The following is a 98601-nucleotide window of genomic DNA, read 5'->3' as shown; positions in this document are numbered from 1 at the left end:
CCACCCGCGACTACGTCGAACGCCGCACCGCTCAAGGCCTGTCCAAGACCGAGATCATCCGCTGCCTCAAGCGCTACCTCGTCCGCGAAATCTACTCTGCCCTCGTCTCCACCGCAGCCGGCAAAGATCTTGAAAAAGCGGCTTGACCATCTATAGGAGCATCACCTGGCCGCGCGCGCCAGCGCGCTCAGCGAGCCGGTCGTGGGGGCCGGGGGCTTCCCGACCGGAACGCTGGCAACGGCTCAGCGGCGGCCGGGAACGGCACCTGGCCGCGGTGCGATCCGCAGGATCGCCATGTCACAGCCGATCGAAGTCGGCGGTGTCGTAGCGGGCCGTGGTGGTGACCTCCACCGGCTCGCCGGAGAAGTCGCTGCTGGCCTGGCTGTGCGCACCGCAGCCGTAGTCGGCGGTCACGACGCGCCCGTCGGCCGGGGCGAAGGCGTTGCTGCAGGCGCCGAGCGACATCCGCAGCGAGCCGGCCAGCGGCAGGAAGAACCCGCAGGTCGCGCAGGGGCCGGGCGCGTGCCGGGCCATCGCCGACGTCGGACCGAAGTCGCTCCGCCGCCACCGCGCGACCGCCTCGGCGCGCCCCTCGGGCGACAGCACCCGCTCCCGGCCGATGCCGAGCTCCGCGGCGACGACCCGGCCGGCCGGGTCGTCGGCGGAGTCGTCGTCGACGAGGTAGGCCGGCGCCAGCCGGGGGTCGTCCTCGGTGGTGGGCAAGACGTCGCCCACCGAGAGGTCGCCGGGCCGCAGCCGCTCGTGCCAGGGCACCCAGGCCGGAGCCAGCAGTGCCTCGTCGCCGGGCAGCAGCACGACCTCGTCGACGGTGACCTGGTCGTCGCCGGGCGCCCGGGCGACGGTGACCGCCCAGTGCCAGCCCACGTACCCGGGCAGCGCCGCGGCGAAGGTGTGGGTGGCCATGGCGCCGAGGACGCCGGGGTCGGCCGCAGCGGCCACCTCCGGGTCGACGGGCTCCGTCAGCACGCCCAGGTGATCGCCGACCTCGGCCGGGGCGCCGGCCACCTCGACGGCAGCGGCGCGGGCCTGCTCGACGGCCGCGGCCAGGACGTCGTCCGGGGTGGAGCCGTGCGCAGCGTGGTGCAGGGAGTCGGACACGACCCCATTGTCGCGGATCGTCCAGCCGGCGCGACCGCCCCGTCCGGGGGGTGCGGCACGATGGGCCGGTGAGCTCGCCCACCGGTCCGCGCCGCCGCCGGCTGCGCCCGCCGCGTGGCCCCTCGGGCACAGCGGTCGACCGGGCCGACACCGCTCCGCTGGAGGTCCGCCGTCCGCAGACCCGGCCGCTGCCGGTGGCCGCCGCGCAGCCGCCGGGCGACGACGACCCCACCGTCGCCGGCGTTCCGTTCCCGCCCGCCGCGCCTCCGGGCCCCGCGCCGGTGCCGCCGGCCCCGGAACCACTCCCCGGCGCGGCAGGTCCGGCTTCGGCCGGCGGCCGCAAGGTGACCGTCACCCGGGTGGCCGCGGCCCGCAGCCGGGAGCTCACCGGCGCCGCCGTGCGCCGGGTGCGCGCGGCGAGCCGGGCCGACGGCGCCGGCGACACCGGGCTGGCCGGGCTGGTGGGGGTCAACGCCCTGCACATGGCCGGCGACGCGATGATCGCCGTCTCGCTGGCCGGCACCCTGTTCTTCGCCGCCCCGGCCGACGCCCAGCGCGGCAACGTGGCGCTCTACCTGCTGGTGACCATGGCGCCGTTCGTCCTGCTCGCCCCGGTGATCGGGCCGCTGCTCGACCGGCTGCAGCACGGCCGCCGGTGGGCGATGGCCGCCAGCCTGGGCGGACGGGCGGTGCTCGCCGTGCTGATGGCCAGCTCCTTCGACGACGTGGCGCTCTATCCCGCCGCTCTCGGGGTGCTGGTGCTGTCCAAGGGCTTCAACGTGCTGCGCGCGGCCGTCGTCCCGCGCGTGCTCCCGCCGGCCATGTCGCTGACCTCCGCGAACGCCCGGATGTCGGTGTTCGGGTTGGCCGCCGGTGGGGTGCTCGGCGGGCTCGGCGCAGGCCTGGCCTGGTTGCTCGGCTTCAGCTGGGAACTGGGCGCCACCGCGGCGGTGTTCACCGTCGCCGCGGTCCTGGCCGTCCGGCTGCCCCCGCGCGTCGACGTCTCGGTCGGCGAGGAGCCGGCGAACGTGCTCACCACCGCCGAGATCCCGATGATCGGGCGGCGACGGCCGGCCGGGCCGCACGTGGCCACCGCACTGCGGGCCACCGCGGCGCTGCGCGGACTCGGCGGTTTCCTGACGATCTTCTCGGCGTTCCTCGTGCAGGCGACGGTCTCCGGCGGGTGGCCGGCGACCCTGGCGCTGGGCGCGATCGCCGCCGCCGCCGGGCTCGGCAGCTTCGGCGGCACCGCGGTCGCCTCCCGGCTGCACACCACGAGCCCCGACCGGCTGGTGCTGGTCTCGGCCGGTGGCGCGGCCGCGGTCACCGTGCTGGCTGCGGTCTTCTACAGCTTCCCGATGGCCGCTGTCGTCGCCGGTGTCTCGGCCGTGGCCAACGCGCTGGGCAAGGCCGCTCTGGACGCGATCGTCCAGCGCGAGGTGTCCGAGGCGCAGCGCGCGTCGGCCTTCGCCCGGTCGGAGACGGTGCTGCAGCTCGCCTGGGTGGCCGGCGGGGTGCTGGCCATCTCGCTGCCGGCCACCGGCTGGCTGGGCTTCACCGTCGCCGCCGCGCTGCTCGTCCTCGCCGTGGCGCTGACCCTGCTCGGCCGGCGCCGGGCCGGCGCGACCACCAGCCGGGCCGGCCGGCGTCGGACTGGGGACATCCCGGCTGCACCAGGAGGGGGATGGGCGTGAGGAGATCCCGATGCGCGGCGGCACTGCTGGTGGCGCTGGCCGCACTGGCCGGCTGCGGCGGAGACGATGCCGGGGAGACCTCGGCCCCCTCGGTCACGGCGCAGGTCGGCCGGCAGGAGGTTCCGGTCCGACCGACCCAGTACTGCCTGGCCGGCGAGGGGCAGCGCTACCCGAGCTCGCCGCCGGTCCTGGAGGTGCCGATGGACACCCCGATCACCCTGCGGGTACCCGAGGCGGTGGCCTCGGACGGGTGGAGCGTGCAGGTGTTCGACGACGAACTCCAGGAGCTCATCGGCGAGGTCGACGTCGACCCGGACACCCCGGTCTTCGACGGGATCAACTCCTCCGACATCGCGCCGGACGCCTTCTACCTGGTGGTGGTCCAGCGTGCTGACCCCGAGGCGTGCGACGGGCTGTCCGGCGCCTGGCCGGTCGGGTTCATCCGCTCCGGGGCGGGCGGCGCGGCCCCGCCCACGGCGACGTCCACCCCGCCCGGCTGAAGGCCGCGCAGGGGCCCGCGCCGGGCCGGCGAGGCGTGCGGGGCAGGGGACCCCTGCTCAGCCCTCGAGGTCGTCGGCGACGGCGCGCAGCACCGACCCGACCTTGCGGGACACCTGCTTGTCGGGGTGCCGGCCGTGCCGCAGCCCCTCCGACACGTTGTCCAGCAGCTTGATCAGATCCTCGATGATCGGCACGAGGTCGTCGGGCTTCTTGCGGGTGGCGGCGACCGCGGAGGGCAGCGGGTCGAGCACCTGCACCTGCAGCGCCTGATCGCCACGCCGTCCCTGCACGATCCCGAACTCCACGCGCTGACCTGGCTTCAGCTCCGTGGTCCCGGCCGGCAACGCGTCCTTGTGGACGAACACGTCCGGGCCGCCCTCGCGGGCGAGGAAGCCGAAGCCCTTCTCCGCGTTGAACCACTTCACCTTGCCGCTGGGCACGTTGTTCCCTCAGTCGTCGCTCGTCGATGGTCCCCGGCCCGACGGCCGGGGGAACGGCCGCGGGATGCCCGCGGTGCCGCGCTAGCCAGGTTAGTCGGCCTCCGCCGGGGAGGGGGCGGCGTTCCGGTGGCCGGGCGGGCGGCGGCCCTACCCTGACGCGGTGTCCTCCCCGGCGGGCCGGCCCGCAGCACCGCCGCACCCCGACTACCGGTTCAGCCTGGCCAACGAGCGCACGCTGCTCGCCTGGCTGCGCACCGCGCTGGCCCTGGTCGCCGGCGGGGTCGCGATGACCCAGTTCGCCCCCGACCTCGGCGTGCCCGCCGGTGGCCCCGTCGTCTCGGTCGGGCTGCTGCTGGCCGGGCTGCTCACCGCGCTGGCCGGCCACCGCCGGTACGTGCGCAACGAGCGGGCGATCGCCGCCGACCAGCCGCTGCCGGTCAGTGCCGCGGCGGCCTGGGTCACGGCGCTGGTCGCCGTCCTGGTGGTGGCGCTGCTGGTGCTCGTCGTCGTCGAGACCGTGCGCGGGTGAGCACGCCGCGCGGCGCCGGGGAGACCCAGCCGGCCCGCACCGCACTGGCCTGGCAGCGCACCGGGCTGGGTCTGCTGCTGGTCGCCGGGCTGCTGACCCGCGCCGCCGCTGTGGACGGCGACCCGTTGCTGGTGCTGCCGGCAGGGGTGGTCGCCGTCGCGGGGATCGCCGTGCTGGGCGTGCTGACCCCCCGCCGCCGGCACGCCAGCCAGCAGGCCGCCGCCGCCGGCTCGGCCGGGCAGTCGCCACGGGCGGCCGCCGTCGCCACCGGGCTGGTGGTGCTGGCCGCGCTCTGCGGCCTGGCCACCCAGCTGCTGCGCTGAGCGGCGTTCCTCCTCAGGCGTTCCGGACGGCGGCCGCCGACTCCAACCCCAGCTCCCCGACCGAGACCTCGCGCATCTCGACCTTGCGGACCTTGCCGGTGACCGTCATCGGGAAGGAGTCGACCAGCTTGACGTACCGCGGCACCTTGTAGTGGGCCAGCTTGCCGGTGCAGTAGGCGCGCAGCGCCTCGGCGGTCAACGGCTCGGCGCCGGGCCGCAGCCGGACCCAGGCCATCAGCTCCTCGCCGTACCGCTCGTCCGGGACGCCGATCACCTGGGCCTCGGCGATGTCGGGGTGGCTGAAGAGGAACTCCTCGACCTCGCGCGGGTACACGTTCTCCCCGCCCCTGATGACCATGTCCTTGATCCGGCCGACGATGTTCAGGTAGCCCTCGTCGTCCATCACCGCGAGATCACCGGTGTGCATCCAGCGGGCGGGGTCGAGCACCTCGGCGGTCTTCTCCGGCTCGTCCCAGTAGCCCAGCATCACCGAGTAGCCGCGGGTGCAGAACTCACCCGCCGTCCCGCGCGGGACGGTCAGGCCGGTCTCGGAGTCCACGATCTTGACCTCCAGGTGCGGGTGCACCCGGCCGACGGTGGCGGTCCGGCGGTCGAGGTCGTCGTCCGCACCGGTCTGGGTGGACACCGGCGAGGTCTCGGTCATGCCGTAGCAGATGGTCACCTCGGTCATGCCCATCTCGTCGACCACCCGCTTCATCACCTCCACCGGGCACGGCGAGCCGGCCATGATCCCGGTGCGCAGGCTGGAGAGGTCGTAGTCGGCGAAGTCGGGCAGCCCGAGCTCGGCGATGAACATGGTCGGGACGCCGTAGAGGGAGGTGCACCGCTCGTCGGCCACCGCGCGCAGGGTGAGCGCCGGGTCGAACCCGGGCGCCGGGATGACCATCGTCGCGCCGTGCGACGTGCAGCCGAGGTTGCCCATCCCCATGCCGAAGCAGTGGTAAAAGGGCACCGGGATGCACACCCGGTCGGCCTCGGTGTAGCCGCAGCCCTCCCCCACGAAGAACCCGTTGTTGAGCAGGTTGTGGTGGGTGAGCGTGGCGCCCTTGGGAAAGCCCGTCGTCCCCGACGTGTACTGGATGTTGACCGGGTCGTCGGCCGACAGCAGCCGCTCGCGCTCGGCCAGCCGGCTGCGGTCGGCGGCCCGGCCGGTGTCCATCAGCCGTTCCCACTCCGGGTCGCCGAGGAAGACCACCTCGCGCAGCGCGGGGCAGTCCGCGCGCACCTCGTCGACCATGGCCCGGTAGTCGCTGGCCTTGAACGACGGCGCGGCCACCAGCACCGAGATGCCGGACTGGCGGAGCACGTAGCTGAGCTCGTGGGTGCGGTAGGCCGGGTTGACGTTCACCATGATCGCGCCGAGCTTCGCCGTCCCGTACTGCACGAAGACCCACTCGGCGCAGTTCGGTGCCCAGATGCCGACCCGGTCGCCCTTCGCCACGCCGAGGGCGTCGAGGCCGAGGGCGCAGGCATCGACCTCGTCGACCAGTTGCGGATAGGTCCAGCGGCGGCCCGTGGCGCACTCGACCAGCGCCTCGTGGTCGCCCACCCGCGCTGCCGTCCGGTCGAGGTCCGCCCCGATCGTGTCGCCCAGCAGCGGCACCGTCGAGGCCCCGTTGCCGTAGGACGGCAGCGCGGGTCGGGTCATGGTCTTCTCCTCGTGTCGGCCCGGTTCGGGGGCAGGGGTCCTGCTACTCGCCCGCCATCAGGCCGGCCCGGTTCGGGCGGTCGGTGGGGTGGGCGTAGCGCAGCCGCTCCGGCGGCAGCGGGAAGGCGTGGTCCTCACCGAACGGCGAGAGCCCCCCGGCCATCTCGCTGATCAGCTCGGTCACCGGCGGACCGTCGCCCTCGGACTGCCCCCAGGTCGGCTCGACCAGGTGGGCGTGCTTCTCCTTGCGCTTGGCCATGTCGCCTCCAGTAGCGGTGCTGCCCGGCGGTCCTCCGCCGGGACGTTCCCGGACATCTTCCCGTGCCGGGTGCCGGGAACACACCCGGCGCGCCCCCGTCGTGTCGGCCGGGCCGCTCAGCCCCGCCAGGCGCGGGGCCGGGCACCGAACAGCGTGCCCGCGCCGTCGGCGGTGAGCACCCACTCGCGCCCGGCGACCGGGGCGTAGGAGATCTCCGCGTCGGCCAGTTGCTGCACGGCCCGGGCGCGCCAGACGGCGGTGGACGACAGCCGCAGCCGCAGCGGCTCGTCGCCGTGCTCGTCGAAGCCGGCCGGTTCGACGTGCAGCACCGACGGGCCGGCCACGCGCAGCCGGCCCAGCCGCCACGGCTCGCGGGCCAGCGCGGTGGTCCAGCGGCGGGTGCGCACCAGGCCGCCGGCCCCGGCCGCGGCCGCGGCCGATCCCCCGCAGAGCAGCGCGACGACCACCACCCCGGCGAGGGGGAGCCGCTCCCCGCCGTCCCGGGCGATCCGGACGGCGGCCGCGGCCAGCAGCACCCCGAGGACGACGGCGATGGCCCCGCTGCCCAGCCAGCGCAGCGCGCCGGCCCGGTGGGCCGCCAGCGCCGCGCGGGTCTGCGGGTCGTCGAGGGCGGGCACCCCGGGATGGTCGCAGAGCCGGTGGACGGCGGACCGGACCGTCCTGGGCGGCAACCCCGAACGGGGTGGCGGTCCTCGCCGTCACGGACACCCGGCCGGCCGACGCCGTAACGTGGAGCGGATGCCTGCCGACCTGCCCGCCACGCTGGCCGCCTGGCTGCGGACCCGCTCCGACGAGCAGCTGGGCGCGCTGCTGGCCACCCGCCCCGACGTCGCCCGCCCCGCGCCCTCCGACGTGGTCGCGCTGGCGACCCGGCTGGCGGTGCCGGTCTCGGTGGACCGGGCCCTCGACGAGCTGGATGCCGCGACCCTGCAGGCCCTGGACACCGTGCTGCTCTCCCCCACCGACGGCGTGGCCCGCGCCGACCTGCCGGAACTGCTGCCCGACGTGCCGGCCGACGTCGTCGCCGACGCCGTGCAGACCCTCACCACCCGGGCGCTGCTGTGGGGTGACGACGAGCTGCACGCCCCCGACCAGGTGCGCCGCTCGGTCCGCTACCCGGCCGGGCTGGGCCGCCGGGCGGTCGACCTGCGGGTGCCGCTCCCCCGCGACCTGCCCGCCGTGCTGGCCGCTCTCGAGGACGAGGAGCGGGCCGTGCTGGAGCGGCTGGCCGCCGACCGGCCGGTCGGTCACCTGCCCGACAGCAACGGCGGCTCGCTGACCCCGGCCCGCCGGCTGCTCCAGCAGGGCCTGCTGGCCCGCATCGACGCGATCAACGTGGAGTTGCCCCGGGAGATCGGCCTGGCGCTGCGCGGCGACCGCCCGTACGGCCCGGCCCGGGTGCGCCCCGAGCCGGAGATCACCCGCCGCGACCCCGCCTCGGTCGACCAGCAGGCGGCCGGCGCGGCGCTGGAGGTCATCGGCCGGGTGTCCGACGTCCTCACCGCCCTGGAGGAGGAGCCCGCCGGGCTGCTCCGCAGCGGCGGGCTCGGCGTCCGCGACCAGAAGCGGCTGGCCCGCGACCTGAGGATCAGCGAGACCGACGTCGCGTTCCTGGTGGAGCTGGCCCACGCCGCCGGGCTGGTCGACGTGGGCGGCGCGCACCGCGACGAGTGGCTGCCCACCCGCGGCTACGACGTGTGGCGGGAGCAGGACCTCCCCGACCGCTGGGCCGCCCTCGCCGAGGGATGGCTCACCAGCGTCCGGCTGATCTCGCTGGTCGGGCAGCGCGACGTCGCCGGCAAGGCGGTCAACGTGCTGGCACCCGACGTGGTGCGGCAGACCGCGCCGGCGCTGCGCCGCTCCGCCCTGGCGGTGCTGGCCGAGTACCCGCCGGGCACCGGTCTGCGCGCCGACGAACTGGTCGAGCTGCTGCGCTGGCGCACCCCGCGCCGGGCCGACCGGCTGGCACCGGTCCCCGCGCTGCTGGCCGAGGCGGAGCGGCTGGGCGTCGCCGTGGCCGGGGTGCTCGGCACCGGCGGGCGGGGCCTGCTGCGCGACGGGGCGGACGGCGCCGCCGACGGCATGCGCCGCCTGCTCCCCGCACCTGTCGACCACGTGCTCGCCCAGCCCGACCTGTCGCTGATCGCGCCCGGGCCGCTGGTCGCCGAGCTGGCCGGCGTGCTCGCCGTCGTCGCCGATGTCGAGTCCTCCGGCGGCGCCACCGTCTACCGGGTGACCGACGGCAGCGTGCGGCGCGCGCTGGACAACGGCTGGTCGGCCACCGACCTGCACGACTTCTTCACCCGCGCCTCCCGCACCCCGGTGCCACAGGCGCTGGACTACCTCGTGGACGACGTCGCCCGGCAGCACGGCCGGCTGCGGGTCGGGGCGATCGAGAGCTACGTGCGCTCCGACGACCACGGCCTGCTCTCCCAGGTGGTCAACGACCGGCGCACCGCCAACGCCGAGCTGCGCCGGCTCGCCCCCGGCGTGCTGGTCAGCGGGCTGGCCGCCGACGAGGTGCTCAGCGTGCTGCGGGCCGCCGGGTACGCACCGGCCGGCGAGTCGGCCGGCGGCGCCGTCCTCACCCGCCCCCCGGCCAGGCCGCGGGCCGTGGGCCGCCGGCCGGGCGGCGCACCGGTGGCCGGGCCCCGGCCACTGGCCCCCGATGACCTCGCCGCGACCGTCCGGGAGATCCGCGCCGGTGACGCGGCACTAGCCGCCCGGCGCACCGACCCGGTGCGGCAGATCCCGGGTGTGACCACCGCGAACACCCTCGAGGTGCTGTCCCGGGCAGTGCGCGAGGGCCTGCCGGTCTGGCTCGGCTACGTCGACGCACAGGGCAGCGGCAGCCAGCGGGTCGTGCAGCCGGTGTCCCTGGTCGGCGGCTTCCTGCAGGGGTTCGACGAGGGCCGCGGGGAGAGCCGCACGTTCGCCGTCCACCGGATCACCTCGGTGGCCGTGGTCGAGGACGCCGAGGAGGGACGCGCCGCAACCCCCTGAACAGGCCGCCGACCGGGGATGATCGGTTCCCCGTCGCACCTGGGCGGGAGTAGGTTGGGAAGCACAACCAGATGACGACCCGCCCATCGTCGCCCGAAGGGTCGTTCCTGGCCTGAGCGGACGAGGTGGCGCAGCAGATGGCACGGCAGACGGTCGCGGACCGGTTGGCAGCGGCGCTGGGCGCCGTCCTGGGCACGGACGAGCTCCCGGTCCGGCTGCGCGGATGGGACGGGTCGGCCACCGGCCCGGCCGGCGCACCCGTGCTGGCGGTGCGGTCGCGGCGGGCGCTGCGCCGGCTGCTCTGGTCCCCCGGGCAGCTGGGCCTGGCGCGCGGGTACGTCGCGGGCGAGATCGACATCGAGGGCGACGTCTTCGCCACGTTCGGCGCGCTGAGCTCGGTGGGCCGGCTCGCCAGGACCGGGCCAATGGCCGCGGCGACCCCGACCGAGCGGCTGGGCCTGCTCCGCACCGCCGTCCGGCTGGGTGCGCTCGGCCCCGAGCCGACCCCGCCGCCGGAGGAGGCCGATCTCGGCCGGGTGGGCAGCCGGCACTCCCGACCCCGCGACGCCGCGGCGATCTCCCACCACTACGACGTCGGCAACGATTTCTACGAGTTGGTGCTCGGCCCGTCGATGGTCTACTCCTGCGCCGTCTTCGAGACCCCGCAGACCGGCCTGGACGCCGCCCAGGAGGCCAAGCTCGACCTGGTCTGCCGCAAGCTGGGCCTGCAGCCGGAGATGCGGCTGCTCGACGTGGGCTGCGGCTGGGGCAGCCTGGCCATCCACGCGGCGCAGCGCTACGGCGGAACCGTCGTCGGCATCACGCTGTCCGAGGAACAGGCCCGGCTGGCCCGCAAGCGGGTCGCCGAGGAGGGCCTGACCGACCGGATCGACATCCGGGTGCAGGACTACCGGACCGTCGAGGACGGGCCCTTCGACGCGATCAGCTCCATCGGGATGGCCGAGCACGTGGGGCGGGCGCAGATGCCCGGCTACGTCGCACGGCTGACCGACCTGCTGCGGCCCGGCGGGCGGCTGCTCAACCACGCGATCAGCTGGAACGCCGGCACCACCACCTGGGACCCGGACACGTTCATCGCCCGCTACGTCTTCCCCGACGGCGAGCTGCTCGGCCTGGGCGAGATCACCGGCCTGCTCGAGGCCGGCGACCTCGAGGTGCTCGACGTCGAGGCGCTGCGCCAGCACTACGCGCTGACGCTCCGTGCCTGGGTGGAGCGGCTAGAGGCCGACTGGGACGCCGCCGTCGCGGCATCCAGCGAGGGCCGGGCGCGGGTGTGGCGGCTCTACATGGCCGCCTGCGCGCTGGCCTTCGAGGCCGGGCACATGGGGGTAAACCAGGTGCTGCTGCAGCGCACCGGCGGCGCGCAGCCGCCGCTGCGGCGCACCGGCTGGGTCTGACCCGGGGCGACCTCACCCGCCGCCTGGCGGCCGCGGAAACTGTCAGACCCCGTACGTATGTTCGACCCATGACGACGACCGCGGTGCCGCCGGGCCCCCTCGGTGCGAGGGTCGACGTCCTCTTCACCGGCACCTGGCACGGGGAGCCGGATGGGTCGACGTGGTCCGACGAGCGGGTGGCCGCGCAGCTGCAGGGAGTGCAGCGACGGCGGGCGATGGACGCCGCGGAGGAGGCAGAGCTGATCCTCCAGTTGGCCGGTCACCGCCCCGCCGCACTCGACCCACCAGCCAACTCCCCCGGTGCCCGCCGGCCCGGCTGGACCAGCGGAATCGAAGACGCAGAGATCAGTGAGTTCTTCCTCGCCGAGCTGTCGGCGGTGCTCAACCTCGGGCGGGGCACCGCCTCGCTGAGGCTGCGGCGGGCGCTGACCTGGTCGGAGAAGTTGCCGGCCACCTTCGCGGCGCTCACAGCCGGTGAACTGGACGAACGCCGCGCCACTGCGCTGGCCGACGTGCTCGCGCACACCAACGGCGAGATCGCCGGGCAGGTGGAGGACGCACTGCTCGGGGAGGCGAGCGACCTGTCGGTGTCCCGGCTGGAGAAGCGGGCCACCGAACTGATGCTGTCCCTGGACGCCGCGGCGGCCGACGAGCGCCGGGAGCAGGCCGCCAAGGACGCCGACGTCCGCGTGTACCCCTCACCCGCCGATGGCCGGTCGACGCTGGCCGCGGACCTGCCCACCGATGAGGCCGTCGAGTGTCACGACCTCGTCGACCAGCTCGCGGGGATGCTCAAGGCCGACGGTGACCCGCGCCCGATCGGGGCGTTGCGGGCACACGTGCTGTCCACGTTGATCCGCCGGCCGGCTGACTCCGGCCTGCCGCAGGTGGCGGCGAACGTCACGGTCACCGCCACCCTCGACGCGCTGGCCGGCACCGGCAGCACGCCGGGCGAGGTGAACGGGCTGCCGATCACCGCCGCCCACCTGCGCGAACTGCTCACCCGGGTCGGCACCCTCGGTTTCACCGCTCCTGACGGCGGCACGCTGGCCTACGCGCTCACCGGCCCCGACGGGCGGCTGCTGGCCACCCTCACCCCTGCCGAGCTGACCCGCCTGGCCCGCCGCGGCTGCCCACACCACCCCGGGCACAGCGACCCCGGTAGCAGCCACGGCGGTGCCAGCGGCCGGTGCAGCTGTCCGGTGCTCGGCCCGCCGCCGGCCACCGACGCCTACACCCCCACCGCCCGGCAACGGGCGTTCGTCACCACCCGCGACCGGCGTTGCCGGTTTCCCAACTGCGGCCAACGCGTCGGCTGGGCCGATCTCGACCACGTCCTGGCCCACGCCTGCGGCGGGGCCACCGACTGCACCAATCTCTGCTGCCTGTGCCGCTCCCATCACCGCCTCAAGACCTTCGCCCCCGGCTGGCGCTTCGCGATGTCCCCCGACGGCGTGCTCACCGTGACCACGCCCTCCGGCGTCACCCGCACCACCCGACCACCCGGGCTACGACGCCCAGCACCTTCCGAGCCACCCGCCGAGCCCGAACCACCACCCGGCGAAAGCCCACCGCCACCGGCCGACGACCCGCCACCCTTCTGAACCGCTGCCTGCAGCGGTCGACCTCGTCCGCCTGCGGCCCTTCCCCAGTGGTCGCGCCGAGATGCGCCACGGGGTGCGCACGTCGGCGGCCGGGGCTCGAGCGGAAGGACCCGTCGCCGTCCGGCGTTACCGTGGTCAGTCCGGCGTGCAGGTCTGCGCCGCAGTCTCCGAGCCAAAGGAATCCCCGCGTGAGCGACGGCCCCCTGATCGTCCAGTCGGACAAGACCCTGCTACTGGAGGTCGACCACCCACTGGCGAAGGAGTGCCGGGCTGCGATCGCCCCGTTCGCCGAGCTGGAGCGCTCCCCCGAGCACGTGCACACCTACCGGGTGACGCCGCTCGCGCTGTGGAACGCCCGCGCCGCCGGGCACGACGCCGAGCAGGTGGTCGACGCGCTGGTCCGCTTCTCGCGGTACCCGGTGCCGCACGCGCTGCTGGTCGACGTCGCCGACACCATGGACCGCTACGGCCGGCTCACGCTGGCCAACAACCCGGTGCACGGGCTGGTGCTGAGCAGCAGCGACCGCGCCGTGCTGGAGGAGGTCGTCCGCAGCAAGCGAGTGGCCCCGATGCTGGGCGCCCGCATCGACGGCGAGTCCGTCGTCGTGCACCCCTCCGAGCGCGGCCGGCTCAAGCAGGCGCTGCTGAAGATTGGCTGGCCGGCCGAGGATCTCGCCGGCTACGTCGACGGGCAGGCGCACCCGATCGAGCTCGACCAGGCCGACTGGCACCTGCGCGACTACCAGCAGCAGGCCGTCGACGGCTTCTGGGCCGGCGGCTCGGGCGTCGTCGTGCTGCCCTGCGGCGCCGGCAAGACGCTGGTCGGCGCGGCGGCGATGGCCGAGGCGAAGGCGACCACGCTGATCCTGGTCACCAACACGGTCGCCGGCCGGCAGTGGAAGCGCGAGCTGATCGCCCGCACCTCGCTGACCGAGGAGGAGATCGGCGAGTACTCCGGGGAGCGCAAGGAGATCCGGCCGGTCACCATCGCCACCTACCAGGTGATCACCACCCGCCGGAAGGGCGAGTACCGGCACCTGGACCTCTTCGACGCCCAGGACTGGGGCCTGGTCATCTACGACGAGGTGCACCTGCTGCCGGCACCGATCTTCCGGCTCACCGCCGACCTGCAGTCCCGCCGGCGGCTCGGCCTCACCGCCACGCTGGTGCGCGAGGACGGCCGGGAGGACGACGTCTTCTCCCTGATCGGGCCCAAGCGGTACGACGCCCCGTGGCGGGACATCGAGGCGCAGGGGTACATCGCGCCGGCCGAGTGCATCGAGGTGCGGGTCAGCCTGGACGACGAGGAGCGGATGACCTACGCCGTCGCCGAGCCCGAGGAGCGCTACCGGATCGCGGCCACCGCGCAGTCCAAGCTGCCGGTGATCCGCCGGGTGCTCGAGCGGCACCCCGACGAGCCGTCGCTGGTGATCGGCGCCTACCTCGACCAGCTCGAGGAGCTCGGTGCCGCGCTCGACGCCCCGGTGATCCAGGGGTCGACCACCAACAAGGAGCGGGAGCGGCTGTTCCAGGCGTTCCGCACCGGGGAGATCCGCACCCTGGTCGTCTCCAAGGTGGCCAACTTCTCCATCGACCTGCCCGAGGCCGCCGTCGCCGTCCAGGTGTCGGGGACGTTCGGCTCACGGCAGGAGGAGGCCCAGCGGCTCGGCCGGGTGCTGCGCCCGAAGGCCGACGGCCGGCAGGCGCACTTCTACACCGTGGTCAGCCGCGACACCCTGGACAGCGAGTACGCCGCCCACCGGCAGCGGTTCCTGGCCGAGCAGGGGTACGCGTACACGATCGTGGACGCCGCGGACCTGGCCGGCCCGGGCGAGGTCAACGGCCCCGACCGGGTGGACGAGCCGGCCGACTGACCTCATGTAGCACGCGCGATGCTACCGTGCGGAATGACCCGGATCGGCGTGCGTGAACTACGCCAGAACGCGAGCGTCTACCTCGACATGGTCAAGGCGGGCGAGACCGTCGAGGTGACCGAGCGTGGGCGACTCGTCGCCGTTCTGGCGCCCCCGTCGCCGGCCAGCACGGCACGGGAGCGGCTCATCGCGGAAGGTCGCTTGATTCCGGCCCGGGGTCCCCGGGCGCTGCCCGCCCGGGTGTCGCCGGCCCCTGGTCGACCCACCGCCAGTGAGGCGCTCGCCGAGGACCGCGCCGAGGCCCGGTGATCGCCTTCGACACCTCCGCCCTGGTCAAGCTGGTGCTCGCCGAAGCCGAGAGCGACGTTCTGGACGACTGGGTCACGGCTCGGCCAGGGCAGCCCTGGGTTGCCAGCGACCTGTGCCGGGTGGAGGTCATCCGCGCGGTGGCCCGCTCGTCGCCCGGCGCCGTGACCGGCGCACGCCAGTTGCTGGCCGGCCTCGACCTGGTCCCGCTGAGCCAGACGCTTCTCGACCGAGCCGCAGATCTCGCCCCGCCGTCCGTACGCAGCCTGGACGCGATCCACCTTGCGACAGCGTCCACGCTGGGCGCTGCGCTCGAGGCCTTCGTCGTCTACGACCACCGCTTGGCCGACGCCGCCCGCGCCGCCGGACTGCCCACTGCCGCACCGGCCTGACCACCGAGCACGGCCACGCGCTGCCCGGCCGCGGGTTTGTCGCCCGGTGCCCGGTGGGCACCGGCCCGGCATGGACGCGGAGATCTCCCTGCGGGTGGACGGCGAGGCCCACCGGCTGACCGTCGACACCCGCACCACCCTGCTGGACGCGCTGCGCGAACGCCTCGGCAACACCAGCCCGAAGAAGGGCTGCGACCACGGCCAGTGCGGCGCCTGCACCGTGCTGCTCGACGGCGAGCGGGCCCTGACCTGCCTGGCGCTGGCCGTCGCGTACGACGGCGCGGAGGTCGTCACGGCCGACGGGCTGGCCGCCGACGGCGAGCTACACCCGGTCCAGCAGGCCTTCCTCGACCGCGACGCCTTCCAGTGCGGCTACTGCACCCCGGGGCAGGTCTGCTCCGCCGTGGGCGTGCTCGACGAGGTGCGACGCGGCTGGCCCAGCCACGCCAGCCCCGATCTGACCGGTGACCCCGAGCTGTCCCACGACGAGGTCGCCGAGCGGATGAGCGGCAACATCTGCCGCTGCGCCGCCTACGTCAACATCGTCCCCGCGGTGCAGCAGGCGGGCGGGCAGGCCTCGTGAAGCCCTTCGCCTTCGCCCGGCCGGCCGACGTCGCCGAGGCGGTGCGCACCGTCGCCGCCGACCCCGCCGCGGTGTTCCTCGCCGGCGGCACCAACCTCGTCGACCACCTCAAGCTCGGCGTCGCCACCCCCGACGTCGTCGTCGACGTCCGCCGGCTCACCTCCCGGGAGATCGCCGACACCGCCGACGGCGGCCTGCGGATGGGCGCCGCGGTGACCAACAGCGAGCTGGCCGCCGACCGTCGGGTCCGCGAGCGGTACCCGGTGCTCGCGCAGGCGCTGCTCGCCGGGGCCAGCGGCCAGCTCCGCAACGCGGCGACCACCGGCGGCAACCCGCTGCAGCGGACCCGGTGCGTCTACTTCTCCGACGTCACGACCCCGTGCAACAAGCGGGAGCCCGGCAGCGGGTGCTCGGCGATCGGCGGGTACACCCGGTACCACGCCGTCCTCGGCGTTCCACCCACCCCGCCGGGGCCTACGGCACCCGACACGTGCATCGCCACCCACCCCTCCGACATGGCGGTGGCCCTGGCCGCGCTGGACGCCCAGGTGCAGGTACTCGGCCCCCACGGTGAGCGCACCATCCCGTTCGTCGAGCTGCACCGGCTGCCCGACGGCGACCCGTCGCGGGACACGGTGCTGGAGCACGGCGACCTGATCACCGCCATCGACCTCCCCGCGTTGCCGCTGGCGGTCAACTCGCAGTACCGCAAGGTGCGGGACCGGGCCTCCTACGCCTTCGCCCTGGTCTCGGTCGCCGCTGCGCTCGAGGTCGCGGACGGCGTCGTCCGCGACGTGCGGATCGCCCTGGGCGGCGTCGCGCACAAGCCCTGGCGGGCCACCGCCGCGGAGGAGGCGCTGCGCGGCGCGCCGGCCACCGAGGAGAGCTACCGGGCGGCGGCCGCGGCCGAGCTGGCCGGCGCCGTTCCCCAGCCGGGCATCGACGACGGGAATGCCTTCAAGATCCCGTTGGTCGGCCGCACCCTGATCGCCGTCCTGCGCGACCTGACCCCCTCGGAGGCCTGACATGACGGAGCTGGTCGAGCCGCGTGCGATGGGCCGGGCACTGGTCCGCCGCGACGGGGTGCAGAAGGTCCGCGGAACCGCGACCTACGCCGTCGACACCCCCGTCGACCTCCCGGCGTACTGCCATCCCGTCCAGGCCACCATCGCCCGCGGGCGGGTGACGGCGATGGACACGACCGACGCCGAGGCGGTCGACGGAGTGCTGGCGGTGCTCACGCCGTTCGACGCCGAGCGGCTGGCCTCCACCGAGGACGCGGAGTACGCCGTCCTCCAGTCCGACGAGGTGGCGTTCCGGGGCCAGCTGATCGGCGTGGTCATCGCCGAGACCTCCGAGGTCGCCCGGGAGGCGGCCGACCGGGTCCGGGTCAGCTACGCCGGGCAGCCGCACGACACCGAGCTGTCGGCCGACCGCGACGACCTCTACGCCCCCGGGCAGGTCAACGCCGGGCACGAGACCGACACCGCCGAGGGTGACGTGGCCGCCGCGATGGCCGCGGCCGCGGTCACCGTCGAGCAGACCTACGAGACGGCGATGTACCACAACAACCCGCTCGAGCCGCACGCGACGACGGCGCTGTGGGACGCGGCCGGTGATGGCTTCCTGACCCTGTGGGACTCCACCCAGGGGGTGCACCCCGACCGCGCCGCGGTGTGCCAGGTGTTCGGTCTGGCGGAGGGGCAGGTCCAGGTGATCTGCCCGTACGTCGGCGGGGGCTTCGGCTCGAAGGGCACGCCGCACGCGAACGTGATGCTCACCGCGATGGCCGCCCGGGCACTGCCCGGGCGGGCGGTCAGGCTGGCACTCACCCGGCAGCAGATGTTCTTCCTCGCCGGCTACCGGACGCCGACCATCCAGCAGGTGCAGCTGGCCGCCGACCGGGACGGCCGGCTGTCGGCGATCGCGATCGACGTCGTCGAGCAGACGTCGAAGATCAAGGAGTTCGCCGAGCAGACCGGCGTCCCGGCCCGGATGATGTACGCCTCCCCCAGCCGCCGGACGACGCACCGGCTGGCCGCCCTCGACGTCCCGGTCCCCTCCTGGATGCGGGCGCCGGGCGAGTGCCCCGGCATGTTCGGGCCCGAGGTGGCGATGGACGAGCTCGCCGAGGCGCTGGCCATCGACCCGATCGAGCTGCGCATCCGCAACGAACCCGAGGTCGACCCGGAGACGGGGAAGCCCTGGTCCAGCCGGCACCTCGTCGAGTGCCTGCGCGAGGGCGCCGAGCGGTTCGGCTGGGCCGGCCGGGGCCCGCGGGGGCACCGCGACGGCGACTGGCTGGTCGGCACCGGCGTGGCCGCCTCGGTCTACCCGACCCTGCGGCAGGCGACGTCGACGGCGACCATCCGGTTCGCGGGCGGGCGGTACGTCGTCGAGATCGGCGCCGCCGACCTGGGCACCGGGAGCTGGACGATCCTGCCGCAGATCGCCGCCGACGCCCTGGGGGTGGACGTGGCCGACGTCGACGCGCGGATCGGGGACACGAGGCACCCGGTCGCCTCGGTGGCCGGTGGATCGTCGGGCACCAACACCTGGGGTTCGGCGATCGTGCAGGCCGCCCGCGAGTTCCGCGGCACGTTCGGTACCGATCCCCACGACGGTGCCGAGGCCTCCGGCGACGTCGACCAGGCCGCCCAGGACGAGGACCACGCCGCCTATGCGTTCGGCGCCCAGTTCGTCGAGGCCCGGGTGCACGCCGACACCGGCGAGGTCCGCGTCCCGCGGTTGCTGGGGGTGTTCGCCGTCGGCCGGGTGATCAACCCGCGCACAGCGCGCTCGCAGTTCATCGGCGGCATGACCATGGGCCTGTCCATGGCGCTGCACGAGAACAGCGTCTTCGACACCCGGATCGGCCAGGTCGCCAACCACGACCTCGCCGAGTACCACGTCGTCTCCAACGCCGACGTGGACGCGGTGGAGGCGTACTGGCTCGACGAGCACGATCCGTACGTCAACGCGATGGGCAGCAAGGGCATCGGAGAGATCGGGATCGTCGGGACGGCGGCGGCGGTGTCCAACGCCGTCCACCACGCCACCGGGGTCCGGGTCCGGTCACTGCCGATCACGCTGGACAAGCTGCTGCCCGCCCTGCCCTGACCTCCCCCGACGGCCCGCGGAGGCCCGGCCGTGGGATCTGTCACCCCGGCCTCGACGGCCCGCCGCGGCCGCCGGCTGAGAGACTGTGGCGATCCCCCTGCCACACCGATCCCGGCACACCCGGGCGCCCCGGACGGCTGGGCGTGTCGGACCGATCCGACACACGATGGCGAGCGATGGGAGACACCGCACTGGCGCGCGCGACACCGGCAGCCACCCCGCAGTCCGCCTCCGCACGGCCCCTCCGGGCCTGGCAGGCGGCTGCCCTGGCGCAGTACGAGGAGCAGTCCCCCAAGGACTTCCTGGTCACCGCCACGCCGGGCGCCGGGAAGACGACGTTCGCGCTGACCCTGGCCCAGCGGCTGCTGGCCCGGCGAGAGGTCGCGCGGGTCGTCGTGGTCTGCCCGACCGACCACCTGCGGCTGCAGTGGGCCGATGCGGCCGACCGGATGGGCATCGTGCTGGACCCGGGGCTGACCAACGCCGTCGGCCCGGTGCGGCCGGGCACCCAGGGCTACGTGACCACGTACGCGCAGGTCGCCGGCAAGCCGATGCTGCACGCCGCCCGGAGCACCGCGGTGAAGTCGCTGGTCATCCTGGACGAGGTACACCACGCCGGTGACGGGCTGTCCTGGGGTGAGGCGATCGAGGAGGCGTTCGGCTTCGTCGCGCGCCGGCTGTGCCTGACCGGCACCCCGTTCCGCACCAAGGCCGACGAGCGGATCCCCTTCGTGCGCTACGAGGAGGACACCTTCCTCGGTGACGACGGCCAGGGTGGCGTGGGGCTGGCCAGCCGGGCCGACTACACCTACGGCTACAAGGAGGCCCTCGCCGACGCCGTCGTCCGGCCGGTGGTCTTCGCCGCGTACACCGGCACCTCGCGCTGGCGGAACTCCGCCGGCGAGGTGGTCGCCGCCTCGCTGACCGAGGCCGGCACCCGGTCGGTGGAGATGCAGGCGTGGCGGACGGCGCTGGACCCCAAGGGCCAGTGGGTACCGCACGTGATCGCCGCGATGGACGACCGGATCACCCACCTGCGCGAGACCGGCGTCCCCGACGCGGCCGGGCTGGTGCTGGCCAGCGACCAGGACGACGCCCGCGCCTACGCCAAGATCGTCCGCCGGGTGACCGGCAAGGCGCCCGAGCTGATCCTCTCCGACGACCCCAAGGCATCGAAGAAGATCGAGCGGTTCGCCACCGGCTCGGCCCGGATCGCGGTCTGTGTGCGGATGGTCTCCGAGGGCGTCGACATCCCCCGGGCCGCGGTCCTGGCCTGGATGACCTCCTACCGGACGCCGCTGTTCTTCGCCCAGGCCGTCGGCCGCGTGGTGCGCGCGCGCAACCCGCAGGAGTCGGCCACGGTGTTCCTGCCCGCGGTGCGGCCGCTGCTGACGCTGGCCGCCTCGCTGGAGCAGGAGCGCAACCACGTCATGCCCCCGCCCAAGGCCGCGACGGACGAGGAGCTGGAGGCCCTCGACCTGCCGCCGCGCGAGCCGCGCGAGGGCGAGCTGGCGAAGTGGGAGGCGCTGGAGGCCGACGCGCGCTTCGCGCACGTGCTGCACGGCGGGACGGCGCACACCGGCGAGGGCACGCCCGCGGTGGCACTGGCCCCGCTCGGTGCCGACGAGGAGGAGTTCCTCGGCATCCCGGGGCTGCTCACCCCCGCCCAGACCGCCGAGCTGCTGGCCAAGCGGGACGACGAGCTCCGGGTGCGCATCTCCCAGCACCGGCACCACGACGAGGACGACGACGGCCACCTGATCGAGGAGCTGCCCGAGGTCGAGACCGGCGGCTCGTGGCGGGACGTCGCCGAGCTCCGCCGGGAGATCAACCGGCTGGTCAGCAAGGTGTCGGCCCGCACGTCCACCCCGCACGCGGTGGTGCACACCCAGCTGCGGCAGTCGGTGCCCGGCCCGCCGTCGGCCTCCGCGTCGGTGGACGTGCTGCGGGCCCGGCGGGAGCGCCTGCGCACGATGCTGTGACACTGCGACCCTGACGGGCCGCACCGCGGTCAGGTGCCGTCCCCGGCGACCCGGAGCCGTTTCGCCGCTCGGTCGCGGGACCCTCCGGGCCCCACTCCTCACGGTCCCCGTGGCCCGTGGCGAGGTCGGGTCCATTGCCCGGCTCATCCACCGCTGACGCGTGGCTCGGCTCCGCCCGGGGAACGGCCGGGGGTGGTGTCCGGCCCGGGACGCCTGCCCAGCGAGAGGAAGCCCGTGCCCGAGACCGGCACCCCCACCGACCTCACCCCCACCGTCTTCGTGCTCTACGGCGCCACCGGTGACCTCGCCCACCGGATGGTGCTGCCGGCCTTCTTCCAGCTGGCCCAGCGGGGCCTGCTGCCCGCCGACTGGCAGCTGGTCGGCAGCGGCCGTGGCGACCTGTCGCACGAGGACTTCACCGCCCGCGTGCACGACGCGCTCGCCGAGTTCGGCCCGCACCCGGACGAGGGCCCGTGGGAGGACTTCTCGTCCCGGTTGCGGTTCGCCGGCGGCGGCTTCACCCCCGAGGACGCCGGGAGCCTGCCCGAGGTGCTGGCGCAGGCACGGGCCGACCTCGGTGAGGACGTGCAGGTGGTCCACTACCTCGCCGTCCCCCCGACCGCGTTCGCCGGGATCACCCGCGGGCTGGCGGAGCACGACCTGACCACGGGCGCCCGGGTGGTGTTCGAGAAGCCCTACGGCACCTCGCCGGAGTCCTTCCGGGAGCTCGACGAGCTGGTGCTGTCGGTGCTGGCGGAGGACCAGGTCTTCCGGATCGACCACTTCCTGGGCAAGGAGGGCAGCCAGGACCTGCACGTGCTGCGGTTCGCCAACGGGCTGTTCGAGCAGGTGTGGAACGCCGAGCACGTCCGTCAGGTGCAGATCGACGTCCCGGAGACCCTCGACGTGGCGCAGCGCGCCGACTTCTACGACCAAACCGGCGCGATGCTGGACATGCTGGTCACGCACCTGTTCCAGCTGGCCGCCGAGGTCGCGATGGAGCCGCCGCTCAGCCTGTCGCCGGCCGATCTGCAGGCGGCCCGCGAAGCGGTGCTGGCCGCGTTCCGGCCGCTGTCGCCCGAGGACGTCGTGCTGGGGCAGTTCGACGGGTACACCGACATCGACGGGATCGCCGCGGACTCGCAGACCGACACGTTCGTCGCCGCCCGGCTGTGGGTGGACACCGACCGGTGGCACGGCGTCCCGTTCGTCCTGCGCACCGGCAAGAAGCTCGGCGGCGACGCCCAGCGGGTCAGCCTGCTGCTGCGCAGGCCGGACGGCCCGGTGGCCTCGGTGCCCGGCGCCGGCAACGTGGTGTCGCTGTCGTTGTCCGGGGAGGGCGCGATCGACCTCCGGCTGGTCACCAAGAAGCCCGGCCCCGACCTCGCCCTGGCCGAGGCGAGGACGTCGCTGCAGCTCGGCGACGTGCCCGGCGGCGACCCGCTGCCCCCCTACGTCTCGCTGATCCACGACGTGATCACCGGCGACCGGTCGCTGTTCACCACCAGCGCCGGGCTGGGCTCGGCGTGGGCGGCGGTGCAGCCGCTGCTGGACGCGCGGCCCCCGGTCCAGCCCTACGCGCCGGGTTCGTGGGGGCCGGCGGCGGCCGACGAGCTGGCCGCCCCGTGCGGCTGGCTGCTGGGACAGCACGAGGACTGACGAAGAATCCCGTGCCCCCGCCCTGCACGGGGGCCCGGGGGTTGTCGTCGCGTCTGGGTCCGAGCCGGACGCTGGTCGCCTCGCGGCGGTTTGCACATCCGCAGCTCCAGCCCCCGACCGGGGTCGGGGCGGTGTTCCGCGGCGGCAGTTATCTAGTGGAGCCCGGGGACACAGGTCGCCCGGCCCGGACGTCGTCCACCGTACCCGCCGGAGGCCTCCTCGCGCCGCCACCCCGGGGGGTCAGTTGAAGCCGCGCTCGTCCTGTTTCAGGGCGGTGTCGACGGTGAGCGCCGAGGCCAGCACCAGGCTGGCCAGCGGGTCCTCCAGCCGCTGGTGCACCTGGACGACGTAGTTGTCGGCGGTGGTGAACATCGTCCGGGCGAAGCCCTCCCACTTCTTCGTGATCCGGGCGACCTCCTGGCCCGAGCCGTCGGTGATCGAGAAGTCCCAGGCCCGCCAGTTCTCCGCCTGGATCGCCCCGACCAGCTGCTCGCCGACCATCAGGTCGAACCGGATCCTGCCGAACACGTTGGCCTGGACGATCTCGCCGACCGGCTGCCCGTCGGGCCGGGCCACCAGCACCCGGGACTTCACGATCTTGGCCGGGCGGGTGAGCACCAGCACCGGCCCGGTGGCGTCGCGCACCTCGAGGTGGTGGGTGAGGTACTGGTCGAGCTGGGAGACGAAGCGCAGCGCCTTGCGCAGCCCGCTCTGCCCGACCTGGACGACGGCGCCCAGCTGCTGCCCGTTGCCGTCGGCGACGGCGTACTCGTTGGTCAGCTCGATCAGCTTGGTCTTCTGGGCCACCACGAGCACCGGCTGCTCGAGCAGCACCGATCTCGGCCAGGCCCCGGGCTGCGGCTGGGCCCCGTACTGCTGCCCGCCGTGGGGCTGCCCGGGGTACTGCGCCCCGCCGTGCGGCGGCCCCGCGGCCGGCGGGGGTTGCGCCGGCTGCTGCACGTGCTCGGTCCAGCCCTGGCCGTCCCACCAGCGGACGCCGGGGCTCCCGGCAGGATCGGGGTACCAGCCCGGCGGAGGCGGTGGAGAGGACATGCCGGGCACGGTAACCGCCCGCCGGAGCGCATCCGGGCGGCGTGCCAGACTCGCGGGCGTGGGCGACCTGACCTCTGCCGAAGCTGCTGCCCTGGACGCGGTGGATGACGGATGGGCCGTCGAGCGGCTGTCCGCGCTGGCCGCCGTCCCGTCGGTCGGCGGGACGGCCGCCGAGTCCGAGGCGCAGCACCTGGTGGCCGCCTGGCTCGACGAGCTGGGGGCCGACGTCGACTGCTGGCCGATCGACCTGCCCACCGCCCTGGTCGCCGAGGACGCGCCGGGGCAGGAGGTCGTGCGCGAGGAGGCGTGGGGCGTCGTCGGCACGCTGCCCGGCGCCGAGGACGGCCGCCCGGCCCTCGTGCTCGCCGGCCACACCGACGTGGTGCCGGCCGGAGACGCGGCGCTGTGGCCCGCCGACCCGTTCGTCCCGTGGATCGCCGACGGCACGATGCACGGCCGGGGCACCTGCGACATGAAGGGCGGCCTGGTCGCCGCGCTCGCCGCGGTGCGCGCGCTGCGCACCGCGGGCGTGCGGCTGGCCCGGCCGCTGGCGGTGCACAGCGTGGTCGGTGAGGAGGACGGCGGCCTCGGCGCGTGGGCCACGCTGGCCCGCGGCCACACCGGCGACCACTGCGTCATTCCCGAGCCCACCGCGGGCGCCGTCATCACGGCCAACGCGGGGGCGCTCACCTTCCGGCTGCAGGTGACCGGCCGGGCGGCGCATGGGGCCACCCGCGGCCAGGGGGTGAGCGCGGTCGAGCTGTTCGCCGAGGTGCACACGGCGCTGCGGGTGCTGGAAGCCGAGCGCGAGGCGGACGCCGACCCGCGCTTCGGCGGCATCGAGCACCCGTTCGCCATCTCCATCGGAACCGTGTCGGCCGGCAACTGGGCCAGCTCGGTGCCCGACACGCTGGTCGCGGAGGGGCGCTACGGCGTCCGGCTGGCCGAGCCGGTGGCCTCGGCACAGGCCGCGCTGGAGACCGCGCTCGCCCGGTTCAGTGCGGGGCACCCGTGGCTGGCCGAGCACCCGGTGCGGGTGGTGTGGACCGGCGGCTCCTTCGCCAGCGGCCAGCTCCCGGCCGCCCATCCGCTGGGCGCGGCGGTGCAGCGCGCGGTCGCCGACGCCGGGGGCGGCTGCCCGCCGGAGCGGGCCGCCCCGTACGGCAGCGACCTGCGGCTGTACGCCGCCGCCGGGATCCCGACCCTGCAGTACGGCCCCGGGGACATCCAGCTCGCCCACGGCCCCGCCGAGCAGGTGCCGCTCGCCGAGCTCGCGACCGCGGCCCGCAGTTACGTGTTGCTGGCCATGCGCACCTGCGGGGTCAGGTGACCGTCACCTTCGAGGACTGGGCCGCATTGGCCGGCGACTCCCCCACCTCGCGCACCGAGTGGGCCGCCGTCGTCGGCGCCTGGAGCGAACCGCACCGCCACTACCACGACCTGGCGCACCTGGCGGCGGTGCTCGGCATCGTCGACCAGCTCGCCGGCGCCGCCGAGCACCCGACCGCCGTCCGGCTGGCGGCCTGGTACCACGACGTCGCCTACGACCCGCAGCGCAGCGACAACGAGGAGGTCAGCGCGGCACGGGCGCGGATCGGGCTGGTCGGCCTGGTCGATGACGCGACCGTGGCCGAGGTGGAGCGGCTGGTGCTGCTGACCGCCGGCCACGACCCGGCCCCGGACGACGTCGACGGTGCGGTGCTCTGCGACGCCGATCTCGCGGTCCTGGCCGGCCCGCCGGAGGCCTACGCCGCCTACGCGTCGGCGGTCCGCGCCGAGTACGGGCACCTCTCCGACGAGGCCTTCACCGCCGGTCGCACCGCCGTGCTCGATCACCTGCTCGCCCTGCCGGCGCTGTACCGGCTGCCCGAGGTGGCCGCGCAGCTCACCGAGCGCGCCCGGGAGAACCTGACCGCCGAGCTCAGCCTGCTGCGGGCCCGCGCGGCGCAGCCGGGACCCGCGGCTTCCTGACGCGCAGCCCCGCGGCGAGCAGTCGCCGCAGCAGCTCCCGGCAAGCGACCGGCTCGGCCCCGGCGGCGACCGCCCGGCCGTAGAGCTCCTCGGGGACGTCGTAGTGGTCGCCCTGGAACGCCCGCCGGGGGATGTCCAGCTCGGCGGCGACGAAGGCGTGCAGCTCCGCGTAGCTGACGTCGCTCACCAGGTGCGACCACAGCCGGCCGCGCCAGGGCCAGACCGGGGTGTCGATGAGCACGGTCACGACCAGCAGTCTGCCCATCCGCCGACGAGCCGCCACCGCACGCCCCGGTTAGCGTTCCCCTGGTGACGAGAGAGATCCGCTGGGGCATCGTCGGGCCGGGCCGCATCGCCGAGAACGTGGTGCGCGACTTCGCCGTCGTGGACGACGCCCGGGTGGTGGCCGTCGCGTCCCGCTCGGCCGACCGGGCCCGGGACTTCGCCGACCGGCACGGCATCGAGCGGGCCCACGGCTCCTACCGGGACGTCCTGGCCGACCCCGACGTCGACGTGCTGTACATCGCCACGCCCCACCCGCAGCACCACGCGATCGCGCTGGGGGCGTTGCGCGCGGGCAAGGCGCTGCTGGTGGAGAAGTCGTTCACCGCCACCACCGCCGGCGCCACCGAGGTCGTGGACCTCGCGCGCAGCAGCGGGCTGTTCGTCATGGAGGCGATGTGGACGCGCTTCCAGCCGGCCGTCGTCCGGCTGCGGGAGCTGATCGCCGACGGCGCGATCGGCGAGGTGCGCTCGGTCCAGGCCGACCTCGGCGTGCAGCGCGCGTTCGACCCCGCCGACCGGCTGTTCGCCAGGGAGCTGGGCGGTGGGGCGCTGCTCGACCTGGGCGTCTACGTCGTCTCCTTCGCCCAGATGCTGCTGGGCAACCCCGGCTCGGTGGCTGCCGTCGGGTCGCGGTTCCCCACCGGTGTCGACGCCGAGGCCGCGCTGCTGCTCGGCTACGCCGACGGCCGGGCGGCGACGCTGACCACGTCGCTGCGCAACGCGCTGCCCGGCCAGGCGCGGGTGTTCGGGACCGCCGGGTGGATCGACGTCCTTCCCCGCTTCCACCACCCGCAGACGATCGTGCTGCACCGGCCCGGCGCGTCGCCGGAGGCGATCAACGCTGCCCAGCTGGGCAGCGGCTACGCGCACGAGCTGATCGAGGTCACCGGGTGCCTGCAGGCCGGCCGCACCGAGAGCGCCGTGATGCCGCTGGCCGACACCCTCGCCGTCCAGGACGTGCTGGAGCAGGCCGCCGGTCAGCTGGGAGTCAGCTTCGCCGAGGACCCGGCCGCCCTCTGACGGCCCGGCTTCGGCTCGGGCACCGGCCACGCGGCGCCGGTCGCCTGACCCATGGTGGGCACCCGGGTGTGCACGCGGCCGGTGCCGCCGACCGCGTCGGCGAACACCGTGGCGTCGATGATCGCCGCGCCGCCCGGATCGTTGTTGAAGTACACCAGGACGTCGTCGCCGGCCCCGTAGGCCGTCGCCAGCCGGTCGGCCCACAGCTGCAGGGTCTCCGGGCGGTAGCGCGGCCAGGGCTCGGCCGCGCCGATGTGGAAGCGCAGGTAGCCCCAGTCGGTGGTGCGCCACAGCGGTGCGATCGGCTGCTCGTCGCGGTCGGCCCAGCACAGCGCCGCCCCGTACCGCTCGAGCAGGGCGCGCACCTCGTCGGTCCACCAGCTCTCGTGCCGCGGCTCGACGGCCACCCGGGTACCGGCCGGGAACTGGGCCAGGCACTCGCGCAGCAGGTCGACGTCGGCCCGCAGGGTGGGCGGCAGCTGCAGCAGGACGGCGCCCAGCCGGTCACCGAGCCCGGCCACCCGGTCCATCAGCCGGGCCACCGGCTCCGCCGGGTCTCGCAACCGCCTGACGTGGGTGAGGAACCGGCTGGCCTTCACCGCCCAGCGGACGTCGGGCGGGGTACGCGCCCGCCACGCCTCGAACGTGGTGCGTTCCGGCAGCCGGTAGAACGCGTTGTTGCTCTCCACGGTGGCGAAGTGCGCGGCGTGGTGTTCCAGCCACAGCCGCTGGGGCAGCTGCTGAGGGTAGAAGCGGCCGCGCCAGTCGCGGTACTGCCACCCCGAGGTCCCGATCACCACAGCCACACCCCGGCGCTTACCCGTCCGCCCGGGCCTCACGCGGGGCGGCCCGGTGCCGCCCCGGATCGGCGACCCGTGGGCCCCGGCGCCCCGCTACCGTGCACCGGCCGCAGCCCCGCTGACCGACGGGCCCTCGGGTGCGTCCGCGCACCGCCCGGTGTGCTGAGGTCGCGGCATGACCGATGCACCCGCCCGCACCGAGTGCTGCTGCTTCGCCCCGGAGGACGGGGCGTGAGCGGGCCGCTGCGCGAGCTGGCGGCGACGCGGCTGGCCGCGCTGTGCCTGAACCGGCGCGGACGTCCCCGTGGCCTCACCTTCGACGACCACCTGGTCCGGGGCGCGCTGATCCTGGACCTGGCGCTCTGCGGCGCGCTGACGCACACCGAGGACGCCGTCGAACTGGACCACGACCTGGCCGCCACGCACGGTCTCGCGGACGTCGCCGCCCAGGCCGACGAGGGCGACTCCTCGCTGCTGGACTGGCTGGACTGGGGTGCGCTCGGCTTCGACGAGTGGGCAGGCACCCTGGTCGAGGCGGGCCTGTGGCGGCTGCGGCCCTGGTCGCTGCGGTACCCGCTGCGCAGCTTCGAGGACGGCCAGGCGGAACGGACCGAGGCCGACCGGGCCGCTGGCCGTGCCCCTGCCCGTGCCCGTGCCCCTGCCCGTGCCCCTGCCCGTGCCCCTGCCCCTGCCCCTGCCCCTGCGGAGGGGACGTCGGGGCAGACCCTCGCCGTCCTCACGATCGGCTCGGTCAGCGGCGTGTTCGGCCGGATCACCGAACCGCCCCGCTGGGTGCTCGACGACCTGGGCGACGCCCGGTGGGCCGGGGAGCTGGTGGTGGACCGGTTGGCCGAGCTGCGCGTGCGGATGCGGTCGATCGGCCGCGCCGTCGACCGAGCTCGGCCACCACCGCCGAGATCGGGGATGCGGGGGTCTCGCGGGCCCGCCGAGTGCCCCGGATCCCCGATCTCGACGCCGACAGGGGCGGCCCCGCGATGCGGGACCGCCCCTGCCGGGCAGTGCTGGTGGTGCTGTGTCAGCTGACGCCGACGGCGGGACTCAGAAGTCCATGCCGCCCATGCCGCCGTCGCCGCCACCGGCCATGGCCGGGGCGTTCTTCTCCGGCTTGTCGGCGATGACGGCCTCGGTGGTGAGGAAGAGGGCCGCGATGGAGGCGGCGTTCTGCAGCGCCGAGCGGGTGACCTTGGCCGGGTCGATGATGCCGGCCGCGACCAGGTCCACGTACTCGCCGGTGGCGGCGTTGAGGCCCCAGCCGGTCTCGGAGTTGCGGACCTTCTCCGCCACGACGCCGCCCTCGAGGCCGGCGTTGATGGCGATCTGCTTCAGCGGGGCCTCCAGCGCGACGCGCACGATGTTGGCACCGGTCGCCTCGTCACCCTCGAGCTCGAGCTTGTCGAACGCGACGGCCGTGGCCTGCGCCAGTGCGACGCCACCACCGGCGACGATGCCCTCCTCGACGGCGGCCTTGGCGTTGCGCACCGCGTCCTCGATGCGGTGCTTGCGCTCCTTGAGCTCGACCTCGGTCGCGGCGCCGGCCTTGATGACGGCGACGCCACCGGCCAGCTTGGCCAGCCGCTCCTGGAGCTTCTCGCGGTCGTAGTCGGAGTCCGACTTCTCGATCTCGGCGCGGATCTGGTTGACGCGACCCTGGATCTGGTCGGCGTCGCCCGAGCCCTCGATGATGGTCGTCTCGTCCTTGGTGGTGACGAACTTGCGCGCCCGGCCCAGCAGGGACAGGTCGGCGGTGTCGAGCTTGAGGCCGACCTCCTCGCTGATGACCTGGCCACCGGTGAGGATGGCGATGTCGCCCAGCATGGCCTTGCGGCGGTCGCCGAAGCCGGGGGCCTTCACCGCGACGGACTTGAAGGTCCCGCGGATCTTGTTGACCACCAGGGTCGCGAGGGCCTCGCCCTCGACGTCCTCGGCGATGATCGCCAGCGGCTTGCCGGACTGCATGACCTTCTCCAGCAGCGGGAGCAGGTCCTTGACCGTGGAGATCTTCGAGTTGACGACCAGGATGTACGGGTCGTCGAGGACGGTCTCCATCCGGTCGGTGTCGGTCACGAAGTAGGCCGACAGGTGACCCTTGTCGAAGCGCATGCCCTCGGTGAGCTCGAGCTCGAGACCGAAGGTGTTGCTCTCCTCGACGGTGATGACACCTTCCTTGCCGACCTTGTCCATCGCCTCGGCGATGAGCTCGCCGATGGCCGGGTCCGCGGCGGAGATCGAGGCGGTGGCCGCGATCTGCTCCTTGGTCTCGACGTCCTTGGCGGTGGAGAGGAGGTACTCGGAAACCGAGGCGACGGCCTTCTCGATGCCCTTCTTCAGGGCCATCGGGTTGGCGCCGGCGGCGACGTTCCGCAGCCCCTCGCGGACGAGGGCCTGGGCGAGCACGGTGGCGGTGGTGGTGCCGTCACCGGCGACGTCGTCGGTCTTCTTGGCGACCTCCTTGACCAGCTCGGCCCCGATCTTCTCCCACGGGTCCTCGAGCTCGATCTCCTTGGCGATGCTCACACCATCGTTGGTGATGGTGGGCGCACCCCACTTCTTCTCGAGCACGACGTTGCGGCCCTTGGGGCCCAGGGTCACCTTGACGGCATCGGCGAGGATGTTCATCCCCCGCTCGAGACCGCGGCGAGCCTCTTCGTCGAACGCGATCATCTTGGCCATGTGGTGATGTCCTCCATGCGTGGATCGCTGGCTGGTCAGTTCCGGCGCCCGCGACGGACGACACCGGCGGGCGTGAGCGCTCCTGCGGCCCACGACCGGTGTCTCACCGTTCTGACCTGGCTGGCACTCGGTGTGGCCGAGTGCCAGTCACGAGTCTGGCACTCGACCCCGACGAGTGCAAGAACAGGCAGCCGCCGAACCTCTCCGGACACGCCAGAGGCCCGGCCCCCACGACGGGGACCGGGCCTCTGACGTGCGCTTCTACAGGCTCTGGACGGCGTCGGCCTGCGGACCCTTCTCGCCCTGGACGACCTCGAAGGAGACCCGCTGGCCCTCGTCGAGGCTCTTGTACCCGTCCATCTGGATGGCCGAGTAGTGGACGAAGACGTCCTGACCGCCGTCGACGGCTATGAAGCCGAAGCCCTTCTCGGAGTTGAACCACTTCACGGTGCCCTGTGCCACGTGTGCTCCCACGTTCTGTGCGGACGGCCCCCGGGGACGGGGAGCCGGGTGTCAGCTCTTCCGCCCGCCGAACACGAACGTGGACCCGAACCGCGCGGAACGCTACATCAGCCAGTGGCGCAGATCACCGTCCCGACGCGCCGCCTCACCCGGTGTGGTGGCCTGCTGCAGGGTCCCGCGCCGAGCCGGCGAGGCGTGGGGGGCAGCGGGGTTCTCACCCGATGAGGCCCGCCTCGCGCAGCGACTTCAGCGAGGGCTGCACGTGGTGCGTCGGAGCGACGACCGGCAGCAGCGGATCGAGGGTCTTGAGCCCCTCGCCGGTGTTGAGGACGACGGTCTCCGCGGCCGGGTCGAGCAGCCCGCGCTCCACCAGCTGGCACAGCACCGCGATCGTCACACCGCCCGCCGTCTCACCGAAGATACCGGTGGTCCGGGCCAGCCGGCGGATGCCCGCCACGATCTCGTCGTCGCCGACCCGGCCGATCGATCCCCCGGTGCGCCGGACGGCGTCCAGCGCGTACGGGCCGTCGGCGGGGTTGCCGATGTTCAGCGACTTGGCGATGCCGGTGGCGCGGACCGGTTTGATGACGTCCCAGCCGTTGTCGAAGGCGGTGGCGATCGGGTCGCAGCCGGCCGACTGCGCGCCGAAGATCCTCCAGTCGCTGTCCTCGACGATCCCGGCCGCGACCAGCTCGCGCCAGGCCTTGTCCACCTTGGTCAGCAGCGAGCCCGACGCCATCGGGATGACGACCTGGGCCGGGATGCGCCAGCCCAGCTGCTCGGCGATCTCGTAGCCCATCGTCTTGGAACCCTCGGCGTAGTACGGCCGGACGTTCTGGTTGACGAAGGCGGTGTCCTCGAACTCGTCGGTCTCGGCGAGCTCGCTGGTCAGCCGGTTGACGTCGTCGTAGGACCCGTCGACGGCGATCAGCGCCTGCCCGTACACCGCGGACTGGACGATCTTCCCCGGCTCGAGGTCGCTGGGGACGAAGACGAACGAGGGCAGGCCCATCCGCGCGGCGTGCGCGGCGACGGAGTTCGCCAGGTTGCCGGTGGAGGCGCAGGCGATCTTCGTGTAGCCGAAGCTCTTGGCCGCGGTGGCGGCGAGGCTGACCACGCGGTCCTTGAACGAGTGGGTGGGGTTGGCCGAGTCGTCCTTCACCCACAGACCGCCGGTGATGCCCAGCTCGGCAGCCAGCCGGTCGGCCCGGACCAGCGGCGTGAGGCCGGGGTCAAGGCTCACCCGGTCGGCCGGATCCTGCCCGACCGGCAGCAGGGCGGCGTAGCGCCAGATGTTCTGCGGGCCGGCCTCGATCTGCTCGCGGGTGACCGCGCGCATCAGCTCGGGGTCGTAGTCGACCTCGAGGGGGCCGAAGCACTCGGCGCAGGCGTGCTCGGCGATCAGGCCGAAGGTGGCGCCGCAATTGCGACAGACCAGGCCGCGGGCCGGACTCGGAGCGATCTGCCCGCCGGCGGTCGCGTCTGCCTGGACAGAACCGGGAGCGGTCAGGGTCGGGGTGGGCGAGCTCATGCGACGACTACCTCCTCATCTTCCCCGCGCCGGGCCGTCGAGCCGCGCGGGACGGAATTGGCACCTTCCCTCCGCGGGTGTGCGGATGGCGGTTGCCGGGGCTTCATCGGGCCGTGTCCCTCTGCCCCTCTGGATGAGTGGAACGCCGGGGACTCTACCCGCGCCCGGCCCGCCCGGGCGCGACGGTCAGGATGGGCGGGTGGCCACCCGCATCGTCTACACCGACCTCGACGGCACCATGGTCGGGCCGCGCGGCTCGTTCTGGCACACCGCGGGCCGCGACCTGACCGCCTCGCCGGCCACCGCGTTGCTGGAGCTGCACCGGGCCGGTATCCCGTTGGTGCTGGTCAGCGGCCGCACCCACGACCAGCTGGTGGAGGCGGCCCGGATCTTCGCCGCCGACGGGTCGATCGCCGAGCTGGGGTCGCTGATCAGCTGGGCGGCCGGCCGGGAGCAGCACCTGCTCACCGGTGAGCTGCCGGCCGAGCACACCGGCCGCACGCCGATGGCGGTCATGTCCGCCCTGGGTGTGGTCGACGAGCTGCTCGCCGCCCACCCCGGCCGGATCGAGTGGCACGAGCCCTGGCACGCCACCCACACCGCCGACGCCCTGCTGCGTGGCCTGGTGCACCCCGTCGCCGTCGACCGCTGGCTGGCCGACCGGGGTTGGGGCTGGCTGACCCTCAAGGACAACGGCCAGGTGCCGGCCGGCCCGCGGATGACGCTGCTGCCCGAGGCGCTGCCGCCGCGGGTCTACCACCTGATGCCGCGCGGGATCACCAAGGGCGCGGCCATCCGCTGGGACCTCGCCCGGCGCGGCCTGGCCGCGGCGGACGCCGTCGCGATCGGGGACAGCGTCAGCGACCTGGAGATGGCCCCGGCGGTCGGCCGGTTGTGGGTGACCGCGAACGGCGCCGGGGTTCCGGGGATGGCCGAGCTGCTCACCGCCGTCCCGAACGCCACGGTGACCGACGCCCCGATGGGCGAGGGCTGGGCCCAGGCCGTGTCGGCCTCGCTGTAGGGGCCCGGGGGGCAGCGAGGTCCTTCTTCAAGCCGTGACGTCCCGGCGGGAGAAGTGGCGGAGGGCCAGGGCGGTGAAGACGGCGGCGTAGACCAGCGACTGCACCACCCCGCGGAACAGGTCACCGGAGTCGATCGGCGTCTGCAGCAGGTCGGTCCAGGCGAACTCCTCCGCGGTGGGGAACCAGTCGCGGAGGCTGCCCAGCTGCTCGACCTGGTCGAGGATCGCGAAGACGAACATCGTGAAGATCGCCCCACCGACCGCGGCGAGGGGGGCGTCGGTGACCGTGGACAGCCAGAACGCCAGCGTGCCGACGACGAGCAGGTGGACGGCGAGGTAGCCGACGATCCCGGCCAGCCGGGCCATGCCGCTGCCCTGGCCGATGGTCAGCCCGATCGGCGTCTGCAGGTCCCCGAACCCGAAGGCGATGCCGCCGGCCACCACGGCCACCACGGCCAGCGTGACCAGCGCGGCGACCGACAGGACGAAGGCTGCGATCCACTTCTGCCGGAGCAGCCGCATCCGCGGGATCGGCGTGGCCAGCGCGTAGCGCAGCGACCCCCACTGCGCCTCGCTGGCCACGGTGTCGCCGAAGAAGAGCGCGAACACCACGACCAGGAAGAAGCTGGTGGCGGCGAACAGCACGAACAGGGTGAAGTTCAGCCCGCTGGCGGTGGCGACGTCGACCAGGTTGACCCGGTCGTTCTCCGCCGCCTCCTCGCTGGCGCCCAGCTGCAGGGCGGCGATCAGTACCAGCGGCAGCCCGACCATCAGCGCGAAGACGCCGAGGGTGCGGCGCCGCTTGAACTGCCGCCGGAGCTCCACGCCCAGCCGCAGCGTGCGCTCCGGCCGGTACCCGGCGACCGCTCCGGTAGCGGCCAAAATCGCGACTTTGGCCCTCTCGTCGGTCATGACTCCCCCACCAGTGACAGGAACGCGTCCTCGAGCTTGCGCCGCGGTGTGAGCTGCTCGACGCCGATGCCGGCCTCGACCAGCGCGGTCAGCGCCGCCGCCCGGCCGGTGGGGCCGAGGTCGACGACCAGGCCCTCGTCGGTCCGCTCGACCGGGCCGGCCCCGGGCAGCGCGCTCAGGACGGCGGCCGCCCGGTCGGTGTCGGCGTCGTCGGCCAGGCCGATGAGCACGGCCCCGCCGGTGCCGACGATCTCCTCGACCGTCCCCTGGGCGATCTTCTGTCCCTTGGCCATGACCACCACGTGGCTGCAGGTCTGCTCGATCTCGGCCAGCAGGTGACTGGAGACGATCACGGTCCGGCCGGTCCGGGCGTAGGAGCGCAGCACGTCGCGCATCGCGTGGATCTGCGGCGGGTCCAGCCCGTTGGTCGGCTCGTCGAGCACCAGCAGGTCGGGCAGGCCGAGCATCGCCTGCGCGATCGCCACCCGCTGCCGCATGCCCTGGCTGTACCGGCGCACCGGCCGGTCGAGGGCGGCGCCGAGGCCGGCGACCTCGATCGCCTCCTCCATGTGCGCGTCCGCCAGTGGCCGGCCGGCGGCCGCCCAGTAGAGCGTGAGGTTGTCCCGGCCGGACAGGTGCGGCTGCAGCCCGGTGCCCTCGACGAACGAGCCGAGCCGGGAGAGCACCGGCGCACCCGGCCGCGCGGCGTGCCCGAACACCGAGATCGTGCCCTCGGTGGGCCGGATGAGGCCCATGAGCATCCGCAGCGAGGTGGTCTTGCCGGCCCCGTTGGGGCCCAGCAACCCCAGCACCTGCCCGCGCCGGACCTCGAAGGACAGGTCGCGGACGGCGACGAAGCCATCCTTGTAGGCCTTCGTGACGCCCTCGAACCGGAGCGGTACGTCCTCCCCGTCCGGGGTGACCGCGGACAGCTGGCGGCGGCGCCGGCGGCCCCACAGCACCGCGGCCAGCCAGCCGAGCAGCCCCAGCGCCGCGAGGACGGCGAGCAGCACCCACCAGCGGGTGGCCCCGGTCGTGCCGGTGACGGTCCCGTCGGCCTGCGGGACGGCGAGCGCCGCGCCGTCGGACGCCAAGGCCACGGAGTAGACCGCCGCCTCGGCCGGGAGGGCGTACCCCTGGTCGGTGGAGGAGACCAGCAGCCGCATGGTGTGCCCGGCCTCGAACCGGTGCACGATGCCCGGCAGCGTCACCTCGACCTCGGTCGGCGCGTCGGGGTCGGTGGAGAGCTCCGTCAGCCGCAGCGGCGCCACCAGCCCGGCGGGCAGCGTCATCCGGCCGTCGGGCGCCACGTCGTAGAGCTTGGCGAACAGCGTCGCCGTCCCGCTGGGCGAGGAGACCGCCAGCGTTCCGGTCGAGGCGCCGACGACGTCCACGGCCTCGACCAGCGGGTCGCTGTCGAAGGCGGCGAACTGACCGGGGATCTCGATCGTCGCACCGCCGAGCGCGGCGGTGACCGCGCCGAGCCCCGGCACGGTGGTGAGCGCCGCCGGGCTGCCGCCGGCCGGCGTGACCACCGGCTGGGCCGGGCCGTCGACCGGTACGGCGCGGCGCTGCGCCGGGTCGGCGCCGGCCAGGCCCGGGTAGGCGTCGGCGTCGACGGTCTGCGAGCCGCCCTGCACGCTGAGCCCGCCGGCGAGCCCGGTCGGCGCCGGGTAGCTGAAGCCGGCGTCCTGGCCCGGCGCGGGATCCTGGCCGCGCAGGTGCACGTCGAACCAGCCGGCCACCCGGTCCCGCAGGTCTGCGGTGACCCGCTCGGAGGCCGACGCGTCGTGGCCACCGGCGTACCAGACCACGCTGACCGGGGTGCCGTTCGCGGCGATGCCCCGGGCGTTGGCGTCGGCATGGCCCAGCCCGAACAGCGAGTCCTGGGTGCCCTGCACCAGCAGCGTCGGGGCGGTGATCCGGTCCAGCACCGGCGCCGGGCTGCTGCGCTCGAGCACCGCGGCGACCTCCGGCGTGAGCGTGCCGGTGGCAGCCGCGGCCTGGTAGGCGGCGCAGACGTCGGCCTGGAACCGGCCGCAGGTGAGCGCCTGGGCCACGGCCGAGGAGTTGGTGGCGGACGGAGCCGGCCCGTTCCCGCGGGCGGCGTCGTCGGGGGCCGGGGCACCGGTCCCCCCACCGAAGCCACCCGGACCGCCGGGCAGGCCGCCATCACCGGTGGGTGCCGATCCCACGCCGAAGAACAGCCCGGCCCAGGACCGCTTGAACACCCCGGTGTCGATGGTGACCGGGCGGGCGGCGAGCGTGTCGGCGCCCGGCACCCGGCCGGCCGACTCGGGGAACAGCGCCGACGTGAGCGAGTGCCAGGTGATCTGCGGGGCGATCGCGTCGATCCGCGGGTCGTAGGCCGCGGCCAGCAGTGCCACCGCCCCGCCGTACGACGCTCCGGCCACGCCCGCGCGCGGGTCGCCGGGCGCATCCAGCAGCACGTCGTCCCGCTCGGCCAGCCGGTCCAGCAGCGTGGTGACGTCGGCGACCTCGAACCGCGGGTCGTTGAGCCCGATCCGACCGGTGCTCGTCCCGAAGCCGCGCGCCGACCAGGTCAGGACGACGTAGCCACGCTCGGACAGGTCCCGGGCATCGGCAGCCACGGAGGCCTTGCTGCCGCCGAACCCGTGGGCGACGAGCACGGCCGGAGCGGGGTCGGCAGCCGTCGCCGAGGCCGGCACGTAGAGCGTGGTGTCCAGTTCGACGGCGTCCACCCCCGTGCCGGAGGGCACCCGGGCCTCCTCGGTGGTGACGCCCTCCGCGGCGCGCGCCGGAGCCGTCGCGCCGAGGGCGAGGAACGAGACGGCCAGCAGGACGGTGAGCAGGACGGCCGACGCCGACCGGACGCCGCGGTGGGAACCGGGGCCGGCGGACGCAGGCCCGGGAACGGGGCGCACGTGGGCGGCAACGGACGGCGGCCCGAAGGGGTTCCGGAGTGGCCGCGACCGGCGTGTCCGGGCAGCAGGTCGCCGGGGAGCCGTCAGGGCTGCCAGTTCCCGGTGGCGACCACGACGAGACCGGGATCGGGGACGCCGGGGACCTCGAAGAACCGGGGCGCCGGGCCGATGACGTCGGGGAACTGGGCGATCAACTGCTCGGCAGCGGCCTGCTGCACGGCGTCGCCCTCGGTGTAGAAGACCGTGGTGACGGCCACGTCGGCCGCCTCGTAGGTGGCCGGCTCCAGCGTCTGCCAGCCACCGGCCCCGATCTGCTCGGCGATCGACGCGGCCAGGCCGGTGATCCGCGTGCTGTTCAGCACGGTCACCGGGGCGCGGACCGGGCCGGGGGGCACGGCTGCCGCACTCGGGACGACGTCCGCGGGAGGTGCGGCCTCGGCCGGGGCGTCGGCCGACGGCTCGGCCGCCACCTGCTCCGTGGCCTCGGCCGGGGTGCCCGACGACACCTCGTCGGTACGCGGGGAGGTGAACGACCACACGCCGAGCACCACGAGGGACACGATCACCATGGCCAGCATCAGCTGGACCGCCCGGCGGGGTGCGCCGGTCCGCTCGCCCTCCCGCTCGGCGACGGCCGACCGCCGGGGCGCGGCCGGCGAGGGGCCGGCCGCAGCGCCGCCGTGGCGACCGGCCTTGCGCGCGGCGGCCTCGGCAGCCTGCCGCTCCAGCCGGGCAGCCGCGCGGCCCCCGACCGGGCCGCTGGCCGGTCCGGGCACCGGCGTCGGCGCGTCGTGCCTGGCTGCGTCGCGGTGGGGGGCGTCGCGGTGGGGGGCGTCGCGGTGGGGGGCGTCGCGGTGGGGGGCGTCGTGCCGGGGGTGGTCGTACCGGGGAGCGTCGTACTCGTCGTGCCGGGGGGCGGCCGGCACGACGGTCGCGGGAACCCACGCGGCCGGCTGCGCCGGAAAGGAACCGGACCGGATGCCGTCGCCCGTCCGGCGCCCGGGACCGGGCGTCGGCCGCTCACCGGTGCGCGGGGACACCGGCGGAGGGCTGATCGGGTCGAAGGAGGTGGCCGGACCCAGCGACGTCAGCGGCGCCGAGGGCGGCCCCGCGACCGGAGCCAGCGACGTCAGCGGCGCCGAGGGCGGCCCCGCGACCGGAGCCAGCGACGTCAGCGGCGCCGAGGGCGGCCCCGCGACCGGGGCGAAGGACGTGGCCGGGCCACGGCCGTCCGGCGGCGTGGGCGGTGCGGGGGGCGGCGTCCAGCTGGGGGCACTGGAGGTGGCCGGGGCCGAGCGGTCCAGCGGGTTCTCGGTGGGCCAGGACGCGCGCCCGGCGCGGACCACGGGCTGGGGGCCGGAGTCGTGCAGACGGGGTGCGGGAGCCGCACTCCCTGGCGTCGCCGTCCCCGCGCCCCAGCCGGGCACCGGCCGCCGTCCGACGGCCGGGCGGACGCTGGTGGGCACGCCGGAACCGGGCGCCGGGACGTCCGTGCCGCCGGACTGGTCGCTGCGGCGCCGGCCGCCGCCCGGGGGCGTGCTGGGCGCGGGCCGCGGCGGTGTGCCCGGGAGGCGGCGGAGCAGCGGGTCCTCACCGGCCGGGAGCAGCCCTTCGCGGCGTCGTTCGGCACGGCTGCGGCGGGGCAGGGTCTCCGCGTTGGCGTCGGTGTCGGGCCCCGAGGTGGCCGGGCGCGCGCTGGGCTGGGCGCCCGTCGAGCCGCTGCTCCCCTGCCGGGGTGGGAGACCGGACGGCGGGCGGGCCGCCGTCGTCGGCGCTGCCGCACCGGCGCCCGGAGGCGTGCGCCGGTTGGCCGGGACCGGCATCGCCGGACGTGCGGAGGTGGCCGGCGCAGCGGTCCGCCGCCCCTCGGCCGCAGCGCCTTGGGAACGACTACCGTCACCCGCCGACGCCGCATGCCTCCCCACGGTGATGAGGCTAGTCCGCCGAGGGGTCCGTGCCCAGCGCACGACCGGTGTGCCGCCGTTGGCGCGCCGCGCGCATCCGGCGCAGCCGGCGGACCAGCAGCGGGTCGACGGCCAGGGCCTCCGGCCGGTCGATGATGGTGTTGAGCAGCTGGTAGTACCGGGTGGCGGAGAGGCCGAACTGCTCGCGGATCGCCGCCTCCTTCGCCCCGGGGAAGCGCCACCACTGCCGCTCGAAGGCCAGGACCTGCAGGTCCCGTGCGGGCAGGGTCACACCGGCGGCTGCAGGCCGGGGTTCGGCCCCGGTGGTCGTGGCGGTGTCGCCGCTCATCAGGTGCCGGCCGGGACGGCGGTCTCGGCGGTCCGCCGGTTGCCGTGCGCGGTGCGCAGGCTGTCGACGGTGAAGACGACCAGTGCGAGCCAGACGATGGCGAAGCCGGCCAGCCGCGCCGGGGGCAACGGCTCGGAGAACACGAAGACCCCGATGGCCAGTTGCATGAGCGGGTTGACGTACTGCAGCAGCCCGATGGTCGACAGCGGCACCCGGCGGGCCGCCGCGGCGAAGAGCAGCAGCGGGATGGCGGTGGCGATCCCTGATCCGATCAGCAGCAGCGCGTTGCCGGCGCCGGTGTGCCCGAAGGCAGCCGCCCCACGGAACTCCAGGATGCCCATGACCACGACGGCCGGGACGACGACGAGGACGGTCTCGACGAACAGGCCGGGGGCGGCCTCGACCCGGACCAGCTTCTTCATCAGCCCGTACAAGCCGAAGGTTCCGGCCAGGGCGAGGGCGATCCAGGGTGGGCGACCGTAGTCGACGGTGAGCACCACGACGGCGACGGCGGCCGTGCCGACGGCCACCCACTGCAACCGGCGGAGCCGCTCACCGAAGACGACCACTCCGAGCAGCACGCTGACCAGGGGGTTGATGAAGTACCCGAGGGAGGTCTCGACGACCTGGCCGGAGTTCACCCCGTAGACGAACACCAGCCAGTTGCCGACGATCAGCACCGCGGCGAGGGTCAGCACCCCGAGGGTGCGCCGGTCGGCGAAGGCCGCGCGGACCTGGCCCCACCCCCGCAGCGCGCTGAGCAGCAGGCCGACGAACAGCAGCGACCAGACGACCCGGTGGGCGACGATCTCCACGCCGCCGGCGGGTTCGAGCAGCGGGAAGTAGAGGGGGAAGAGTCCCCACAGGAGGTAGGCCGCCAGCCCGGTGAGCACCCCGACCCGGCGTTCGTCCACCGGAGGACCTTACGTCGGTGCCGGGCAGGATCTCGGCAGGGCACCGGGGCAGCGCAACCGGCGGTCTAGACCGTCTGGATGTAGCCGACCAGCTGCTCCCGCTCGGTCTCGAGCTCGTCCAGCCGCGCCTTGACGACGTCGCCGATCGAGACGATCCCGGCCAGCTCGTCGCCGACCACCACGGGCACGTGCCGCACCCGGTGCTCGGTCATCAGCCGGGCGAGGTCGAGCACCCGGGTGTCCGGCGTGCAGGTGTGCACCTGCGCCGTCATCACGCTGCGCACCGGGTCGTCGAGCAGCGCAGCACCGCGCTCGCGTAGGCCGCGGGCGACGTCCCGCTCGGAGAAGACGCCCTCGACGTGCACCCCGTCGGCGCTCACTACCAGCGCGCCGACGCGGTGCTCGGCCAGCAGGACCAGGGCCTCGGCGATGCTCGCCCCACCGGGAACGGTGGCCACGGCCGGTCCGCCCGCCTTGCGCTGGAGCACGTTGCTGATCTGCACGGCTACCTCCTCCGACGGATCCTTCGGGCCGCAGTGTGATCCCGGCCACACCGCTGGGGCAAGGCCTACCGTTGCCCAGGTGGACCGTGCACGCCCGAACCCGGCCCAGTGGGTCTGGTACGCGCTCGGTGGCGGGCTCCCCCGCCACCTCGCCCCCTGGGTGCTGGACGACGTCACCCGGCGCAGCTGGGTGGTCCGGCACCTCGCGCGGGCGCTCGTGCAGCTGGCCCCCGTGGTCGCGCTGTGCCTGCTCGTGGCCCCGGTGCCGTGGGCGTTCCGGCTGAGCGCGGCCGCCGGCGGAGTGCTCATGGGGCTGCTGTTCGCACTGGCGTACATGACCGAGACGACGGAGCACCGGGCGGTCAAGGCCGGCTTCCCCGCGGGCACGACGGCGCGGGTGCGGGCCGAGCGGGTGGAGCGGGAGCAGTTGGAGCGGCGGGCCCACTACCGGCAGGGCGGGTCGGGCAGCTTCGACTGAACCGCGCGCCCGGCCGTGGGGCCGCTTCGGGCAGGATGCATCCCGTGCGTCCGGACCACCCCTGCCTGTCCCGCCGCACCCTGCTGCTCGCCGGGGGCGCCGGCCTCGGCGCCCTGGGCCTGGCCGGGTGCGCCGCCGGCGTGGACGTGCCGGTGCGGGCCGGCGACGTGCTCGTGCCGCTGGCCGACGTGCCGCGGGAGGGTGCGTACGAGGTGTCGCTGGACGGCCGGCGGGTGCTGCTCGCCCGACCGGCCGAGGGCGCCGTGGTGGCCTTCGACGCCGAGTGCCCGCACCAGGGCTGCTCGGTGCGGGCGGCCGACGCCGGCCTGGTCTGCCCGTGTCACGGCTCGGCGTTCGACCCGGCGACCGGAGCGGTGCTGCAGGGCCCGGCGACGTCCCCGCTGACCGCCGTCGCGGTGGAGGTCCGCGGGGACGACGTCGTCCTGGCCTGACTCACTCGTCGACGCGGAAGCCGATCTTCATGGTGACCTGGAAGTAGCCGACGTCGCCGTCGACGACCTGGCCGCGGATCTCCTGGGTCTGGAACCACTCGATGTTCCGCACGGTTTCCGACGCCTTGCGGACCGCGGTGCGGATCGCGTCGTCGACGCTGGTGGTGGAGCTTCCGACGATCTCGCTCAGCCGGTAGACGTGGTCGCTCAAGACTGCTCCTGACGGTGGGCTGCCCGGGTGGCAGCGGGACCTCGACCCTGGCACGACTCCCGCGAGTCCGCGCGCCGGTCCCCGTTCAGCCGGCCACCTGCTGCGCGCTCGGCACCGCGATCCCCGCCCCGGTCTGCTCCGGCAGCTCCGGGAAGTGGCACGCGCTGGGGTGGCCGATTCCCAGTCGGTCGATGAGCAACGGCACCTCCGTGGGCTTCGTCTCCGCCACCGGCACGGCAGAACGCAAGCGCCTCTGGCAGGCACGGCACGACGCCCTCTACGCAGCGCTCGCGCTGCGCCCCGGCGGCAAGGCCTGGACGACGGACGTCTGCGTCCCCATCTCCGAGCTCGCCGGATGCATCCTCCGCAGCAAGGAGGAGCTGGAGGCCTCGTCCCTCGTCCACACCATCGTCGGCCACGTCGGCGACGGGAACTTCCACGCGATCATCGTGTTCGATCCCGACGACCCGGCCGAGGTCGCCGAGGCCGAGCGGCTCGATGGCGCGATCGTGCAGCGCGCCCTCGCGGTCGGCGGTACGTGCACCGGCGAGCACGGCATCGGGTACGGGAAGATCGGCCATCTCCAGGACGAGCACGGCGCAGCGGTCGACGTCATGCAGTGGGTGAAGCACGCGCTGGACCCCGACGGCATCCTCAACCCCGGGAAGGTGCTGCCGCCCGTCTCCCAGGGCGGCTGACCGTCGAGGGCTCCCCCACCGCCGGGCCGGTCCGCACCGCCGGTGCCGCCGGGACCGGCACTCCGGTCCCGGGGACCACCGGCCGGCTCCGGTGCGATGCCCGGAGCCGGCCCCGCGGCTACTCGCCGCCGGCGAACGTGTGCGCCAGGACCCAGGACGGGAACGATGTGATCTTGGCGTCGATCACCAGGGGGACGTCCCGGGGGCCGTCGACCCAGTCCGCGACCGCCGCCAGGTCCTCGGGCCCGCGCACGGTGACCCCGGTGCACCCGAACCCCCGGGCGACGGCGGCGATGTCGGTCTCCGGGAAGACGACCGTGTCCAGGGGCGCCCCCTCCGGCGCGAAGTGGTGCACCTCGGCTCCGTAGGCGTCGTCGTTGTAGACGACGACCACGAGCGGCAGCCGCAGCCGCACGGCGGTGTCCAGCTCGGTGAGGCTCATCATCAGTCCGCCGTCCCCGACGCCCGCGATCGCCACCCGGCCGGGGCGGGCGACGGCCGAGCCGATCGCCGCCGGCAGCGCCAGGCCGATCGACTGGAAGGCCAACGGCAGGCAGTAGCCCCACTGGTCCGGCACGTCGAAGAACATCGCCGGGTAGCCGTTGAAGTTTCCGCCGTCGGGCACCACCACCCGCTCCATCGGGAGCATCCGGTCCAACGCGATGGTCAGCGCCCGCGGATCGATCCGGTCTGCCGTGCCGGTGTCCGCGAACGGCACGTCCTGCCAGCGCGCGCCGCTGCGGATGAGCTCGGCGACGGCGTCGCTGCGGTAGCCGGCGGCGGCCTCCGGCCGCCGCTCGAGCTCGGCGGCGACGGCCGCGGCCACGGCCGCGGAGTCCCCGACGACGCCCAGCTGCGCCGGACGGTGATGACCGATGGCCTCCAGATCGAGGTCGACCTGGACCACGGTCGTCCCCGGCCGCACCAGCGTGCCGTTCCGGGTGGTCCACCGGTTCAGGGCGGCACCGAAGGACACCAGCACGTCGGCCTCCTGGATCAGCTCCGCCACGGCGTCGGTGGCGAAGCCACCCATGACGTCGAGGCTCCAGGGGTGACCGGCGAACAGGCCCCGGGCCACCGCCGACGTGCCCAGCAGGGCGCCGCACGAGTCCGCCAGGCGCTCCAGCTCCGCCCGGGCGTACAGCGCCCCCCGGCCACCGACCAGCACCGGCCGTTGTGCGCCGGCGAGCAGGTCGGCGAGGCGGTGGACCGCCTCGGGTGCCGGTCCGGCCGGCAGCCGCTCCGGAACACCGGTCACCAGGGAGTCGTCCCAGTCGACGTCGGCCTCCTGGACGTCGAGCGGCAGGTTCAGCAGCACCGTGCGCCGTTCGAGCAGCGCCCGCCGGAAGGCCCGGGTGGCGTCGGCGACGGCCGTCTCCGGGGTGTGGATCCGTTCCACCTCCGCCCCCAGCGCGGCGACCGCGGTGGCCTGGTCGATCCAGAAGTTCGACGTCCGCTGGGTGCCCGGCGTGTCCCCGGACACGACCAGCACCGGGGTACGGCTCTTGGCCGCCTCGGTGATGCCCGTCATCGCATTGGTGAGCCCGCAACCCTGGTGCAGGCTGACCACCGAGACCCGTCCCGTGCTCCGGGAGAAGGCGTCGGCCATCATCGCCGCGCCGTTCTCGTGCCGGGCCGCGACGAAGCTCGCCCCGCCCGCCACCAGGGCGTTGGTGACGTGGAAGTTGCCACTGCCGACCACGCCGAAGACCTGCTCCACGCCGAGCTGGGCGAGGGTCCGTCCGACGGCCTCGGCCACCCTCACGCCGGCCTCACCGGGACGGCGGGGCCTCGCTGGCGACTCATCCGGTCCGGTACCGGTTCCAGGTGGCCTCCGTGAACCGGATGCCGTGTCCCGGACGCTCGGGCACGAGGATGTGGCCGTCCGCGTGCTCGAGGGGCTCCTCGATGAACTCGTCCAGGAACGGGAAGTACTCGAGGTAGGTGGTGTTCTTCAGCGCCGCGGCCAGGTGGATGTGCAGCTCGCTCATGAAGTGCGGAGCGAAGCCGAGGCCGTGGGCGGCCGCGAGCTCACCGATGCGCAGGCCCTCGGTGAACCCACCCACCATGCAGATGTTGGGCTGCAGGACGTCGAGGGCCTGGGCGTTCACGAACTGCACGAACTCCCGGCTGCTGCACAGGTGCTCGCCGCCCACGATCGGCATCGGCAGGGCCTGGGCCAGCCGCTGGTGCGCCGCCACGTCGTCGCTGACGACCGGCTCCTCGAACCAGTAGATGTCGAACTCGGCCAGCCGGTTCCCCAACCACAGAGCGGTCGGCAGGTCCAGCCGCTCGTTGGCGTCGCACATGATGCGGACGCTGTCGCCCAGGGCGCGCCGCACCGCACGGACGCGCTCGATGTCGGCCGCCGGGTCGACCCCGATCCGGACCTTGACCGCCTGGAAGCCCTGCTCGACGTAGCCGGCCGAGAGCTCGACCAGCTCGTCGACCGGCAGCAGCGGGGAGCCCTTGCCGGAACCGTAGGCGGGAACCCGGTCGGTGACCTGTCCCAGCTCCCGGGCCAGGGAGTGGCCGTTGCCGCGGGCCCGCAGGTCCCACAGCGCGATGTCGATGGCCGCGATCGCGAAGGAGTTGATCCCGCGGCCGAGGCGGTGGGTGATGTACCACAGCTCGTGCCAGATGGCCTTGGCCTCGTGCACCGGACGGCCCTGCACCCGGGGCAGGAGGACGTCGTCGAGCAGGGCCTTCACCGCCACCCCGCCGCCGAAGTCGGTGACGAAGGCGAAGCCGGTGCCGGTCTCGCCGGTGTCGGTGTGCAGGGTGACGCCGATGAGCTCGTGGTGCGCGTCGTTGAAGTCACGACTCGTCCGGACGAAGGGCAGCCGCAGGATCCAGGACTCGGTCTTGATGATCTGCACGGGGTCGGAGTTTCCTCTCTCGGGCCACGAGGGATGTGGCCGGACCAGGTTGTGGAACTCAGTGGGCGACGCGCACACCGAGCAGGCGGCGGGCGACGAGCACCACGCCGAGATTGATGACGAGCATGACGACGGAGAGTGCGCCCATCAACTGGAACTGCGACTCGGAAGCGAGGTTGTAGAGGATCACCGGCGCGACGTTGTTCGTCCCCGTGAAGAGGAAGATCGAGACGTCGAGCTCGCGGAACAGCAGAACGAAGTTGAGCACTCCGATCGAGAGGATCGGCCCACGCAGCAGCGGGATCGTCACCCGTCGCATGGACTCGCTCCAGGACGCGCCCAGCACCCGGGCCGCCTCCTCGGTCTCCGCGTTGACCTGCTTGAAGCCGGCGTGCACATAGGTGAACGACTGCGGCACGACCCGGATCAGGTAGGCCAGCAGCATGATCGTGAGCGTGCCGCCCAGCCAGTACGGGGAACCGCTGTAGGCGATGACCATGGCGATGCCGAGGATGGCCCCGGGGAACGCCAGCGGAGCGAGCATGAACGGCTGGATCGCCGGACGGAGCCTGGTGCGGCTGCGCTCGAGGAGCCAGACCGCCAGGACCGCCACCACGATGCTCGCCACCGTGGCCACCAGCGCGATCCACAAGCTGTTCCAGAACGACTCCAGGATGGCCGGCCGTTCCACCAGCGCCCGGTAGTTGTCGAAGAGCACCAGGTTGTCCCAGGTGAGCGGGAGGCCCACCGCCTTGCGGAACGAGGTCAGCAGCAGCACCCCGAACGGGAGCACGATGCTGAACAGCAGGACCACGAACCCGAAGAACCAGGCAACCCAGCGCCACACGCCGAGCTCGACCGTGCGCTTCTGCCCCGGCTTGCCGCCGACGGTCGTGTAGGCGCGTTTGCCGTACAGCTTCCGCTGGAGGTACAGGAGGACGCCCAGTGCGAACAGCACGGGCAGACCCAGCACCGCCGCGTACTCAATGCGCGGCGGGAACGTCATCAACTCGAGCATCGCGGTGGGGATCGTCTGGAACCCGACCGGGCCGCCGAGGAGGGCCACCGGCCCGAAGATGACGAAGGCGCTGATGAAGACGAGGAGGCTGCCGGAGAAGATCGGCGGCAGCATCAACGGCAGCGTCACCGCGCGCAACGTGTGCCACCGGGTGGCACCGGCGGACTCCGCGGCCTCCTCCAGCCGGCTGTCCATGTTGTCCAGCGCGTCGGTAACCGGCAGGAACACGAGGGGATAGAGGAAGAGCGTGAGGACGAGGATGATCCCCTTCGCGCCGAAGATGTCGAACGCCGGCAGCCCGAGCGGCACGAGCACGTACTCGTTCAGCAGGCCGCCGCGCGGGCCCAGCAGCAGGATCCATCCCATCGCGGCGATGAAGCTCGGCGCGGCGAAGGTGAGCACGGCGACCGAGCGGAAGAACCGCCGACCGGGCATGTCCGTGCGGCTGACCAGGAAGGCGAACGGAACCGCGATCAGCAGCGCTCCGATGGTCGTCGCGGTGCCGATCCAGAACGAGTTGAAGATCGCCTCCAGCACGCTCCCCTGGGTGAGCACCTCCGCGTAGTTGTCGAGCCCGCGGGAGCCGGACTCCGGGAGCTCCAGGCTCTTCCAGAGAAGCGAGCCGACGGGCACCACGACCAGGAAAAAGGTCGCTGCCACCCACAACCACGGTGCGAGGGACTCCATGCCTCGCCAGCGGGCGAACCTGCCCCGGGAGCGGGGCGGGGATGGATTCCCCGTCCCGGAAGGGCGGGAATCCGTCAGGACTCCCTGCACTGTCAGACCCCCATCGCTTCGGAGAACTTGGCCAGCAGCTCGTCCTTCTGCGCGGACAGCTCGTCGGCCTGGATGACCACCAACCGGTCCTCGCCGAGCTCCTCGGCGCCTTCGGGCACGTCGGCGCCGGTCAGGACCGCGCGGGACCCGATGCCCGCCTGGATGTTCTGGAACTCCTCGCTCAGCTGGTACTGCGTGAGCAGGCGAGCAGCCGCCGGGTGCGGCGAGTCGGCCAGCGGGGCGATGAACGAGGTCAGTACGCCGATGTCCCCCTCCGGGTAGCCCATGGCCAGCGGCTCGCCGGCGTTGGCGGCGGTGGCGACGTCGGCCTCGATGCCGGGGATGCCGAAGTCGGCCTCACCGGTGGCCACCAGCTGGGTGAGCGCCAGGGCCGAGTCCGAGATCAGCGTCTCCGCCTCTCCGAGCGCCGACAGGAAGCCCGGCTCGATCTGGTCCATCGCGGCCACGAACGTGAGGGCCGCGCCGGAGGAGTTGGGGTTGGCGACGGCGAAGACGCCCGGCTGGTCGGCCAACTCCGACCACGTCGTCGGCAGCGAGGCGGGGTCCGTCGACGCCTCGTTGTACGAGTACCCCATGGCGGCCCAGGTGAAGGGCACGTGGGCAGCGTCATCGGGGGTGGCGAGAGGATCGAGGATCTCGTCCCGGTTCTCGAGCTCAGGGTCGGCGAGCACGCCCTCCTCGCTCCAGGTGCTCAGCGTGGCCTCGTCGTTGAGGCTGACGACGTCGAACTGCAGCGCTTCGGCCGAGAGCTGTGCCGACACCTGCTGGGCGATGTCCCCTCCGCTCGCCCGCACGAACGTGACGTCGATGCCGTACTCCTCCTCGAACGACGCAGCGAGGAGCTCGACCTGCTCGCGGGTGTGCCCACCCGCGCCGATGGAGACCTCTCCCTCCTCCTGAGCGGCGGCGATCAGTTCCTCTTGATCGGTGGGCAGGTCTTCCGCGGCCTGGGTGGACGACTCGGGCGCACTGCACCCGGCGATCGCGGTGGCGAGCACGGCGACGGCGGCGATACCGGCTGCGCGCGGACGGACGCTACGACTGGACATGGTGGATCTCCTCGGTGCATCGACGTTGATCAGGACGTGGAGAAGTCAGGACACGGACAGGCTCGAGAGCTGGGCGCCCTCGGCCGGGGGCTGGGCGGCGAGGGCGTCGGCGGGCTCGTCGATCAGGTTGCCGACGCCGGAATCGATCAGGACCGTCACCTGCGTTCCCCGGTCCATCGGGCGCAGGGTGCGCTGGACGATGCGGACGGGGTCCGGCAGGCCGTCGACGTCGACGATGTAGTGCGTCTCGTCACCCAGGAAGACCGCCTCGCGGACGGTGCCACCGGCTGTCTCCGCGTCGTCCTTGCGGCGCTCGATACCGATGTCGGGCGGGCGGACGCAGACGAGCACCTTTTCGCTGGGCCGCCGGGTCATGCCGGGTGGCGTGTTGATCCCGACGACCTGACCGGTGTCCAGGCGGACCACGACGTCCGGTGCCCACGACTGCACGGTGGCCGGGATGAAGTTCGCCGGCCCCAGCGACAGGGCGACGAACCGATTCCGGGGGTTCTGGTAGAGCTGCTCGGGAGGCCCGATCTGCTGGGTCTCGCCGGCCTTGAGTGCGACGATCCGGTCGGCCAGCGCGAGGGCCTCGATCCGGTCGTGGGTGATGTAGATCATCGTCACGCCCGACTCGCGCTGGATGTTGCGGATGGCCAGCCGCATGTCCTCGCGCAGTCGCGTGTCGAGGTTCGACAGCGGCTCGTCGAGCAGCAGCACACGCGGCTCGGTGACCAGCGCCCGCGCCAGGGCGACGCGCTGCTGCTGGCCACCCGACAACTCGTGCGGATAGCGACTGCCGAGCCCGTCGAGCTGCACCTGCTCGAGGGCGGACTGCACTCGCCCGGCGATGCTTGCGCGGCCTCCCTCGAGGGTCTTCCGTCGCCGCCGGACGGTCAGGCCGAAGCCGACGTTGTCAGCGACGGTCATGTGCGGCCACAGGGCGTAGCTCTGGAAGACGACCCCGACCTCGCGCTGGTCCGGAGGGACGAAGACCCCGGGACCGGCGACGACGGTGCCGCCGATGGTGATCCGTCCACCCGTCGGCCGCTCGAAGCCAGCGACCATGCGCAGCGTCGTCGTCTTCCCGCAGCCGCTCGGGCCGAGCAGCACGATCGACTCGCCGGACTCGATGTGCAGGTCCAGGTCCCGGACCGCGGTGGCCTCGCCGAACACCTTCTGCAGTCCTTCGATCTTCAGGTCGGACAAACGACGCACCTTTCAGTTTGTGCCGTGACATGGCACATTGGTTCGTGACGTGGCACACTGAGCTTCCCGTTCGACCGTGACGAAGTCAACAGCCGCGACGAATCCGGGCGAGTTTCTGTAGAGGATGAGGTTTATGCGCGTCGTTGCGACGGTGTTCCAGGTGCTGGAGGAGGTGGCCGCCCGGCAGCCCGTCGGGGTCAGCGACCTGGCGCGCTCCCTCGACCTGCCGAAGAGCACCATCCAGCGGGCCCTCGTCTCCCTGCACGAGCTGGGCTGGGTCGAGCAGGAACCAGGAGGGACGCGGCGCTGGGTCGTGGCCATCAAGCTGCTCGTGCTGGCCGGTCGCGCCGGCGGGCTGGACCTGCGCGAGCAGGCCATGCCGGTGATGCGCGAGCTCTCGGTGCTGACCGACGAGAACGTCCACCTCTCCGTGCGCAGCGGCCGCGGCGTGGTGATCATCGAGAAGCTGGACAGCAGCAAGACCGTGCGGCTGTTCGACCCGCTCGGGGTGGTCGCGCCGATTCACGCCAGCTCCACCGGCAAGGCGATCCTCGCCTGGAGCGACGACGACGACATCGATCAGCTCCTGGCGGAGTCCTTCGAGCGGTACACCGGGCGGACCCTCGTCGACGGGAACGCGCTTCGCGAGGAGCTACGGACCATTCGGGAGCTCGGGTACTCCGTCAACCGGGGCGAGTGGCGCGATGACGTGCGGGGGGTCGCCGCCCCCATCCTCGATGCGCAGGGCCGGCCCCGTGCCGCGATCAGCGTGGCCGTGCCCGCTTCACGCCTGCCCGAGCGGCGGATCCCCGCGCTCGGCCGCCTGGTCGCGGAGACCGTGTCCCGGCTGAGCGTGAACGGCGGGTAAGGCCTGGTGGGCCCGGCCGATACCTGAGCCTGGGGACGCTCCCCGCGCGGAACACTGCAGCCGGCTGCTCCGCGCGGGGAATCGAGGTCACCGCACGCCGGTGCGCGGACCGTCGGCTCCCAGGGCGTCCGCCGACGACGCATCCAGCGCGACCACGCCCGACCGCAGCCCGGCGACCTCGCGGACCCCGAGCAGCTGCATCGTCCGCACGAACTCCTGCCGAAGCAGTGCCAGCGAGCGACGGACTCCCGCTTCCCCGCCGGCCATCAGGCCGTACAGGTAGGCGCGTCCGATCAGGCAGGCGTCCGCCCCCAGCCCGACGGCAGCCGCGATGTCGGCACCGCTCCGGATGGTCCCGTCGATGTAGAGCTCCGTCGAGTCCTGCAGGCGGTCCCGCACCCGGGGCAGCAGGGTCAGCGGCGCCTGGGTGCGGTCGAGCTGGCGCCCGCCGTGGTTGGACAGCACGATCCCGTCGACACCGGCGTCCGCGGCCCGTACTGCGTCGTCGAGCCGTTGGATGCCCTTGACCACGATGGAGCCGGACCAGTTCTCCCGGAGCCAGCCGAGGTCGTCGAAGGTGACGGCCGGATCGAACATGCGCGTGATCGTCTCGGCGACGCTGCTCGGGGAGTCGCTCATCGTGGCGAAGGTCAGCGGTCCGCTGGTGAGCATGTTCAGCCACCACGACGGGTGCATCCCCATGTCCATCAGGGTCTTCGCGCGCAGGGTGGGCGGCATGGTGAACCCGTTGCGCTGATCGCGCAGGCGCCCGCCGGACACCGGGACGTCCACGGTGAGGATCAGCGTGGTGAAGCCGCTGGCGGCGGCCCGGTGCAGCAGGTCCTGGCCGGCCGCCCGGTCGCGCCACAGGTAGAGCTGGAACCACTTGTCCGCCGTCGGCAGCTCCGCGGCGAGCTCCTCGATCGACGTGGTCCCCATCGTGGACAGCGCGTACGGCAGTCCGGCGTCCCGCGCGGCCCGGCCGACGGCGAGTTCGCCCTCGTGGTGGACGGCCTTGGTCAGCCCCGTGGGGGCGAGCACCACCGGTAGGCCGGCCGGCCGGCCCTGGATGGTGGTGCCAGGACGCGCCTCGCTCACGTCCCGCAGGACATGGGGGGCGAACCGCACCTCGTCCAGGGCTGCGCGGCTCCGCGCCATGGTCAGCTCCGACTCCGCCCCACCGTCGACGTAGTCGAAGACGGCTCGGGGCGCGCGCCGCCGGGCGAGCGTGCGCAGGTCGTCGATGGAGTAGGCGCGAGCCATGCGCCGCTCGACCAGGCTGCCCGTCGGCCGCTCCCCCACCAGCATCGGTTTCAGGTCCGCCCACTTCGGCAGCTGGCGGTGGACGCGGGCGGGGCGGGCACCCTCGGTCATCTTCGTTCTCCGATCTGTGGCGACGACGGGTTCAGCGGACACCGGGTCCGGCCTCGTCGGGGGCGTGCTCGGGATGGGGCAGGGCATCGAGGACCGCCTGCCGGCCGGTGTGCAGGTCCGCTTCCAGCGCGGTGACCGCCGCGTCCCCGCCACAGTGGATCCCGGCGAGCAGCCGCGTGTGCAGGGCGGCGAGGCGACCGGCGGTGAAGTCCGGACGGACGGTCGAGACGATGTAGCGCAGCTCCTCCTCGCAGAGGAGGTAGGCGGCGAGCAGCCGGTCATTGCCGGCGGCGACCAGCAGGCTGGTGTGGATGGCCTGGTGGGTCTCCACGACGTCGATCCACGGGGCGTCGTCCGGGAGCCGTTCCAGGGCGCGCGTCGCCGCGACGAAGGCGTCGAGGTCGGCCTGGCGCTGCAGGGCGAGGCGGAGGGCGCCCACCTCCAGGACCTCCCGGTAGGCGGACACCTCGTTGACGCGGTCGCGGGTGAGCAGCGGCACGCTGGCCCCCCGGTTGGGACGGTGGTCGAGCAACCCGCTCGAGACCAGGATGCGCAGCGCCGCCCGCACGGTGTACCGGCCGGTGCGGAAGCGCGCGGCGAGCTCCTCCTCCTTCAGCCGCTCACCGGGTGGATAGCGGGCCGACAGCAGCTCCTCCCGCAGCAGGGCCGCCAGCCGACCGGCGGCGTTCTCCGGCTCGACCTCCACCGGCCGGAAGTGACCGCCCGTCCCGGGCGTGGCGATCGTGGACTCAGACACTCGGCGTCAGCTTCAGCCGCGGGCGGCGCAGGCCCTCCCGGAGCTCCTCGGCCCGCTGCCGGGCGAGGACGGCGTTGGCCCGCTTGACGTCCTCGTAGCCGCGGATCTGGTCGGGCAGGTCGGCGATCGCCACCGCGGTGTCCAGGGTGTTGGGACGCAGCTGCTCCACGGCCTCGTCGAGCAGCTCCCGGTACCAGCGGATGAGGTCCCGCTCCTCGCGCCGGGACTCCAGCAGGCGGAAGGGGTCCGCGACACTGCCGCGCAGCCGTCTGGACGCGCGCAGCGCCCGGAACGTCGGCGCGGCTACCGTCTCCGGCAACTGCAGCTTGCGCTTGAAGAACCGCCGGGCGAGCGGGGGCTGCAGGTTGTGCACCAGCTTCACCTCGCCCTCGAACGTGGCCGCGACGTGCTCGGCGAAGTCGGGCTTGAGGTAGAGGCGGGCCACCTCGTACTCGTCCTTGAAGGCCATCAGCTTGTAGAGGTTCCGGGTGACCGCCTCGGTCAGTCGCTGCGAGCCGGGGTCGATCGCCGACTCGCGGGCGGCGACCCGGAGGACCTCGTCCACGTAGGGCGCGGCGTAGGTCCCGTCCTGGTAGTCGACGAGTTCGGCGATGCGGACGGCGAGCAGCCGCCGGATCGGCTCGGACAGCTCCCCGGTGCGCTGCCACAGGGCCTCGGCCGCCGCCCGGCGGCGGGGGTCGAGCCGCTGCGCACGGCGGGCGAACTCGGTGACCGCGTCGGTCTCCGGCGGCGCGATGAGCGCCTCGATCCGCGCCCGGTCGGCCACCCACAGCCGGCCGTGGCGGAACGCCTGCCGGTTGGCTTCGACGGCGACCCCGTTCAGCTCGATGGCCGCCTCGATGGCCCCGGCCGACAGCGGGAGCAGCCCCTGCTGGTATGCGGCGCCGAGGGCGATCACGTTGGTCAGCATGTAGTCGCCGAAGACCTCCTCGGCGATCCACCGCGCCCGGACCTCGACGACGTCGCGGCAGTAGTCCGCGATGGTGTTCCGCAGGCGCTGGGTATCGATGACGGTGTGGACGTCGCGGATCTGCTCGCCGGTCGGGAACAGGTCGGTGTTGGTCACCGCGACGGTCCGCTCGGGGGCGCACCGGTCGAGGTTGGCCGGCGAGCAGGCACCGACCTCGTCGAGGGCCAGGTACAGGTCCGCCTTGCCGACGCCGACCTTGCTGGCGGGCGCCACTGTGCCCGGCGGGATCAGGGTCAGGCTGCTGACCACCGGCCCCCACTTCTGCGCGGCGCCGGTCTGGTCGAACGAGGTGACCTCGTAGCCGTCGAGGAGTCCGGCCACCGACAGGATGCCGTTCAGGGTGAGCACGCCGGTTCCGCCGACCCCGGGCATGTACAGGTTGAACGGGTGGTCGGGCACCGGCACCGTGGCCGCAGGCAGCTCGTCGTCCGAGAGCGGCTGGGCCGACCGCTTCGGGTAGCCCTTCCCCTCCTCGGTGAACACGGTCGTGAACGAGGGACAGTCGCCCTTGACGCAGGAGAAGTCCTGGTTGCACGAGGAGGTGTGGATGCGGGTCTTGTCGCCGAACTCCGTCTGCGTCTTCTGCAGGGACATGCAGTTGCTCGCGGCCCCGCAGTCACCGCAGTTCTCGCAGACGTCCTCGTTGATGACCACGTACTCCGTGGGGCGCGCCAGCTTGCCGCGCTTCTGCAGGCGCCGCCGCTCGTTGGCGCACGACTCGTCGTAGACGAGAACGGTCACGCCGGAAACCCGGGAGAGCTCGTCGGCGGTTTCCACCATGCGGTGGGCCGGCCGGATCTCGACGCCCGGCGCGAGCCGCTCCCGGCGATACCGGCGGGGTTCCTTGGTCATCAGGACGATGCGGGCGACGCCCTCGGACTCCAGCCCCCGGGTCAGGCTGGCCAGCCCCCGGGAACCGACGGCGTCCTGCGCGCCGGTGTTGGCGACCACGCCGTTGTAGAGCAGCTTGAACGTGATGTTGACGCCTGCGGCCACCGCCCAGCGCACGTTCAGGTAACTGGAGTGGTAGATCGAGCCGTCGCCGATGTGCTGCACCATGTGCTCGCGGTCGGTGTACCTCGACAACCCGATCCAGGGCAGGCCCTCGCCCCCGTACTGGGTCATGACGTCGATGTGCCGCTCGGGCTGCTCGATCACCGTGTTGAAGCAGTTGCAGCCCGGGGCGCCCCAGGCCTCCTGGCCCGGCGCCAGCACCGTCGACGTGCTGTGCGGGCAGCCGGAACAGAAGTTGGGCGTCCGAGCGGCCAGCACCTCGTAGTCCCGCTTGCGAACGGCGGCGATCTCCTCGACCCGCGGTCGCAGCGGCAGGTCGGGCAGCACGTCTGCCAGCAGCGAGACCAAGCGTTCGGCCAGGACGTCGGCGTCCATGCCGCCCTCGACGGGGAACAGTCGAGCGCCGCGCTCGTCCCGCTTGCCGACTACCCGGATCGGGCGCCCGAGGGGCTGGAGCGCCGAGCGCACCTGCTGCTCCAGGAAGTCCCGCTTCTCCTCCACCACGACGACCCGGTCCAGACCCGCGGCGAACTCCTGCACCCGCTCCTCGTCGAGCGGGTACACCAGGCCCAGCGTGAGCATCCGGACGCCGGCGGCCCGCAGGTCGTCGTGGGTGAGCCCCAGGTCGACCAGCGCCTGCTCGACGTCGGTGGCCGACTTCCCCGCGGTGATGATCCCAACCGTATCCGCCGTCCCGGACACGACCGTCCGGTCGAGGCCGTTGGCCCGGACGTAGGCGCGCACCGCCAGGTGCTTCTCCTGGTAGAGGTGGCGTTCGGTCTCGATGTTCTTGCCGGGGAAGAACGAGAAGTCGGTGCGCTTCTGGAACGGCTTGCCGTCGATCTCCAGGTCGGGAATCTGGACCTGCGGCTCTCCGGGCGTGTAGGTGACCGACTGGCCCGCGTCGCAGAGCGCGCTGGTCAGCTTCATGGCCACCCAGCAGCCCGAGTACCGCGACAGGCGGATGGCGTGGACGCCGAACGACCGGAACTCCTCGACCGTCGACGGGTACAGGATCGGGATGCCTGCGGAGACGAAGGCGTAGTCCTGCTGGTAGGGCATGGTCGAGGACTTCGCCTCGTGGTCCTCGCCGGAGAGGATCACCACTGCGCCGTGCGTGGAGGTGCCGGCGAAGTTGCCGTGCTTGAGGGCGTCGCCGCTCCGGTCGACGCCGGGACCCTTGCCGTACCAGATACCGGTGACGCCGTCCCACTCGCTGTGCGGGTGGTCCTCGAGCATCTGAGTGCCCATGTGTGCCGTGGCCGCCTGCTCCTCGTTGCCCGCCGGCACGAAGCTCACGTCGTGGTCGGCCAGCAGCTGCGGCACCCGGCTCAGCGCCAGGTCATAGCTCCCGAGCGGCGAACCCGGATAGCCGCTGATGAACGTTCCGATCCGCAGCCCGGCCGCACGGTCGCGCCGGGCCTGTTCCAACGGAAAGGCCACCAGGGCCTGCAGGCCGGGGACGAAGTGCTGCCCCGAGTCCTGCTTGAGGCGGTCGCCCAGGTCGGCCACGGGACGTGTCGTTCGGGTGCTCTGGCTCACACCACGATTGTGACACAACTTTGCCGAGAAGGAACCGCCACCGCGGGTACGGGTGCGAGCACGGCTCAGCCGTTCCGCGTGGTCGCCGGCCGACGTCGGGACGGCGACACCGACGGTGGTGCACCGACGGAGGGGCAGACCAGAGAACCGGGCACGGCCTCGCTCGAGCACGGTCCGTGCCGAACGGGCCGGAGCGGGAGGGCCCGTGCGCCCAGGCGTGATGCGGACGACCCGAGGGCAGAGAGCCGACGAGGGGACTCGAACCCCTAACCGCCCGATTACAAGTCGGGTGCGCTACCAATTGCGCCACGCCGGCGGCGGCCGCCACGGCGGCCGGATCGATCGTAGGGCCCGGCCGTGCCGCCGCCCTCAGGCGGAACCCGGGCCGGTCGACGAATCGCCCCGCAGGCGCCGCACCGGGTAGCCGTCGGCGGATGCGCCGCCGGCCAGCCAGCGCGCGAACCCCGCCGGGTCGCGCCGCTCCAGCTCGTCGAGGACCTCACCACGGCGGCGCACCACGACCGCCCGCTCCGCGGCGTCGGCCGCGGATTCCAGCACTGCGGCTGTGCGCCGCCACTCGCGGCCGAGCTCCTCCACCGACAGGCCCGCCGCCGGCGGGAGGGCAGCGGCGGGGACCGCCGGTGTCGGGCCGGCCGGGGACGACGGACCACCGCCCGGCGCCGCTCCTGCCGAGGGGGGCACGCCCGGGCGTGGTGGGGTCACGCCACCGGGCGACGGCACACCGCCTCCCGGCGGAGGACCGGTGGGCGCGCTCCGGCGGGCCCACCACGCCAGCGCGACGGCGCCCACGCACGCGAGGACGAGCACGGGCGCCGCACGGCCGGCGAGCACGGCGGAGCCGGCGAGGACGAGCAGCCCGGCCACGGTGCCGACCCCCGCACGCCAGGCGGCGTCCGCGACGGTGCGGCGCAGGGGCACCACCGGGTTCTCCCGCGCGATGCCCGCGCCCAGGCATCCGGCGACCACCCCGGCCAGGGCGACGGCGAGCACGCCGGCACCGTGCAGCGAGACCCCGCCGACCACGGCGAGGACCCCGACCAGGGTCGCGGCGAACGCCACCGAGGCTCGGGTGAGCAGCTGGCGCAGGGACACGGCATCCTCCGGGACGAGGCGACTCCACGGGCACCCCCGGCAGCGCCCGGGGTGGCCCGCCGTTCGCCCGATCTCCTGAGCGTCCCGCACCACCACCGATCCCGCCCGTCGTGCCCGCGTGTCACGGCCCGGGACGGTGCACCGGGCTCCTGGCGACACCTGTCCGGCACCATGTCCCGCCGTGGGCAGCTCCGTGGTGGACCTGGGTCCGGGGCTGGTCGTCGCCCTCCTCCTGCTGACCGCGCTCGCCGCCGGCGCCGGCTGGGCCTCCGGGTTGGGCCAGCACCGCCCGATCGTGATGGCGGCACTGCGGGCCACCGTCCAGCTGGCCGTGGTGTCCGCCGTCCTGGTCGCTGTCATCGGTTCGCTGTGGCTCTCCGCGCTGTTCGTGCTGCTCATGCTCACGGTGGCGGCGACCACCGCGGCCGGGCGGGTCACCGGCCTGCCGGTCCGCACGCCGGGGGTGCTGCGGCGGGCCTCGGTGGCGGGCGCGGCCGTGCTCACCGGCGCCGCGCCGGTGGTGGCCCTGGTGCTGGCCAGCGGATCGGTCCCGCTGCGCGGCGAGGCCGTGATCCCCGTCGCCGGGATCGTGATCGGCGGGGCGATGACCGCGACGTCCCTGGCCGGCCGCCGGCTCCGCGACGAGCTGCACCAGCGGCGCGGCGAGGTCGACGCGGCCCTGGCGCTGGGCTTCCTCCGGCACGATGCGGTGCTGGAGATCGCCCGCCCGGTCGCCGCGACCGCGCTGGTCCCGGCGCTGGACCAGACCCGCACCGTCGGGCTGGTCACCCTGCCCGGCGCGTTCGTCGGCGTGCTGCTCGGTGGCGGCAGCGCCGCGGAGGCCGGCGCCGCCCAGCTGCTCGTGCTGGTCGGCCTGCTCGGCGCCGAGGCCCTGGCCGTGTGGGTGACCCTGGAGCTGGTCGCGCGGGGCGAGCTCGACAGCTGAACCCGACACGTCCAGGCAATTCACAGCGCACCACCAGTTCCGGGCAAGTCCGGGGCCGGAGAGTGGTGTCCATCGCGGCGGGGACGTCCCACCGCGAGGTTGGGGAGGACTTCCAGTGACTGAGCAGAACCGTCCGGGCGACCAGACCGGACCCGGCACCGGCCGCACCGACAGCGCCCCCTGGGCGCCGCCGGCAACCCCCGCGGCGCCGCAGCAGTCCGCCGCCCAGCCGGCGCCGTACGCCGCTGGCCCGTACCAGCCCGGGAACGCGCCGACGTCGCCCTTCGGCGGGGCGCCGGCCCCCGACGCCCGGGCGCACCAGCCGTGGCCACCGGCCGGCTGGGGGCAGCAGGCCGGCGGGCACGGCGGCCTGCCGCCGGCCTTCCAGGCACCAGGCGGCCCGGCCGCCGGCCGGCCGGCACAGCCGGTCCGCCGGGCAGGGCGCTGGCGGCTCGGGGTCGCCGGGCTGGCCGCCGGTGCGCTCATCGGCGGCGGCGCCGGCGCCGGGGTGGCCACCCTCGTCGGGGACGACGCCGCCGGGCGCTCGGCCACGGTCAGCGCGCAGGAGGTCGTCATCAAGGACCCGCAGGCGGCGACCTCGGCCACCGCGGCCGCCGCGAAGGCCGCCCCCAGCGTGGTGACCGTGTACGTCAGCTCCGGCTCCGGCTCCGGTTCCGGATCCGGCGTCGTCCTGACCGACGACGGCTACGTGCTCACCAACAACCACGTCGTGTCGGTGGGGCCCGCGGGGAGCACCGTCGTGCAGGTGCGCACCGCCAACGGGGCGCTCCACGACGCCACCGTGGTCGGCACCGACCCGACGTCCGACCTGGCCGTCGTGAAGCTGGCCGAAGCCCGGGACCTGACCCCGGCCACGTTCGCCGATTCCGACGAGGTGCAGGTGGGCGACCTGGCGGTCGCGATCGGCGCACCGCTGGGCCTGTCCAACACGGTCACCGACGGCATCATCAGCGCCACCGACCGCGCCGTCGCCACCGGCTCCGACCAGGAGCAGACGGTCATCGACGCGCTGCAGACCGACGCGGCGATCAACCCTGGCAACTCCGGTGGCGCCCTGGTCGACGCGGCCGGCGAGGTGATCGGGATCAACACCGCCATCGCCACGGTCGCCACCGACGTGCCCGGCCAGCAGGGCAAGAGCGGCAACATCGGGGTGGGCTTCGCCATCCCCTCGAACACGGCGACCCGGATCGCCCAGCAGATCATCGACACCGGGTCGGCCAACCACGCCCTGCTCGGCGTGAGCGCCCGGACGGCGGCGTCGAACGGATCCCCGGTCGGCACCGGCGCGGAGCTGGTGCTGGTGCAGGCCGGCAGCCCGGCCGCGGCGGCCGGACTCCAGGTCGGCGACGTGATCACCGCCGTCGGAGACCGGTCGGTGACGTCCTCCATCGAGCTCACCGCGGCGGTGCGCAGCTCCGAGCCCGGCGACGAGGTGACGCTGACCGTGCGCCGCGGGTCGGCTGACACGACGGCCGAGGTCACGCTCGGCGCCGCCGACTGATCCACCGCCTCCGCCCACCGGCCCCGCCCCCGTTCCCCCGGGGGCGGGGCCGGTGGGCGTTCGGGCCCGCCTACGCTCGACCCCGTGCCCGGCCCGCAGTCGACCCTCCCGCTGGCCGCCTCGCTCGACGACCCGGTGCGCGCCCGCGACCTGGCCCGGATGAAGCGGCTGGCGACCAGCCTGTTCCTGATCGCCGCCGCGGTCTTCCTGGCCTGCGTGCTCCTCGGCGACGACGCCGGCGCCTGGGTCGGGTACGTCCGGGCGACCGCCGAGGCATCGATGGTGGGGGCGCTGGCCGACTGGTTCGCCGTCACCGCGCTGTTCCGGCACCCGCTGGGGCTGCCGATCCCGCACACCGCGATCATCCCGCGCAAGAAGGACCAGATCGGCACCAGCCTCGGCACCTTCGTGCAGGACAACTTCCTCACCCCGGCGGTGGTCGACGAGCGGCTGGCCGCCGTCGACGTCCCCGGCAAGCTCGGGGACTTCCTCGCCGCCCCCGGCCGGGCCGAGCGGCTGGCCGGCGACGCCGGTGCCGCGCTGGGCGCGCTGACCGACCTGCTGAAGGACGACGACCTCCAGCCCGCGGTCGCCGCACTGGTCGACCGGAAGCTGCGGGAGACCCCTGCCGCACCGGCCGTGGCCCGCACCCTGGAGCTGGTCGTGGACGGCGACCGGCACCAGGAGGTGCTGTCGGCGGCGCTGCAGGGGCTGGCGCAGTTCCTCGAGGACAACCGGCTGGTCTTCCGCGCCCAGCTGGGGGACGCGTCGCCCCCCTGGGTGCCCGACTGGGTCGACGACCGGGTGTTCGACCGGGTGTTCAGCGGCCTGCAGGGCTTCCTCACCGAGGTCGGCGCCGATCCGCGGCACGAGCTGCGGCGTTCCTACGACCGCCGGCTGCGCGCCTACGTCTCCGCGCTGCGCACCGATCCGGCGACGGCGGCCCGCGTGGAGCACCTCAAGGACGAGCTGCTCGACCACCCAGCGGTGCGTGCCTGGTCGGGCTCGCTGTGGACCACGGTGAAGAACTCGGTGGTCACCGCGGCCGCCGATCCGGACTCGGAGCTGCGGGCCCGGGTGGCCACGCTGATCCGCCAGGCCGCGCGGCTGCTGCAGGAGGACCCGACGGTCCGCGAGCTGGTGCAGCGGCAGTCCCGCCGGGCCGCCGGCTACGTCGTGGAGCGGTTCTCCGGCGACGTGGCCGACCTGGTCGGCACCACCGTCGCCCGCTGGGACACCGAGGAGACCAGCCGCCGCATCGAACTGCAGGTCGGGCGGGACCTGCAGTGGATCCGCGTCAACGGCACGGTCGTCGGCGGGCTGGCCGGTCTGGTGATCTACACGGTGGCCCAGCTGCTGTCCTGAGCCGGCGTCAGCACCGTCGTGAGGAGTCAGCCGTGTCGTGAGGAGTGGGGCCCGGAGGGTCCCGCGATCGAGCGACGAAAGGGCTCCGCCTGACCGGGGGACGGCTCCTGGTCGCGGTGCGGTCCGGAGGACCGCAGTGTCATGGCCGCGGTGCGGCCCGGAGGGTCGCAGCCTGATACAGCGCGATGCCGGCCGCGACGCTCACGTTCAGCGACTCGGTGTCCTTGGTGATCGGGATGGACAGCACGACGTCGCACCGCTCGCGCACCAGCCGGGACAGGCCGGCACCCTCGGCCCCGACCACCAGGGCGATCGGGTCGGCGAAGCCGTCGTAGGAGTGGATGCCCAGGTCGCCGTCGGCGGCCAGACCGACGGTCTGCAGGCCGGCCTCCTGGTAGCCGGCCAGGGTGCGGGCCAGGTTGACCGCTCGCGCGACCCTCAACCGGGCCGCGGCGCCGGCGCTGGTGCGCCAGGCCGAGCCGGTCATGCCCACCGCTCGGCGCTCGGGGACGACGAGACCGTGCGCGTCGAAGGCCGCGGCCGAGCGGATGACCGCACCCAGGTTGCGGGGGTCGGTGACGCCGTCCAGCGCCACGATCAGCGGCGGGCGGCCGGAGTCGCGGGCGATGTCGAGCAGGTCGTCGGGGTGCGCGTAGTCGTAGGGCGGCACCATCAGGCCGATGCCCTGGTGCAGCGCGTGGTCGCTCATCCGGTCGAACTCGGCCTTGCCCACCTCGAGCAGCGGCAGCCCGCGGTCGGCGGCCAGCTGCACGGACTCGGCGATCCGCTCGTCGGTCCCCCCACGGCTCGTGTCGCCGGTGACCACGTAGAGCGCGGTGGCCGGGATGTTCGCGCGCAGCGCCTCGAGGACCGGGTTGCGGCCCAGCAGCAGCTCGGGGGCCTCGGCGTTGCGCCGCTGCACCCGCTGCCGGTTGTCCTGACGGGCCGCCGCCGCCTTCGCCGCCTTGTACGCAGGGTGATGCGGCCGGTCGGTGGCCTTTGGAGTGGCGCCCCGACCGGCCAGCGAGCGGCGGTTCTTGCCCCCGGTTCCGGCGGTGGCGCCCTTCTTGCTCGTGCCGCTCGTGCGGCCCCGTCGTTGGCTGTTGCCGGCCATCAGGTCAGCTCCCATCGTGTGCCCTGGGATGTGTCCTCGACCTGCACGCCCAGGGCGCCGAGCTGGTTCCGGATCGCGTCAGCCGACGCGTAGTCCTTGCGGGCCCGGGCCGCCGCGCGCTGTTCCAGCGCGAGGGCCACCAGGCCGTCGGTCACCGCGGGAAGCCGGGAGTCGCTGCCGCCGGCGGCCCACTGCGGGTCCAGCGGATCCAGGCCGAGCACGCCCAGCATCGCGCGGACCGAGCCCAGCGCGCCGGCCACCGCCCGGTCGTCGCCGGCAGCGAGGGCGGTGTTGCCCTCCCGGACCGTCTCGTGCACGGCCGCGACCGCCGCCGGCGTGCCGAGGTCGTCGTCCATGGCGTTGCTGAAGTCGGCGCACAGCACGCGGGCCCCGGCGTCCGCCCCCACCCGCTCGGCCGCCCTGCGCACGAAGGACTCCAGCCGCCGGTAGGCGGTCCCCGCCTCCTCGAGCGCAACCTCGGTGAACTCGATCGTCGAGCGGTAGTGCGGGGCCACGAGGTAGTAGCGCAGCTCGACCGGCCGCACCCGCCGCACGACCTCGTCGACCAGCGCCGTGTTGCCCAGCGACTTGCTCATCTTCTCACCGCCCATGGTGACCCAGCCGTTGTGCAGCCAGTAGCGGGCGAACCCGTCGCCGGCCGCCTGCGACTGGGCGCGCTCGTTCTCGTGGTGCGGAAAGCGCAGGTCGAGGCCGCCGCCGTGGACGTCGAACTCGGGGCCGAGGTACTTCTCGGCCATCGCCGAGCACTCCAGGTGCCAGCCCGGACGCCCCCTGCCCCACGGCGTGGGCCAGGCAGCGGTCGCCGGCTCGTCGGGCTTGGCGGCCTTCCACAGTGCGAAGTCACGGGGGTCGCGCTTGCGCTCGTCGGTCGCGGTGTCGGCGGCCGGCTGCAGGTCGCCCAGCTTCTGGCCGGTGAGCTCGCCGTACCCGGGGAACGAGCCGACGTCGAAGTAGACGTCGCCGCCGACGGCGTAGGCGTGCCCACCGGCGACGAGCCGCTCGATCAGCTCGACCATCTCCGGCACGTGGCCGGTGGCGCGCGGCTCGTAGGTGGGCGGCAGCGTGCCGAGCACCTCGTAGGCCCGGGTGGCGGCCCGCTCGTTCTCGTAGGCCCAGGCCCACCAGGGCACCCCCGCCGCGGCGGCCTTGGTGAGGATTTTGTCGTCGACGTCGGTGACGTTGCGGACGTAGGTGACCTCGGAGCCGGTGTGCAGCAGCCAGCGGCGCAGCACGTCGAAGGCGAGGGCGAACCGGACGTGCCCGATGTGCGGGGGGCCCTGCACGGTCAGCCCGCAGACGTACATGGAGACCTGCCCTGCACGCAGGGGTGTGAAGTCGCGCACGGCACGTGCGGCCGTGTCGTACAGGCGGAGGCTCACTGCGCGGAGTCTACGGGCGCGGGCGGAGTGGCCCGGACCACGAGCGCGGTGGCCACCGCGGCCCGCCCCTCCCCCCGCCCGGTCAGGCCCAGCCCGTCGGTGGTGGTGGCGGTGACGCTCACCGGAGCGCCGAGGGCGGCCGACAGCGCCGCCTCGGCCTCGGCCCGGCGGGGCGCCACCTTCGGGGTGTTGCCGATCAGCTGGACCGCGGCGTTGCCTACCTCCCAGCCGGCCTCGGCGAGCACCTCGCGGACGTGCACCAGCACCGCTGCCCCGCGGGCGCCCGCCCAGCGGGGATCGTCGGTGCCCAGGAGGCCGCCGATGTCGCCCAGCCCGGCAGCGGACAGCACCGCGTCGGTGAGGGCATGCGCGGCGACGTCGCCGTCGGAGTGGCCGGCGCAGCCGTCGGCGCCGGGCCACTCCAGCCCGGCCAGCCAGCAGGGGCGGCCGGCCTCGACCGGGTGCACGTCGGTACCGATGCCCACCCGCGGGAGTGGCGCTGTCATGAAATCTCCCCGGAGAGCTGCAGCTCGGCGAGCGCGAGGTCATGGGCGACGGTGATCTTCGCGGCCCGCTCGTCGCCGGCCACCGTGTGCACCGCGACGCCGGCGGCGCGGACCACCGAGGCGTCATCGGTGTACGCCGCAGCGGTGCCGGACACCCGCCCGTAGGCGGCCACCAGGGTCGCCCGGTCGAAGCCCTGGGGCGTCTGCACCCGGCGCAGCGGGGCGCGGGGCACGTCGGCGGTGACGCGGCCGTCGTCGTCCACCACGACCGTCGTGTCCACGACCGGCAGCACCGGGACGACGGCGTCCGCACCGGCGGCGAGGGCCTCGAGAACCCGGGCGACGACCGCCGGCGGGGTCAGCGGGCGGGCGGCGTCGTGCACCAGGACGGCGGTGCGGTCGGTCCCGTCGGCGTGCTCGCGCGCCGCGGCGAGCGCCGCGCGGACCGACGCGGTGCGGGTGTCGCCACCGACGACGACGTGCACGCCGGCGGGCAGGACGTCGGTGAAGGCGGCGCGCTGCGGCGCGGGGACGGCGACGACGACCTCGTCCACCCCTCCGACGTGCAGCGCGTCCACGGCCCAGCACACCAGGGGCCGGCCACCCAGCCCGACCAGCGCCTTCGGCACGTCCGCCCCCAGACGCAGACCACTCCCGGCCGCTGCGACGATGCCGACAGCGTGCACGGGAGTGGTCCGGCGATCTCTGGGGTGGAACGCAGTGCTCAGGGGGGCCCTGATCAGCTGGCCAGGACCTCGTCGAGGAGGACCTCGGCCTTGTCCTCGTTGGTGCCCTCGGCGAGCGCGAGCTCGCTGACCAGGATCTGCCGTGCCTTCGAGAGCATCCGCTTCTCGCCGGCCGACAGGCCGCGGTCCTTGTCGCGGCGCCAGAGGTCGCGCACGACCTCGGCCACCTTGTTCACGTCACCGGAGGCCAGCTTCTCGAGGTTGGCCTTGTAACGCCGCGACCAGTTGGTCGGCTCCTCGGTGTGGGGGGCACGTAGCACCTCGAAGACCTTGTTCAGGCCCTCCTGACCGACGACGTCACGGACGCCGACGATCTCCGCGTTGTCCGCCGGGACGCGCACCGTCAGGTCGCCCTGGGCGACCTTGAGCACGAGGTAGCGCTTCTCGACACCCTTGATCGTCCGCTGCTCGATGGCCTCGATGAGCGCAGCGCCGTGGTGCGGGTAGACAACGGTCTCGCCAACAGTGAAACCCATGTGTGTGTAACCCCTTTCGCTCAGTCCAGGTTACCACGGAAGAATGCCTCCCGGCTCGTCCAAGTCCGGCAAAAGTGCAGGTCAGCGGCCCGATCGAGGTCAGGCGGGGGGTTGACAGGGAGGTGGTCGGTGTGCGTGGCGGCACTCGTGGCGGCCGGGCCGGTGCCCCGGCGACCCTGCTGGCCCTGGCCCGGGCGACCCACCTGGGGCCCGCGCTGGCGGTGAGCCTGGTGGCGGTCCTGCTGGCCGCTGCCGCCGGCGTGGGCGCCGGGCGCACCGTGCTGCTCGGGTTCGCCGTGCTCACCGGCCAGGCCTCGATCGGCTGGAGCAACGACTGGATCGACGCCGACCGCGACCTCGCCGTCGGTCGAGCCGACAAACCGGTGGTCCAGGGCGTGCTGACCCCCGCCCTGCTGCGGACGGCGGCGCTGGCCTCGGCGGCGCTCAGCATCGCGCTGTCCCTGCTGCTGGGGGTGGTCCCCGGCCTGCTGCTGCTGGTGCTCGTGGCCAGCGGCTGGGCCTACAACGCCGGCCTGAAGCGCACCGCGGCCTCCCCGTTGCCCTACCTGACCGGCTTCGGGTCCCTGCCGGCCGGCGTGGTGGCCGCCGCCCCGGGGGCACCGGGCGCGCCCTGGTGGCTGATCGCCGCGGGCGCCGCGCTGGGCGGCGCGGCGCATGTGGCCAACGTGGCACCCGACGTCGCCGACGACCTGGCCACCGGTGTGCGCGGGCTGCCGCACCGGGTGGGGGCGACGCCCTCGGCGGTGGCCGGAGCGCTGCTGCTGGGTGCGGCCACCCTGCTGCTGGTCATCGGCCCGGACGGCTCCCCGGGCGCCCTCGGCTGGGTGGCGGTGGCGCTGGCCGTGCCGGCCGTCGTCCTCGCGGCACTGGCCGGCAGCCCACGCTGGCGGCGGGCGGCCTTCCCCGCGGTGCTGCTGCTGACCGTGCTGGACGTCGTCCTGCTGCTGCTCGGCGGCGGCTCCCTGAGCTGACGTCCCACGCCGGGCGACCGCCGCGGGACTCCCCGACCCCGCCTCCCAGCGGGCACCGGGGATCGACCGTTACGCTCGTCGCGTCTCAGGCCACCCCTTCCCGCGGTGGCCGGCACGTCCTGGAGGTCGACGCTGTGAACCGCGCCCTGCGCGCTGCCGCGATGAGTGTCCTGCTGCTCTCGCCGGTCGCCCTCACCGCCTGCAGCGCCGGCCAGGTCGCCCAGACCGCCGAGCAGGACCGGGACCAGTCCGGCGGGACCGCCACCGTGGGCGACCTCACCATCCGGGACGCCCAGCTGGCCTACCCGCCCAGCGGTGAGCACGCCGCCGGCAGCGACCCCCGGCTGATCGTGGCCGTCTCCAACACCGGCCAGGAGGACGACACCCTCCTGGACATCACCGGCGAGGGCTTCGCGTCCGCAGAGCTGGTCGGCAGCGCCGCGACGCCGGCCCCCGCGGGCACGCCGGCGTCGACCGGCCTCGACATCCCGATCCCGGCCGGGAGCACCGTCTTCATCGGCGGCGAGGGCCCGGCCGTCGCCCTCACCGACCTCGACGAGCCGCTCACCGTGGGGCAGGCCCTCGACGTGACGATGAGCTTCGAGGAGGCCGGCGACATCGAGGTCAGCGTCCTGGTCGACACGCCGACCCGCGACCTGCCGCGGGGCGACGCCTTCGACTTCCACGAGGAAGAGGGCGGCGAAGGGCACTCGGGCGGCAGCGCCTCCGAGTGAGCCGGCTGCCCGGCTCCCGGGCGGAACTGTCGTACCTTCCCGGCACGATCGCCCGGTGCCCCCGTCCGTGAAATCAGCCCGTCCCGCGCACCGCTGCACCGAATGCGGCTACACCGCCGCCAAGTGGGTCGGCCGCTGCCCCGAGTGCCAGACCTGGGGGAGCATCACCGAGGTCGGCGTCATCGCCTCCCCGCTGCGCGCGGTCAGCGCCGGCCCGGTCAGCGCCAAGGCCCGGCCCATCGCCCAGATCGAGCTGGCCGGGGCGCGGGCGGTGCCCACCGGCATCGACGAGTTCGACCGGGTGCTCGGCGGCGGGCTCGTGCCCGGGGCGGTCCTGCTCGTCGCCGGTGAGCCCGGGGTGGGCAAGTCCACGCTGCTGCTGGAGGTCGCCCACCGGGTCGCCGCCCGCAACGGCCCCACTCTCGTCGTCTCGGGCGAGGAGTCGGCCGCCCAGGTCCGGCTGCGCGCCGAGCGCATCGGCGCGCTGCACGACGAGCTGTACCTCGCCGCCGAGACCGAACTGGGCGCCGTCCTATCCCACGTCGAGGACGTCAACCCCTCGCTGCTCGTGCTCGACAGCGTGCAGACCGTCCGCTCCCCGGCAGTCGACGGCACCGACGGCGGCGCCACGCAGGTCCGCGCCGTGGCCAGCGCGCTCTCGGCGGTGGCCAAGGGCCGGGGCATGACCACCATCCTCGTCGGCCACGTCACCAAGGACGGCGCGATCGCCGGCCCCCGGGCCCTGGAGCACCTGGTCGACGTCGTGCTGTCCTTCGACGGCGAGCGGCACTCCACCCTGCGGATGGTGCGGGCGACGAAGAACCGCTTCGGCCCCGCCGATGAGATCGGCTGCTTCGAGATCGGCGACAACGGCGTGATCGGCGTCCCCGACCCCTCCCACCTGTTCGTCTCCCGCCGGTCGGCCCCGGTGCCGGGCAGCTGCGTCACGGTGACCATGGAAGGCAGCCGTCCCCTGCTGGCCGAGGTGCAGGCGCTGGTCGCCACCTCCGGCGGCGGCGGCTCACCGCGCCGCGCGGTGAGCGGGCTGGACTCCCAGCGGGTGGCGATGGTCAACGCCGTCGTGGAGCGCCGCGGCGGGGTCAAGCTGGCCGAGGCCGACGTCTTCGCCGCCTCGGTGGGCGGGGTGCGGATCGTCGAGCCGGCCGCCGACCTGGCGCTGGCGCTGGCCATCGCATCGGCGGCCAAGGACCGCCCACTGCCGCAGGGGGTGGTCGCCATCGGCGAGGTGGGCCTGTCCGGCGAGATCCGGCGGGTGGGTGGCACCGGCCGCCGGCTGGCCGAGGCAGCGCGCCAGGGCTACACCGCCGCCCTCGTGCCGGAGGACGCCGGCCCGGCGCCCAAGGGCATGCGCCTGCTCGAGGTTCCCGACCTGGGAACGGCGTTCGCCCGGCTGTGGTGACCGGTCGACCACCTCCCGGCGCCGCGGCCGCCCCCCGAGGTCGCCGGCCACCTGCCCGCGGCACGTAGGATCAGCACCCGTACCGCCCGACCGTCAGGAGCGCTCGTGCCCCCCGCCGTGGACCCAGAGGTCGCCCTGCGGGAGCTGCTGGGCCGGATCGCCCCCGGCACCGCCCTGCGCGACGGGCTCGAGCGCATCCTCGCCGGGCGCACCGGCGCCCTGATCGTGCTCGGCTACGACCGGGTGGTCGAGTCGATCTGCACCGGTGGGTTCGCCCTGGACGTCGCCCTGTCGGCGACCCGGCTGCGCGAGCTGGCCAAGATGGACGGCGCGGTGATCGTCTCCTACGACGGCACCCGCATCGTCCGCGCCGGCGTCCACCTGATGCCCGACCCGACCATCCCCACCGATGAATCCGGCACCCGTCACCGCACCGCCGAGCGGGTGGCGCTGCAGACCGGCTTCCCGGTGATCTCGGTCAGCCAGTCGATGCACATCATCTCCGTGTACGTGGCCGGGCGCAGGTACACCCTGGAGCACCCCACCACGATCCTGGCGCGGGCCAACCAGGCGCTGGCCGCACTGGAGCGCTACAAGCTCCGGCTGGACGAGGTGGCCAGCACGCTGTCGGCGCTGGAGATCGAGGACCTGGTCACGGTGCGCGACGCGATGAGCGTCAGCCAGCGCCTGGAGATGGTCCGCCGGATCGCCGACGAGATCGAGGGCTTCGTCGTCGAGCTCGGCACCGACTGCCGGTTGCTCGCCCTGCAGCTGGACGAGATGCTGGCCGGCGTCGAGGAGGACCGTGGGCTGCTGGTGCGCGACTACCTGCCGGGTGGTCGGCGCCGCACCGGCGAGGAGGTCCTGGCCGACCTGCGGGCGCTGACGGCCACCGAGCTGCTCGACCTGTCCGCGGTGTCCCGCTGCTACGGCCTGCCCACCTCCCCCGACGCGCTGGACTCCCCGGTCAGCCCGCGCGGGTACCGGCTGCTGGCCCGCGTCCCCCGGCTGCCCGCCGGGATCATCGACCGGCTGGTCGCCCACTTCGGCGGGCTGCAGAAGCTGCTGGCCGCCACCATCGAGGATCTCCTGGCCGTGGAGGGCGTGGGCGAGGCCCGCGCCCGCGGCATCCGGGAGGGCCTGTCCCGCCTCGCCGAGACGTCCATCCTCGACCGCTACAGCTAGCACGGGCGAACGTGCGGCGCAGCCGAGGCCACGCCCTGCCACACCGCAGGTGCGCTATTCGAGCCTGATCGGGGCGTCCCCGCTGGTCTTGGTGTCCAGCCGGCCACGGAGCACGTAGTCCCCGGGAGCGGGCGTCACCCGGGGAGCAGCGCAGCCCGGCTCGCTGGTCAGCCCGCCCCAGACCAGCGGGAAGATGGCCGCCTCACCGGGCGCCAGTGTCCGGGTGTCGTCGGTCGCCTCGGGGAAGCAGTCGTTGCTGCCCCAGACCCGGGTACCGCCGCTTTCGAGCAGCACGATCTCCTGCAGGTTCTTGTCGAGCGCGCGCACGCACGGCACCTCCGACACGTTGGTGACCACCAGGTCCAGCGTCGGCTTGCTGCCCACCGCAACGGGTCCGCCGGGTGGGCGCACCTGAACGGAGATCATGTCGTCACTGCACGGTCCCCCGGGCGCCGGCCCGGGCGGCCCCGGTGCCGCGGGCGGCGGTGCCGCCGTCTCCGTCGCCGGTTCGGGACTCGGGGCCACGGTGGGCACCTGGACCGAGGCCAGGGAGGGCACGACCTGCTCCAGGGACGGCGGCGCGAGGCTGGGATCGGCCTCGCCGGTCGCGCCGGATGCCACGGAACCTCCGCCGCCGTCCCGACCGCTCACCGCGACGACGGTGAGCCAGCCGCCACCGGCGAGCACGGCGAGCACGAGCCCGAGCAGGAGGAGACGCCGCCGCCAGTAGACGGCGGCAGGCAGCGGGCCGACCGGGTGGAGCACGGACAGGACGCTAACCGTCGGCACGGTTCGCCGTGGCGCGCCACGCCCTGACGGACCTGCCGGGTCGGACCGGTTCGGTCCCGTCACCCGGCAGGCGCCCGCCCGAGCGGAGGACGGCAGACTGGCAGCCGATGAGCGCCGCCGTCCGCACGCCCCCCGACCCGGCGGACCCAGCGACGGTGGACGACACCATCGTCGACTGGTACGCCGGGGCGGCCCGCGATCTCCCGTGGCGGGCACCGGGCACCGCCCCCTGGGCAGTACTGGTCAGCGAGGTGATGCTGCAGCAGACCCCCGTGGCCCGGGTCGAGCCGCGCTGGCGGGAGTGGCTGGCCCGCTGGCCGGCTCCCGCCGACCTGGCCGCCGCCAGCCCTGCCGAAGTCATCCGCGCCTGGGGGAAGCTCGGCTACCCGCGTCGGGCGCTCCGGCTGCGGGAAGCCGCCGCGGCGATCACCGAGCGGCACGGCGGCGCCGTCCCGGCCGACGTGGCCGCGCTGGAATCGCTGCCGGGTATCGGCACCTACACCGCCCGCGCGGTCGCCTGCTTCGGGCACGGGCAGCGCCAACCGGTGGTGGACACCAACGTGCGCCGGGTGGTGGCCCGGCTGGTGCACGGGAACGCGACGGCCGCTCCCGCGCGATCCAGCGACCTCACCGACATCGCCGCGCTCACCCCCGATGATCACGACCGGGCGGTGCGGTTCTCCGTAGCGGTGATGGAGCTGGGCGCACTGGTCTGCGTGGCAGGCACGCCACGGTGCGCGCTCTGCCCGGTTCGTGACCAGTGCGCGTGGCGGCTGGCCGGCTCCCCCGCCGCCACCGGGCCGCCCCGGCGGGTGCAGAGGTACGCCGGCACCGACCGGCAGGTGCGCGGGCGGCTGCTGGACGTGCTGCGGGGCGCCTCCCAGCCGGTCGCGCCGGCCGAGCTCGACCGGGTGTGGGAGGACGCCGTCCAACGGTCGCGGTGCCTGAACTCGCTGCTCGCCGACGGCCTCGTCGTCCAGACCGCCGACGGGCGCTTCACGCTGCCCGAGTGACGGAGGACCACCACGCTGTCGATCATCGGCATGTGGCTGCCGGCCACGCCGGTGGAAGCAGCCATTCGCCGATGATCACCGTCGGCTCCGGGCACGACGAAGGGCCGCCGCCCGCTCGATGAGCGGGCGGCGGCCCTTGTCAACCGGCCTCCCTGCAGGGTCCCGCCGCGAGCTTGCGAGCGGGGGGGGGCAGGGAGGTCCTTCTTCAGTCGGCCTGGGCGGCCGCCGGACCCTCCTCGTCGCCCTCGGCGCCCGTCAGGGCGACCGGCGGCGTGTCGGGCAGGTCGACCGGCTTGGCCTCACCGCGGAAGGTGAAGGTCGAGGCGGTCGGGTCGGCGTTCTCCTCGACGTCCACGACGATGATCTGGCCGGCGGCCAGCTCGCCGTAGAGGATCTTCTCCGAGAGCGCGTCCTCGATCTCGCGCTGGATGGTCCGCCGCAGCGGGCGGGCACCCAGCACCGGGTCGAAGCCACGGGCGGCCAGCAACCGCTTGGCCGCCGGGGTGACCTCGAGCGCCATGTCCTTATTCGACAGCTGCGTCTCCAGCCGCGCGAGCATGAGGTCCACGATGTGGACGATCTCGTCCTCGGTGAGCTGGTGGAACACGACGATGTCGTCGATGCGGTTGAGGAACTCCGGCCGGAAGTGCTGCTTGAGCTCCTCGTTGACCTTGAGCTTCATCCGCTCGTAGTTGCTCTGGGTGTCGTTCCCGGCCTGGAAGCCGAGGCCGACCGCCTTGGAGATGTCCCGCGTCCCGAGGTTGGTGGTCAGGATCAGGATCGTGTTCTTGAAGTCCACCATCCGGCCCTGGCCGTCGGTCAGCCGGCCGTCCTCCAGCACCTGCAGCAGCGTGTTGAAGACATCGGCGTGCGCCTTCTCGATCTCGTCGAAGAGGACCACCGAGAACGGCTTGCGCCGCACCTTCTCGGTCAGCTGGCCACCCTCGTCGTACCCGACGTAGCCGGGAGGGGCACCGACCAGACGCGACACGGTGAACTTGTCGTGGAACTCGCCCATGTCGATCTGGATGAGCGCGTCGTCCTCGCCGAAGAGGAACTGCGCCAGCGCCTTCGCCAGCTCCGTCTTACCGACACCCGAGGGGCCGGCGAAGATGAAGGAACCACCGGGACGGCGGGGGTCCTTGAGGCCCGCCCGCGTGCGCCGGATGGCCTGGCTGACGCTCTTGATGGCCTCTTCCTGGCCGATGATCCGCTTGTGGAGCTCGTCCTCCATCCGGAGCAGGCGAGTGGTCTCCTCCTCGGTCAGCTTGAAGACCGGGATGCCCGTCCAGTTGGCCAGGACCTCGGCGATCTGCTCGTCGTCGACCTCGGCGACGACGTCCATGTCGCCGGCCTTCCACTGCTTCTCCCGCTCGGACTTCTCGCCGAGCAGCTGCTTCTCCTTGTCGCGGAGGGAAGCGGCCTTCTCGAAGTCCTGGGCGTCGATCGCCGATTCCTTCTCCCGGCGGACGCCGGCGATCCGGTCGTCGAACTCGCGCAGGTCCGGCGGGGCGGTCATCCGCTTGATCCGCATCCGGGCGCCTGCCTCGTCGATCAGGTCGATCGCCTTGTCGGGCAGGAACCGGTCGGAGATGTACCGGTCGGCCAGCGTCGCGGCAGCCACGAGCGCGCTGTCGGTGATGCTGATCCGGTGGTGGGCCTCGTAGCGGTCGCGCAGCCCCTTGAGGATCTCGATGGTGTGCTGCAGCGTCGGCTCGCCCACCTGGATGGGCTGGAAGCGGCGCTCGAGGGCCGCGTCCTTCTCCAGGTGCTTGCGGTACTCGTCGAGCGTGGTCGCACCGATGGTCTGCAGCTCGCCGCGGGCCAGCATCGGCTTGAGGATGCTCGCCGCGTCGATCGCGCCCTCGGCGGCACCGGCCCCGACGAGGGTGTGGATCTCGTCGATGAACAGGATGATGTCGCCGCGGGTGCGGATCTCCTTGAGGACCTTCTTCAGCCGCTCCTCGAAGTCACCGCGGTAGCGCGAGCCGGCGACGAGAGCGCCGAGGTCGAGGGTGTAGAGCTGCTTGTCCTTCAGCGTCTCGGGGACCTCGCCCTTGACGATGGCCTGCGCGAGGCCCTCGACGACGGCGGTCTTGCCGACACCGGGCTCGCCGATGAGGACGGGGTTGTTCTTCGTCCGGCGGGACAGCACCTGCATGACCCGCTCGATCTCCTTGGCCCGCCCGATGACCGGGTCGAGCTTGGAGTCACGCGCGGCCTGGGTGAGGTTGCGGCCGAACTGGTCGAGGACCAGCGAGGTCGACGGCGTGCCCTCGGCGGGGCCACCGGCGGCGGCCGGCTCCTTGCCCTGGTAACCGGACAGCAGCTGGATGACCTGCTGGCGGACGCGGTTGAGGTCGGCGCCGAGCTTCACCAGGACCTGGGCGGCGACGCCCTCGCCCTCGCGGATCAGGCCGAGCAGGATGTGCTCGGTGCCGATGTAGTTGTGGCCGAGCTGCAGCGCCTCGCGCAGCGACAGCTCCAGCACCTTCTTCGCCCGCGGGGTGAAGGGGATGTGCCCGGACGGCGCCTGCTGGCCCTGTCCGATGATCTCCTCCACCTGCTGGCGGACGCCCTCCAGCGAGATGCCGAGGGACTCGAGCGCCTTGGCGGCGACGCCCTCACCCTCGTGGATCAGACCCAGGAGGATGTGCTCGGTGCCGATGTAGTTGTGGTTGAGCATCCGGGCTTCTTCTTGAGCCAGGACGACCACCCGACGGGCTCGGTCGGTGAACCGTTCGAACATCTGCTGTTTCTCCTCTGACCGGCTGGACCTGCTGTGCTCGGTCCCCTGGGGGACGGTGGACACCCGACGTTCGTCGGCGCGCTGGGCACCGGTCGCTCCACTGTAGTTCGCACCACGTCCCCGGCGTCGGCAACCGGTGTGCCGGGACGGCGAGTGGCTCGTCTGGTCCAACTCCCGTCACAGGAGTGGTGTTCCGACCCGGTTACGCCGTCAGCGGACGCCGGCTCCCGGAAAGCACGACGGCCCGGCCCCCACGAAGGGGACCGGGCCGGCCGGCGACGTACTCGGGTGGCCCCATGCAGGGACCGAGGCGGCCCCCTTGCAGGGTCCCGGCACGAGCTTGCGAGTGCTGGGGGGCAAGGGGGTCCTTCTGCTAGTGCGCGGCCTCGAAGGCCTCGACCACGCTGGCCGGGATGCGACCGCGGTCGCTGACCTCGTGGCCGTTCTTGCGCGCCCAGTCGCGGATCGCGCCGGCCTGCTCGCGGTCCATCCGGCCACCGCCTCCGGTGGCGCGGGAACGACCGGCGCCCGAGGCGCGGGTGCCACGGCTGCTCACCTTGCGGGCGGCCGAGACGTACTTGCCGAACACGTCGCGCATCTCCGCGGCGTTCTTCTCGGACAGGTCGATCTCGTACGTCGTCCCGTCGAGGGAGAAGGTGACCGTCTCGTCAGCGGAGATGCTGTCGTCGAGGTCGTCGCTCAGGATCACCTGGACCTTGCGTGCCATTTGTCTACTCACTCCTGTTGCTGCGGGGATCCGGACTGTCGAATTACCTGCCCCGTGTTCCGACAGCGCCATTGCACCACAACGGACAGCAATGCAGCCAATCCCTCGGCAGCACGCGCCCGGGATTCGCCCGGACGGGTGCACTATTGGTTGAGCGGACGCACCAATGGGAAGAGGATCGTCTCGCGAATACCCAGACCGGTGAGCGTCATCATCAGCCGGTCCATGCCCATCCCCATGCCGCCGGTGGGGGGCATGCCGTACTCCAGCGCCTCCAGGAAGTCCTCGTCCAGCGCCATGGCCTCCGGATCACCGGCGGCGGCCAGCCGGGTCTGCGCGCTGAACCGTTCCCGCTGCACGACGGGGTCGACCAGCTCCGAATAGGCGGTGGCCCGTTCCACGCCGGCGATGTACAGGTCCCACTTCTCGGCCACCCCCGGCTGCGATCGGTGCGCCCGGGTCAGCGGCGAGGTGTCCACCGGGTAGTCGATGACGAAGGTGGGGCTCTGCAGCGAGTCCTGCACCAACGCCTCGAACAGCTCCTCGACCACCTTGCCGGGTAGCCAGGCGGGGTCCACGCCCACGTCGTGCCGGTCGGCCAGGGCACGCAGCTGCGCCACCGGGGTGTCCGGGGTGACCTCCGTGCCGACCGCCTCGGACACCGCGGTGTAGAGCGGTACCTGCGGCCACTCCCCCGACAGGTCCAGTTCCGAGCCGTCGTGATGCCGGGCCACGTGGTCACCGAACAGTGCGCTGCAGCACTCCTGGATGAGTTCGCGTGTCACGGTGGCCATTACCTGGTAATCCCAGTAGGCCGCGTACGCCTCGAGCATCGCGAACTCCGGGGAGTGCGAGGAGTCCGCACCCTCGTTGCGGAAGTTGCGGTTGATCTCGAACACCCGGTCCAGCCCGCCGACGATGCACCGCTTCAGGAACAACTCCGGTGCTATTCGGAGGTACAGGTCGAGGTCGAAGGCGTTCATGTGGGTGCGGAAGGGGCGCGCGGCGGCCCCGCCGTGCACCGTCTGGAGCATCGGGGTCTCGACTTCCAGGAAACGGCGGGTGGTCAGCCCGGACCGCAGGGTGCTCATGACCGCGGCACGCTGGTGCACGGTGCGGCGGGCCTCGTCGCGGACGATCAGGTCGACGTAACGGCGCCGGACCCGCAGCTCCTCGCTCATCGGCTTGTGCGCCACCGGCAGCGGCCGCAGCGCCTTCGCCGCCAACTGCCAGGAGTCGGCGAACACCGACAGCTCCCCCCGGCGGGAGGTGCCGACCTCACCGGTGACCAGCACGTGGTCACCGAGGTCGACGTCGGACTTCCAGGCCGCCAGGGCCTCCTCCCCGACCCGGTCGCGGGAGAGCATCACCTGGAGCTCGGTGCCGTTCTCCCGCAGCGTCGCGAAGCACAGCTTGCCGGTGTTGCGGGAGAAGATCACCCGGCCGGTGACACCCACCTGGTCACCGGTCATCGTGTCGGGCTCGAGGTCGGGATGGGCGTCGCGCACCTCGGCCAGCGCCGTCGTCCGGGCCACCGAGACCGGGTAGGGGTCGACGCCGGCCTCGCGCAGCCGGTCGAGCTTGGCCCGCCGGACCCGCAGCTGCTCGGGGAGTTCGTCGTCCGTCTGTCCGTCCTGGCCCGGCGCTACCTCGATCACCCGCAGGAGCCTACGGGCCGGTCGGACGACGTCCGCCGGGCTGCCCGGCCGTGCCGGCATGGGTGCTGGCCTGGTGCCGGGCGAAGGCCAGCCGCAACCCGTGGACGGTGAGGTCGGGGTCACGCTCGGCGATGGTGCGGCAGCTGTCGACCACCAGCCGGTGCAGGCCGCCGGTGGCAACCACGAGCGGCGGGGTGCCGAACTGGGCGACCAGCTCCTCGGCGATCCGGCCCACCAGACCGTCGACGAGGCCGGCGAAGCCGAGCACGAGGCCGGATTGGAGCGCCGCGACCGTGTTCTTCCCGATCGCCTGCGCCGGCACCGTCAACTCGACCGAGCGCAGCTGGGCGGCGCGGGTGGCCAGCGCGTCCAGGCTCACCTCCACGCCGGGTGCCAGCGCGCCGCCGAGGAACTGGCCGGCGGGGCCCACCGCATCGACGTTCGTGGACGTGCCGAAGTCGACGACGACCACCGCCCGGGAGCTGCCGTCCGGTGCCCGGCCGTGGCGCTCGTGCGCGGCCAGGGCGGTGACCACCCGGTCGGCGCCCACCTCCCGCGGGTTGTCCACGTGCAGCGGGACGCCGGTGCGCACTCCCGGGCCGATCAGGGTCACCGGGACGGCGAGGCGGTCGAGCAGCTGGCGCAGCGCGGGAAGCAGCGCCGGCACGGTGGAGCAGGCGCTGACCCCGGTGACATCGGTGTCGTGCAGCAGCCCGCGCCACAGCAGCTGCAGCTCGTCGGTGGTGGCCCGGGAGTGGGTGGTCACCCGCCAGCAGTCGACCCGGCGGTCGCCGTCGAAGGTGGCCAGGACGGTCTGGCTGTTGCCGACGTCCACGGTGAGCAGCACGGTCAGCCCCCGGTCCGCAGGTCCAGCGCGAGATCCAGGATCGGCGCCGAGTGGGTGAGCGCCCCCACCGACAGGTAGTCCACGCCGGTCTCGGCCACCGCCCGGGCGACCCCGAGGGTGAGCCCGCCGGTGGCCTCGATCTGCACCTCGTCCCCGACCTCGGCCACGACCGCGCGCAGCTGGCCGGGGGTCATGTTGTCGCAGAGCAGGAAGTCGGCACCGGCATCGACGGCCTCGCGGGCCTGCCCGACCTCGTCCACCTCGACCTGGATGGCGACGTGGGATGCCCGGTCCCGGACCAGCGCCACCGCCGCGGCCACCGACCCGGCCGCGGCGACGTGGTTGTCCTTGACCATGGCCACGTCGTAGAGGCCCATCCGCTTGTTGGCGCCGCCGCCGCAGCGCACCGCGTACTTCTCCAGCGGCCGCAGCCCCGGCGTGGTCTTGCGGGTGTCCAGGACGACGGCGCCGGTTCCGGCCACGGCGTCCGTCCAGGCGCGGGTGGCGGTGGCGATGCCGCTGGCCCGGCTGGCGATGTTGAGGGCGCTGCGCTCGGCCGCCAGCACGGCGCGGACCGGGCCGGTGACGGTCAGCAGCACGTCCCCGCGGGCAACCCGGTCGCCGTCGGCGGCCCGGGCGGTGAGGGCGGCGCCGGGCGCCAGCCGGGCGATCACCCGGGCGGCCAGCGGCAGCCCGGCGACGACGCCGGGTGCACGCGCCACCAGGTCCGCGGTACCCACCTGGCCGGCGGGCACGGTGGCCGCGCTGGTCACGTCCAGGTCCGCCGCTGCGGCCGGGTCGGCCGGCAGCGGGGCGCCACCGGTCAGGTCCTCGGCGAGGGTGCGCTCGACCAGCCCGGTCACCCAGGACTCGGTCAGCCCGGTACCGGCGAGGTCCAGTGCGGTCCGCTCGCTGCGCCGCTCGCTCACCACGTCATGCCTCGCTCCGCTCGGGCGTTCGTTCCGCTCCTCGCTCGCTGGCGCTCGCTGCGATGCTCGCTCACCACGTCATGCCTCGCTCCGCTCGGGCGTTCGTTCCGCTCCTCGCTCGCTGGCGCTCGCTGCGATGCTCGCTCACCAGCCCACCGCCACGGGCGTCCCGGCGGTGCGGCGGGACAGCTGGACGTGGCCGGCGTCGTCGAACCGGACGTCCAGGTGCACCCGCCAGCCGTCCTCGGCGTCGGGATGGTCCTCCCGCCAGTGGCAGCCGCGGGTCTCCTCGCGCGCCGCGGCGGCCGCGGTGAGCGCGGTCGCCACGGTGAGCAGGTCGGTGGCCTCCCAGCTGTCCACCCCCGGCCGGACGTCGTCGCCGCGGGCGGCGAGCCCGGCCAGCCGGTCGGCGGCCTCGGCCAGCCCGGCCCCGCTGCGCAGCGCGCCGACCCGGCTGGACATCGTGGCGGTGAGCTCGGCGCGGACCGCGGGGTCGAGCAGGCCGCCGGGGACCGCCGGGGCCGGTTCGGCGGCGGCCGGGACCGGCAGGTCGCGGGCCAGCGCCGCGCCGATCCGGCCGGCGAACACCAGCCCCTCCAGCAGCGAGTTCGAGGCCAACCGGTTCGCGCCGTGCACCCCGGTGCAGGCGACCTCGCCGCAGGCGTACAGCCCGGCGACGGTGGTGCGGCCGGTGAGGTCGGTGGCCAGCCCACCGGAGGCGTAGTGGGCGGCGGGGGTGACCGGCACCAGGTCGGTGGCGAGGTCGATGCCGACCTGCCGGCAGCTGGCGGCGATGGTCGGGAACCGCTCGGCCACCCCGGGCACGTCCCGGGCGTCGAGCCACACGTGGTCGACGCCGTCCCGCAGTTGCACGCGGGTGATCGCCTTGGCCACGACGTCGCGGGGGGCGAGCTCGGCCAGCTCGTGCACCCCGGTCAGGAACCGCACGCCGGCGCCGTCGCGGAGCACCGCGCCCTCGCCGCGCAGCGCCTCGGAGACCAGCGGCTGCTGCCCGCGGGCCCCGGGGCCGACGTGGAGCGCGGTCGGGTGGAACTGGACGAACTCCAGGTCGGTGGCGACCGCCCCGGCCCGCAGGCCCAGGGCCACGCCGTCGCCGGTGGAGACCGCCGGGTTCGTCGTCGCCGCGTACACCTGGCCCATCCCACCGGTGGCCAGCACGACCGCCCGGGCCCGGACGGCGCCCACGCCGTCGGCGGAGCCCTCCCCGAGCACGTGCAGGGTGACCCCGGCGGCGCGGCCGGTCGCATCGGTGAGCAGGTCGAGCACCATGGCGTGCTCGACCAGGGTGATGCCGGGGTCGGCCGCGACCGCCTCGGTCAGCGCCCGCTGCACCTCCACGCCGGTGGCGTCGCCGCCGGCGTGCACGATGCGGTCGGTGGAATGCCCGCCCTCGCGGGTGAGCAGCAGCCGGCCGGCGCCGTCGCGGTCGAAGGCGGCCCCCCAGCTGATCAGCTGGTGCCGCCGCTCGGGCCCCTCGGTGACCAGGGCGAGGACCGCCGCGCGGTCGCAGAGGCCGACACCGGCGACCTCGGTGTCCCGGGCGTGCGCGGCGGGGGTGTCGTTCGCACCGAGCACCGCGGCGATGCCGCCCTGCGCCCACCGGGTCGAGCCGTCGTCCACCTGCACCTTGGTGACGACGGCGACGGTGAGCCCGGCCGCCCGCGCGTGCAGCGCGACGCAGAGCCCGGCCACGCCGGAGCCCACCACGCAGACGTCGGCGGAGAGCTCCCAGCCGGGAGGCGCGGCCCGCAGCCGCACCGGCAGCCCGGTCGACCGGGCCGCCGTGCGGGTGGTCACCGGGGCGCGACCACGTCGCCGCGCAGCTGCCCGAGGACGCCGGGAGACGGCGCCGCGGGGTCGGCGCCCAGCTCGACGATGCGGTTGCCGCCGTCGACGTGCACGACCTTGGGGAGGTAGGACTTCGCCTCGGTCTCGTCCATCAGCCCGTAGCTGATCAGGATCACCAGGTCGCCGGGGTGCACCAGGTGCGCGGCCGCGCCGTTGATGCCGATCACCCCGCTGCCCCGCTCCCCGGGGATCACGTAGGTCTCCAGCCGGGCGCCGTTGGTGACGTCGACGATGGCGACCTGCTCACCGGGCAGCAGGTCCGCGGCGTCGAGCAGGTCCTCGTCGATGGTCACCGACCCGACGTAGTGCAGGTCGGCCTGGGTGACCGTCGCCCGGTGGATCTTGGACTTCAGCATGGTGCGCATCATCGGGGTCCTCCGGGCTTCGGGTCGTGCAGGGTCACGGCGAGGTTGTCGATCAGCCGGGTGCTGCCGGCGCGGGCGGCGACGAGCAGCCGGGCCGGTCCGGCGGCCGGGGCCGGCCCGAGGTCGGGGTCGGTGAGCTCGAGGTAGTCGGGCACCAGGCCGGGAACGCCGGCCAGCACCTGACCTGCGGCGTCGAGGACCGCAGCCGCGCCGCGGGGCCCGGCCGCCGCCCCGGCCCGCAGCGCGGCCGAGATCGCCGCGGCCGCCGATCGCTGCTCGGCGCTGAGGTAACGGTTGCGCGAGGACAGCGCCATCCCGTCGTCCTCCCGGACGGTCGGGACGCCGGCCACCTCCACCCCCAGCGCCAGCTCGCGGGACATCGCCCGGATCAGCGTCAGCTGCTGGTAGTCCTTCTCCCCGAACACCGCGACGTCCGGCCGGATCAGGCCGAACAGCTTGGCCACGACCGTGAGGACGCCGGCGAAGTGACCGGGCCGCACCGCCCCCTCGAGCACCGCGCCGAGCGGACCGGGCTGGACGGTGACGCCGAGCGAGCCGGGCGGGTAGACGTCGTCGACGGCCGGATGGAAGACCAGGTCGGCGCCCTCCTCGGCGAGTGCGGCGAGATCGGCGTCCCAGGTGCGCGGATAGCGGTCGAAGTCCTCCCCCGGACCGAACTGGGTGGGGTTGACGAACACCGAGACGACCACGCTGCCGCCGCGCGCACGGGCGGCGCGCACGAGCGCCCGGTGCCCCTCGTGCAGGGCGCCCATGGTGGGAACCAGCACCACCGGGCCGGGCAGCTCGGCGCGCAACCGGGCCAGCTCGGCCGGAGTGCCGGCCACGGCGGGCCGCCGCAGGATGCCCGTCGTCGTCGGGTTCACCGGGGCACGTCCGCGGCGGCCTGCAGCAGGTCCAGCAACGGCGACCCCTCGAGGGGCCGCAGCCGGCCGGCGGCCAGCGCGCGCTCGGTGGTGCGCTGGGCCATCGCCACGTAGGCCGGGACAGCGGCCGGTGCCCGTTCGGACAGCGTGTCCAGGTGGTCGCGGACGGTGCCGACGTCACCGCGGCTCACCGGCCCGGTCAGCGCCCGGTCACCCTGCCGCAGCCCGTTCTCCAGCGCTGCATTCAGCAGCGGGCCGAGCACCCGCCCGGGGGCGCCCACGCCCGCCGCGCGCAGCAGGTCGGCGGCCTCGGCGACCAGGGTGACCAGGTGGTTCGCGCCGGTGACCAGGGCCGCGTGGTAGAGCCGACGGTCGGCCTCGTCCACACAGAACGGCTCGCCGCCCATCTCGAGCACCAGGGCCTCGGCGACCACCCGGTGCTCCGGGCGGCTGGTCACGCCGAAGGGGGCGGCGGCCAGCCGGGCGACGTCGTCCGGAGCGCCGGTGAACGTCATCGCCGGGTGCAGTGCCAGACCCAGCACGCCCGCCCGCTCCGCGGGCGCGAGCACCGCCAGCCCGTGGGCGCCGGAGGTGTGGAACACCAGCTGACCGCGACGCCAGGTGCCGGTCTCGGCCAGGCCGGCGACCAGGCCGGGCAGGGTGTCGTCCGGAACCGCCAGCAACACCAGGTCGCTGGCCGCGACGACGTCGTCGGCAGGGAGCAGGGGAACGCCGGGCAGCAGCCGGGCGGCGCGCTCCGCGGAGGCGGCCGACAGGCCGGCCGCGGCGACCACGTCGTGCCCCGCGGCGGCGAGGGCGGCCCCCAGGACGGCGCCGACCCGGCCGGCGCCGATCACCCCGACCCGGAGCCGGGCGGGGGCATCGGCGGCCGGGGGCAGCCCGGCGGCGGGCAACGCAGCAGGTGGGGTCGCGGCGGCAGGTGGGGTCGCACGCGGTGACGCGCGCAGCGGACCAGCAGACATCCCGGTGCACCTCTCGTTCCAGTCCCTGGCGGGTACCGGACTCGGGTCGCGCCCACGTCGTCGTGGACCGCGGTCGAAGGCCGTGCGGTTCGTGCCGTGGCGTCCCGCCCGCTGCGACCACCCGGCGATCCGGGTGTGCCACGCAGGAGGCGCGCCACACGCGAGTCTGTAACCCGCCGCGGGCGGCCGCAATGCCCGGGGGTGTGGACTGGCTCACCGCCGGCGCAGCGGGGCGCGCCGGTTACCTTGTGCCCGCCGGCACCGCGGCCGGCCGGTCGGGAGGAGCACGGTGGACACGTTCGAGGGACGGACCGCACTGGTCACCGGCGCGAGCCGGGGCATCGGGCTGGCCATCGCGTCCAGCCTGGTCCAGCGGGGCGCCCGGGTCGTGGTCACCGCCCGCAGGGCGGACGCCCTCGCCGAGGCCGTCGAGTCGCTCGGCGGGCCGGAGAAGGCCGTCGCCGTCGCCGGCAACGCCGCTGACCCCGAGCACCGCGCCGAGGCGGTGCGCACCGCCATCGGAACCTTCGGCAGCCTGGACGTGCTGGTCGGCAACGTGGGCATCAACCCGGTGTTCGGTCCGCTGATGGACACCCCGCTGGACGCCGTCCGCAAGATCCTGGACACCAACGTGGTCGCCAGCCTGGGGCTGGTCCAGGAGGCATGGCGGGCCTGGATGTCCGAGCACGGCGGGTCGGTGCTGATCGTCGCGTCCGTGGCGGGTCTGAAGTCGAGCGAGGGCATCGCCGCCTACGGCATCAGCAAGGCCGCGCTGATCAACCTCACCACCCAGCTCGCCGTCGAGCTCGGCCCCACGGTCCGGGTCAACGCCGTGGCCCCGGCCGTGGTGAAGACCCGGTTCGCCGAGGCGCTGTTCACCGGGCGCGAGGACCAGGTCTCGCGGCAGTACCCGGCCGGCCGGCTCGGCGTGCCCGAGGACATCGGCGAGGCGGCGGCCTACCTGCTCGGCGACGGCGCGGGCTGGGTCACCGGCCAGACGCTGACCCTCGACGGCGGCGCGCTGTCCCGCGGCCCGATCTAGCGGCCCCTCTGCAGGGACCCGCCCGAGCCTGCGAGGGGCGGGGGGCAGAGGAGTCCTTCTACTCGTCCTTCCGCACGCCACGCTCCGCGCGCCGCGGGCCTTCGGGGACGAGGCCGCGGGGGCGAAGGGTCTTCATCCCCGGCCGAGCACCCGCGCCAGGACGTCGTCCGGCGGCTGCGGGTCGTCCTCGTCCCGGTAGCGCCGCCGGCGCCGTCCGGGAGCCGGACGCACACCGCTCCCGGCGAGGATCTGCTCCAGCCTGGCCGGCCCGCCCGCCGGCGCGGCAGCGGAGGGCACCGGCGGGGCGGCCGGCACCTCGGCGGCCGGTGGTGGAGCCGGGGCGTCGCGGCCGCCGGCTCCTCCGTGCGCGGCGACCCGGGTCGAGCCGATCGGCAGCCGGTCGTCGTCCGGTTCGGCCGCCCGGCGGTGCCGGTGCGGCGCGGCGGCGTCGCCGGTGGCCGGTACCGGGTCCAGCCCGACCCGGTACCGGCCGCGCGGCGCCGGCGTCGGGCGCTCGGGCGACTCGGGCGACTCGGGCGACTCGGGCGACTCGGGCGACTCGGGCGGCTCGGGCGACTCGGGCGACTCCGGCGAACCGGGCGGCTCCGGCGGCTCGGGGCTCGACTCCTCCCGGGGCCTCCGCCGCGGGAGTTCCACGGGCAGCGCGGCCGACGGCTCCGCCGGCTGCGTCAGCTCGTCCAGGACCGACCGGCCGGTTCCCGGGGCGGCGGTGACCGGCCCCCCGGCGGGGACGGCCGCGACCGGCGGGGTGGGCGTGGCAAGGCCCCGGCCACGGACCGGCTCCCGGCCCGCCGGCCACCGTTCAATCGTGGCGTGCTGCTCCCACGAGGCGCTGCGGAGCCCGTCGCCGGCGCCGTCCAGCGTGCGGCCGTCGTCACCGGGCCGCTCGGCCGGCAGCCGGACCGCCTGGGCCCGCATGACCATGCGCTCGATCAGCAGCTCACCGGACAGCTGCTCGGTCAGCTCGCCGCGCAGCCGGCCGAGGTCGGCGCGCAGCTCCCCGAGGGCCGCGAGGTCGTTGCGCAGCCCGGACAGGCCGGCGAGGTCGGCGCGCAGCGCGGCCAGCTCGCGGCGCATGCCGTCCTCGGCCTCGCGCCGCAGCCGCTTCTCGAGGTCCAGCTCGAAGACCTTGCGGGCGGCGACCTCCCGATCGAGCTCGCGGTCGTAGGCGTGCCGCAGCTCGGCTTCCCGGCTCTGCGCAGCGAGCTGGTCGGCCCGCCGCCCGCCGGCGAGGAAGGCCGCCACGAGGAAGGCCCAGCAGGTGGCCAGCAGTGCCACCCGCAGGTGGACGGCGTCGTCGGTGAAGAACACCGCCACGGTGCCGGCCAGCGCCAGCAGGAGCCCGGCGACCAGGCCGACGGTGCGGAGCGGGCCACGGCGGGCGGGCGGCTCGACGCGCCGGGCCGCGGCGCCGGTGAGGTGGTCGGGGGTGCTGTCGTCCCGACGACCTGCCATGCCAGCAGGGTACGGGCGGCGGCTCCCGATGCCGGTCATCTCCGGGCCCGTGCGCGCCGGGATCTTCCGCTCGGCCGGTGTGCTCGGGGATCATCCGGGCCCGCACGGGGCGGTTCCGGCGCCGGAGCCATCCGATGGCGCACGACGGGATGTGTTTCGATGGCAGACCACATGCTCTCGATCAGCCCGGACACCACCGGCCGGATGTCCCCGGAACCGCGAGTCGATCGAGGAGAGCCGGTGCCCACACCCTTCTCCGCAGGGGCAGCGGGCTCTCGGGCCGGCGCGAGGACCAGCGGCGCGACGGCCCAGGGAGGACCCCGATGATCCGGTTCGACGCGGTGTCGAAGGAGTACCCCGGCGGAACCGTCGCGGTCGACGAGCTGAGCCTCACGGCCCCGTCGGGCACGATCACCGTGCTGGTCGGACCGTCCGGCTGTGGCAAGACCACCAGCCTGCGGATGGTCAACCGGATGATCGAGCCGACGTCGGGCACGATCACGATCGACGACCGCGACATCACCTCCGTGTCCGCCACCGAGCTGCGTCGGGGCATCGGGTACGTGATCCAGCACGCCGGCCTGTTCCCGCACCGCACGGTCGTCGACAACGTGGCGACCGTCCCGATGCTCACCGGCACCGGTCGGCGGCAGGCACGCAGCCGGGCGGTCGAGCTGCTGGAGCGGGTCGGACTGCCGGCAGCCTTCGCCGACCGGTACCCCGCCCAGCTGTCCGGCGGGCAGCAGCAGCGGGTGGGGGTGGCCCGGGCGCTGGCCGCCGACCCGCCGGTCATGCTGATGGACGAGCCCTTCAGCGCCGTCGACCCGGTGGTCCGCGACCAACTGCAGCAGGAGTTCCTGCGGCTGCAGCAGGAGCTGGGCAAGACCATCGTGTTCGTCACCCACGACATCGACGAGGCGATCCGGCTCGGCGACACCATCGCGGTGCTGGCCGTCGGCGGCCGGCTGGCCCAGGTCGCGACCCCCGCCGCCCTGCTGGCCACCCCCGCGGACCCCTTCGTGGCCGGTTTCGTCGGCCGCGACCGCGGTTACCGGGCCCTGGCCTTCATGTCCGCCGAGGTGGCCCTGGCAGCCGAGCCCGCCGTGGCCCTCGGCTCGCCCCTGGCCCGGGCGCGCGACGTCGCCGTCGACGACTGGGTACTCGTGGTCGACGAGAACGACCGGCCGCAGGGCTGGCTGCACCTCCCCGCCCATCCCGCGGGCGGCCCCGGGCCGGCACCCGGCGAGGTCGGCCCCGCGCTGCTCAACCTCGGCGGCACGCTGGCCCCGGTCGGCGGAACCCTGCGGGAGGCGCTGGACGCCGCCCTGTCCTCCCCGAGCGGACGGGGCATCGTCGTCGACGACGCCGGCCGGCTCGTCGGCTCGGTCAGCGCCGCGACCGTTCTCGACCACGTCCACGACACCGCCGCGGACACCCCCGCGAGGGGCGGGGCATGACCTCGGCGGCCGGCTCGGCGCCCTGGGACCTGTTCGGCTACTTCGCCGACCACCGCGAACAGGTACTGGAGCTGCTCTGGTCGCACACCTGGCTCTCGGTCCTGCCGGTGGTCGTCGGGCTGCTGGTGGCGCTCCCGATCGGCTGGCTCGCCCGCCGGTACCGGTGGGCGTACCCGCCGATCGTGTCGGTGACCGGCCTGCTGTACACGATCCCGTCGCTGGCGCTCTTCGTGATCATGCCCACGCTGCTGGGCACCCAGATCCTCGACCCGCTCAACGTGGTCGCCGCGCTGACCGTCTACACCGTCGCGCTGCTGGTGCGGGTGGTCGCCGACGGCCTGGCCGCCGTTCCCGAGGACGTCCTGCAGGCGGCCACCGCGATGGGCCTCACCCGCCTCCAGTTGCTGCGGATGGTGCAGCTCCCGCTGGCCGTCCCGGTGATCGCCGCGGGCCTGCGGGTGGCCACCGTGGCCAACGTCAGCCTGGTCGCGATCGCGGCGACCATCGGGATCCCCCAGCTCGGGCAGCTGTTCATCACCGGGTTCCAGCTGTCGGTGAGCGGGCCCTACTACCCGCCGATCGTGCTGGGCATCGTGCTCTGCGTCGCGCTGGCGCTGCTGCTCGACCGGTTGATCGTCCTGAGCGCCCGACTGCTCACCCCCTGGCAGCGGGTGGTGACTGCTCGATGAACGAGGTGCTCGTCTGGCTCAACGACCCGCAGAACTGGACCGGCACCCGGTCCACGCCCGGTATCGGCGACCAGGTCGCCGCTCACCTGGCGTACACCGCGGTCGCCCTGCTGATCGCCGGGGGAATCGCCTTTCCGCTGGGGCTCGTCCTCGGCCACACCGGCCGGGCGTCGTGGCTGGTCTCGGTGGCCAACGGGCTGCGGTCGCTGCCGACGGTCGGCCTGCTCATCCTGCTCTACGTCATGGTGTCGCCGCTGGTCAGCGGCCGTGGGGACGCCGTCTACCTCGTGCCGACCGAGATCGCCCTGGTCGTGCTGGCCCTGCCGGCGATCCTGGCCAACACCTACGCCGGCGTGCGGAACGTGTCGCCGGCCGTCCGCGACGCGGCGTTCGGCATGGGGATGACCGGGCGGCAGGTGCTGTTCCGGGTGGAGCTGCCCAACGCGCTGCCGCTGGTGTTCTCCGGCGTCCGCAGCGCAGCACTGCAGGTCATCGCCACCGCGACGATCGCTGCCTACGTCGGTCTCGACGGGCTGGGACGCTACGTCTACGACGGGCTGGCCAGCCGGCAGTTCGGCGAGATGGCCGGTGGCGCGGTCCTGGTCGCCGTCCTGGCCCTGCTCGTCGACCTGCTGCTCGCGCTCGTCCAGCGGGTCACCGTCTCGCGGGGGGTGTCCGGCAGGTTCTCCCGGCGGGCCGCCGGAGGGGACGGCCGTACCGCGAGGATCACCGAGCTCGCCGCCGCCGATCCGGACGACCTGTCGCCGGCGGCGGGCGACCCGGCGGCAACGGACCCGGTGCCCGTTCCGGAAGGTTCCGGCGGGCGTTCCACGGGATGACCCGTCCCTGTCTGTGCACGGGCGGCGACCGCCGCCCGTTACCCGGTGACCCGGCGCGAGCGCCGCGGCTGACCCCAGGAGAGAAGCAATGAACCGCAGGATCGCCATGGCGCTGACCGGCGCGACAGTCCTGCTCACGGCGCTGACCGCGTGCGGCGAGTCGGGCAGCAGCAGCGCCGGTGGGAGCGAGACCGGGTCCGACGGGGGCGCGGAGACGATCGCCTCCGGCATGGTCCTCGGCGGACCCCCGGAGTTCGAGAACCGGCCCGACGGGATCCCCGGCCTGGAGGAGGTCTACGGCGTCACCTTCGGCGAGTTCCGCAGCCTCGACGCCGGCGGCCCGCTGACCATCAACGCCCTGAAGAACGGGCAGATCGACGCGGCCGACATCTTCACCACCGACCCGAACATCGCGGCCAACGACTGGGTCGTGCTCGAGGACCCGGAGAACCTGTTCGCGGCGCAGAACGTGCTGCCGCTCATCAACACCGAGAAGGTCACCGACGGGGTCACGGCCGTGCTCGACGCGGTGTCCGCGGAGCTCACCACCGAGGACCTCCTCGCGCTCAACGAGCAGGTGATCATCGACCGGCAGGACCCGGCCGCGGTCGCCGGGCAGTGGCTGGCGGAGCAGGGGCTGGACGCGACCGGCACCCAGGCCGCCGGGGTGGACCTCACCATCGGGTCGGCGAACTTCCCGGAGAACATCATCCTGGCCAACATCTACGCCCAGGCGCTGCAGGCCCAGGGTGCGACGGTCGACACCCAGCTGAACATCGGCAGCCGGGAGGTCTACATGCCCGGGCTGCAGGACGGTTCGATCGACCTGATCCCGGAGTACAGCGGCGTGCTCCTGGAGTACTTCGACCCCGAGGCGACCGCGGTCAGTTCCGAGGACGTCTACGCCGCGCTGCCCGAGGCCCTGCCGAGCGGCCTGACCGTCCTGGAGCAGTCGGCGGCCGAGGACAAGGACGCGATCGTGGTGACCCGGGAGACCGCGGAGGAGTACGGCCTGACCTCGATCGCCGACCTGGCCGAGCAGCCCTGACCCACCCCGGACGACGCCGGCGCCGGGTGGGCACCGCCCCACCCGGCCCCGGGGCCCGGCGCCACGAATCCCCCGCGGAGGCGTGCTCAGGCGTGGGCGGCGCCGGCCGGTTCGTCCCGGTCCGGCGGGATCCGGCACTCGTGCTCGAGCCACAGCGCGGCGGCGACCAGGGCGAGTGACAGCAGCACGCCGATGACGCCGGTGGTGGTGTCGCCGCCGGCCGCGGCGAGCCGGCCCAGCGCCGGAACGGTGTACAGCAGCAGCCCCGCCCAGCAGCCGGCGAACACCGCCCCCACGTAGGCGCTGGCCTGGGCCAGCACGGCGAGCCGGGCGACCAGCAACGGCTCCACCGGACGGGCGGCGGCCGCGGGCGACGGGCGACCGGGCCGGGGACGGCGGTCCCGCTCGGCGGCGAGCCGGGCCCGCAGGGTACGGGCACCCAGGGCCTCCGCGACGGCGAGCACACCCACCGGCACCGGCAGCCACCACTGCAGCGGTGGCAGGATCCCGTAGCTCGCGCGCACCACCAGCCACGAGCCGAGGGCCAGCCCGGCGACGACCACCAGGAGGTCGCGGCGGCGTACGGGTCTCACGCCGGCTGTTCCCACCGCACGACGCCGGCGATGTCGTCGGCGGGGAGCGCCTGCACCAGGTCGGCCACCGGTCCGTACCCGGGCAGCTCCGCGCCGGGGTCGAGGGTCAGCCAGGGCACCAGCACGAATGCCCGCTCCGCGGCCCGCGGGTGCGGCAGGGTGAGCTCGGGGTCGGCGGAGAGCACCGGCGTGCCGTCGTCCCCGGTCACGGTGATGACGTCGACGTCGAGGGTCCGCGGGCCGAACCGGACGTCGCGGGTGCGGCCGGCGGCCTGCTCCAGCTCGTGGGCGAGGGCCAGCCAGCCGGCGGCGTCCCGGTCGCCCCGGACGACGGCGATCGCGTTCAGGTACGGCGGCTGCTCGACCGGACCCCAGGGCGGGGTCTCGTAGAGCATCGAGCGGGCCACCAGCCCGTGCTCCCCGAGCGCGACCAGGGCGCCGCGCACGGTGCCGGACCGGTCGCCCAGGTTGCCGCCGAGGGAGAGCACCGCGCGGGTCACCGGTGCTCCTCGCCGGCGCCCGGCTGCTGGCGCCGGATGGCGACCGTGACGTCGTCGGCGGGGACCCCCAGGTCGGCGTCGGGCTTGTGCACGGTGATCTCGACCGCCTGCACCGGCTGGTAGGCCAGGCACGCATCGGCCAGCCGCTGCGCGAGGGTCTCGATCAGGTCGACGGGCTCGCCGGTGAGCAGCGCGTGCAGCTGCTGGGAGAGCTCTGCGTAGTTGACCGTCAGGGTGAGGTCGTCGGCGGCGGCGGCCGGGGCGGTGTCGAGCTCGAGCACCGCGTCGACGCGGAAGGTCTGGCCGCGCTCGCGCTCGACGTCGTACACCCCGTGGTGGCCGTGGCCGGTGAGGCCGGAGACGGTGATCCGGTCGGGCGTGGCCCGGTCCAGCGGCTCCCCCCGAGCCTGCGAGGGGTGCGGGGGACGGGGTCCTTGCTCAGGCACGGAGCCCACTGTGCCCGACGGGCGCCCCACCGCGTGCAGCGCGCACCGCGGCGACGGTGCGCACGGCGTCGGCGGACGCGCCCGCGTCGTGCACCCGCACGCCCCAGGCGCCGGCCCCCGCAGCCAGCACGGTGCTGGCCAGGGTGGCGGCGTCCCGCCCCTCGGCGGGGCGGACGGCGCCCTCGGCGTCGGCCAGCAGCCGGCCGAGGAAGGTCTTGCGGGAGGCGCCCACCAGCACCGGCAGGCCCAGGCCGACCAGCCGGTCCAGCCCGGCGAGCAGGGCCCAGTTGTGCTCCGCGCGTTTGGCGAAGCCGAGCCCCGGGTCGAGCACCAGTTGCTCGGGCGCGACTCCTGCGGCCACCACGTCCTCGACCCGCGCGGTCAGCTCGGCGGAGACCTCGGTGACCACGTCGCCGTACCGCGCCGCGGCGTACATCTCGCGGCTATGCCCCCGCCAGTGCATCAGCACCCACGGAACGCCGGTGTCGGCCACCAACCGGGCCATCCCGGCGTCGGCGAGCCCGCCGCTGACGTCGTTGACCAGTTCAGCGCCGGCCGCCAGCGCGGCCGCGGCGACCTCGGCCCGGGTGGTGTCCACGCTGATCCGCACCCCCGCGGCGACGAGCTCGGCGACCACCGGGATCACCCGGCGGCACTCCTCGGCGGCGTCCACCCGATCGGCGCCGGGACGGGTGGACTCCCCGCCGACGTCGACGTAGTCGGCCCCGGCGGCGTGCATCGCCAGCCCGTGGGCCACCGCCGAGGCGGTGTCGGCGAAGCAACCGCCGTCGGAGAAGGAGTCGGGCGTGACGTTCAGGACACCCATCACCACGCAGCGCCCCGGCCGGATCAGCTCGGGCGCCGTCCGGCTGCTCACCTGCCCAGGACCAGGCTCATCGCCTCGGCGCGGGTGGCCGCGTTCTCCCGGAAGATCCCGCGCACGGCCGAGGTGACCGTCCGGGAACCGGGCTTGCGGATGCCGCGCATCGCCATGCACAGGTGCTCGGCCTCGATGACGACGAGAACCCCCCGCGGCTTGAGCCCCTCCACCATCGCGTCGGCGATCTGCCGGGTCATCCGTTCCTGGACCTGCGGGCGGCGGGCGTAGAGGTCGACCAGCCGGGCCAGCTTCGACAGCCCGGTGACCCGGCCGTCCTCCCCCGGGATGTACCCGAGGTGGGCGACTCCGTGGAAGGGCACCAGGTGGTGCTCGCAGGTCGAGTACATCGGGATGTCCCTGACCAGCACCAGCTCGTCGTGGTCCTCCTCGAAGGTGGTGGCGAGCACCGCGAGGGGGTCGACGTGCAGCCCACCGAACGTCTCGGCGTAGGCCCGGGCCACCCGGGCCGGGGTGTCCTGCAGCCCGGGCCGGTCGGGGTCTTCCCCCACCGCGATCAGCAGCTCGCGGATCGCGGCCTCGGCCCGGTCCCGGTCGATCGGGGAGACGACCGGGACAGCGCCGTCCGTGCTGGTCACTGGGCCGGGGCGCCGACGTCGCCGACGGGCGTCTGGTCGCCCAGCACGTGCCCGTTGCCGGCCCGCTCGGCCGGGGTGAGCACCGGCGGCTGGTCGGACGGCGTGCGCTTGCCGAAACCGTTGTAGGGAGCCAGCGACGGCCGCTTTCCCACGCCGCCGGCGATCCGCGCGATGTCGTCCTTGGAGAGCGTCTCCTTCTCGATCAGCTCCAGCACCAGCGCGTCCAGGACGTGCCGGTACTCGACCAGGATCTCCCAGGCCTCGTCGTGCGCGGCCTCGATCAGCGCCCGGACCTCACCGTCGATGTCGGCGGCCACGGCCTCGGAGTAGTCGGGCCGGGAGCCCATGTCACGGCCCAGGAACGGTTCGGAGTCGGTGCTGCCGTACTTGACCGCACCGAGCTTGGCGCTCATGCCGTACTGCGTGACCATCGCGCGGGCCATGCTGGTGGCCTTCTCGATGTCGTTGCCCGCACCCGTCGTCGGCTCGTGGAACACCAGTTCCTCGGCCGCGCGACCGCCCAGCGCGTAGGCCAGGGTGTCGATCATCTCCGAGCGGGTCTGGGTGTACTTGTCCTCGGTCGGCAGCACGAGGGTGTGCCCCAGCGAACGGCCCCGGGGCAGGATCGTCACCTTGTGCACCGGGTCCAGGTTGGGCAGCGCGTGCGCCACCAGGGCGTGGCCGCCCTCGTGGTAGGCGGTGACCTTCTTCTCCTTCTCGCTCATCGCCCGGGTCTTGCGCTCGGGGCCGGACAGGACGCGGTCGATGGCCTCCTCGAGGTTCTCGTCGGTGATCACCGTCCCGCCGTGCCGGGCGGTGAGCAGCGCTGCCTCGTTGAGCACGTTGGCCAGGTCGGCGCCGGTGAAGCCAGGGGTCCGGCGGGCGACGGTCTCCAGGTCCACGTCGGGGGCCAGCGGCTTGCCGGTGGCGTGCACCTTCAGCACGGCGGTGCGGCCCTGGAGGTCGGGGCGGTCGACGGCGATCTGCCGGTCGAACCGGCCCGGGCGCAGCAGCGCCGGGTCGAGGATGTCCGGCCGGTTGGTGGCGGCGATCATGATGACCCCGCCCCGGACGTCGAAGCCGTCCATCTCCACCAGCATCTGGTTCAGCGTCTGCTCGCGCTCGTCGTGCCCGCCACCCGTACCGGCGCCGCGGTGCCGGCCGACGGCGTCGATCTCGTCGATGAAGATGATCGCCGGGGCGTTCGTCTTGGCCTGCTCGAACAGGTCGCGCACCCGGCTGGCACCGACACCGACGAACATCTCGACGAAGTCCGAGCCGGAGATCGAGTAGAACGGGACGCTGGCCTCCCCGGCGACCGCGCGCGCCAGCAGCGTCTTGCCCGTCCCGGGCGGGCCGAACAGCAGCACGCCCTTGGGGATCTTCGCGCCGATCGCCTGGTACTTGACCGGGTTCTGCAGGAAGTCCTTGATCTCGTGCAGTTCCTCGATCGCCTCGTCGGCGCCGGCGACGTCGGCGAACGTCGTCTTCGGGGTGTCCTTGCTGACCACCTTGGCCTTCGACTTGCCGAAGGCCATCACGCCGCGGCCGCCACCCTGCATGGAGTTGAACAGCCAGAACAGCAGCAGGAGCAGGATCACGAAGGGCAGGAAGCTCACCAGGATGCTCACCAGGAGGTTGTCCTGGGTGACGTTGGTGTCGAAGGGGACGCCGTCGCCGTCGCCCTCGCCGCGGACCAGGTCGAACACCTGCTCCGAGGCCCCGGCCGGGTACGAGGTGGTGACCTCGGTGCTGCCGTCGACCTCCGAGCGGAGATCCAGGTCGAGCGTCTGTTCCTTGTCGTTGATCGTGACCCGGTCGACGTTGCCCTCGGAAAACTGTGCCAGCGCCGTGGACGTCGGGACTTCCTCGTATCCGCCGTCGTCCCGGAAGAAGCTGGACGCCACGAACATCAGCACGACGACGATGGCGACCCAGAACCAGACTGAGCGGACGATCTTCTTACGCTCCATACATCGATGCCGGGCCATCCGGGACGGCCCGGCTCGCCCGTCGACCCTCCTGATCGTCGGGGACGCCGCTCGCGACCCGGTGGGCACCCCGCCGCGGGGGCGACGTCGTTGCTCCCGAAGGTACACCGCAGAAGGACCCCGCCCTCCCCGTCGCGACGGCCCCGCTGCAGGGGCCCGCCGCGAGCCGGCGAGCGGTGGGGGGCAGCGGGGTCCTTACCGGTAGACCTCGGGCTTGAGCGTGCCGATGTAGGGCAGGTCGCGGTACCGCTCGGCGTAGTCCAGGCCGTAGCCGACGACGAACTCGTTGGGGATGTCGAAGCCGACGTACCGCACCGGGACCTCGACCTTGATCGCGTCGGGTTTGCGCAGCAGGGCGCAGACCTCCAGGCTCGCCGGCCGCCGGCTGCCCAGGTTCTTCAGCAGCCAGGACAGCGTCAGCCCGGAGTCGATGATGTCCTCGAGCACCAGCACGTGCTTGCCGGCGATGTCCCGGTCGAGGTCCTTGAGGATGCGGACCACGCCGGAGGAACTGGTGGCGGACCCGTAGGACGAGACCGCCATGAACTCCATCTGGGTGGGCAGCTGCAGGGCCCGGGCGAAATCGGACATGAAGAGCACCGCGCCCTTGAGGACGCCGACGAGCAGCACCTCGCGGCCGGCGTAGTCGTCGGCGATCCGGGCGGCCAGCTCACCGATCTTGACCTGGATCTGCTCCTCGGAGAGCAGGACGTGGTCGATGTCCGGGCCGTAGCCGTGGTCGGGGCCGAGGGACCCCGTACCAGGGACGGGGGCTTCGGATGAGCTCACGGCACGTGCTCCTCGGGGAGGTCGGGGGCGGCAGCGGAACGCCGGCCGGGGGCGCCGGGCGGCTGCAGGACCAGCCTGCCAGATGTCCGGACGACGCCGGCACCGCCCGGCAGGTGCACCCGGCCCTGCCCCCGCCACCGGGTGAGCAGCGCGTCGACCGCGACCAGGTGCACGGCCTGGACGTCGGGCACCCCGGCGTTCCGCAGCCAGCCGCGCAGCACCCGGCGGCGCAGCGCGGCGGGCAGCGCCGCAGCCGGCCGCGCGGGCAGCCCGTCGGCGCCCACCAGGCGGGCCCGTTCGGTGTCGGCCAGGGCGTCGAGGGCCTCGAGGTCCTCGCGCAGCAGCCCCGCGGTGCGGGCCAGCGCGGGCGCGACCCCGCCGCCGAGCACCTGCTCCAGCAGTGGCAGCACCTCGGTGCGCAACCGGACCCGGGTGTACGCGGGGTCGGTGTTCCACGGGTCGTCCCAGACCGGCAGCCCCTGATCGGCGCACGCCTGCCGGGTGTCGGCGCGGCGGATGCCGAGCAGCGGGCGCCACCACATCGCTCCCCCGTGCGCGCGGTCGGCCACCATGCCGGCCACCGACCGGGGGCCCGAGCCGCGGCCCAGCCCGAGGAGCACCGTCTCGGCCTGGTCGTCGAGCGTGTGCCCCAGCGCGACGCGCGCGCCGTGTTCGCCGGCCGCCGCGGTCAGGGCGGTGTACCGGGCGGTCCGTGCGGCCGCCTCGGGGCCGCCGTCGTCCCCGACCGGGACGGCCACGGCGAGCACCGGGTCCAAGCCGAGGCCGCGCAGCAGCATCGCCGTCGCGGTCGCCCGCTCGGCGGACCCGTCCTGCAGTCCGTGGTCGACGGTCACCGCGCCGACGCGTACGCCGGCCGCCGGGCCCTCGAAGGCCAGGGCGGCCGCCAGCGCCACGGAGTCCGCTCCCCCGCTGCAGGCGGCCAGCACCGGCTGCGACGAGGCGCGCAGCCCCTGGCGCACGGCACTGCGGACGACGGCGACCGCCCGGGGCGGGCCGACCACCGCTCAGGCGGGGATGGCCGGGCGGCTGCCCAGCACGCGCTCGACCCAGGCGGCCGGGTCGGTCAGCTCGTCCTTGAGCGGGAGGTTCTGCGGGCCGGCCCACACCTGGTTGAAGCCGTCCATCCCGGCGAGCCCGACGACCCCGGCCACGAACACCCGGCCGTCGGCGTACTGCTGCATCTTCTGCTCCAGCCCCAGCAGGCGGCGCAGCACCCGGTCGATCGGGCCCCGGCCCTTGCGGCGCTGGGCGAAGCGCTTGCGCAGCGTGCGCACCGAGGGCACGACGTCGGGGCCCACGCCGTCCATGACGAACTCGGCGTGCCCCTCGACCAGGCTCATCACCGCGGTCACCCGGTCCAGCACGGCGCGCTGCTCGGGGTCCTGGACGAGCGCCATCAGGCCCTGCGGCGTGTCGTCGTCGGTCTCCGCGCCGCGCACGGCGTCGGCCAGGCTCCGGACGACGTCCTGGATGCGCTCGCGCAGCACGTCGGCGTCGAGGTCGGTGGCCCGCGCGAAAGCGGTGACCTGCTCCTCGAGGTAGCCGCGCAGCCACGGGACGGCGGTGAACTGCAGCTGGTGGGTGACCTCGTGCAGGCACACCCAGAGGCGGAAGTCGCTGGGGTCGACCCCCAGCTTGCGCTCGGTCTCCACGATGTTGGGCGCCACGAGCAGCAGCCGGCCGCCGGTGCCGAACACCTCGTACTGGCCGAGCACGCGGGAGCAGAGGAAGGCCAGCACGCCGCCGGCCTGGACGCCGGTGACCCGCGCACCGATCGCGGCGGCCACCGCGCCGGGCCGCTTGCCGCCCTGGGCCTCGGCCAGGGCGTCGGCCAGCGGATCCAGCAGCGCGGACATCCCGGCGGTGTTGGCGTCGACCCAGCCGGGCCGGTCGACGACGGCGACGACGGGTTCCGGGCCACCGGCGACCGGGTGCAGCCCGGTGAGCTCCTCGACGTGCGCGACGGCGATGGCGGCGGCGCGGTGGAGCTCCTCGACCACCGCCGCGGCCTCCTCGCGGGAGGTCGCGGGCCCCGGGCTGGACAGCCGGCGGGCGGTGCGGCCGGCGAGGTCCCAGTCGACGAGAGAAGAGGGTCGGCCCATCGCCTCACCGTACGCGGCGAGCCGCTCGCCGTCCGGCCCTGCGGCATGGGCCCGCGTCGAGCGTGCGAGGGGTGGGGGCGGACGACGGACCCCGCTCTCCTCATCCCTCGCAGGCTCGGGCGGGCCTCGGGACGGGGCCTAGCGGCAGCCGCAGCCGGCGAGGGTCGCCGCGACCACGTCGAGCGCGGTCTCGGCGGCGGCCGGGCTGCCGGTGGTCCCGTCGGCGAGCACCGCGAAGGCGAGCAGCCGGCCGTCGGCGGTGACGACCGTCCCGGCCAGGTCGTGCACGCTCCGCAGGGTGCCCGTCTTCGCCCGCACGGAACCGGGGACGGCACCCTCCACGGTCCGGTCGGCCAGCGTGCCGGTGTACCCGGCGATCGGCAGCCCGGCCAGCAAGCCGGCGGCCTCCGGGGCGGTGCCGTCGGAGGCGGCCCGGAGGGCGTCGACCAGGAGCCGGGCCGGTGCGCGGTCCCGGTCGGACAGGCCGCTGGCATCGGCCAGGGACAGGCCGGTGGTGTCGAGGCCGGCGTCGGCGACCGCGTCGGTGACCGCCTGGGCGGCACCGGCGAAGGTCGGCGGCAGGCCCCGGGCGAGGGCCACGTGCCGCGCCAGCGACTCCGACAGCAGGTTGTCCGACTGGGTCAGCGCCTGCTCCACCAGCCGCTGGATCGGTGCGGACTCCACGGTGCCCAGCGTGCGGGCCCCGGCCGGGGCGGTGCCGAGCACGACCTCGGCCGAGGGCACCCCGAGGGCCGCGGCCAGTGCCGTTCCGGCGTCGATCCCGGGCTGCCCGCTCCGCGGGCTGCCCGCCGGGTTCACCCGGGCGCCGTCGACGGCGGCGGCGGTGACCGGTGCGGCGTAGGTCGACGGCGCGTCGTCGGGCTGCCAACCGGGGGCGGTGAGCGGGCCGCTGAACAGGGAGTTGTCGACGACGACCCGGGTGATCGGCGTGCCGGCGAGCTGCGCCCGGACCTGGTCGGCGAGGTCGGCCACGGTCGCCGCGCCGGGGTAGGTGCGGGAGGGATCGGTGGTGGACAGGGTCGGGTCGCCACCGCCCACGAGCACGACCTCACCCGGGGTGGAGCCGGCGACCACCCGGGTGGTCAGCGTGCTCTCGGGATCCAGGGAGGTGAGCACCGCCATCGCAGTGAGCAGCTTGGTCGTGGAGGCGGGCGTTCCGGGGTCGGTGCCGGCCCGGTCGAACAGCACGTCGCCGGTGGCCACGTCGACCACGCGGGCAGACAGGCCGGTGCCCAGGGCGGGCTCCTCCAGCAGCGGGGTGAGCATCCCGGCCAGGACGGCCGGGTCGGGGACCGGGGCCTGCGCGGAGAGCTCGGCGAGCGCCGGGGCCGGCTCCACCAGGTCGGGCAGGACGGCGTCGGGTACCTGCTCGGCGACCGGCCCGTCGCTGCGGTCGCCGAGCAGGCCGGGGCCCCAGACGGCGCCGGCTCCACCCAGGACCGCGAGGACCAGCAGGGCGACGAGCAGCACCGGCCAGCGCCGCCGGCGCCGCGTCGGCCGGGCGCCGGGCGGGGACGCGCCGGGGCGCGCGGTCGACGCCGCCCCCTTCCTGCTCTTCCCCTGCGCGGTGGCGGCTGCCTTTCCCGATGCCCGGGTGGCGGCCCGGGTCGGGCCGGCCGC

General features: G+C 74.2%; 90 protein-coding genes, 1 tRNA gene and 1 riboswitch. Of the genes, 37 read left to right on the top strand and 54 right to left on the bottom strand.

The window, feature by feature from the left end:
* Positions 1–297: 297 nt before the first annotated feature.
* Positions 298–1119, bottom strand: coding sequence for a DUF3027 domain-containing protein (locus ACYVG5_RS14650; protein WP_222047037.1), 822 nt, complete (start codon positions 1117–1119; stop codon positions 298–300).
* Between the two features lie 68 nt (positions 1120–1187).
* On the opposite strand from ACYVG5_RS14650, the gene ACYVG5_RS14645 reads away from it, so the two are divergent.
* Entirely contained in the window at positions 1188–2813 is a 1626-nt protein-coding gene (locus tag ACYVG5_RS14645; RefSeq protein WP_460683292.1) for an MFS transporter, read from the top strand.
* Entirely contained in the window at positions 2810–3313 is a 504-nt protein-coding gene (locus tag ACYVG5_RS14640; RefSeq protein WP_460683291.1) for a DUF2771 family protein, read from the top strand. The genes ACYVG5_RS14645 and ACYVG5_RS14640 overlap by 4 nt, the downstream gene beginning before the upstream one ends.
* Positions 3314–3370: 57 nt before the next feature.
* Here ACYVG5_RS14640 and ACYVG5_RS14635 read toward each other — a convergent pair whose 3' ends face one another.
* Complete coding sequence (locus ACYVG5_RS14635; protein WP_222047041.1) at positions 3371–3754, bottom strand: cold-shock protein; 384 nt, start codon at positions 3752–3754, stop codon at positions 3371–3373.
* 160 nt (positions 3755–3914) lie between these two features.
* On the opposite strand from ACYVG5_RS14635, the gene ACYVG5_RS14630 reads away from it, so the two are divergent.
* Together ACYVG5_RS14630 and ACYVG5_RS14625 are read left to right on the top strand one after the other, a co-directional pair.
* A complete protein-coding gene (locus tag ACYVG5_RS14630) occupies positions 3915–4283 on the top strand; it encodes a YidH family protein (RefSeq protein WP_222047042.1) in 369 nt (122 codons plus the stop codon).
* Complete coding sequence (locus ACYVG5_RS14625; RefSeq protein ID WP_222047044.1) at positions 4280–4606, top strand: hypothetical protein; 327 nt, start codon at positions 4280–4282, stop codon at positions 4604–4606. The genes ACYVG5_RS14630 and ACYVG5_RS14625 overlap by 4 nt, the downstream gene beginning before the upstream one ends.
* A gap of 13 nt (positions 4607–4619) precedes the next feature.
* Here ACYVG5_RS14625 and ACYVG5_RS14620 read toward each other — a convergent pair whose 3' ends face one another.
* The 3 genes from ACYVG5_RS14620 to ACYVG5_RS14610 form a co-directional block, all read right to left on the bottom strand.
* Positions 4620–6275, bottom strand: coding sequence for an AMP-binding protein (locus tag ACYVG5_RS14620; RefSeq protein WP_222047046.1), 1656 nt, complete (start codon positions 6273–6275; stop codon positions 4620–4622).
* A gap of 43 nt (positions 6276–6318) precedes the next feature.
* Positions 6319–6534: a hypothetical protein gene (locus ACYVG5_RS14615; RefSeq protein ID WP_222047048.1), complete on the bottom strand. Its 216-nt coding sequence runs from the start codon at positions 6532–6534 to the stop codon at positions 6319–6321.
* A 116-nt stretch (positions 6535–6650) separates the two neighbouring features.
* Entirely contained in the window at positions 6651–7172 is a 522-nt protein-coding gene (locus ACYVG5_RS14610) for a hypothetical protein (RefSeq protein ID WP_222047570.1), read from the bottom strand.
* 121 nt (positions 7173–7293) lie between these two features.
* Here ACYVG5_RS14610 and ACYVG5_RS14605 point away from each other — a divergent pair, with 121 nt between their 5' ends.
* From ACYVG5_RS14605 to ACYVG5_RS14555, 11 genes are all read left to right on the top strand, one after another.
* Positions 7294–9558, top strand: a complete 2265-nt coding sequence (locus ACYVG5_RS14605) for a helicase C-terminal domain-containing protein (RefSeq protein WP_222047050.1) — start codon at positions 7294–7296, stop codon at positions 9556–9558.
* A gap of 137 nt (positions 9559–9695) precedes the next feature.
* On the top strand, positions 9696–10976 hold the full coding sequence (locus ACYVG5_RS14600; RefSeq protein ID WP_222047052.1) for a class I SAM-dependent methyltransferase: 1281 nt from the start codon (positions 9696–9698) through the stop codon (positions 10974–10976).
* A gap of 68 nt (positions 10977–11044) precedes the next feature.
* Positions 11045–12580 carry an HNH endonuclease signature motif containing protein gene (locus ACYVG5_RS14595; RefSeq protein WP_222047054.1) on the top strand — a complete coding sequence of 512 codons (1536 nt, stop codon included), beginning with the start codon at positions 11045–11047 and terminating at the stop codon, positions 12578–12580.
* Between the two features lie 188 nt (positions 12581–12768).
* The gene (locus tag ACYVG5_RS14590) at positions 12769–14454 is read left to right on the top strand and encodes a DNA repair helicase XPB (RefSeq protein ID WP_222047055.1); all 1686 of its coding nucleotides are present in this window, start codon (positions 12769–12771) and stop codon (positions 14452–14454) included.
* Positions 14455–14487: 33 nt separating this feature from the next.
* Entirely contained in the window at positions 14488–14763 is a 276-nt protein-coding gene (locus ACYVG5_RS14585) for a type II toxin-antitoxin system prevent-host-death family antitoxin (RefSeq protein WP_222047057.1), read from the top strand.
* Positions 14760–15152: a type II toxin-antitoxin system VapC family toxin gene (locus tag ACYVG5_RS14580; protein ID WP_222047059.1), complete on the top strand. Its 393-nt coding sequence runs from the start codon at positions 14760–14762 to the stop codon at positions 15150–15152. Before ACYVG5_RS14585 ends, ACYVG5_RS14580 begins: the two co-directional genes overlap by 4 nt.
* 70 nt (positions 15153–15222) lie before the next feature.
* Positions 15223–15735 (top strand): 2Fe-2S iron-sulfur cluster-binding protein, encoded by a 513-nt coding sequence (locus ACYVG5_RS14575; RefSeq protein ID WP_222047061.1) that lies wholly within the window; start codon positions 15223–15225, stop codon positions 15733–15735.
* Entirely contained in the window at positions 15732–16760 is a 1029-nt protein-coding gene (locus tag ACYVG5_RS14570) for an FAD binding domain-containing protein (protein WP_222047063.1), read from the top strand. Before ACYVG5_RS14575 ends, ACYVG5_RS14570 begins: the two co-directional genes overlap by 4 nt.
* A gap of 1 nt (position 16761) precedes the next feature.
* Positions 16762–18855, top strand: coding sequence for a xanthine dehydrogenase family protein molybdopterin-binding subunit (locus ACYVG5_RS14565; RefSeq protein WP_222047065.1), 2094 nt, complete (start codon positions 16762–16764; stop codon positions 18853–18855).
* Positions 18856–19031: 176 nt separating this feature from the next.
* Complete coding sequence (locus tag ACYVG5_RS14560; RefSeq protein ID WP_222047067.1) at positions 19032–20837, top strand: DEAD/DEAH box helicase; 1806 nt, start codon at positions 19032–19034, stop codon at positions 20835–20837.
* A gap of 234 nt (positions 20838–21071) precedes the next feature.
* On the top strand, positions 21072–22496 hold the full coding sequence (locus tag ACYVG5_RS14555) for a glucose-6-phosphate dehydrogenase (protein ID WP_460683290.1): 1425 nt from the start codon (positions 21072–21074) through the stop codon (positions 22494–22496).
* 240 nt (positions 22497–22736) lie between these two features.
* On the opposite strand, the gene ACYVG5_RS14550 is transcribed toward ACYVG5_RS14555, so the two are convergent.
* Positions 22737–23549 carry a phospholipid scramblase-related protein gene (locus ACYVG5_RS14550; RefSeq protein WP_222047069.1) on the bottom strand — a complete coding sequence of 271 codons (813 nt, stop codon included), beginning with the start codon at positions 23547–23549 and terminating at the stop codon, positions 22737–22739.
* Between the two features lie 58 nt (positions 23550–23607).
* Between ACYVG5_RS14550 and ACYVG5_RS14545 the strand changes: the two genes are divergently transcribed.
* Positions 23608–24879 carry an ArgE/DapE family deacylase gene (locus ACYVG5_RS14545; protein ID WP_222047071.1) on the top strand — a complete coding sequence of 424 codons (1272 nt, stop codon included), beginning with the start codon at positions 23608–23610 and terminating at the stop codon, positions 24877–24879.
* Complete coding sequence (locus tag ACYVG5_RS14540) at positions 24876–25520, top strand: HD domain-containing protein (protein WP_222047073.1); 645 nt, start codon at positions 24876–24878, stop codon at positions 25518–25520. Before ACYVG5_RS14545 ends, ACYVG5_RS14540 begins: the two co-directional genes overlap by 4 nt.
* Here ACYVG5_RS14540 and ACYVG5_RS14535 read toward each other — a convergent pair.
* Positions 25471–25767 (bottom strand): DUF4031 domain-containing protein, encoded by a 297-nt coding sequence (locus ACYVG5_RS14535; protein ID WP_222047074.1) that lies wholly within the window; start codon positions 25765–25767, stop codon positions 25471–25473. The genes ACYVG5_RS14540 and ACYVG5_RS14535 overlap by 50 nt on opposite strands.
* Positions 25768–25829: 62 nt before the next feature.
* Here ACYVG5_RS14535 and ACYVG5_RS14530 point away from each other — a divergent pair, with 62 nt between their 5' ends.
* Positions 25830–26825: a Gfo/Idh/MocA family protein gene (locus ACYVG5_RS14530; RefSeq protein ID WP_222047075.1), complete on the top strand. Its 996-nt coding sequence runs from the start codon at positions 25830–25832 to the stop codon at positions 26823–26825.
* On the opposite strand, the gene ACYVG5_RS14525 is transcribed toward ACYVG5_RS14530, so the two are convergent.
* Complete coding sequence (locus ACYVG5_RS14525) at positions 26783–27625, bottom strand: DUF72 domain-containing protein (protein ID WP_460683289.1); 843 nt, start codon at positions 27623–27625, stop codon at positions 26783–26785. The two genes, ACYVG5_RS14530 and ACYVG5_RS14525, sit on opposite strands and share 43 nt — an antisense overlap.
* A gap of 231 nt (positions 27626–27856) precedes the next feature.
* Between ACYVG5_RS14525 and ACYVG5_RS14520 the strand changes: the two genes are divergently transcribed.
* A complete protein-coding gene (locus ACYVG5_RS14520) occupies positions 27857–28669 on the top strand; it encodes a hypothetical protein (protein ID WP_222047080.1) in 813 nt (270 codons plus the stop codon).
* A 15-nt stretch (positions 28670–28684) separates the two neighbouring features.
* On the opposite strand, the gene groL is transcribed toward ACYVG5_RS14520, so the two are convergent.
* The 3 genes from groL to thrC form a co-directional block, all read right to left on the bottom strand.
* Positions 28685–30316 (bottom strand): chaperonin GroEL, encoded by a 1632-nt coding sequence (groL, locus tag ACYVG5_RS14515; RefSeq protein ID WP_222047082.1) that lies wholly within the window; start codon positions 30314–30316, stop codon positions 28685–28687.
* A gap of 261 nt (positions 30317–30577) precedes the next feature.
* A complete protein-coding gene (locus tag ACYVG5_RS14510; protein ID WP_222047084.1) occupies positions 30578–30778 on the bottom strand; it encodes a cold-shock protein in 201 nt (66 codons plus the stop codon).
* 214 nt (positions 30779–30992) lie between these two features.
* Positions 30993–32309: a threonine synthase gene (gene thrC, locus ACYVG5_RS14505; protein WP_222047086.1), complete on the bottom strand. Its 1317-nt coding sequence runs from the start codon at positions 32307–32309 to the stop codon at positions 30993–30995.
* A 12-nt stretch (positions 32310–32321) separates the two neighbouring features.
* Positions 32322–32449: riboswitch (SAM riboswitch) on the bottom strand.
* Positions 32450–32508: 59 nt separating this feature from the next.
* Here thrC and ACYVG5_RS14500 point away from each other — a divergent pair.
* Complete coding sequence (locus tag ACYVG5_RS14500; protein ID WP_222047088.1) at positions 32509–33330, top strand: HAD family hydrolase; 822 nt, start codon at positions 32509–32511, stop codon at positions 33328–33330.
* Between the two features lie 27 nt (positions 33331–33357).
* On the opposite strand, the gene ACYVG5_RS14495 is transcribed toward ACYVG5_RS14500, so the two are convergent.
* From ACYVG5_RS14495 to ACYVG5_RS14470, 6 genes are all read right to left on the bottom strand, one after another.
* Positions 33358–34242: an ABC transporter permease gene (locus ACYVG5_RS14495; RefSeq protein WP_222047090.1), complete on the bottom strand. Its 885-nt coding sequence runs from the start codon at positions 34240–34242 to the stop codon at positions 33358–33360.
* Positions 34239–37148 carry an alpha/beta fold hydrolase gene (locus ACYVG5_RS14490; RefSeq protein WP_222047092.1) on the bottom strand — a complete coding sequence of 970 codons (2910 nt, stop codon included), beginning with the start codon at positions 37146–37148 and terminating at the stop codon, positions 34239–34241. The genes ACYVG5_RS14495 and ACYVG5_RS14490 overlap by 4 nt, the downstream gene beginning before the upstream one ends.
* An 83-nt stretch (positions 37149–37231) precedes the next feature.
* Positions 37232–38971 carry a LytR C-terminal domain-containing protein gene (locus ACYVG5_RS14485; protein ID WP_460683288.1) on the bottom strand — a complete coding sequence of 580 codons (1740 nt, stop codon included), beginning with the start codon at positions 38969–38971 and terminating at the stop codon, positions 37232–37234.
* Positions 38972–39083: 112 nt separating this feature from the next.
* Positions 39084–39344 carry a DUF3263 domain-containing protein gene (locus ACYVG5_RS14480; protein ID WP_460683287.1) on the bottom strand — a complete coding sequence of 87 codons (261 nt, stop codon included), beginning with the start codon at positions 39342–39344 and terminating at the stop codon, positions 39084–39086.
* 56 nt (positions 39345–39400) lie between these two features.
* Positions 39401–40315 carry an EamA family transporter RarD gene (gene rarD, locus ACYVG5_RS14475; protein ID WP_222047098.1) on the bottom strand — a complete coding sequence of 305 codons (915 nt, stop codon included), beginning with the start codon at positions 40313–40315 and terminating at the stop codon, positions 39401–39403.
* Positions 40316–40380: 65 nt separating this feature from the next.
* Positions 40381–40818, bottom strand: coding sequence for a CBS domain-containing protein (locus tag ACYVG5_RS14470; protein WP_222047100.1), 438 nt, complete (start codon positions 40816–40818; stop codon positions 40381–40383).
* Positions 40819–40897: 79 nt separating this feature from the next.
* Between ACYVG5_RS14470 and ACYVG5_RS14465 the strand changes: the two genes are divergently transcribed.
* Together ACYVG5_RS14465 and ACYVG5_RS14460 are read left to right on the top strand one after the other, a co-directional pair.
* On the top strand, positions 40898–41296 hold the full coding sequence (locus ACYVG5_RS14465; RefSeq protein WP_460683286.1) for a DUF5313 family protein: 399 nt from the start codon (positions 40898–40900) through the stop codon (positions 41294–41296).
* Between the two features lie 44 nt (positions 41297–41340).
* Positions 41341–41748 carry a Rieske (2Fe-2S) protein gene (locus ACYVG5_RS14460; RefSeq protein ID WP_222047104.1) on the top strand — a complete coding sequence of 136 codons (408 nt, stop codon included), beginning with the start codon at positions 41341–41343 and terminating at the stop codon, positions 41746–41748.
* Position 41749: 1 nt separating this feature from the next.
* Here ACYVG5_RS14460 and ACYVG5_RS14455 read toward each other — a convergent pair whose 3' ends face one another.
* Entirely contained in the window at positions 41750–41959 is a 210-nt protein-coding gene (locus ACYVG5_RS14455; protein WP_222047107.1) for a dodecin, read from the bottom strand.
* Between the two features lie 191 nt (positions 41960–42150).
* Between ACYVG5_RS14455 and ACYVG5_RS14450 the strand changes: the two genes are divergently transcribed.
* Positions 42151–42657: an FAD-linked oxidase C-terminal domain-containing protein gene (locus ACYVG5_RS14450; RefSeq protein ID WP_222047109.1), complete on the top strand. Its 507-nt coding sequence runs from the start codon at positions 42151–42153 to the stop codon at positions 42655–42657.
* Between the two features lie 118 nt (positions 42658–42775).
* On the opposite strand, the gene ACYVG5_RS14445 is transcribed toward ACYVG5_RS14450, so the two are convergent.
* The 5 genes from ACYVG5_RS14445 to ACYVG5_RS14425 all read right to left on the bottom strand — a co-directional run bounded on the left by ACYVG5_RS14445 (position 42776) and on the right by ACYVG5_RS14425 (position 49610).
* The gene (locus tag ACYVG5_RS14445) at positions 42776–44422 is read right to left on the bottom strand and encodes a thiamine pyrophosphate-binding protein (protein WP_222047111.1); all 1647 of its coding nucleotides are present in this window, start codon (positions 44420–44422) and stop codon (positions 42776–42778) included.
* Between the two features lie 37 nt (positions 44423–44459).
* Positions 44460–45536, bottom strand: coding sequence for a mandelate racemase/muconate lactonizing enzyme family protein (locus ACYVG5_RS14440; RefSeq protein WP_222047113.1), 1077 nt, complete (start codon positions 45534–45536; stop codon positions 44460–44462).
* 58 nt (positions 45537–45594) lie between these two features.
* The gene (locus tag ACYVG5_RS14435) at positions 45595–47214 is read right to left on the bottom strand and encodes an ABC transporter permease (protein ID WP_222047115.1); all 1620 of its coding nucleotides are present in this window, start codon (positions 47212–47214) and stop codon (positions 45595–45597) included.
* Between the two features lie 119 nt (positions 47215–47333).
* Positions 47334–48401, bottom strand: a complete 1068-nt coding sequence (locus tag ACYVG5_RS14430) for an ABC transporter substrate-binding protein (protein ID WP_222047117.1) — start codon at positions 48399–48401, stop codon at positions 47334–47336.
* 45 nt (positions 48402–48446) lie between these two features.
* Positions 48447–49610, bottom strand: a complete 1164-nt coding sequence (locus ACYVG5_RS14425) for an ABC transporter ATP-binding protein (protein WP_246629997.1) — start codon at positions 49608–49610, stop codon at positions 48447–48449.
* A gap of 133 nt (positions 49611–49743) precedes the next feature.
* On the opposite strand from ACYVG5_RS14425, the gene ACYVG5_RS14420 reads away from it, so the two are divergent.
* Entirely contained in the window at positions 49744–50478 is a 735-nt protein-coding gene (locus ACYVG5_RS14420; protein WP_222047121.1) for an IclR family transcriptional regulator, read from the top strand.
* Positions 50479–50565: 87 nt separating this feature from the next.
* Here ACYVG5_RS14420 and ACYVG5_RS14415 read toward each other — a convergent pair whose 3' ends face one another.
* From ACYVG5_RS14415 to ACYVG5_RS14395, 5 genes are all read right to left on the bottom strand, one after another.
* Positions 50566–51852 carry an alpha-hydroxy acid oxidase gene (locus tag ACYVG5_RS14415; RefSeq protein ID WP_222047576.1) on the bottom strand — a complete coding sequence of 429 codons (1287 nt, stop codon included), beginning with the start codon at positions 51850–51852 and terminating at the stop codon, positions 50566–50568.
* A gap of 31 nt (positions 51853–51883) precedes the next feature.
* Entirely contained in the window at positions 51884–52609 is a 726-nt protein-coding gene (locus ACYVG5_RS14410) for a GntR family transcriptional regulator (RefSeq protein ID WP_222047123.1), read from the bottom strand.
* Positions 52602–56156 (bottom strand): indolepyruvate ferredoxin oxidoreductase family protein, encoded by a 3555-nt coding sequence (locus tag ACYVG5_RS14405; protein WP_222047126.1) that lies wholly within the window; start codon positions 56154–56156, stop codon positions 52602–52604. Before ACYVG5_RS14405 ends, ACYVG5_RS14410 begins: the two co-directional genes overlap by 8 nt.
* Positions 56157–56399: 243 nt before the next feature.
* Positions 56400–56472, bottom strand: a tRNA-Thr gene (locus ACYVG5_RS14400).
* Between the two features lie 53 nt (positions 56473–56525).
* Positions 56526–57269: a hypothetical protein gene (locus tag ACYVG5_RS14395; protein ID WP_222047128.1), complete on the bottom strand. Its 744-nt coding sequence runs from the start codon at positions 57267–57269 to the stop codon at positions 56526–56528.
* Positions 57270–57450: 181 nt separating this feature from the next.
* Here ACYVG5_RS14395 and ACYVG5_RS14390 point away from each other — a divergent pair, with 181 nt between their 5' ends.
* The 3 genes from ACYVG5_RS14390 (at position 57451) to ACYVG5_RS14380 (ending at position 61105) form a co-directional block, all read left to right on the top strand.
* Positions 57451–58215 (top strand): ABC transporter permease, encoded by a 765-nt coding sequence (locus ACYVG5_RS14390; RefSeq protein WP_222047130.1) that lies wholly within the window; start codon positions 57451–57453, stop codon positions 58213–58215.
* Positions 58216–58330: 115 nt separating this feature from the next.
* Positions 58331–59740 (top strand): S1C family serine protease, encoded by a 1410-nt coding sequence (locus ACYVG5_RS14385; RefSeq protein WP_460683285.1) that lies wholly within the window; start codon positions 58331–58333, stop codon positions 59738–59740.
* Between the two features lie 84 nt (positions 59741–59824).
* Positions 59825–61105, top strand: coding sequence for a DUF445 domain-containing protein (locus tag ACYVG5_RS14380; protein WP_460683284.1), 1281 nt, complete (start codon positions 59825–59827; stop codon positions 61103–61105).
* Between the two features lie 139 nt (positions 61106–61244).
* On the opposite strand, the gene rlmB is transcribed toward ACYVG5_RS14380, so the two are convergent.
* From rlmB to ACYVG5_RS14355, 5 genes are read right to left on the bottom strand one after another with little or no spacing between them, the layout of a single operon-like run.
* On the bottom strand, positions 61245–62234 hold the full coding sequence (gene rlmB / locus ACYVG5_RS14375) for a 23S rRNA (guanosine(2251)-2'-O)-methyltransferase RlmB (RefSeq protein ID WP_246629965.1): 990 nt from the start codon (positions 62232–62234) through the stop codon (positions 61245–61247).
* Complete coding sequence (gene cysS, locus ACYVG5_RS14370; protein ID WP_222047134.1) at positions 62219–63619, bottom strand: cysteine--tRNA ligase; 1401 nt, start codon at positions 63617–63619, stop codon at positions 62219–62221. Before cysS ends, rlmB begins: the two co-directional genes overlap by 16 nt.
* Positions 63616–64125, bottom strand: coding sequence for a 2-C-methyl-D-erythritol 2,4-cyclodiphosphate synthase (ispF, locus tag ACYVG5_RS14365; protein ID WP_222047136.1), 510 nt, complete (start codon positions 64123–64125; stop codon positions 63616–63618). The genes cysS and ispF overlap by 4 nt, the downstream gene beginning before the upstream one ends.
* Entirely contained in the window at positions 64122–64811 is a 690-nt protein-coding gene (gene ispD / locus ACYVG5_RS14360; RefSeq protein WP_222047137.1) for a 2-C-methyl-D-erythritol 4-phosphate cytidylyltransferase, read from the bottom strand. Before ispD ends, ispF begins: the two co-directional genes overlap by 4 nt.
* A 53-nt stretch (positions 64812–64864) precedes the next feature.
* Positions 64865–65347 (bottom strand): CarD family transcriptional regulator, encoded by a 483-nt coding sequence (locus tag ACYVG5_RS14355; protein ID WP_179649379.1) that lies wholly within the window; start codon positions 65345–65347, stop codon positions 64865–64867.
* 131 nt (positions 65348–65478) lie between these two features.
* Between ACYVG5_RS14355 and ACYVG5_RS14350 the strand changes: the two genes are divergently transcribed.
* The 4 genes from ACYVG5_RS14350 to disA all read left to right on the top strand — a co-directional run bounded on the left by ACYVG5_RS14350 (position 65479) and on the right by disA (position 69678).
* Complete coding sequence (locus ACYVG5_RS14350; RefSeq protein WP_222047139.1) at positions 65479–66339, top strand: UbiA family prenyltransferase; 861 nt, start codon at positions 65479–65481, stop codon at positions 66337–66339.
* A 134-nt stretch (positions 66340–66473) separates the two neighbouring features.
* The gene (locus ACYVG5_RS14345; RefSeq protein ID WP_222047141.1) at positions 66474–67073 is read left to right on the top strand and encodes a copper chaperone PCu(A)C; all 600 of its coding nucleotides are present in this window, start codon (positions 66474–66476) and stop codon (positions 67071–67073) included.
* Positions 67074–67128: 55 nt separating this feature from the next.
* A complete protein-coding gene (gene radA, locus ACYVG5_RS14340) occupies positions 67129–68493 on the top strand; it encodes a DNA repair protein RadA (protein WP_460683283.1) in 1365 nt (454 codons plus the stop codon).
* Between the two features lie 105 nt (positions 68494–68598).
* A complete protein-coding gene (gene disA, locus ACYVG5_RS14335; RefSeq protein ID WP_222047143.1) occupies positions 68599–69678 on the top strand; it encodes a DNA integrity scanning diadenylate cyclase DisA in 1080 nt (359 codons plus the stop codon).
* Positions 69679–69732: 54 nt separating this feature from the next.
* Here the strand turns inward: disA and ACYVG5_RS14330 are convergent, their stop codons facing one another.
* Positions 69733–70443: a MucR family transcriptional regulator gene (locus ACYVG5_RS14330; RefSeq protein ID WP_222047145.1), complete on the bottom strand. Its 711-nt coding sequence runs from the start codon at positions 70441–70443 to the stop codon at positions 69733–69735.
* Between the two features lie 131 nt (positions 70444–70574).
* On the opposite strand from ACYVG5_RS14330, the gene ACYVG5_RS14325 reads away from it, so the two are divergent.
* On the top strand, positions 70575–71480 hold the full coding sequence (locus tag ACYVG5_RS14325; protein WP_222047147.1) for an HhH-GPD family protein: 906 nt from the start codon (positions 70575–70577) through the stop codon (positions 71478–71480).
* A gap of 205 nt (positions 71481–71685) precedes the next feature.
* Here the strand turns inward: ACYVG5_RS14325 and ACYVG5_RS14320 are convergent, their stop codons facing one another.
* The 9 genes from ACYVG5_RS14320 to ACYVG5_RS14280 all read right to left on the bottom strand — a co-directional run bounded on the left by ACYVG5_RS14320 (position 71686) and on the right by ACYVG5_RS14280 (position 82491).
* A complete protein-coding gene (locus tag ACYVG5_RS14320) occupies positions 71686–74229 on the bottom strand; it encodes an ATP-dependent Clp protease ATP-binding subunit (protein ID WP_222047149.1) in 2544 nt (847 codons plus the stop codon).
* 373 nt (positions 74230–74602) lie between these two features.
* On the bottom strand, positions 74603–74956 hold the full coding sequence (locus ACYVG5_RS14315) for a histone-like nucleoid-structuring protein Lsr2 (RefSeq protein ID WP_222047151.1): 354 nt from the start codon (positions 74954–74956) through the stop codon (positions 74603–74605).
* A gap of 143 nt (positions 74957–75099) precedes the next feature.
* A complete protein-coding gene (gene lysS, locus ACYVG5_RS14310) occupies positions 75100–76614 on the bottom strand; it encodes a lysine--tRNA ligase (RefSeq protein WP_460683282.1) in 1515 nt (504 codons plus the stop codon).
* Between the two features lie 10 nt (positions 76615–76624).
* Complete coding sequence (locus ACYVG5_RS14305; protein ID WP_222047155.1) at positions 76625–77461, bottom strand: type III pantothenate kinase; 837 nt, start codon at positions 77459–77461, stop codon at positions 76625–76627.
* Between the two features lie 2 nt (positions 77462–77463).
* On the bottom strand, positions 77464–78390 hold the full coding sequence (gene nadC / locus ACYVG5_RS14300; protein ID WP_460683281.1) for a carboxylating nicotinate-nucleotide diphosphorylase: 927 nt from the start codon (positions 78388–78390) through the stop codon (positions 77464–77466).
* 144 nt (positions 78391–78534) lie between these two features.
* Complete coding sequence (locus ACYVG5_RS14295; RefSeq protein WP_222047159.1) at positions 78535–80208, bottom strand: L-aspartate oxidase; 1674 nt, start codon at positions 80206–80208, stop codon at positions 78535–78537.
* The gene (gene panD, locus ACYVG5_RS14290; RefSeq protein WP_460683280.1) at positions 80205–80624 is read right to left on the bottom strand and encodes an aspartate 1-decarboxylase; all 420 of its coding nucleotides are present in this window, start codon (positions 80622–80624) and stop codon (positions 80205–80207) included. Before panD ends, ACYVG5_RS14295 begins: the two co-directional genes overlap by 4 nt.
* Entirely contained in the window at positions 80624–81508 is an 885-nt protein-coding gene (panC, locus tag ACYVG5_RS14285; RefSeq protein WP_460683279.1) for a pantoate--beta-alanine ligase, read from the bottom strand. The genes panD and panC overlap by 1 nt, the downstream gene beginning before the upstream one ends.
* Positions 81505–82491, bottom strand: coding sequence for a DUF2520 domain-containing protein (locus ACYVG5_RS14280; RefSeq protein ID WP_222047163.1), 987 nt, complete (start codon positions 82489–82491; stop codon positions 81505–81507). Before ACYVG5_RS14280 ends, panC begins: the two co-directional genes overlap by 4 nt.
* A 289-nt stretch (positions 82492–82780) precedes the next feature.
* Here ACYVG5_RS14280 and ACYVG5_RS14275 point away from each other — a divergent pair, with 289 nt between their 5' ends.
* Complete coding sequence (locus tag ACYVG5_RS14275; protein WP_222047165.1) at positions 82781–83533, top strand: SDR family oxidoreductase; 753 nt, start codon at positions 82781–82783, stop codon at positions 83531–83533.
* A gap of 132 nt (positions 83534–83665) precedes the next feature.
* Here the strand turns inward: ACYVG5_RS14275 and ACYVG5_RS14270 are convergent, their stop codons facing one another.
* Positions 83666–85009 carry a DUF6779 domain-containing protein gene (locus tag ACYVG5_RS14270; protein ID WP_222047167.1) on the bottom strand — a complete coding sequence of 448 codons (1344 nt, stop codon included), beginning with the start codon at positions 85007–85009 and terminating at the stop codon, positions 83666–83668.
* A gap of 323 nt (positions 85010–85332) precedes the next feature.
* Here ACYVG5_RS14270 and ACYVG5_RS14265 point away from each other — a divergent pair, with 323 nt between their 5' ends.
* The 4 genes from ACYVG5_RS14265 (at position 85333) to ACYVG5_RS14250 (ending at position 89042) form a co-directional block, all read left to right on the top strand.
* Positions 85333–86466, top strand: coding sequence for an ABC transporter ATP-binding protein (locus tag ACYVG5_RS14265; protein WP_222047169.1), 1134 nt, complete (start codon positions 85333–85335; stop codon positions 86464–86466).
* Positions 86463–87155 (top strand): ABC transporter permease, encoded by a 693-nt coding sequence (locus tag ACYVG5_RS14260; protein ID WP_222047171.1) that lies wholly within the window; start codon positions 86463–86465, stop codon positions 87153–87155. Before ACYVG5_RS14265 ends, ACYVG5_RS14260 begins: the two co-directional genes overlap by 4 nt.
* On the top strand, positions 87152–87994 hold the full coding sequence (locus ACYVG5_RS14255; RefSeq protein ID WP_222047173.1) for an ABC transporter permease: 843 nt from the start codon (positions 87152–87154) through the stop codon (positions 87992–87994). The genes ACYVG5_RS14260 and ACYVG5_RS14255 overlap by 4 nt, the downstream gene beginning before the upstream one ends.
* A gap of 88 nt (positions 87995–88082) precedes the next feature.
* Positions 88083–89042 (top strand): glycine betaine ABC transporter substrate-binding protein, encoded by a 960-nt coding sequence (locus tag ACYVG5_RS14250; protein ID WP_222047175.1) that lies wholly within the window; start codon positions 88083–88085, stop codon positions 89040–89042.
* A gap of 86 nt (positions 89043–89128) precedes the next feature.
* Here ACYVG5_RS14250 and ACYVG5_RS14245 read toward each other — a convergent pair whose 3' ends face one another.
* From ACYVG5_RS14245 to dacB, 10 genes are all read right to left on the bottom strand, one after another.
* Positions 89129–89635 carry a DUF3180 domain-containing protein gene (locus tag ACYVG5_RS14245; protein ID WP_222047177.1) on the bottom strand — a complete coding sequence of 169 codons (507 nt, stop codon included), beginning with the start codon at positions 89633–89635 and terminating at the stop codon, positions 89129–89131.
* Positions 89632–90135, bottom strand: coding sequence for a 2-amino-4-hydroxy-6-hydroxymethyldihydropteridine diphosphokinase (folK, locus tag ACYVG5_RS14240; protein ID WP_222047179.1), 504 nt, complete (start codon positions 90133–90135; stop codon positions 89632–89634). The genes ACYVG5_RS14245 and folK overlap by 4 nt, the downstream gene beginning before the upstream one ends.
* Entirely contained in the window at positions 90132–90581 is a 450-nt protein-coding gene (gene folB / locus ACYVG5_RS14235) for a dihydroneopterin aldolase (protein WP_460683278.1), read from the bottom strand. The genes folK and folB overlap by 4 nt, the downstream gene beginning before the upstream one ends.
* Complete coding sequence (gene folP / locus ACYVG5_RS14230; RefSeq protein ID WP_460683277.1) at positions 90574–91458, bottom strand: dihydropteroate synthase; 885 nt, start codon at positions 91456–91458, stop codon at positions 90574–90576. The genes folB and folP overlap by 8 nt, the downstream gene beginning before the upstream one ends.
* On the bottom strand, positions 91455–92057 hold the full coding sequence (gene folE, locus ACYVG5_RS14225; RefSeq protein ID WP_460683276.1) for a GTP cyclohydrolase I FolE: 603 nt from the start codon (positions 92055–92057) through the stop codon (positions 91455–91457). Before folE ends, folP begins: the two co-directional genes overlap by 4 nt.
* Positions 92054–94030, bottom strand: a complete 1977-nt coding sequence (gene ftsH, locus ACYVG5_RS14220; protein ID WP_222047180.1) for an ATP-dependent zinc metalloprotease FtsH — start codon at positions 94028–94030, stop codon at positions 92054–92056. The genes folE and ftsH overlap by 4 nt, the downstream gene beginning before the upstream one ends.
* 213 nt (positions 94031–94243) lie before the next feature.
* Entirely contained in the window at positions 94244–94837 is a 594-nt protein-coding gene (gene hpt / locus ACYVG5_RS14215; RefSeq protein WP_460683275.1) for a hypoxanthine phosphoribosyltransferase, read from the bottom strand.
* Positions 94834–95859, bottom strand: a complete 1026-nt coding sequence (gene tilS, locus ACYVG5_RS14210) for a tRNA lysidine(34) synthetase TilS (RefSeq protein WP_222047182.1) — start codon at positions 95857–95859, stop codon at positions 94834–94836. The genes hpt and tilS overlap by 4 nt, the downstream gene beginning before the upstream one ends.
* Before the next feature lie 3 nt (positions 95860–95862).
* Entirely contained in the window at positions 95863–96960 is a 1098-nt protein-coding gene (locus tag ACYVG5_RS14205) for a zinc-dependent metalloprotease (RefSeq protein WP_222047184.1), read from the bottom strand.
* A 138-nt stretch (positions 96961–97098) separates the two neighbouring features.
* Positions 97099–98601, bottom strand: a 1503-nt coding sequence (gene dacB / locus ACYVG5_RS14200) for a D-alanyl-D-alanine carboxypeptidase/D-alanyl-D-alanine endopeptidase (protein ID WP_460683274.1), incomplete at its 5' end; no start/stop codon positions are given.

This window comes from Modestobacter lapidis (assembly GCF_054780755.1).
This window is presented reverse-complemented; position numbering and strand designations above follow the sequence as displayed.

Excerpts from the sequence above, each read along its gene's own strand:
- ACYVG5_RS14620 (WP_222047046.1), bottom strand. The coding sequence starts at position 6,275 with ATGACCCGACCCGCGCTGCCGTCCTACGGCAACGGGGCCTCGACGGTG.
- ACYVG5_RS14615 (WP_222047048.1), bottom strand. The coding sequence starts at position 6,534 with ATGGCCAAGCGCAAGGAGAAGCACGCCCACCTGGTCGAGCCGACCTGG.
- ACYVG5_RS14605 (WP_222047050.1), top strand. The coding sequence starts at position 7,294 with ATGCCTGCCGACCTGCCCGCCACGCTGGCCGCCTGGCTGCGGACCCGC.
- ACYVG5_RS14600 (WP_222047052.1), top strand. The coding sequence starts at position 9,696 with ATGGCACGGCAGACGGTCGCGGACCGGTTGGCAGCGGCGCTGGGCGCC.
- ACYVG5_RS14595 (WP_222047054.1), top strand. The coding sequence starts at position 11,045 with ATGACGACGACCGCGGTGCCGCCGGGCCCCCTCGGTGCGAGGGTCGAC.
- ACYVG5_RS14585 (WP_222047057.1), top strand. The coding sequence starts at position 14,488 with ATGACCCGGATCGGCGTGCGTGAACTACGCCAGAACGCGAGCGTCTAC.
- ACYVG5_RS14575 (WP_222047061.1), top strand. The coding sequence starts at position 15,223 with ATGGACGCGGAGATCTCCCTGCGGGTGGACGGCGAGGCCCACCGGCTG.
- ACYVG5_RS14565 (WP_222047065.1), top strand. The coding sequence starts at position 16,762 with ATGACGGAGCTGGTCGAGCCGCGTGCGATGGGCCGGGCACTGGTCCGC.
- ACYVG5_RS14560 (WP_222047067.1), top strand. The coding sequence starts at position 19,032 with ATGGGAGACACCGCACTGGCGCGCGCGACACCGGCAGCCACCCCGCAG.
- ACYVG5_RS14550 (WP_222047069.1), bottom strand. The coding sequence starts at position 23,549 with ATGTCCTCTCCACCGCCTCCGCCGGGCTGGTACCCCGATCCTGCCGGG.
- groL (WP_222047082.1), bottom strand. The coding sequence starts at position 30,316 with ATGGCCAAGATGATCGCGTTCGACGAAGAGGCTCGCCGCGGTCTCGAG.
- thrC (WP_222047086.1), bottom strand. The coding sequence starts at position 32,309 with ATGAGCTCGCCCACCCCGACCCTGACCGCTCCCGGTTCTGTCCAGGCA.
- ACYVG5_RS14495 (WP_222047090.1), bottom strand. The coding sequence starts at position 34,242 with ATGACCGACGAGAGGGCCAAAGTCGCGATTTTGGCCGCTACCGGAGCG.
- ACYVG5_RS14485 (WP_460683288.1), bottom strand. The coding sequence starts at position 38,971 with ATGCCGGTCCCGGCCAACCGGCGCACGCCTCCGGGCGCCGGTGCGGCA.
- ACYVG5_RS14450 (WP_222047109.1), top strand. The coding sequence starts at position 42,151 with ATGAGCAACGGCACCTCCGTGGGCTTCGTCTCCGCCACCGGCACGGCA.
- ACYVG5_RS14430 (WP_222047117.1), bottom strand. The coding sequence starts at position 48,401 with ATGTCCAGTCGTAGCGTCCGTCCGCGCGCAGCCGGTATCGCCGCCGTC.
- ACYVG5_RS14420 (WP_222047121.1), top strand. The coding sequence starts at position 49,744 with ATGCGCGTCGTTGCGACGGTGTTCCAGGTGCTGGAGGAGGTGGCCGCC.
- ACYVG5_RS14415 (WP_222047576.1), bottom strand. The coding sequence starts at position 51,852 with ATGACCGAGGGTGCCCGCCCCGCCCGCGTCCACCGCCAGCTGCCGAAG.
- rlmB (WP_246629965.1), bottom strand. The coding sequence starts at position 62,234 with ATGGGAGCTGACCTGATGGCCGGCAACAGCCAACGACGGGGCCGCACG.
- ispF (WP_222047136.1), bottom strand. The coding sequence starts at position 64,125 with ATGACAGCGCCACTCCCGCGGGTGGGCATCGGTACCGACGTGCACCCG.
- ACYVG5_RS14355 (WP_179649379.1), bottom strand. The coding sequence starts at position 65,347 with ATGGGTTTCACTGTTGGCGAGACCGTTGTCTACCCGCACCACGGCGCT.
- ACYVG5_RS14325 (WP_222047147.1), top strand. The coding sequence starts at position 70,575 with ATGAGCGCCGCCGTCCGCACGCCCCCCGACCCGGCGGACCCAGCGACG.
- ACYVG5_RS14320 (WP_222047149.1), bottom strand. The coding sequence starts at position 74,229 with ATGTTCGAACGGTTCACCGACCGAGCCCGTCGGGTGGTCGTCCTGGCT.
- ACYVG5_RS14315 (WP_222047151.1), bottom strand. The coding sequence starts at position 74,956 with ATGGCACGCAAGGTCCAGGTGATCCTGAGCGACGACCTCGACGACAGC.
- panD (WP_460683280.1), bottom strand. The coding sequence starts at position 80,624 with ATGCGCACCATGCTGAAGTCCAAGATCCACCGGGCGACGGTCACCCAG.
- ACYVG5_RS14280 (WP_222047163.1), bottom strand. The coding sequence starts at position 82,491 with ATGTCTGCTGGTCCGCTGCGCGCGTCACCGCGTGCGACCCCACCTGCC.
- ACYVG5_RS14270 (WP_222047167.1), bottom strand. The coding sequence starts at position 85,009 with ATGGCAGGTCGTCGGGACGACAGCACCCCCGACCACCTCACCGGCGCC.
- ACYVG5_RS14265 (WP_222047169.1), top strand. The coding sequence starts at position 85,333 with ATGATCCGGTTCGACGCGGTGTCGAAGGAGTACCCCGGCGGAACCGTC.
- ACYVG5_RS14260 (WP_222047171.1), top strand. The coding sequence starts at position 86,463 with ATGACCTCGGCGGCCGGCTCGGCGCCCTGGGACCTGTTCGGCTACTTC.
- ACYVG5_RS14255 (WP_222047173.1), top strand. The coding sequence starts at position 87,152 with ATGAACGAGGTGCTCGTCTGGCTCAACGACCCGCAGAACTGGACCGGC.
- ACYVG5_RS14250 (WP_222047175.1), top strand. The coding sequence starts at position 88,083 with ATGAACCGCAGGATCGCCATGGCGCTGACCGGCGCGACAGTCCTGCTC.
- ftsH (WP_222047180.1), bottom strand. The coding sequence starts at position 94,030 with ATGGAGCGTAAGAAGATCGTCCGCTCAGTCTGGTTCTGGGTCGCCATC.
- ACYVG5_RS14205 (WP_222047184.1), bottom strand. The coding sequence starts at position 96,960 with ATGGGCCGACCCTCTTCTCTCGTCGACTGGGACCTCGCCGGCCGCACC.